This window comes from Candidatus Methylobacter oryzae (assembly GCF_003994235.2).
GTDB lineage: Bacteria > Pseudomonadota > Gammaproteobacteria > Methylococcales > Methylomonadaceae > Methylobacter_A > Methylobacter_A oryzae.
This window is the reverse complement of the sequence record NZ_RYFG02000009.1, coordinates 266-115,608: the sequence shown is the minus strand read 5'-3', so window position 1 is coordinate 115,608 and position 115,343 is coordinate 266. Positions and strand designations below refer to the sequence as shown.

General features: G+C 49.3%; 107 protein-coding genes and 1 tRNA gene (1 of these 108 cut by a window edge). 48 read left to right on the top strand and 60 right to left on the bottom strand.

What is annotated here, in order from left to right; translation table 11 throughout:
• Positions 1-626 carry the end of a putative bifunctional diguanylate cyclase/phosphodiesterase gene (locus EKO24_RS01520; protein ID WP_127027344.1) on the top strand. Its footprint begins 1,393 nt before the window's first position, so the window shows 626 of its 2,019 coding nt (coding positions 1,394-2,019); the start codon falls outside the window, past its left edge; the stop codon is at positions 624-626.
• A 47-nt stretch (positions 627-673) separates the two neighbouring features.
• On the opposite strand, the gene EKO24_RS01515 is transcribed toward EKO24_RS01520, so the two are convergent.
• Positions 674-1,450, bottom strand: a complete 777-nt coding sequence (locus EKO24_RS01515) for a pentapeptide repeat-containing protein (RefSeq protein ID WP_127027345.1) — start codon at positions 1,448-1,450, stop codon at positions 674-676.
• Between the two features lie 242 nt (positions 1,451-1,692).
• Between EKO24_RS01515 and EKO24_RS01510 the strand changes: the two genes are divergently transcribed.
• The 5 genes from EKO24_RS01510 to EKO24_RS01490 all read left to right on the top strand — a co-directional run bounded on the left by EKO24_RS01510 (position 1,693) and on the right by EKO24_RS01490 (position 5,519).
• Complete coding sequence (locus EKO24_RS01510) at positions 1,693-2,346, top strand: paraquat-inducible protein A (protein WP_127027346.1); 654 nt, start codon at positions 1,693-1,695, stop codon at positions 2,344-2,346.
• Between the two features lie 212 nt (positions 2,347-2,558).
• Positions 2,559-3,179 carry a paraquat-inducible protein A gene (locus tag EKO24_RS01505; protein WP_127027347.1) on the top strand — a complete coding sequence of 207 codons (621 nt, stop codon included), beginning with the start codon at positions 2,559-2,561 and terminating at the stop codon, positions 3,177-3,179.
• A complete protein-coding gene (locus tag EKO24_RS01500; RefSeq protein ID WP_127027348.1) occupies positions 3,172-4,755 on the top strand; it encodes a PqiB family protein in 1,584 nt (527 codons plus the stop codon). The genes EKO24_RS01505 and EKO24_RS01500 overlap by 8 nt, the downstream gene beginning before the upstream one ends.
• A gap of 2 nt (positions 4,756-4,757) precedes the next feature.
• A complete protein-coding gene (locus EKO24_RS01495; protein WP_127027349.1) occupies positions 4,758-5,354 on the top strand; it encodes a PqiC family protein in 597 nt (198 codons plus the stop codon).
• Positions 5,355-5,443: 89 nt separating this feature from the next.
• Positions 5,444-5,519, top strand: a tRNA-Lys gene (locus EKO24_RS01490).
• Between the two features lie 6 nt (positions 5,520-5,525).
• Here EKO24_RS01490 and EKO24_RS01485 read toward each other — a convergent pair.
• From EKO24_RS01485 to EKO24_RS01420, 14 genes are all read right to left on the bottom strand, one after another.
• The gene (locus EKO24_RS01485) at positions 5,526-5,912 is read right to left on the bottom strand and encodes a tyrosine-type recombinase/integrase (RefSeq protein WP_127027380.1); all 387 of its coding nucleotides are present in this window, start codon (positions 5,910-5,912) and stop codon (positions 5,526-5,528) included.
• Positions 5,913-5,932: 20 nt separating this feature from the next.
• On the bottom strand, positions 5,933-6,088 hold the full coding sequence (locus tag EKO24_RS22760) for a hypothetical protein (RefSeq protein WP_154671566.1): 156 nt from the start codon (positions 6,086-6,088) through the stop codon (positions 5,933-5,935).
• Between the two features lie 263 nt (positions 6,089-6,351).
• On the bottom strand, positions 6,352-6,891 hold the full coding sequence (locus EKO24_RS01475; protein ID WP_127027350.1) for a hypothetical protein: 540 nt from the start codon (positions 6,889-6,891) through the stop codon (positions 6,352-6,354).
• 84 nt (positions 6,892-6,975) lie between these two features.
• On the bottom strand, positions 6,976-7,293 hold the full coding sequence (locus EKO24_RS01470) for an addiction module antidote protein (RefSeq protein ID WP_127027351.1): 318 nt from the start codon (positions 7,291-7,293) through the stop codon (positions 6,976-6,978).
• Complete coding sequence (locus EKO24_RS01465) at positions 7,293-7,580, bottom strand: HigA family addiction module antitoxin (RefSeq protein ID WP_127027352.1); 288 nt, start codon at positions 7,578-7,580, stop codon at positions 7,293-7,295. Before EKO24_RS01465 ends, EKO24_RS01470 begins: the two co-directional genes overlap by 1 nt.
• 6 nt (positions 7,581-7,586) lie before the next feature.
• Complete coding sequence (locus tag EKO24_RS01460; RefSeq protein WP_127027353.1) at positions 7,587-7,898, bottom strand: HigA family addiction module antitoxin; 312 nt, start codon at positions 7,896-7,898, stop codon at positions 7,587-7,589.
• Between the two features lie 12 nt (positions 7,899-7,910).
• Positions 7,911-8,189, bottom strand: coding sequence for a type II toxin-antitoxin system RelE/ParE family toxin (locus EKO24_RS01455; RefSeq protein ID WP_127027354.1), 279 nt, complete (start codon positions 8,187-8,189; stop codon positions 7,911-7,913).
• Positions 8,190-8,228: 39 nt separating this feature from the next.
• Complete coding sequence (locus EKO24_RS01450; protein WP_127027355.1) at positions 8,229-8,774, bottom strand: site-specific integrase; 546 nt, start codon at positions 8,772-8,774, stop codon at positions 8,229-8,231.
• 495 nt (positions 8,775-9,269) lie between these two features.
• Positions 9,270-9,926, bottom strand: coding sequence for a thiopurine S-methyltransferase (locus EKO24_RS01445; protein WP_127027356.1), 657 nt, complete (start codon positions 9,924-9,926; stop codon positions 9,270-9,272).
• Positions 9,927-10,522: 596 nt separating this feature from the next.
• Positions 10,523-11,200: a respiratory nitrate reductase subunit gamma gene (narI, locus tag EKO24_RS01440; RefSeq protein ID WP_127027357.1), complete on the bottom strand. Its 678-nt coding sequence runs from the start codon at positions 11,198-11,200 to the stop codon at positions 10,523-10,525.
• A 12-nt stretch (positions 11,201-11,212) separates the two neighbouring features.
• Positions 11,213-11,917 carry a nitrate reductase molybdenum cofactor assembly chaperone gene (gene narJ, locus EKO24_RS01435; RefSeq protein ID WP_127027358.1) on the bottom strand — a complete coding sequence of 235 codons (705 nt, stop codon included), beginning with the start codon at positions 11,915-11,917 and terminating at the stop codon, positions 11,213-11,215.
• A gap of 179 nt (positions 11,918-12,096) precedes the next feature.
• Positions 12,097-13,683: a nitrate reductase subunit beta gene (gene narH / locus EKO24_RS01430; protein WP_127027359.1), complete on the bottom strand. Its 1,587-nt coding sequence runs from the start codon at positions 13,681-13,683 to the stop codon at positions 12,097-12,099.
• Positions 13,684-17,421 carry a nitrate reductase subunit alpha gene (locus EKO24_RS01425; RefSeq protein ID WP_127027360.1) on the bottom strand — a complete coding sequence of 1,246 codons (3,738 nt, stop codon included), beginning with the start codon at positions 17,419-17,421 and terminating at the stop codon, positions 13,684-13,686.
• Between the two features lie 128 nt (positions 17,422-17,549).
• A complete protein-coding gene (locus EKO24_RS01420) occupies positions 17,550-20,234 on the bottom strand; it encodes a nitrate/nitrite transporter (protein ID WP_127027361.1) in 2,685 nt (894 codons plus the stop codon).
• A gap of 189 nt (positions 20,235-20,423) precedes the next feature.
• Here EKO24_RS01420 and EKO24_RS01415 point away from each other — a divergent pair, with 189 nt between their 5' ends.
• Together EKO24_RS01415 and EKO24_RS01410 are read left to right on the top strand one after the other, a co-directional pair.
• A complete protein-coding gene (locus tag EKO24_RS01415; protein ID WP_127027362.1) occupies positions 20,424-20,888 on the top strand; it encodes an Rrf2 family transcriptional regulator in 465 nt (154 codons plus the stop codon).
• A gap of 152 nt (positions 20,889-21,040) precedes the next feature.
• Positions 21,041-22,408 carry a glycoside hydrolase family 30 protein gene (locus EKO24_RS01410; RefSeq protein ID WP_127027363.1) on the top strand — a complete coding sequence of 456 codons (1,368 nt, stop codon included), beginning with the start codon at positions 21,041-21,043 and terminating at the stop codon, positions 22,406-22,408.
• A 112-nt stretch (positions 22,409-22,520) separates the two neighbouring features.
• Here EKO24_RS01410 and EKO24_RS01405 read toward each other — a convergent pair whose 3' ends face one another.
• The 5 genes from EKO24_RS01405 to EKO24_RS01385 form a co-directional block, all read right to left on the bottom strand.
• On the bottom strand, positions 22,521-23,795 hold the full coding sequence (locus EKO24_RS01405) for an esterase/lipase family protein (protein ID WP_127027364.1): 1,275 nt from the start codon (positions 23,793-23,795) through the stop codon (positions 22,521-22,523).
• Positions 23,796-24,032: 237 nt separating this feature from the next.
• The gene (locus EKO24_RS01400) at positions 24,033-24,458 is read right to left on the bottom strand and encodes an SRPBCC family protein (protein ID WP_127027365.1); all 426 of its coding nucleotides are present in this window, start codon (positions 24,456-24,458) and stop codon (positions 24,033-24,035) included.
• 276 nt (positions 24,459-24,734) lie between these two features.
• The gene (locus EKO24_RS01395; protein ID WP_127027366.1) at positions 24,735-25,562 is read right to left on the bottom strand and encodes a helix-turn-helix domain-containing protein; all 828 of its coding nucleotides are present in this window, start codon (positions 25,560-25,562) and stop codon (positions 24,735-24,737) included.
• A gap of 230 nt (positions 25,563-25,792) precedes the next feature.
• On the bottom strand, positions 25,793-26,245 hold the full coding sequence (gene mscL, locus EKO24_RS01390) for a large conductance mechanosensitive channel protein MscL (protein WP_127027367.1): 453 nt from the start codon (positions 26,243-26,245) through the stop codon (positions 25,793-25,795).
• Positions 26,246-26,478: 233 nt separating this feature from the next.
• On the bottom strand, positions 26,479-26,907 hold the full coding sequence (locus EKO24_RS01385; protein ID WP_127027368.1) for a hypothetical protein: 429 nt from the start codon (positions 26,905-26,907) through the stop codon (positions 26,479-26,481).
• A 499-nt stretch (positions 26,908-27,406) separates the two neighbouring features.
• On the opposite strand from EKO24_RS01385, the gene EKO24_RS01380 reads away from it, so the two are divergent.
• Both EKO24_RS01380 and EKO24_RS01375 read left to right on the top strand, forming a co-directional pair.
• On the top strand, positions 27,407-28,321 hold the full coding sequence (locus EKO24_RS01380) for a flagellar hook basal-body protein (protein WP_127027369.1): 915 nt from the start codon (positions 27,407-27,409) through the stop codon (positions 28,319-28,321).
• Positions 28,322-28,458: 137 nt separating this feature from the next.
• Positions 28,459-29,643, top strand: coding sequence for a thioredoxin domain-containing protein (locus EKO24_RS01375; protein ID WP_127027370.1), 1,185 nt, complete (start codon positions 28,459-28,461; stop codon positions 29,641-29,643).
• 268 nt (positions 29,644-29,911) lie between these two features.
• Here EKO24_RS01375 and EKO24_RS01370 read toward each other — a convergent pair whose 3' ends face one another.
• From EKO24_RS01370 to EKO24_RS01350, 5 genes are all read right to left on the bottom strand, one after another.
• Positions 29,912-30,679, bottom strand: coding sequence for a hypothetical protein (locus EKO24_RS01370; protein WP_127027371.1), 768 nt, complete (start codon positions 30,677-30,679; stop codon positions 29,912-29,914).
• 334 nt (positions 30,680-31,013) lie between these two features.
• A complete protein-coding gene (locus EKO24_RS22990; RefSeq protein ID WP_241674357.1) occupies positions 31,014-31,223 on the bottom strand; it encodes a hypothetical protein in 210 nt (69 codons plus the stop codon).
• A 217-nt stretch (positions 31,224-31,440) separates the two neighbouring features.
• Positions 31,441-31,656 (bottom strand): type II toxin-antitoxin system HicB family antitoxin, encoded by a 216-nt coding sequence (locus EKO24_RS01360; RefSeq protein ID WP_127027372.1) that lies wholly within the window; start codon positions 31,654-31,656, stop codon positions 31,441-31,443.
• Entirely contained in the window at positions 31,653-31,907 is a 255-nt protein-coding gene (locus tag EKO24_RS01355; protein ID WP_127027373.1) for a type II toxin-antitoxin system HicA family toxin, read from the bottom strand. Before EKO24_RS01355 ends, EKO24_RS01360 begins: the two co-directional genes overlap by 4 nt.
• A gap of 27 nt (positions 31,908-31,934) precedes the next feature.
• Complete coding sequence (locus EKO24_RS01350) at positions 31,935-35,099, bottom strand: hypothetical protein (protein WP_127027374.1); 3,165 nt, start codon at positions 35,097-35,099, stop codon at positions 31,935-31,937.
• A 436-nt stretch (positions 35,100-35,535) separates the two neighbouring features.
• On the opposite strand from EKO24_RS01350, the gene EKO24_RS01345 reads away from it, so the two are divergent.
• From EKO24_RS01345 to EKO24_RS01315, 7 genes are all read left to right on the top strand, one after another.
• Complete coding sequence (locus EKO24_RS01345; protein WP_127027375.1) at positions 35,536-36,207, top strand: CerR family C-terminal domain-containing protein; 672 nt, start codon at positions 35,536-35,538, stop codon at positions 36,205-36,207.
• Entirely contained in the window at positions 36,194-37,621 is a 1,428-nt protein-coding gene (locus tag EKO24_RS01340) for an efflux transporter outer membrane subunit (protein WP_127027376.1), read from the top strand. The genes EKO24_RS01345 and EKO24_RS01340 overlap by 14 nt, the downstream gene beginning before the upstream one ends.
• Positions 37,622-37,876: 255 nt before the next feature.
• Entirely contained in the window at positions 37,877-38,989 is a 1,113-nt protein-coding gene (locus EKO24_RS01335) for an efflux RND transporter periplasmic adaptor subunit (protein ID WP_143733139.1), read from the top strand.
• Positions 38,986-42,081 carry an efflux RND transporter permease subunit gene (locus EKO24_RS01330; RefSeq protein ID WP_127028659.1) on the top strand — a complete coding sequence of 1,032 codons (3,096 nt, stop codon included), beginning with the start codon at positions 38,986-38,988 and terminating at the stop codon, positions 42,079-42,081. Before EKO24_RS01335 ends, EKO24_RS01330 begins: the two co-directional genes overlap by 4 nt.
• Positions 42,082-42,428: 347 nt before the next feature.
• Positions 42,429-43,409: an FtsH protease activity modulator HflK gene (hflK, locus tag EKO24_RS01325; protein ID WP_241674356.1), complete on the top strand. Its 981-nt coding sequence runs from the start codon at positions 42,429-42,431 to the stop codon at positions 43,407-43,409.
• Complete coding sequence (hflC, locus tag EKO24_RS01320) at positions 43,406-44,374, top strand: protease modulator HflC (RefSeq protein WP_127028658.1); 969 nt, start codon at positions 43,406-43,408, stop codon at positions 44,372-44,374. The genes hflK and hflC overlap by 4 nt, the downstream gene beginning before the upstream one ends.
• An 8-nt stretch (positions 44,375-44,382) precedes the next feature.
• The gene (locus EKO24_RS01315) at positions 44,383-44,973 is read left to right on the top strand and encodes a hypothetical protein (protein ID WP_127028657.1); all 591 of its coding nucleotides are present in this window, start codon (positions 44,383-44,385) and stop codon (positions 44,971-44,973) included.
• A gap of 149 nt (positions 44,974-45,122) precedes the next feature.
• Here EKO24_RS01315 and EKO24_RS01310 read toward each other — a convergent pair whose 3' ends face one another.
• Together EKO24_RS01310 and EKO24_RS01305 are read right to left on the bottom strand one after the other, a co-directional pair.
• Entirely contained in the window at positions 45,123-45,938 is an 816-nt protein-coding gene (locus tag EKO24_RS01310) for an MlaA family lipoprotein (protein WP_127028656.1), read from the bottom strand.
• A gap of 142 nt (positions 45,939-46,080) precedes the next feature.
• On the bottom strand, positions 46,081-46,581 hold the full coding sequence (locus EKO24_RS01305) for a hypothetical protein (RefSeq protein ID WP_127028655.1): 501 nt from the start codon (positions 46,579-46,581) through the stop codon (positions 46,081-46,083).
• Between the two features lie 50 nt (positions 46,582-46,631).
• On the opposite strand from EKO24_RS01305, the gene EKO24_RS01300 reads away from it, so the two are divergent.
• Both EKO24_RS01300 and EKO24_RS01295 read left to right on the top strand, forming a co-directional pair.
• The gene (locus EKO24_RS01300) at positions 46,632-47,198 is read left to right on the top strand and encodes a DnaJ domain-containing protein (protein ID WP_127028654.1); all 567 of its coding nucleotides are present in this window, start codon (positions 46,632-46,634) and stop codon (positions 47,196-47,198) included.
• Between the two features lie 152 nt (positions 47,199-47,350).
• Positions 47,351-48,409, top strand: coding sequence for an NAD(P)-dependent alcohol dehydrogenase (locus EKO24_RS01295; RefSeq protein ID WP_127028653.1), 1,059 nt, complete (start codon positions 47,351-47,353; stop codon positions 48,407-48,409).
• Between the two features lie 169 nt (positions 48,410-48,578).
• Here the strand turns inward: EKO24_RS01295 and EKO24_RS01290 are convergent, their stop codons facing one another.
• Positions 48,579-48,803 (bottom strand): hypothetical protein, encoded by a 225-nt coding sequence (locus EKO24_RS01290; RefSeq protein ID WP_127028652.1) that lies wholly within the window; start codon positions 48,801-48,803, stop codon positions 48,579-48,581.
• 330 nt (positions 48,804-49,133) lie between these two features.
• Between EKO24_RS01290 and mutM the strand changes: the two genes are divergently transcribed.
• On the top strand, positions 49,134-49,949 hold the full coding sequence (gene mutM, locus EKO24_RS01285) for a bifunctional DNA-formamidopyrimidine glycosylase/DNA-(apurinic or apyrimidinic site) lyase (RefSeq protein WP_127028651.1): 816 nt from the start codon (positions 49,134-49,136) through the stop codon (positions 49,947-49,949).
• A gap of 26 nt (positions 49,950-49,975) precedes the next feature.
• Here mutM and EKO24_RS01280 read toward each other — a convergent pair whose 3' ends face one another.
• Entirely contained in the window at positions 49,976-50,377 is a 402-nt protein-coding gene (locus tag EKO24_RS01280; RefSeq protein ID WP_127028650.1) for a type IV pilin protein, read from the bottom strand.
• A gap of 230 nt (positions 50,378-50,607) precedes the next feature.
• On the opposite strand from EKO24_RS01280, the gene EKO24_RS22980 reads away from it, so the two are divergent.
• From EKO24_RS22980 to EKO24_RS01260, 4 genes are read left to right on the top strand one after another with little or no spacing between them, the layout of a single operon-like run.
• A complete protein-coding gene (locus tag EKO24_RS22980; RefSeq protein ID WP_127028649.1) occupies positions 50,608-51,126 on the top strand; it encodes a GspH/FimT family pseudopilin in 519 nt (172 codons plus the stop codon).
• 21 nt (positions 51,127-51,147) lie between these two features.
• On the top strand, positions 51,148-51,912 hold the full coding sequence (locus tag EKO24_RS01270) for a prepilin-type N-terminal cleavage/methylation domain-containing protein (protein WP_127028648.1): 765 nt from the start codon (positions 51,148-51,150) through the stop codon (positions 51,910-51,912).
• A 16-nt stretch (positions 51,913-51,928) separates the two neighbouring features.
• Positions 51,929-53,266 carry a hypothetical protein gene (locus tag EKO24_RS01265; RefSeq protein ID WP_127028647.1) on the top strand — a complete coding sequence of 446 codons (1,338 nt, stop codon included), beginning with the start codon at positions 51,929-51,931 and terminating at the stop codon, positions 53,264-53,266.
• Between the two features lie 19 nt (positions 53,267-53,285).
• Positions 53,286-55,607 carry a PilV family protein gene (locus EKO24_RS01260; RefSeq protein WP_127028646.1) on the top strand — a complete coding sequence of 774 codons (2,322 nt, stop codon included), beginning with the start codon at positions 53,286-53,288 and terminating at the stop codon, positions 55,605-55,607.
• Positions 55,608-55,878: 271 nt separating this feature from the next.
• On the opposite strand, the gene EKO24_RS01255 is transcribed toward EKO24_RS01260, so the two are convergent.
• Positions 55,879-58,992 (bottom strand): transglycosylase domain-containing protein, encoded by a 3,114-nt coding sequence (locus EKO24_RS01255; RefSeq protein ID WP_127028645.1) that lies wholly within the window; start codon positions 58,990-58,992, stop codon positions 55,879-55,881.
• 584 nt (positions 58,993-59,576) lie between these two features.
• Here EKO24_RS01255 and EKO24_RS01250 point away from each other — a divergent pair.
• The 4 genes from EKO24_RS01250 to EKO24_RS01235 all read left to right on the top strand — a co-directional run bounded on the left by EKO24_RS01250 (position 59,577) and on the right by EKO24_RS01235 (position 63,772).
• Entirely contained in the window at positions 59,577-60,305 is a 729-nt protein-coding gene (locus tag EKO24_RS01250) for a hypothetical protein (RefSeq protein WP_127028644.1), read from the top strand.
• A gap of 114 nt (positions 60,306-60,419) precedes the next feature.
• Positions 60,420-61,892: a lipopolysaccharide biosynthesis protein gene (locus EKO24_RS01245; RefSeq protein WP_127028643.1), complete on the top strand. Its 1,473-nt coding sequence runs from the start codon at positions 60,420-60,422 to the stop codon at positions 61,890-61,892.
• An 83-nt stretch (positions 61,893-61,975) separates the two neighbouring features.
• Complete coding sequence (locus EKO24_RS01240; protein ID WP_241674355.1) at positions 61,976-63,139, top strand: AI-2E family transporter; 1,164 nt, start codon at positions 61,976-61,978, stop codon at positions 63,137-63,139.
• A gap of 363 nt (positions 63,140-63,502) precedes the next feature.
• Positions 63,503-63,772: a hypothetical protein gene (locus EKO24_RS01235; protein ID WP_241674354.1), complete on the top strand. Its 270-nt coding sequence runs from the start codon at positions 63,503-63,505 to the stop codon at positions 63,770-63,772.
• 145 nt (positions 63,773-63,917) lie between these two features.
• Here the strand turns inward: EKO24_RS01235 and EKO24_RS01230 are convergent, their stop codons facing one another.
• Both EKO24_RS01230 and gshA read right to left on the bottom strand, forming a co-directional pair.
• On the bottom strand, positions 63,918-64,640 hold the full coding sequence (locus EKO24_RS01230; protein ID WP_127028641.1) for a phosphoadenylyl-sulfate reductase: 723 nt from the start codon (positions 64,638-64,640) through the stop codon (positions 63,918-63,920).
• Positions 64,641-64,705: 65 nt separating this feature from the next.
• On the bottom strand, positions 64,706-66,292 hold the full coding sequence (gshA, locus tag EKO24_RS01225) for a glutamate--cysteine ligase (RefSeq protein WP_127028640.1): 1,587 nt from the start codon (positions 66,290-66,292) through the stop codon (positions 64,706-64,708).
• Positions 66,293-66,552: 260 nt separating this feature from the next.
• On the opposite strand from gshA, the gene pap reads away from it, so the two are divergent.
• Entirely contained in the window at positions 66,553-68,043 is a 1,491-nt protein-coding gene (pap, locus tag EKO24_RS01220; RefSeq protein WP_127028639.1) for a polyphosphate:AMP phosphotransferase, read from the top strand.
• A gap of 319 nt (positions 68,044-68,362) precedes the next feature.
• Positions 68,363-69,091, top strand: a complete 729-nt coding sequence (locus tag EKO24_RS01215) for a helix-turn-helix domain-containing protein (protein WP_127028638.1) — start codon at positions 68,363-68,365, stop codon at positions 69,089-69,091.
• 116 nt (positions 69,092-69,207) lie between these two features.
• Here the strand turns inward: EKO24_RS01215 and EKO24_RS22605 are convergent, their stop codons facing one another.
• The 5 genes from EKO24_RS22605 to EKO24_RS01195 all read right to left on the bottom strand — a co-directional run bounded on the left by EKO24_RS22605 (position 69,208) and on the right by EKO24_RS01195 (position 71,794).
• A complete protein-coding gene (locus EKO24_RS22605) occupies positions 69,208-69,372 on the bottom strand; it encodes a hypothetical protein (RefSeq protein WP_162853319.1) in 165 nt (54 codons plus the stop codon).
• Positions 69,373-69,609: 237 nt separating this feature from the next.
• On the bottom strand, positions 69,610-70,431 hold the full coding sequence (locus EKO24_RS01210) for a DNA/RNA non-specific endonuclease (RefSeq protein WP_241674353.1): 822 nt from the start codon (positions 70,429-70,431) through the stop codon (positions 69,610-69,612).
• 162 nt (positions 70,432-70,593) lie between these two features.
• Positions 70,594-71,040 carry a DUF1249 domain-containing protein gene (locus tag EKO24_RS01205; RefSeq protein ID WP_127028636.1) on the bottom strand — a complete coding sequence of 149 codons (447 nt, stop codon included), beginning with the start codon at positions 71,038-71,040 and terminating at the stop codon, positions 70,594-70,596.
• Positions 71,041-71,048: 8 nt separating this feature from the next.
• The gene (locus EKO24_RS01200) at positions 71,049-71,453 is read right to left on the bottom strand and encodes a 6-pyruvoyl trahydropterin synthase family protein (RefSeq protein WP_127028635.1); all 405 of its coding nucleotides are present in this window, start codon (positions 71,451-71,453) and stop codon (positions 71,049-71,051) included.
• Between the two features lie 41 nt (positions 71,454-71,494).
• The gene (locus EKO24_RS01195; RefSeq protein WP_127028634.1) at positions 71,495-71,794 is read right to left on the bottom strand and encodes a PilZ domain-containing protein; all 300 of its coding nucleotides are present in this window, start codon (positions 71,792-71,794) and stop codon (positions 71,495-71,497) included.
• A 210-nt stretch (positions 71,795-72,004) separates the two neighbouring features.
• Between EKO24_RS01195 and EKO24_RS01190 the strand changes: the two genes are divergently transcribed.
• Positions 72,005-73,024 carry a tryptophan--tRNA ligase gene (locus EKO24_RS01190; protein WP_127028633.1) on the top strand — a complete coding sequence of 340 codons (1,020 nt, stop codon included), beginning with the start codon at positions 72,005-72,007 and terminating at the stop codon, positions 73,022-73,024.
• Positions 73,025-73,051: 27 nt separating this feature from the next.
• Here EKO24_RS01190 and EKO24_RS01185 read toward each other — a convergent pair whose 3' ends face one another.
• Both EKO24_RS01185 and EKO24_RS01180 read right to left on the bottom strand, forming a co-directional pair.
• Entirely contained in the window at positions 73,052-73,549 is a 498-nt protein-coding gene (locus tag EKO24_RS01185) for a hypothetical protein (RefSeq protein WP_127028632.1), read from the bottom strand.
• Between the two features lie 70 nt (positions 73,550-73,619).
• Entirely contained in the window at positions 73,620-75,011 is a 1,392-nt protein-coding gene (locus EKO24_RS01180) for a P-loop NTPase family protein (RefSeq protein ID WP_127028631.1), read from the bottom strand.
• A 232-nt stretch (positions 75,012-75,243) separates the two neighbouring features.
• On the opposite strand from EKO24_RS01180, the gene EKO24_RS01175 reads away from it, so the two are divergent.
• Complete coding sequence (locus EKO24_RS01175; protein ID WP_241674352.1) at positions 75,244-75,636, top strand: hypothetical protein; 393 nt, start codon at positions 75,244-75,246, stop codon at positions 75,634-75,636.
• 4 nt (positions 75,637-75,640) lie between these two features.
• Here EKO24_RS01175 and nadB read toward each other — a convergent pair whose 3' ends face one another.
• Entirely contained in the window at positions 75,641-77,263 is a 1,623-nt protein-coding gene (gene nadB / locus EKO24_RS01170; protein WP_127028629.1) for an L-aspartate oxidase, read from the bottom strand.
• A gap of 255 nt (positions 77,264-77,518) precedes the next feature.
• Between nadB and EKO24_RS01165 the strand changes: the two genes are divergently transcribed.
• Positions 77,519-78,922, top strand: a complete 1,404-nt coding sequence (locus tag EKO24_RS01165; protein ID WP_127028628.1) for a DegQ family serine endoprotease — start codon at positions 77,519-77,521, stop codon at positions 78,920-78,922.
• Between the two features lie 206 nt (positions 78,923-79,128).
• Here EKO24_RS01165 and EKO24_RS01160 read toward each other — a convergent pair whose 3' ends face one another.
• Entirely contained in the window at positions 79,129-80,661 is a 1,533-nt protein-coding gene (locus EKO24_RS01160) for a sensor histidine kinase (RefSeq protein ID WP_127028627.1), read from the bottom strand.
• A 435-nt stretch (positions 80,662-81,096) separates the two neighbouring features.
• Positions 81,097-81,606 carry a formaldehyde-activating enzyme gene (fae, locus tag EKO24_RS01155; protein ID WP_127028626.1) on the bottom strand — a complete coding sequence of 170 codons (510 nt, stop codon included), beginning with the start codon at positions 81,604-81,606 and terminating at the stop codon, positions 81,097-81,099.
• A 642-nt stretch (positions 81,607-82,248) separates the two neighbouring features.
• Here fae and EKO24_RS01150 point away from each other — a divergent pair.
• Positions 82,249-83,499 carry a glycosyltransferase gene (locus tag EKO24_RS01150; RefSeq protein WP_127028625.1) on the top strand — a complete coding sequence of 417 codons (1,251 nt, stop codon included), beginning with the start codon at positions 82,249-82,251 and terminating at the stop codon, positions 83,497-83,499.
• 130 nt (positions 83,500-83,629) lie between these two features.
• On the opposite strand, the gene EKO24_RS01145 is transcribed toward EKO24_RS01150, so the two are convergent.
• The gene (locus EKO24_RS01145; RefSeq protein WP_127028624.1) at positions 83,630-84,013 is read right to left on the bottom strand and encodes a hypothetical protein; all 384 of its coding nucleotides are present in this window, start codon (positions 84,011-84,013) and stop codon (positions 83,630-83,632) included.
• Between the two features lie 263 nt (positions 84,014-84,276).
• On the opposite strand from EKO24_RS01145, the gene EKO24_RS01140 reads away from it, so the two are divergent.
• The 3 genes from EKO24_RS01140 to EKO24_RS01130 are packed head-to-tail and all read left to right on the top strand — an operon-like array spanning position 84,277 to position 87,121.
• Positions 84,277-84,705: a response regulator gene (locus EKO24_RS01140; RefSeq protein WP_127028623.1), complete on the top strand. Its 429-nt coding sequence runs from the start codon at positions 84,277-84,279 to the stop codon at positions 84,703-84,705.
• On the top strand, positions 84,702-85,622 hold the full coding sequence (locus EKO24_RS01135) for a GGDEF domain-containing response regulator (protein WP_127028622.1): 921 nt from the start codon (positions 84,702-84,704) through the stop codon (positions 85,620-85,622). Before EKO24_RS01140 ends, EKO24_RS01135 begins: the two co-directional genes overlap by 4 nt.
• The gene (locus EKO24_RS01130) at positions 85,619-87,121 is read left to right on the top strand and encodes a sensor histidine kinase (protein WP_127028621.1); all 1,503 of its coding nucleotides are present in this window, start codon (positions 85,619-85,621) and stop codon (positions 87,119-87,121) included. The genes EKO24_RS01135 and EKO24_RS01130 overlap by 4 nt, the downstream gene beginning before the upstream one ends.
• 305 nt (positions 87,122-87,426) lie before the next feature.
• Here EKO24_RS01130 and EKO24_RS01125 read toward each other — a convergent pair whose 3' ends face one another.
• The 8 genes from EKO24_RS01125 to EKO24_RS01090 all read right to left on the bottom strand — a co-directional run bounded on the left by EKO24_RS01125 (position 87,427) and on the right by EKO24_RS01090 (position 94,594).
• Positions 87,427-87,927: a hypothetical protein gene (locus EKO24_RS01125; protein ID WP_127028620.1), complete on the bottom strand. Its 501-nt coding sequence runs from the start codon at positions 87,925-87,927 to the stop codon at positions 87,427-87,429.
• Positions 87,928-88,134: 207 nt separating this feature from the next.
• The gene (locus EKO24_RS01120; protein ID WP_127028619.1) at positions 88,135-89,412 is read right to left on the bottom strand and encodes a transporter family protein; all 1,278 of its coding nucleotides are present in this window, start codon (positions 89,410-89,412) and stop codon (positions 88,135-88,137) included.
• Between the two features lie 7 nt (positions 89,413-89,419).
• On the bottom strand, positions 89,420-90,196 hold the full coding sequence (locus EKO24_RS01115) for a C39 family peptidase (RefSeq protein WP_127028618.1): 777 nt from the start codon (positions 90,194-90,196) through the stop codon (positions 89,420-89,422).
• Between the two features lie 250 nt (positions 90,197-90,446).
• Positions 90,447-90,770, bottom strand: a complete 324-nt coding sequence (locus EKO24_RS01110) for a hypothetical protein (RefSeq protein ID WP_127028617.1) — start codon at positions 90,768-90,770, stop codon at positions 90,447-90,449.
• A 108-nt stretch (positions 90,771-90,878) separates the two neighbouring features.
• Complete coding sequence (locus EKO24_RS01105) at positions 90,879-91,169, bottom strand: hypothetical protein (RefSeq protein WP_127028616.1); 291 nt, start codon at positions 91,167-91,169, stop codon at positions 90,879-90,881.
• A gap of 307 nt (positions 91,170-91,476) precedes the next feature.
• The gene (locus tag EKO24_RS01100) at positions 91,477-91,863 is read right to left on the bottom strand and encodes a hypothetical protein (protein WP_127028615.1); all 387 of its coding nucleotides are present in this window, start codon (positions 91,861-91,863) and stop codon (positions 91,477-91,479) included.
• A gap of 801 nt (positions 91,864-92,664) precedes the next feature.
• Complete coding sequence (locus EKO24_RS01095; RefSeq protein ID WP_127028614.1) at positions 92,665-93,393, bottom strand: ferritin-like domain-containing protein; 729 nt, start codon at positions 93,391-93,393, stop codon at positions 92,665-92,667.
• A gap of 10 nt (positions 93,394-93,403) precedes the next feature.
• Positions 93,404-94,594 carry a hypothetical protein gene (locus EKO24_RS01090; RefSeq protein ID WP_127028613.1) on the bottom strand — a complete coding sequence of 397 codons (1,191 nt, stop codon included), beginning with the start codon at positions 94,592-94,594 and terminating at the stop codon, positions 93,404-93,406.
• Between the two features lie 844 nt (positions 94,595-95,438).
• Here EKO24_RS01090 and EKO24_RS01085 point away from each other — a divergent pair.
• Positions 95,439-96,128 carry a phosphoribosyltransferase gene (locus EKO24_RS01085; RefSeq protein ID WP_127028612.1) on the top strand — a complete coding sequence of 230 codons (690 nt, stop codon included), beginning with the start codon at positions 95,439-95,441 and terminating at the stop codon, positions 96,126-96,128.
• Positions 96,121-96,582, top strand: coding sequence for a hypothetical protein (locus EKO24_RS22755; RefSeq protein ID WP_206667188.1), 462 nt, complete (start codon positions 96,121-96,123; stop codon positions 96,580-96,582). Before EKO24_RS01085 ends, EKO24_RS22755 begins: the two co-directional genes overlap by 8 nt.
• Here EKO24_RS22755 and EKO24_RS01070 read toward each other — a convergent pair.
• Complete coding sequence (locus EKO24_RS01070) at positions 96,576-99,095, bottom strand: TonB-dependent receptor (RefSeq protein ID WP_127028611.1); 2,520 nt, start codon at positions 99,093-99,095, stop codon at positions 96,576-96,578. The two genes, EKO24_RS22755 and EKO24_RS01070, sit on opposite strands and share 7 nt — an antisense overlap.
• Before the next feature lie 227 nt (positions 99,096-99,322).
• Between EKO24_RS01070 and EKO24_RS01065 the strand changes: the two genes are divergently transcribed.
• Positions 99,323-99,649, top strand: a complete 327-nt coding sequence (locus EKO24_RS01065; RefSeq protein ID WP_338323990.1) for a type II toxin-antitoxin system ParD family antitoxin — start codon at positions 99,323-99,325, stop codon at positions 99,647-99,649.
• Positions 99,624-99,938, top strand: a complete 315-nt coding sequence (locus EKO24_RS01060; RefSeq protein WP_206667187.1) for a type II toxin-antitoxin system RelE/ParE family toxin — start codon at positions 99,624-99,626, stop codon at positions 99,936-99,938. The genes EKO24_RS01065 and EKO24_RS01060 overlap by 26 nt, the downstream gene beginning before the upstream one ends.
• Before the next feature lie 25 nt (positions 99,939-99,963).
• Here the strand turns inward: EKO24_RS01060 and EKO24_RS01055 are convergent, their stop codons facing one another.
• A complete protein-coding gene (locus EKO24_RS01055; protein WP_127028608.1) occupies positions 99,964-100,941 on the bottom strand; it encodes a FecR family protein in 978 nt (325 codons plus the stop codon).
• A 100-nt stretch (positions 100,942-101,041) separates the two neighbouring features.
• Positions 101,042-101,557: a sigma-70 family RNA polymerase sigma factor gene (locus EKO24_RS01050; protein WP_127028607.1), complete on the bottom strand. Its 516-nt coding sequence runs from the start codon at positions 101,555-101,557 to the stop codon at positions 101,042-101,044.
• Between the two features lie 555 nt (positions 101,558-102,112).
• On the opposite strand from EKO24_RS01050, the gene EKO24_RS01045 reads away from it, so the two are divergent.
• The 7 genes from EKO24_RS01045 to EKO24_RS01015 all read left to right on the top strand — a co-directional run bounded on the left by EKO24_RS01045 (position 102,113) and on the right by EKO24_RS01015 (position 108,314).
• A complete protein-coding gene (locus EKO24_RS01045) occupies positions 102,113-103,318 on the top strand; it encodes an NAD-dependent formate dehydrogenase (RefSeq protein WP_161990543.1) in 1,206 nt (401 codons plus the stop codon).
• Positions 103,319-103,617: 299 nt separating this feature from the next.
• Entirely contained in the window at positions 103,618-104,457 is an 840-nt protein-coding gene (locus EKO24_RS01040) for a pirin family protein (protein WP_127028605.1), read from the top strand.
• A 367-nt stretch (positions 104,458-104,824) separates the two neighbouring features.
• Complete coding sequence (locus EKO24_RS01035) at positions 104,825-106,189, top strand: ATP-binding protein (RefSeq protein ID WP_241674350.1); 1,365 nt, start codon at positions 104,825-104,827, stop codon at positions 106,187-106,189.
• Positions 106,186-106,869: a response regulator gene (locus EKO24_RS01030; RefSeq protein WP_127028603.1), complete on the top strand. Its 684-nt coding sequence runs from the start codon at positions 106,186-106,188 to the stop codon at positions 106,867-106,869. The genes EKO24_RS01035 and EKO24_RS01030 overlap by 4 nt, the downstream gene beginning before the upstream one ends.
• 113 nt (positions 106,870-106,982) lie before the next feature.
• Positions 106,983-107,333: a Spy/CpxP family protein refolding chaperone gene (locus EKO24_RS01025; protein WP_127028602.1), complete on the top strand. Its 351-nt coding sequence runs from the start codon at positions 106,983-106,985 to the stop codon at positions 107,331-107,333.
• A gap of 149 nt (positions 107,334-107,482) precedes the next feature.
• A complete protein-coding gene (locus tag EKO24_RS01020) occupies positions 107,483-107,692 on the top strand; it encodes a hypothetical protein (RefSeq protein WP_127028601.1) in 210 nt (69 codons plus the stop codon).
• A 46-nt stretch (positions 107,693-107,738) separates the two neighbouring features.
• Positions 107,739-108,314, top strand: a complete 576-nt coding sequence (locus EKO24_RS01015; protein ID WP_127028600.1) for a sulfotransferase family protein — start codon at positions 107,739-107,741, stop codon at positions 108,312-108,314.
• Positions 108,315-108,452: 138 nt separating this feature from the next.
• Here the strand turns inward: EKO24_RS01015 and EKO24_RS01010 are convergent, their stop codons facing one another.
• The 6 genes from EKO24_RS01010 to wrbA all read right to left on the bottom strand — a co-directional run bounded on the left by EKO24_RS01010 (position 108,453) and on the right by wrbA (position 115,152).
• Complete coding sequence (locus tag EKO24_RS01010; protein ID WP_127028599.1) at positions 108,453-109,748, bottom strand: cytochrome c; 1,296 nt, start codon at positions 109,746-109,748, stop codon at positions 108,453-108,455.
• Positions 109,730-110,152 carry a hypothetical protein gene (locus EKO24_RS01005; protein WP_127028598.1) on the bottom strand — a complete coding sequence of 141 codons (423 nt, stop codon included), beginning with the start codon at positions 110,150-110,152 and terminating at the stop codon, positions 109,730-109,732. Before EKO24_RS01005 ends, EKO24_RS01010 begins: the two co-directional genes overlap by 19 nt.
• 351 nt (positions 110,153-110,503) lie before the next feature.
• Positions 110,504-111,103, bottom strand: a complete 600-nt coding sequence (locus EKO24_RS00995; RefSeq protein ID WP_127028597.1) for a cytochrome c oxidase subunit 3 — start codon at positions 111,101-111,103, stop codon at positions 110,504-110,506.
• Positions 111,096-113,084: a cytochrome c oxidase subunit I gene (gene ctaD / locus EKO24_RS00990; RefSeq protein WP_127028596.1), complete on the bottom strand. Its 1,989-nt coding sequence runs from the start codon at positions 113,082-113,084 to the stop codon at positions 111,096-111,098. Before ctaD ends, EKO24_RS00995 begins: the two co-directional genes overlap by 8 nt.
• A gap of 317 nt (positions 113,085-113,401) precedes the next feature.
• The gene (locus EKO24_RS00980; RefSeq protein WP_127028595.1) at positions 113,402-114,355 is read right to left on the bottom strand and encodes a cytochrome c oxidase subunit II; all 954 of its coding nucleotides are present in this window, start codon (positions 114,353-114,355) and stop codon (positions 113,402-113,404) included.
• A gap of 194 nt (positions 114,356-114,549) precedes the next feature.
• Positions 114,550-115,152, bottom strand: coding sequence for an NAD(P)H:quinone oxidoreductase (gene wrbA, locus EKO24_RS00975; protein ID WP_127028594.1), 603 nt, complete (start codon positions 115,150-115,152; stop codon positions 114,550-114,552).
• Positions 115,153-115,343 lie beyond the last annotated feature (191 nt).

Genomic DNA, 115,343 nt, shown 5'->3' with positions numbered 1-115,343 from the left:
CCGGCTTGATTGTCGAAATCGGCGAATGGGTCCTGCGCGAAACCTGCCGGCAAGGCCAGCGCTGGCTCGCAGACGGTTTCTTGCCTCTGATCCTGGCAGTCAACGTATCGCCTAAACAATTTCGCCGTTGCGATATTAGCGCACTGGTGGCGGCGGTCTTAGCCGAAACCGGTTTTCCGGCCGGACAACTGGAATTGGAAATGACCGAAAGCGGATTAATGGAAAATCGGGATAAAGCCGTTGAGGTGCTCAATAATCTGCGTGCTCAAGGCGTGCTTCTGGCCATTGACGACTTCGGTACCGGTTATTCGTCGTTGGCCTACCTGAAACGTTTCCCTCTGGACGTGCTGAAAATCGACAAAAGCTTTATCGATGATATTCCGCATCTTCAAGATGATATGGAAATCACTGCCACTATTATTGCAATGGGCCATACTCTGGGCTTTAAAGTCCTTGCGGAAGGTGTAGAAACACAAGAACAGTTAGACTTTTTACGCCTAAAAGGCTGCGACGCTTATCAAGGTTATCTGACCAGCAAACCAGTACAGCCAGAAGAGTTTGCTAAGCTATTAAAGGCGCAATATACAAGCAAAGCCGCTAATCACGCAGAGATGGCCGGACAGTAATTCATTTCCGTCCATTCGGCCTTGCTTTATACGGCGCCTCTTTTGAATTAATCAAAAACAGCGGCTTCCAGATTCTTGCTGGAAATCAGTCCTTTCAAAACCGATTTATCCTTAATGCCTTTAAACCGGGTGCCTGATAAATTAGTTCCGGTAAAATCGGCATCTTCCAGTTTGCTTTCCGATAAATCCGCACCTGATAAGTCGGCATCGGTCAAGTCGGCTCCGGAAAGGTCAACGCCAAATAAAACCGTATTTTTCAGCACGGCTCCCGAGAGATTGGCATGCCGCATCAGCGCGCGGTTAAGATTGGCATCGGTCAGATTAGCGCCCGATAAATTGACATTGTTCAAGCTGACCCGCATTAAACCCATAGGCTGGTTCTTCATGTCAACGCCCCAATTGGCATTGGACAAGTTGGCATGATTAAGGTCGGAGCGGTCCAAATTAGCAATAAAGCGGCTGCCGGTAAGATTAGCATTGCTCAAATTAGCGCCGCCCATATGTACGCCGAAAATACTGGTGTTGGACAGATTCGCGCCGGAAAGGTTGATTTTCGACATCACCGTTAAATCCAGATTCAGGCCCGATAAATCGCTGTTGCTTAAATTGGCGTTACGCAAGTCCGCCCCCCATAAGTCGGCATTTTTAAAATCCAGGCCGGATAAATCGACACCTCTAAGATCCTTTCGGCGCAACTGTGCGAGATGGCTCTTATCGGCTTTGGCAAGACGCTGTTGCACTGTCGCCCGGCTAAGATCGGCCGCCGATACCGACGAACAAGATAATGCGATTAATAAGCCCAAACCGTAAAAACGGATTTTCATGTGTGTAGCTCCTGGTAAATACATATAATTCGAATTGAAATAGTGGGGCGAACTTTATCGACTGTTTTGCTCTATTGCAACTAGGGAATGGAAATTGTTGACTATCGTGCCGGTCGGGCGCGAGATGACGGCACTGCTGTTTATAGAATCAAGCCGCGAGCCTGAAACATCAAACGACTAAATGACAAAACGGTATCAGCGAGGATAATATATTCAACATGATGCCCAGCACTTCCCTCAATATGAACAAAATAGCTTTCACTGCCTGCCCAGAGTGCGATTTATTACTCAAACCAGCCAGCCTTAGTGTTGGCGACAAGGCACATTGCCCGCGTTGCGGCTACCTGATACAACGGCCCCGCAAACAAAGCATCGAGCGTACTTTCGCGCTGTCTCTTGCCGGCTTGATATTGATGTTCCCGGCTAATTTAATGCCGTTAATCGGTATCAGAATGCTGGGCGGCGCTAAAGACGGTACATTGTGGTCGGGCGTCGTCGCACTGTTTGAAGAACACTTATGGGGCGTTGCTGTGCTGGTATTTTTATCCAGCGTTTTATTTCCATTGCTGAACGTTATTTTATCTTTACTGATCAGCTCCCATCTTTATTTTAACAAGCCGCATAGACACTTGGCCCATTGGATGCGCTGCTTGCAGCACATCGATGAATGGGCAATGCTGGAAGTTTATATGCTTGGGATTATTGTCGCCTGCGTCAAACTGTCCTCCACGTCCGAGCTTAAATTCGGCTTCGGGCTCTATGCATTCATTGCCTTGCTGATCGTAACCGGCATGCTGGCAAGCAGCCTGGATAAAATACAGTTCTGGCGGCAAATCGAGCAATTGAACAGTAAAAATAGGCTATCGGATGATACCGGCCTGATAAGCAAACACTGATTAAAGCGATGCCCGATAAAGAATATATCTATTTTTTTATTCACCACGAAGACACGAAGTTTTTGTTTTTTTCGTGCTCTTCGTAGTGAGAGAAAATGCGTAATTCGGGTATGCTCATTTCATGCAAACGCGGCTTCAGCTATCCGGATATTCTCAAAACGTCATCTAATTCAGCATCATCCGTGATATATTGTCGAATTGAGTAGTTATAAATGAAATCCAAGAAGTCCGCCCTGAATCAAGGCTTTATTCGTTGTCATGAGTGCGGCTGTTTATCGAAACAGACCGATAAATACAGTCACTGCCGGTTATGCGGTAACCGCTTGCATACAAGGCTGCCTCATAGTTTCCGGCGCACCGCCGCATTGTTGTTGAGTGCTTTCTGTTTATATATCCCCGCCAATATTTTTCCTATCATGACTATTACCCGCTTGGGCGTCGGCGAGCCGCACACGATTATAGGCGGCATCATTGCATTAATTAACGGCAACATGATGCCGATAGCCTTGCTGGTGCTGGTCGCCAGCATTCTCGTGCCGTTGTTAAAACTACTGGGGCTCGGCCTGTTATTACTGAACGTTCATTATCGCTGGCAAGCCCATGCAAAAAAATGGACGATCATGTACCGGATTATCGCTTTTGTAGGCCGCTGGTCGATGCTGGATATTTTTATGATCTCGATTCTTGTATCTTTGGTTGACATGGGCGGTGTGGCGCAAGTTATTGCCGGCCCCGCGGCAACGGCTTTTGCGGCTGTTGTCGTACTGACCATGCTTGCCGCAAAAAATTTCGATCCACGTTTAATATGGGATAATCAGTATTCAAATGAGTAATTTTATCGATCCCGATGTGTCGGAAGTGACCATCAATAAAAAAACCGAATTGCCGTTAGTATGGTTTCTGCCTTTAATCGCGCTACTGGTCAGCGGCTGGCTAATCGCTAAATCTTATAGTGAAAAAGGCCCGGTCATCACCATCAGCTTCCCTACCGCGGAAGGTCTGGAAGTGGATAAAACCAAGATTAAGTATTTGAATGTGGAAATAGGCAAAGTCACTGCCATATCGATCAGCGACGACCTGAAAGCCATCCTGATCACTGCGCAAATGAACAGTTCTGCCGCCTCTTATTTAAATAAAGATACCAGCTTCTGGGTAGTAAGGCCCCAAGTGGGCCTGGGCGGTATTTCAGGACTCGGCACACTGCTTTCCGGACCTTATATAGCCATCAAGCCCGGCAATGACGGCGCCAAGGAACATCACTTTGTCGGACTTAACACGCCGCCCTTGCTAAAGAACGATGCCGAAGGCACCCACTTCATCCTGGAAACCAATAACCTCGGATCGATGAGGCCGGGAACGCCGATCAACTTTCACGGCATAACCGTCGGCGAAGTCCTCAGCCACAAGTTATCCGATGAAGCCAATGCGATACGCTTGACCGTCTTTATCAACAAACCTTACGACCAGTTCATCAGGAAAAATACCCGCTTCTGGATAGACAGCGGCGTCGATTTATCCGCCGGCGCCGACGGTTTTAAAGTCAGGACCGGACCCTTGATTTCGCTGTTAAGCGGAGGCATTGCCTTTCGCGCTTCGGCGGAAGACACCATTGAAAATATCCAGCCTGAAAATACCATTTTTCCGCTTTACGATACCTATGAGCAATCGACCCAAATTGTTTACCAGAACACGTTAAAATACGTCATGTATTTTAACGGCTCGGTGCGCGGATTGACTGTAGGCGCGCCGGTACAATTACGGGGCATCCCCATCGGCAAGGTTACCGACATCAATCTGGAACTGGATAAGAAGACCGCTGAAATTCACATCCCGGTCACCGTCGAACTGGAAACGGATCGCATTAGAGAAATCAATAACGACAACAACATCAGCGATAAAGATATTATGACGCAGCTGATTAACAAAGGCCTGCGCGCGCAATTACAAACCGGCAGCCTGCTGACAGGGCAGCTGTTGGTCGATCTTGATTTTCATCCGAAAAGCAAGATTGTGTTAAGCGATAATAAAAGCGTTTATCCCGAATTCCCGACCACCGCCAGCTCGCTGGATCAATTTACCCATTCCGCTAATATCATCATGGATAAAGTTGCCAAATTGCCGCTGGAAGATTTAACCGCTGAAGCCAATAAAACGCTGCAATCATTACAAGACACCTCGAAAGCGGCCAAAGGCATGCTGAACACTGCCCAAGGCACATTGAATACCGCCGATAAAACCATGGGCTCAGCACACCAAGTATTGAGCATACTGGAGCCCGGCTCTACCACTCATTATGAACTGGAACGCCTGCTACAAGAACTAACCCAAGCGGCAAGTTCGGTCAAACAACTGACCGACTATCTGGAACAAAATCCCAATTCATTAATTCGCGGCAAAAAAGAACAGTAACTATGGCAAATCAATTCTCAAAACGGTTAATCTTACTGTCGGCTTGCACCCTGCTCTCCGCCTGCGGTTCAACGCCGCCCACCCATTTTTATGTGTTGGAAGCGCTGAGCGAGGCGCCTTTATCCTCAACGCCAACAGCAAAAAAACGCCAAATCGGCATCGGACCGATATCCATACCGACGTTGCTTGAGCGCAAACAAATCGTCACCCGATTACCGGATAACAGTGTAACAATCGCCGAATTTCATCAATGGGCATCGCCTTTAAAAGACAATGTCGCGCAAGTCCTAACTCACAATCTGGCATCTTTGCAAACCAATGACCTGATCCGGACTTATCCTTGGAGCGCATACGGAGTCGTTGATTACCGCGTCGTCATCGACCTCATCAGATTCGACACTCGCTCTGAGCAAACCGTTAATCTCGAAGCCAACTGGTCGATAATGGACGAAAAAAACCGTACTTTGCTTGATAACGGCCACACCAAGATTGAACATCAACTGGATGACTCATCCTACCCGTCTACCGTTAAAGCGCTCAGCAAAACGCTTAGCGAATTCAGTCAGGAATTATCTACCGCATTGGGCAAGCTAAAGTAGTCTCTCCTGTCAAATAGGCTTTGCGGGTACAGTTCAGGCTATTTTATTCTTGGATTTACTTAAGAAATCCTTTAAAATTAAACAACATTGGGATGTTAGCTCAGTTGGTAGAGCAGTGGACTCTTAATCCATGGGTCCAGGGTTCGAGTCCCTGACGTCCCACCAATTAAATCAAAGGCTTAGATTATTTTCACTAAGCCTTTTTATTGCTTGTAGTAAATTTGTCACGTTCATTTTTGAGTTGCCGGCATAGCCTTCGAGATGTTTGCAGGAAAAATGAGCATACTTGAGCACCATTTCCAGGCTTGTCCAGCCGCCCAATTCTTTCAAAACATGCAATGGCGTTCCATTTTGCACATGCCAGGTTGCCCAGGTATGCCGTAAATCGTGCCAGCGGAAATCCTTAATCCTTGCCCGGACCAATGCCTTTCGCCATGCGTGATTATTTGCTCGTGTCACCGGCTGGCCTTCATAGGTATCGGCCGGCAAGTGACTCACCCAACGCAACACGCTCAGGCCAATCTTCAGCTGCCCACCCAGTATCACAATAAACGACATAGACACCCTTTAGTTCGTGCTCAGCCCGCCGCTCTTAACTTAAAAATTGGATCACGAAGGCAGTAGCTGCGGCTGCTGTCCTGGAAGTCCAAGTGGCTGACTTTTTGCCCCTTCAAAATCATCGCCAAAGCAGCGCCGGCCAAGGACTGGATGGCGGGGAGTGTTGGAGCGGCCATTACGCCACCCCAGTTAATGCTTTAATTTCGGAGACGGACCAAGCAAGCCCAACTTCTAAGTGTCTGTGGTTTTCGATTCAGATAATGTGCGGCAGCATCGGTCGAAACCGTCGGGCTGGTGACCTTATCCAGCGGGGAAAATTGATTTGTAACTGCTTTCATTTTGTAACCTTCATCTGTGTTGAGAAGGTTACAATTTATTCAACTTGCTAACTCTGAAACGGTGGCTTGGCTTAAAATGTGTTAAATCGGGTCAAAACCTTTTATTCTGACTTGGGTGTGGTGTAACTCTTCCATCTTCCATTAAAATTTATTTTGGTTAATGTTAATTCGGCCATCTTTAAGCAATTTTCGCCTCTGTCTTTGCCTGTTGTTATTCCATAGCCATCAGGCGGTGATGCCCATAGTTTCGACCATGCTTGCGCTTTAGTCGGAATAGTCCCATTTTTGTTAAAAAAGTCTTTTGTCATAGCGTCAATAACTTCAAACCAATCATCTATCTTTTTTGGGATATTTAATAGTCCTGAGAATTCAATATCATTGCTATTAAGTTGAATATTTTTTGTGTTTGCCGGCTCTACGTCGTTTCGGTTGCACGCGCCATCAACCACCATATCAGGGAAAAGTTGATCATCATAGTTAGCAGTTTTTTGACTACCCCACCCCGACGGCGCCGCAATAACACTCAGCTCTTCTTTTAATTTTCGAGTCTCCGCCCAATGTTCGTCTTCAAGACGCTTGGCTTCCTGCTCACGTAATTCCAACTCTTGCTTGGTTCTCTGCTCCCGAAGCAAATTTCTCATATACTCTCGAGTGTCCATTACACACCGCCATAAGCTATTTCATTTAATACTTCGTCCGGATGCCGGGTTAAACATAGTCATCTATTAAGCAGCCTCTTGTCGATGATGCACGGATAATTTCAGTCCAGCCGCACTCATTACGGCCAGGAATGTTTTAATCGTGGGGTTTCCTTTCGGGGACAGGGCGCGATAAAGAGTTTCTCGTTTAATTCCGGCGCGTTCTGCTACAACTGTCATGCCTTGCGCTTCTGCAATGTGTCGTAAAGCTGATAGTAGAGCTTCCCGGCCTCCTTGTTCGTCTGCTTCATCTAATGCTGCGGATAGATATTCGTCTGCAAAACTGGGATCTTCCCGCAATAATTCGATAACGGTTTGGTCGTGGGATCTTGAAGCTTTATTCATTATGCGGCCTGTCTATCAAGTGGCCTGATATTCGGGCGTGGTTGCTGCTCAGCTTGCCATAAATCCCATTGTGTTTGCATACCCAGCCAAACATCGGGAGATATGCTAAGCCATGCCGAAAGGCGTAAGGCCATTCCCGCCGTTATTCCGGCCTTACCGTTCAGCACCTTGGAAAGCGTGACGCGGGAAATCTGCAATTCTTTTGCCGCCCCTGTTACCGTCATACCTTCCGGTAGCCATTCCCGCAATACTTCGCCGGGGTGTGCTGGATTGTGCATTTTGCTCATATTCAATCATTCCTGCTGGGCGTTAGCAGCATGAGGTATTTCAGCTGGTTTAACGTTAGGTCGCGGTTTTTGCCTTGCTTGCCAAAGGTCATATTCTGCCTGCATTCGCACCCAACTTTCGGCGGTAGGGCCATTCATCCAAGCTTCAAGACGAATCGCCATATCCGCACTGATAGCCGCGCGCCCATTAATAACGCGAGACAAAGCAACACGGGACACGCCAAGCTGTGCGGCGGCTTCTGTTACGCCAATACCCAGCTCGGGTAAAACGTCTTCTTTTAAAATACTGCCCGGATGTGGCGGATTAAACATAGTCATATAAAACACCTGTTAATGATAGTCTTGATAATCGACCAATATTGCATCTTCACCTTCAAAAGTGAAAGTGAGTCGCCAATTGCCGTTTACTTTTACGGCCCAATGTTCGGCCAGTTCACCTTTTAATTGATGTAGTTTCCAGCCTGCAACATCCATTTCAAGTGGGGCTTTGGCGGCGTTTAGCAACATCAATTGCCTCGCCAGTTTTGCCTCGTGTTCTGCTGGAATGCCAGCTTTTGAACCAGTTTCAAAAAATTGTTGAATGCCTTTATGGCGGAAACTCTTAATCATAAAAAATTGTATCTCGATGCTTTACGCTTTACAAACAATTTATTTAACAACTCGTAAATTTTGAATGCCCTGCACTGGCACAAATTCAACTCCGGCTTGCTCCAGCATCCATGCTTCAATTTTTATATGCCACATCCGCAACAGGTCGAGCGGCCGACGAATATAGTTTTGTTCCCGAACTCCTTGCGGCTTATGGTCTTGGATCTGTGCCGCAATCCCGGCCGGTGTTTCTGTCCATTCGCTTAATGTTGCAAAGCTTCGGCGTAGGCCGTGCAGAGTCATATCAAGCCCTGCGACAGCACAAGCTTGGTTATGGGCCTTGCGTGGCTCAACCAGCCGGCCAGATGCGGCGGTACGGGCTTCCTCCTGCGCCTTTTCAATACTCCATGCGCTAACCTTCTCAATCGTAATTCGCATTGACTGACCTTTAACTTTTGACTGGAAAATGTATCGCTTGGCTTTTGTGTCAGGTGTAGCTCTTATACCTAACCCCGGCACTTCAGCGCACCAAAGGAAAGATTGTGCCTTGTCTTCTTCGCATTTGAATTTTTCGATTCGTCCAGCTGTCAGTTTTACCTTTGCCATATTGCCGTCTTAATTTTTGTAACCGTTTTGTAACCCAAATTACAGTATAAAGCGGAATATCAATCAACATAACAAACCAGAGAACTATAGATAAGATATTGAATTTAATAAAATAACACTGATTTAAAAATAACAATCAACACAGATAAATACCTAGTTTTTAGGACTTTTAATCCATGAGTCCAGTGCTCGAACCACTTAATAAAATACCAATAAAATCAATGCGTTATGTGTTTTTTTACCGTAAAGCCTTTTTTGTTTAGTGAAAAATCACCTTTCACGCGCAGATTCCATCGTCTTTTCGGCATGCCCCATACCCCTTCCGATATACGAAAAGCTGCGCAATATTAATTACTCCAAAGAAAACCACGCGCTAATCGATCGGCGCTTTGAAAAATGGCTGTTGAATCTGCGTTAGCACTGATTTTCCGCTCGGGAAAACCAACAGTAGCGGTCCCCCCATTGGCTGCATAAGGGTTCCGGCAGCCATTCGACCTATCTAACTGTTAGCCGGTAAACCTGCTCGCATAACTGGCTGAGTCCGCGTTCTTTAAAATGCGGCTCGCGTTCGAGAATATCTTCGTTAGCCAACAATTCGACCTCACACCAGGACTGATAAAGCTTTTCGATTTCTTCGCCTTGCACGCTGAAGGGCGGCCCCGGCATTTGATGCTGCGGATAATCGAAAGCCACAAGCAGCATTTTTACGCCCGGCGTTAGCAAGGCAGACAGATGCGACACATAGTCAACGCGCATTTCATGCGGCAACGCCACCAACGAAGCGCGATCATAAACGGCGTCGATCTTGCCCAGATTCTCAGACCGCAAAGCAAAGAAATCGCCGCAGAAAATTTGCAGGCCGTCGCATTCGCCGATCAAGAAGTCACCTTGACGACTCAACGCCGGTTGCAAGCCGTTCTCGGAGAAAAACGCCTCGACCGCCAGCGGGCTTAATTCGACCCCTACGGTCTGATAGCCTTGCGCCAGCAGCCACAGCATATCGTTGCTCTTGCCGCACATAGGCACAAATACCCGGCTATTCGGCTCGACGCCTAACTTTGGCCATTGTTGCTGTAAATGCGGATTGATTTCGTCGCTATGAAAACCGATTTGATTTTGCTGCCAGCGCTGATGCCAAAATTCATGCTGCATTCGATACCCCTGTTATTTAAGATTATTAATGCGCCGTACCCAAACAATAAAACCATAAGCCTGCAGGTAGTGGATAAAAGCCGGAGCTCTGGAGCCGATTCTACCGTATTTTATGGCCCGTTGCCGGTCGGGTATCGTAAAGATTATCGGCCGAATTGTGTCTCGGAGTAGCGCTTGCCGCATACGTATTCTTACCGATACTCATCTTTAAGCAATCCGGCTACAATTCTTCTGCAAGCTCATCTCCATCTTGCAAAATGAGCGGGACGATAGGTCAGAATAAAATACCCACTAGCAAGTTGACGGGAAATATGACCAGCTGAATGCAGACCAGTTTATTGAGTCCCGATTTCATCCATTCACCTTGACGCTAAAAACGACCGCAAGGCAATATATTTCCCCCTTGATCTTAACTAGGCTTACTTCGGAGGGGTTTTAGATGGCTGTTCTTTCGTTTCCCTAGTCCGCTGGATTAGTCCCCGGCAATCGCAGTCCTTCCCAAGGCCTAATTCGATAAACGGTAAATGGCAACTACCGGAGTCAGAAAAACGCCCAGTACTACAGTGCTGGGCGTCCAAGACGATATGCCTGTAACTTCAACGCCTGCGGACCACTTGATAAGGCCGTGCCATATAGCCCACCGGAACGCTCCAAACATGTACCAAACGGCTAAACGGAAAAACCAAAAATAAAGTCTGGCCTAGGAATAAATGCAATTTGAAAATAAAACCAATCTCGCTGAGCTGATCGGCCGCGCCGCTCTTAAAAGTCACGATGCGTTGCGCCCATTCCGCCAGCAACAGCATATTGGCGCCGTCGTAATGATAAAGCGAAAAAGGCAGGGTCAACAGTCCCAGCACCAGCTGTACCGCGATCAATAACAGAATGAAAATATCCATCCTACTGCTGGTTGCGCGTATCCTCGGGTCGGTCAGGCGCCGGCGCACCAGAATGATAATGCCTTTTAAACAAACGCCTCCGAAAATACCGCCGGCAACGACGGCAAGGATTTGTTTGGCCGATGTCGACAAACCCAGCGTATGATAGACATCGGGCGGCGTCAACAAGCCGACGAAATGGCCGACGAACAGCAACAGGATGCCGACGTGAAACCAATTGCTGCCCTGCCTCAACTCGGCGGCGCGCAAAAACTGGCTGGAGCCGGTGCGCCAGGTATATTGGTCGCGGTCGTAACGCGCCAGGCTGCCGATCAAAAATACGCTGATCGCGATATAAGGGTAATAGCCGAATAGTAAGGTATTAAGGTAATCCACGATGGCCTCCTTCTATAAAGAACGGTTTTGCGCTTTGGCGAATTGATCGCGCGGCGTGATTGTAATCGGGCTAACGTCGGCTGCTTGGCTTTGGCAATTATTTCCGGCGCCCATGAAACTGACGGCTTCCTCTTCCCAAATCCGGTCCATGTCGGTCAAGGTCCGATCTTCGCCTTCGGTCGCGGCTTGAAGGCGAATATCGTCCAATGCTTCCGGTTCGCCGGCAAAACCGGCCAACGCATCGAAAACGGCATGGTAATCGTTGCCTCGTTCTTTTAACCTTGCACCGAGCAAACTCAATACCGGCATCGCATCGCGCAATAAATCCACCGCTTCGTCTTGTTGCTGCTGCGACAGAAACTCCAAAAATAACGGGATGTAATCCGGCAATTCATGCGAGGATAATTCAAGGCCGCGCGCTTCGTACATTTGCAGCAAATCGACCATCGCCTGCCCGCGATCACGCGATTCGCCGTGAACATGCTCGAAAATATGCAGCGACAGGAAGCGCCCTCGGTCGAACAAAGCCACATATTGCTCTTGAAGATCGAGCAAATCGGCATTTCGAAACGATTCGATCAACGTCAATACCGCTTGTTGATGCTGTTCTTGCAGCAATTTTTCCCGTTCGACGACCGCAGCCATTTCATCCAACGCGGTAAGCATTTCCGCTTCGGGGTAACTTAGCAGTAGAGATAAAACTTTTAATGTCAGCATAAGTCTAGAAGATTAATGATTCACCACGAAGACACGAACGACTGCACGGATGCAGACATTTGCCGGAAACACCGGCTTACTACGGCCTACATCTGTATTTCCATACCAGCACAAAAGTTCTTCGTGAACTTCGTGTCTTCGTGATGAAATGTTTTTAATTGAAGCCATAAAAACCGACTTTATTTTGTCGCTTCGACTTTAATCGGAATTTTGATCGGACTGCCGCTACCGCGTTGCGCTTTCTTGTTGCCGCCGAACAAATTGATGCCGCTATTGCCGGTAGAACAACCGCTGCCGAAACTGAAACCGCAACCGCCCTGCTCGCCGTAAGCGTCGAACGTGGAGCTGGCATATTCGCGGTGGCTGGTCGGAATCACAAAACGGTCTTCGTAACTGGCAATCGCCATATAGAGGTACATTTCTTCAATTTGCAGTTGGGTCAAACCCACGCGTTCCAATACATCCCCATTAATCACGCCGTCAACACTAAGGCTACGCATATAAGAACGCATCGCCAACATCCGCTCCAGACCTAACACGACCGGTTCTTCCTTGCCCGCCGTCAGCAGATTGGCCAAATATTTGACCGGAATACGCAATGACCGAACATCCGGAATATCGCCGTCCATGCCGATTTGCCCGCTCTCTGCCGCCGATTGCACCGGCGATAACGGCGGCACGTACCAAACCATCGGCAAAGTCCGGAATTCCGGATGCAGCGGAAACGCGACTTTCCAGTCTATCGCCATTTTATAAACCGGCGATTGCCGAGCCGCTGTCAGCCAAGATTCAGGAATACCCGCTGCCCGGGCTTCGGCAATGACGGCTTCGTCGAACGGATCGAGAAAAATATCCAGTTGCTGTTGATATAAATCCTGTTCGTTTTCGCAGCCGGCCGCCGCTTCGATCCGGTCGGCGTCGTACAACAGCACGCCTAAATAGCGGATACGGCCGACGCAGGTTTCCGAGCACACCGTAGGCTCCCCCGCTTCGATACGCGGATAACAGAACGTGCATTTTTCCGATTTTCCGGTTTCCCAGTTGTAGTAGATTTTCTTGTACGGGCAAGCCGAAACACACATCCTCCAGCCGCGGCATTTGTCCTGGTCGATCAGCACGACGCCGTCTTCCTCGCGCTTGTAGATCGAACCACTCGGGCAAGCCGCAACGCAAGTCGGATTCAGGCAGTGCTCGCACAGGCGCGGCAAATACATCATGAACGTGTTTTCGAATTCGCCGTAAATGTCTTTTTGAATGCTGTCGAAATTGACGTCGCGCGAACGTGACGAAAATTCGGTGCCGAGGATTTCCTCCCAGTTCGGGCCGCGTTCGATTTTCTCGATGCGCTCGCCGGTGATCACCGAATAAGGCCGTGCGGTCGGCGCAGCTTTCGACTGTTTGGCGTTATGTAAATGCTGGTAATCGAAATCGAACGGCTCGTAATAATCGTCGATTTCCGGCAGGTCGGGATTGCAAAAAATGTTACGTAATATCCGGCGCTTGCCGCCTTGGCGCGGCTCGATTTTGCCGTTGATTTTGCGTATCCAGCCGCCGTTCCATTTTTGCTGGTTTTCCCATTGCTGCGGAAAACCGATGCCGGGTTTGGTTTCGACATTATTAAACCAGGCATATTCGACGCCTTTGCGCGAGGTCCAGACGTTTTTACAGGTTACCGAACAAGTGTGGCAGCCGATACATTTATCGAGGTTCAACACCATGCCGATTTGTGCGCGGATGTTACGCGGCTTTTTGGCTTGATTAGTCATTTACGCCCCCTGTTCTGCATCTTGAGTAGGCTCGTCATCAAGCCAATCCACTTTATTCATTTTGCGTACAATCACAAACTCGTCCCGGTTCGACCCGACCGTGCCGTAATAATTAAAGCCGTAACTTTGCTGGGCGTAGCCGCCGATCATATGCGTCGGTTTCAGCGTCGCCCGGGTCACCGAATTATGGATGCCGCCGCGCGTGCCGGTCACTTCCGAGCCCGGCGCATTGACGATTTTCTCCTGGGCGTGATACATCATGCACATGCCTTCAGGAACGCGCTGACTGACGACCGCCCTGGCGACCAATGCGCCGTTGACGTTGTAGGCTTCGATCCAATCGTTATCTTTAATGCCGATTTTCGCCGCGTCGATTTCGCCCATCCAGACAATCGGCCCGCCGCGCGACAAAGTCAGCAACAACAGATTGTCCGAATAAGTACTGTGAATGCCCCATTTCTGGTGCGGGGTGATGAAATTCAACACCAGCTCGTCGTTGCCATTCGGCTTTTGGCCCAGAATCGGCGCAATGGAACGGGTATCGACCGGCGGTTTGTACACGCATAAAGTCTCGCCGAACGCCCGCATCCAGCTATGGTCCTGGTAAAACTGCTGGCGGCCGGTCAATGTGCGCCACGGAATCCTCTCGTGGACATTGGTGTAGCCGGCGTTATAACAGACTTGCTCGGATTCGAGGCCGCTCCAGGTCGGCGACGACACGATTTTGCGCGGCTGCGCCTGCACATCGTGAAAACGGATTTTGTCGTCTTCTCGCGAGCGCGCCAGATGGGTGTGATCTCGCCCGGTCGCCTTGCTTAACGCAGCCCAGGCTTTGACCGCAACATGGCCGTTGGTTTCCGGCGCCAGCATCAGGATCACTTCGGTCGCGTCGATATCCGATTCAATGCGCGGCAAGCCTTTGCTGATGCCTTCCTCGGTCACCAAGCGGTTCAGTTCGCCGAGCTGCTTGACTTCATCCTCGGTATTCCAACTGATGCCTTTGCCGCCATTGCCGACCTTGCTCATCAACGGCCCGAGCGAAGTGTACATTTTATAGACGTTCGGATAATCGCGCTCGACCACGACCAAATTCGGCATGGTTTTGCCCGGCACCGGCTCGCATTGCTTTTTCTTCCAGTCCTTGACGTCCAGCGGCTGGGCCAATTCCGCCGGCGTATCGTGCAAGATCGGCACGGCGACGATGTCTTTTTCAACGCCTAAATAACCTACGGTCAGCTCCGAAAATTTCTTCGCGATGCCTTTATAAATATCCCAATCCGAACGCGACTCCCAAGCCGGATCGACGGCTTTCGACAACGGATGGATAAACGGGTGCATATCCGACGTATTCAGGTCGTTTTTCTCGTACCAGGTCGCGGTCGGCAAAATGATGTCCGAATACAGGCAGGTCGTGGACATCCTGAAATCCAAAGTCACCAGCAAATCGAGCTTGCCTTCGGCGGCTTTGTCGTGCCATTCGACTTCAGAAGGTTTATCGCCGCTGTCGCCCAAATCCTTGCCTTGCACGCCGTGCTGCGTACCCAGCAGATATTTCAGGAAATATTCATGGCCTTTGCCGGACGAGCCCAGCAAATTGGAGCGCCAGACAAACATATTACGCGGAAAATTTTGCGGGTTGTCCGGGTCTTCGCAGGACATTTTCAGTTTGCCGCTTTTGAGAGACTTTACGGCATATTCGATCGGGTCTTGTTTGGCTTTTTCCGCATCCCGGACCACTTGCAACGGATTGGTTTGCAGTTGCGGCGCGGACGGCAGCCAGCCCATGCGCTCGGACCTAACGTTAAAATCGATCAGGCTGCCCTGCCAGTCTTTCGGCTTGGCCAGCGGCGATAGGATTTCATCGACTTTCAGTTTTTCATAACGCCACTGGCTGGTGTGGTTATAGAAAAACGAGGTGCTGTTCATCTGCCGGGGCGGACGTTTCCAGTCCAGGCCGAACGCCAGCGGCAACCAGCCGGTTTGCGGCCGCAGCTTTTCCTGGCCGACATAATGCGCCCAGCCGCCGCCGGACTGGCCGATACAACCGCACAGCATCAGCATATTCATGATGCCGCGGTAATTCATGTCCATGTGATACCAGTGATTGATGCCCGCACCCAAAATGACCATTGAGCGGCCTTGGGTTTTTTCGGCATTGCGCGCAAATTCCCGCGCTACCGCAATGACGTTTTGCTGTTTAACGCCGGTGATTTTTTCCTGCCAACCCGGCGTGTACGGCACGTCTTGATCGTAAGACTCGGCAACGTTTCCGCCGCCTAAGCCGCGGTCAATGCCGTAATTGGCAACCAGCAGGTCGAATACCGTAGCCGCTAAAACCTCGCTGCCGTCGGCCAGGGTAATTTTTTTAACCGGCACATTACGCACTTGAATCGCATCGTGAACGGAATGAATGAAATGCGGATGCTTGGAACCGCCGAAATACGGAAAACCGACGCCGGCGGCATCGTCTTTGATATCGATCAAGCTCAATCGCAAACGGACTTCCTGGTTGTCGGCGGTTTTTTGTTCGATATTCCAACGACCTGTTTCGCCCCAACGGAAACCAATGGAGCCGCACGGCGGAACGATCCGGTCGTTGATCTCGTCGTACGCGACGGTTTTCCAGTCGGGGTTATTGTCCTGGTCCAGTTGGCCGGAAAAATCCGAAGCCCGTAAAAAGCGGTCCTGCACATAGTAGCCGCCCTGCTTTTTCAGCAGAACTAAAAACGGCAAGTCGGTATTTTCGCGTACGTATTGATTGAAGTAGGGGATTTGCCGTTCGACATGGAACTCTTTCAAAATCACGTGCCCGATCGCCATCGCCAGCGCGGCGTCGGTGCCCTGTTTCGGATGCAACCACAAATCGGCGAATTTGCTGGCTTCCGAATAATCCGGGCTGACCACGACGACTTTGGTGCCTTTATAGCGCGCTTCGGTCATGAAATGGGCGTCCGGAGTCCGGGTTTGCGGCACGTTCGATCCCCACATCACCAAAAAGCCGGCGTTATACCAATCCGCCGATTCCGGCACGTCGGTTTGCTCGCCCCAGGTTTGCGGCGAGGCCGGCGGCAAATCGCAATACCAGTCGTAAAAACTCATGCTGACGCCGCCGAGCAGAGACAAGTAACGACTGCCGGCCGCGTAAGACACCATCGACATCGCCGGGATCGGCGAAAAGCCGATAATCCGGTCCGGGCCGAAAGTTTTTGCGGTGTAAATATTGGCTGCGGCGATGATTTCGTTGACTTCGTCCCAACCGGCGCGAACCAAACCGCCCAAGCCACGCACCGATTTATAGCCGGTGGCTTTTTCGGGATTTTCGACGATAGACGCCCAAGCTTCGACCGATTCCAAAGTCTGCCTGGCTTCGCGCCATAACTTCAGCAAGCGTCCGCGAATCAGTGGATATTTAAGGCGGTTCGCGCTGTACAGATACCAGGAATAACTGGCGCCGCGCGAGCAGCCTCGCGGCTCGTGATTCGGCAGGCCGGGCCGGGTGCGGGGATAATCGGTTTGCTGGGTTTCCCAGGTCACCAGCCCGTTTTTAACATAGATCTTCCAACTGCAGGAACCGGTGCAATTGACGCCGTGTGTGGAACGCACGATTTTGTCGTGCTGCCAACGCGACCGGTAGCTGTTTTCCCAGCTTCGGTCCTCATTGGTTACGACGCCGTGATTACCGGAAAAAGTATCCACTTTTTTCTTGAAAAACAGTAAGCGATCCAGGAAATGGCTCATAAGATTTACCTAAATTATTTTGCTCTAGAAAAAATAGAACACGGATGACGCGGATTGGACGGATTAAACGGATTTTTTATCCGTGTAAATCAGTTAAATCCGTGTCGTCCGTGTTCCATTATTAGACATCAACAAGGCATAGCCGCCGTTTTACGCGCATAACACCACCACGTAATACCGATGCAAACCAGATAAAAAGTGATGAAACAATACAATGCCGCATCGGGAGAACCGGTAAAACTAATTGCCGTACCGTAACTCTTCGGAATAAAGAATGCGCCGTACGCCGCAATCGCAGAGCTAAAACCCAGCACCGCCGCCGCTTCTTTTGCTGCGTCTTTCTTGGCTTGCGCGATGGCTTCCTCGCCCTGCCCTTTTGCCGCGCACAAACGCTCGGTCATAAAGATCACCGGAATCATCCGGAACGTTGAACCGTTGCCGATGCCGGTCGTGATAAACAGCAGCATGAACATCGCCAGAAAACCCGAAAAATCGCCGGCATTACCGGCCGACGGCATAAAATGCAACACGCCGAACACCGCGCAGACCATGATCACGAAATTCCACAGCGTCACCGTGGCTCCTCCCAGCTTATCCGCCAGCCAGCCGCCGACCGGCCTGATCAACGCGCCGACCAACGGCCCCAAAAACGCGTAGTCGGTCGGATTGACTTCCGGGAACAGGATTTTGATCAACATCGGCAAGCCGGCCGCATAACCGATAAACGAGCCGAAAGTGCCGGTATAAAGCCAGCACATCAGCCACGTATGTTTACGCTTGAAAATGACCGATTGTTCCTTGAACGAAGCTTTAGCGGAAGCAATGTCATTCATGCCGAACCAGGCCGCAATCGTGGTGGCCAGGATAAACGGCACCCAGATGAAACCGGCGTTTTGCAGCCAGATCGATTTGGTCGCTTCGGCCTTGACCCAGGTTTGCGGATCGCCGCCCAAAGCGCCGAATACGCCTGCTGAAATAACCAGCGGCACGACGAACTGCACGGTACTGACGCCCAAATTGCCTAAACCGGCATTCAAGCCCAGCGCGGTGCCTTTTTGCGCCTGCGGATAAAAAAAGCTGATATTGGCCATGCTGGACGCAAAATTGCCGCCGCCGAAACCGCATAACAAGGCCAAGACCACCATCAACACATAAGGCGTTTCGGGATTTTGCACCGCAAAACCTATCCATAACGACGGCAGCAACAGCGAAGCGGTACTGAGCGTGGTCCAACGCCGTCCGCCGAAAATCGGCACCATGAACGAATAGAAAATCCGTAAAGTCGCTCCAGACAAGCCCGGCAACGCCGCCAGCCAGAACAGCTCGTTGGTGTCGTATTTAAAGCCGATGCTCGGCAGGTTGATGACGACAACGCTCCAGACCATCCATACTGCAAAAGACAGCAGTAATGCAGGAATGCTGATCCACAAGTTGCGGGTCGCAATGCGCTTGCCGGTTTTTTGCCAGAAATCCCGGTCTTCCGGATTCCAATCGGTCAACACCAGCGGCGCCGAATGACTGAGTCCGTTCCAGTCTTTCGATACTTTGGCCAATTCGGGCACGACAATACGCTCCATCCGCACAATCGACAAATGCATCCAAACCAATGCAATCGCCATCAACACGAACAACAGCATGAAGCAACTGCTCCAAATGCCGGTCAAGTCGTTCAACATGCCGAAAGTCAGCGGCAGCAAAAATCCGCCCAGACCGCCGACCATGCCTACCGCACCGCCGACCGCACCGACATTGTCGGGATAGTAAACCGGGATATGTTTATACACGGCCGCCTTGCCGAACGACATGAACAGGCCCAGAACGGCAACCAGCAAGATAAAGCCCATCGGCCCAATCGCCAGACTAAAAGCGATATCGCCTCTGATGCCGTGAACGACGTAGTCCGTAGGCGGATAGGACAATAAAAACGTACAAATGATCGCGACCGTGAAAGTCCAATACATCAACACTCTTGCGCCGTAGCAGTCGGACAGCCAGCCGCCCAAGGCCCGGAACAGGCTCGCAAAAATCGAATAAGCCGCCGCCAGCATGCCCGCGACTTTGACGTCGAAACCGTAAGCCCCGACTAAGTAGCGGGGCAGCCACAACGCCAACGCGACAAACGCGCCGAACACGCAAAAGTAATACAGCGAAAAGCGCCAGACCCTAATATCTTTCAACGGCTCCAGCTGCTTTAGAAAAGAGTCGGGCTTGATGTTCGATGCGCGCCGCTGTTTAAGCGTCGGTTCGTCTTCGGTCGCAAACCAAAAAACCGTCGCCATCAGTAACAAGCCTAAAGCCCAAATCTGCGCTACCGCATGCCAGCCGAACGCCACCATCACAAAAGGCGCGGTGAATTTAGTCACTGCCGCCCCGACGTTGCCGAGGCCGAAAATGCCTAACGCCGTGCCTTGTTTCTCTTTAGGAAACCAGCGCGACACATAAGCGATACCTACCGCAAACGAACCGCCGGCAACACCGATACCCAGGGCTGTCACCAGAAACATCGTATAGGTTTCAACGGTAGTCAGCAGTAAGGTCGCAACAGCCGCCGTTACCATCACCGACGCATAAACGATACGGCCGCCGTACTGGTCGCTCCAGATGCCCAGCACCAGCCGGATCAACGAACCTGAAAGTATCGGCGTACCGACCAGCAAGCCGAATTCGGTTTCGCTTAAATGCAAGTCTTTCTGGATTTGTAAACCAATGATGGAAAAAATGGTCCACACTGCAAAACAGGTGGTGAAGGCGACAGTACTTAGCCAGAGAGCCCGGGACTGCTGGGCGGGAGTGACGTTATTAACAATAGACATAATGACCTTTGCTCGTGCACTAAATGATTTAAATTTTCACAGCAATCCCCTGGAAAACTTCATCTTGCACCTATGGAATGCAGGCTTGCGGTATAATTCCAGAAAAATAGATATTCAAATGGATCTCACACACAAAGATGCATTTCAAATACAGCTTACAATATAGTTCTTTTCCTAACAGCAGGCAACATGCAACTAACCAGTTATACCGATTACGCTCTCAGGGTCTTGCTTTATCTGGCAATGTTCCCGGAACAGCAGGTAAAAATCACAGAAATCGCTGATTTTTTTAACATTTCACGCAATCACCTGGTCAAAGTTGTGCATCAACTGGGTAGCAAAGGGTTTGTTAAAACAACGCGCGGCAGAGGCGGCGGCTTGTCTTTGCAACGTACTCCGGAAACGATACGTATCGGTGAAGTGGTGCGCAGTATGGAAAATCATTTTAACTGGCTGGAATGCTTTGATCCGGCCCAACAAAACTGCCGACTGCTGCCCACTTGCGGCTTGAAACATCTACTGGCTAAAGCGGGAGATACCTATCTACAGATGCTGGATGCCGCGACGCTGGCAGATGTACTATCAAGCAGCGCACCTGCCGGCCTGGCTCGAATCGAGACATCGGCAATACTGGCTCCGGGTAATGCGCCCTAGAGACTAAAAACCCGGACTGAAATTGCAGATTATCCGCAAACCGGCTTTTGCGCCGTACCGTTCAATTTTTCCCGTAGCTTGCTATGCTTGTTTTATAAGTATTTCCCAACCTGCCGGACATCCGTAAAAGTTATTTCTCTAAGAGGACTGCCATGCCCGAACAAAACGCCCCTTATCAGTCATATTCGGAAAACCTTGCTGTCGCGGCATGGCTGACTACAGCCGACCAAACGCTGTTATTTCAACGGCAGGAGAATGACGTTCGTTTTACCGGCGATTTTCCGGTAATTGCAGTTGATAGCGAGCAAAAATACCAAGTCATCGAAGGCTTCGGTTTTTCGTTGACCGGCGGCAGCGCGATGCTGATCAGCCGCCTGGCTGCTCCCGATAAAAGCGCACTGTTACGGGAATTGTTCTCGGCCGACGGCGACGGTATCGGCATTAGTTTTCTGCGCCTCAGCATAGGCGCATCGGACCTCAGCGAACGTTGTTTTTCCTATAACGACAGGCCAGCCGACCAACCGGACCCCGACCTTATCCATTTCGACATCGAGGCCGGCGACCTTGAAGTCATCCCGTTGTTAAAAGAAATTTTGGCAATCAACCCGACTATCAAGATCATAGCCACGGCCTGGTCGGCGCCGCCCTGGATGAAGACTAACAACAGTTTCGTCGGCGGCAGCCTAAGGCCGGATTGTTACGCGGTCTACGCCGCTTACCTGGTCAAGTACCTGAAAGCGATGCGCGACAAGGGTATCGCCATCCATGCAATCACGCCGCAAAACGAACCCTTGAATCATAAAAACGACCCGAGCATGGTTATGCAAGCCCACGAGCAGGCCGAGTTCATCAAAAATCATTTGGGCCCCGCTTTGTGGGAAGCCGGATTGGCCGATGTGGAACTGTTTTGCTGGGACCACAACTGCGACGTTAAAGAATACCCGTTGGAAGTCTTCGCCAATGCCGAAGCGCGCCGCTATCTGGCCGGCTCGGCCTGGCACCTGTACGGAGGCGATATTTCGGCGCTTTCGGAAATGCAACAGCTTTACCCGGAAATGAAACTGTATTTCACCGAACAGTGGGTGGGTTCGGACGGGCAATTTGGAGGGGATTTGATGTGGCACGTCAGGAACGTGCTGATCGGATCCTTGCTCAACTGGAGCCGGGTTGTGCTCGAATGGAACTTGGCTTCCGACCCGTTTTGCTGTCCTCATACCCACGGAGGCGAAGCGCGTTGTGTCGGCGCTTTGACCGTCGGCGAAGAAGTCTCCCGCAATGTTGCCTACTATATCATCGCCCATGCGGCTAAATTCGTTCGTCCCGGTTCGGTAAGGATTCATTCCGGCCAACCTACGTCGTTGCCGAATGTGGCTTTTGCTACTCCCTCCGGCGACATCGTCATGATTGCGCTGAATGACGAAGCCGAAACACAAGCCTTTACTATCCAATTTCAAGGCAAAAATGCGGTGGTCGCGCTGCCGGCAAAAGCGGTCGCGACTTATGTCTGGAAAGCGAGTTAACAAAGCGTTGCTCATATCCGCTTACAGGCTAAATCATCCCGCTAAAGTTTCCCGGTATTTTGGAGTGCAAGCTCCGGCTTTAAACACGAGTTGAAAACTTATATTCAGGTACTTATTGCAAATCTTTTAAAATTTCCACTCCTACGCCTGGGTCCGACGTCTCGCAGGTATGCGTCTCGGCAATATTTGGAGCCAAGGGTATATTGACTTCATTACCGCATTCCCGGAAAAGAACATTCACTTTAACCGATTTTAGTTGCAGAGAAAGATTCCCGGTCAACGTTGCCAAATCTTGGGAACTATCCAAGACGATGCCATCTCCTGAGTCGAAGCTGATTAGTCCGGATAAAGTCGATTGTCCCGTGCCAATGATCGACACATAAGAGACAGCAGCCGGTAGAGGGTGAGCCGCGAAATCATTAAGAATATTCAGCGGCGAACTATCCGGTTGTAAGTCCCTGAGGGCAATACTGTTTGGGTCGATATTCAAAGATAGGAGACTGCAAATACCGATATTGCCGGACACATTCAGGACATCAAAATGACTGTAACATCCCTCGGCCCAGAAACTTCCCCGATGCGGCGCGCCAACGGTAATCAGCTTCGCAACATCGTCCCGATACGGAATTGTTGTTGACGCATTCGCCTCGCGCGCCAATCCTTGCAGGTATTCTCTTGCAGCCAGAGCCCCCATGCTGTGACCAACCAGGAGAACCTTGGCCTTTCCGGGATTTGCCTGTAAAACCGCTTGAATAATTGCCGCCAATTCGCCGCCCTGAACGTCGAAAGACAGGTTCTGGCTATCGGAGAAATTTAACGTGTAGAAATCGCCTGCCCCGCCCGTGCATGAAACCGGCTGGCTTGGACTCGGCGGACAGTTAATCGCTACGTTTCTTGTCGACGGATTGTAGCCGGGTATTCCGCCGAATAGCCAACCGGCATTATTGATCAAATAATCTCTAAATGGCGCCCAGGTATCCGCTGAAGACGCAATGCCATGAATAAAAATGACCGGGTACGGTATCGTTCCGCAACCCGCTTCTTTCAACCAGGCGGATAAATCGCCTATATCCTGAGGCGAAACATCGTTCGGTCTCAGGTAATAGACATGGTCGTTGGCGGAAGAAACGCCCAGATAAGCGTTGGTAGTCGGGTAATAGCGATAAATGTAAGGCGAGGAAAATTGCAGGTCTGGCGACGACGGCGAAAATAAGCTGGGATAGAACGTTTGCGCCCAGTTCAGCAGGCACTCGACATCGGGCGATGTCGCGGTATCGGCTCTGGCCGAGGACTCGACAGCCGTTGCGGTATGACAGATTGCCGCAAGAATGATTAATCCCAATGCGCGTGCCAGTATGGAACCGCTTTTACTTAACCGGTTGTTCATATTATTCTCCTCCAAGCGCAGGAACCACGGCGGTTACAGAAGATGCGCCTAGAAAATAATATGATCGTTAAACAGGACGCTGTCGGTACGGCAGCGCACAGATGGGCTGATATTGTTTCCGCACTGGACGAGTCATGAACGGCTGCCTCCTCCTTCGGCCGGGCTCAGGAGGCCTTACCGAAGGGGCGATTAATCCTAAACTCGCTGAAGTCTGGGAACGGCAAAATCGATTATGCGCTACGCGCCCTGAAGGTCTTTTTCCATGCCGTCAATACCCGCACTGATAGCGCCGTGCACCAACTCCGCTACCGAGGCCGCATCTTCGGGCTGCGACTCGAAATCAATCGTCCAAACGACAATAGCCAAGCCATCGTAAGACTTAAAAACTTCAACCGTGCCTTTATAGTAAGTGACCGGAAACGGCGATACCGGCCGAAGATAAACCAGTCTCCTGTTTGCATCGTCTATCTGTTCAATCGTGTCTTTAATATCGCCACCACCGCCCGCGATAGTCATATATCGCAATGCGTCCGGCCCCTCGCCTTCCACCCTGCACGTCTCGATGATCGGGAACCAAACATCGAGCCTGCCTATTTTGCGGATAGCGTCCCAAACCACATCTGCGGGTACGTTGAGTTTTTTTGTAATGGGTTGCTTAGTCATTACTGGCTTCTCCTGAGTCAATTGTTGTACGGTTAAATCTAAAAAACGCAGTTGCGCGTATCAAAATACCGTTCGCCCCGAGCCCTTCGATACCCTCAGAACAGGCTTGTCGAAGGGCTCGCCGCGAACGTTTTCCACGCGCTGCAACTGATTTTTTAGGTTAAATAAAGATTTTGAGGCCGTGCCGTATCCGCTATTAGCAGCGGGCTCTTAACGACATGTCCAACGTAACTTTAGCAACGCGATCCGCCGTTTGTATTGGAAAAAACCGACACCCTAATGCCCGTCCCGCCGCAAATCCAATAACCCGGAAAACTGTAAAGTCCGGGACACTTGCATTTGCGGATAAATCGATTCCGGCGCCATGCCGTACAGCGCCTGAAAATCGTTAATCAAGTGGCTTTGATCGTAATAACCGGTTGCGTAGGCCACATCCGCCCAACTCGAAAGTTCTTTACGCAGGAAAACCGCATTCCGCAAACGCACGATGCGGGCATAGCGTTTAGGCGTCGTGCCGATATGGATTTGGAAGCGCCGTTCGAGCGTGCGTTCGGATAAACCGAGAATTTTGGCAAGCGCCGGAATAGCATAACTGCCGTTAGACCTGTCCAACGCCTTGCAAGCTGTTTGGATCAGCAAATCCTCATTGTTCCGGTTCAACATAGACAGCAAAAAATGCTCGACGCATTGGACGCGTTCATTAGCGGTCCGTTTGGTTGCCAATTGATCTTCGATTGCGTCTATCGAATATTTGGGAAAAATATCCCGGCAGTCCACCCGCTTTTCCGCGCAATCCCTGACAATGCCGCGACGGAATACATTTAATCCCCACGGCGTCAGGCGCGCGGAAACACCGGATACTTTTCCCGAAGCGCCAAGATCGCTGCGAAAACTTTGAAAACCGGCCAATCCACTACGGGTTGTATAAGTTTGTCCTTTATGTGCCGTCGTCAATAAGTCGGCATATAAAAAACATAGATAAGTCGCGGTATCCGGCAGAATCGAAAGCACCGAGTTATCGCCAGCCAGTAAATCGTCATAGTCCCAAACTGCCGACACATAAGGCTTCAGTAAGCGGGACGGCTGAAAAATTCTTAACCCCATAATTGCACACCTAATTTATTGAGCACAACAGACTGGACCTTGCACGGCCATTGCTGTTTATAACCGCCGGTTTTGAGCGAACGACTTTAATAGCGTTGCGCCGGCTAGACCGACCGGACTTGGCGTAAATGGAAAGCTGGAAAGTCAAACCGCAGGATGCGGAAAAACCGTATTTCCGGCAGTGTAGGAGGAATGACGGGTGCAATTCCGTCATCTCCGCCGGATCGGCGTCATTTGTTTTTAAGTAAGTCTCGAATTTCTGTAAGGAGTTTAATATCGGCAGGTTCGGGGGAAGGAGCTTCCTCTGGCTTATTCCGGTCAGCTAGCGCCATAAGTTTGTTCATTGGTTTGACAATCACAAAAAAAACAATGGCGGCAGTAATGAGGAAGCTGATGATTGCTCCGATAATGCTGCCGATATCAAGCTCAATAAGTTTGTTCACGGTATGAGTAACATTCTGGCCTGCTTCGTTTTTTTCTGTTACTTCGACAAGCTTGTGCATGATTGGGATGGTCAGTTTCGGTTGCGGACCTCCTCCGGCGAGGGCAAGAAGCGGTTCGACTATGCCCTTGGTGAAGGCCGTCACTATGCTGGTGAAAGCGGCGCCAATGATGACGCCGGTAGAGAGATCAATCACATTTCCTTTAAGGATAAATTTCTTGAATTCATCTAATGTTTTCATATCTTAGCCTCGCTTGTTGTTTCGGTAACGGAAAATGGGAGTCAGGTCTTGCATGGGCATAACTTAAGTTCTGCCGGGTAGACATCGCGTACCATTCTCAAAGTTATCCGTTTGATTCAATCTCCAAAAAGGTACGCGATGCCTACCTTGACTAGTTGTTAAACCCGGTTTACGGCTGTATGTCATATCAGCTGTGGATTTGGCAGATAATTTCCACACAGCTTCTTGAAGGCTCACTTGCATGCATCCAAGTGGAGCATCGCGGTTGCAAAATCGCTTTCGTCGTCGGGGTTTTTCATCATCGCGGCTTTTAAAATTTTTAGTTTGTCTTCCGTCGGTTTGAGGCGTTGATTAATCGCATCAAGCTCGGGGCTTAAAGCTTTTAGCCTGGCTTGGTCGTGATTCTGGTGGGCTATCAGGAGTTCCCTCTTGATTTTTATTTTTTGGCATTGCTCCATGTGCGATTGCTTCATCAAATCAATGGCGGCTTCCACCTCCATGCTGTTGGCGGCAACAGATGCGGAGAAAAGAAATCCAACGGCGAAAGCCAAAGTACAAAACAACTGTTTGTGCAACACTGCCTTATTGTGAAACACAGGGTCTTGCAAATCTTTACTGCGTGGAATAACGAACACTTTGGGTTCGGCATTTTTATATTTCATAGTGGTTTCTCTTTAAAGCTGAGTTGAACGGCTGGCCCGCTTAAACCCTACTTATTCCCTTTGGGTATAAGGATTTTTTCATGATCGACTGCCCGGATTGGCTAACGATAATGACTTGCGCTAGGGGCGACGGCACTTCACCGCGGCAATTGTTGGTCTTTAAAATTAAAACATTCATTAAGTTCGACATCCTTTTAACTGGGAATGGCACATTATCCGCCCATGCCAGTTTTAACCCCATTTGGATGCAAAATCAACAGCGTCCATGGATGAGCAGGCGACAGATCGCAGCTTCGCCCCCAAATTCATCTATGCTTCATCAAGTCTTGAAGAAGCTAACGCCATAAAAATGGCTTCACCAGACTACCCCCTCCTCAGCCTCGAAAAGCATGAACCTAACATGCTAACTTCACTGCTTAATTAATTTATGGCTCGATCTTTGCTTTATTTTCAGCGGTAATTATTTTTCGACGCTCACCCTATTCTCCAGGAGAACATCATGAACTTTTTAATTTTCGGCATCCTCGTCTTTTTCAGCGCTATGACTCATGCGGACATAAATTATTCGGGAGTCTGGAAGGACAACGACGACGGCACTTTTTATTCGATACATCAATCGGCCGATGCGATAGCCGTTGCGGAATTAAGCCAACAGAGCGGCATGTTGCCGCCGTTTATACAAGGCGCTATCCGTTCTACCGATCAGGACTTGGATTTAGCGATAACCGGAGAGGGCTTTTTCATATTGGAGCTGAGCGACGGTTCTCATGCTTACACCAGAGACGGCAGGTTTTATATTTCCGCTGACAATAAAATCATTAACGACAGAGGCGAACGGCTGGTCACCGAACGCATGAGCACTATTTCGAACACCAATATCCCGAAGACGCTTCACGGCAATACCGCAACAAAAACTTTCAATTGCGTCGAATACTTCGGCTGTATCTCTTCAACGCAACTAAACCGAATGCTTATTATCGACCGCACCGGCATCATATCGCTTACCGATGCAGCAACCGGCGCGGTTGTCGCCATCGACCGTATACCGCTGGCCTCAATACACCCGCAGGACTATCAATTTACCGGTTACCCGGTAACGGTCAAAAACCAAAATGCCGTATCCCAGTTTTATCCGGCCGAGCAAGCTTCCTACGCCGGCATCATGCAAGGCGCACTGGAACAACTTGAAGACGACACTAAGACTTGGCGCTCCCTTACCGGCAAACTGGAAGGCAATCATGCAAGATTATTTACCGAAAACGAAAAACCGGATGCCGCTAATTACTTCCCGTGGCAAGAAATTAATTTTACCGATCAATCGAATGCGCAAATCGTTAAAAAATGTCCTGCTAATTTAAAATTTTGTCCGTCATATGAAGAGATTAAAGACCGGCAGCTGATTAAAATCTTTTAAATGAGGCAACCGATTTTAAAGACTACAAGCGCTCGGGCCGTGCTGCCCGGCCGAAATAATTCGAACTTGCACCGACGAGTAGCGCTTGGCCGCGTTCGTGTTGTTTAATAGCGCAATCGCCTTGACGGAGACCGACCTTGAATACGATAGCAATAAACCGCTGGCACTGGTTTTTTATATGGCTGCCCGCCTGTTTCCTGCAGCCAAGCGCGTTCGCCGATGCGCCGCCGGCCAATATTGAGGTTTTTGTACAACAGGGCTGTCCTCACTGCACCGCTGCGGAAGCTTTTTTGGAAGTTCTCAAACGCGAGCAGCCGGCGCTGAATATTGTTATTCACGACATCAAACAGGAGCCGTTCGCGTTGGCGCAATTGCAACGGCTCGCCGAGAACCAAGGCATGAAGTCGGCCAAGGTGCCGGCTTTCCAAATCGGCGGGCAATTGATCTTCGGTTATTCGGAAGAAGCCCATACCGGCTTGCTGATCCGCAATGCGCTGAAACAAATCCGCACGCAACCGGGCCAGGATGCCGGCAGTTGCTCCGTGACTGAATCGCTGTCCTGCGAGGCGGAGCCGGACGCGGCTATGCAAACTATCGATTTCTTCGGCCGAAAACTGTCGCTGGACGACATAGGCTTGCCGTTGTTTACGCTGGCGATAGGCCTTTTGGACGGCTTCAATCCGTGTTCGATCTGGGTACTGGTGTTGATGATTTCGTTGTTGGCGTCGATGAACGACCGGGCTCGCATGTTGGCTGTCGCAGGGACTTTCGTTGCCGTGGAAGGCTTGGTGTATTTTATTTTTATGGCAGCCTGGCTGAACCTGTTCCTGCTGATCGGACTGTCCCGCGCCTCCGAAATCGCAATTGCCGTTATCGCGTTATTGGTAGGCCTCATTAACCTGAAAGATTTCCGCTTTTACGGCTTGGGCTTTTCGCTAAAAATTCCCGATGCGGCCAAACCCGGCATCTACGCCCGGCTCAGAAAAATCATCCAATCCCCTAACCTTCTCGGCGCCATGCTCGGAGCCGTCGTGCTGGCCGTGTTAGTGCAAATCGTCGAATTCATGTGCACTTCCGGATTTCCCGCGCTGTACACGCGAATCCTAACCATGAAGCAGTTGGACGATTTCAGTTACTACGGCTACCTGTTGCTGTACAACGCGGCTTATATGTTCGACGACGTCATCGTCCTGACCATAGGCGTCGTCACGCTAAGCCAGCGCCGGTTGCAGGAAAAGGAAGGACGCTGGCTCAAGTTGGTCAGCGGCTTGGCGATGGTCGGAATAGGCGTTTATTTATTGCTCAAAGCCGGTTACGAATAGTTGGGACGATAGCGGCTCATCCTGTATTCCGCTACGATGCATACGGGCTACTTCTTCCTGTCTTCCGCACTTACGGCCTTGACCGGCGGCAAAGTCCGGTGCGCGCCGTTTACAAATACCAAAAGATCAGGGGCGTTTTTAAGGCATTGCAACGGACAATTTATTTCGATAATCAAAATATCCAGTACGATTGGATTCCGGCGCCGACGTCAGGAGGCGCATCGCTCGCGATTGATAGGCTTCGTTTCTTTGCCCATCCTATGCCCCTCTATTTCGCTGCTTGAATTTTCTTGAGCACTTGAAAAAGACGATCAGCAGCAGCCTTTGCTTTTCCTGAAGAGTCGCATTCACTGGATTTTATGCGCTCGAAATACACGCCCTCATGCAGAAGCATTGTGGTGCGTGCGTGAGCTTCTGCCGGTGTTTCTTGATGAACTGTGTCACCGTCAACTTCAACGACCATGACAAGCCCGCCATGGATGATTACGAAATCGGGTTCAATTCGTTTGTACTCTGTACCGCCACGAATGAAAACAGGCAGAGGAGCGAATGAAACGCCGATTGACTTTAATGCTCTGTATAGGTGGATTTCTGGCTGTGATCGAAATATAAGTCCGTCAACAGATAATGGCGCTACATTGTCGGATCTGACTCTGCCTTGATTGGAGATTTTAGAGCCGGATAGCCAAGCCGCTGCTTTCTCTCGCCATTGAGGGTCTTCAACGATGGCAGGTGAAATGATGACGGCACCCAGAAGATCATTGGGAGTCTTGTTGGCGATAACCTCAAATTTCTTGAGAATCGCGGACTCTAGTTTCCCTTTGTCTGCCTCAATCTGTGGGTAAAGATTGAGCGGAGCATGCAAGATTAAGTTGTAGTATGTCGTGCCACCATTCCAACTATCGTAGTGCGACTCTATGATTTCAGGGGTGCAATAGGTTAACACGGCAACTTCCTGCGCAGCTCCTTCGGACGCAAATAACCGTGCAAGAGTGCCAAGAGTTGGCTCTAGTGCGACTATGAATGATGGGCTCATACTTGTTTATTCCTGAATTTTTTAATGTAAAGCTAAGGGACTTGATGCACTACAATTTAAACCAGAATTCTAAACTCATGGGCTGGAGTCCTCCAACGGGGCAATTAGCCCCAATTCTGAAATCCACTGAAAATTTCGGGTGTTACGGGTTACCAGCGATAATTAGTAAGTCGCCGCAATCATTGCATCCGCCAATCCCATGCTTCGTCTCAGGCGCAGTTGGATAGCGCGTTCAATAACTTCAAATGAAACGTCAAGTCGGGTAACAGCCAAACTGGGTAATAGCTTTTTGCTTGCCCATGCATGGCGCAAGTATAAATAACTCGCCCCGTGACTAAATCGAATGAGTTAATTTCAACATAAGCCCCACGATTAAAGTCATTTGCAACACGCCAACACCGACGACCCAACGAACTAATTCAGCTTTGGATTCGGCAATGTCTTTGGCAACTTTTAACTCCAGTTCTCTAATGCTTGCATCGACTTTTAACTCCAACTCTTTTAAATCCCGCTTAGTGGCTAAATCGTCCAGTTTGATAGTCATGCTTGGCTTGTTCCAGGGTGCTGCTGATCGCGGTTTTTTGGAGTTTGGTGATGGCTTCAGCTTGTTGCTCTGAATCCGGCATTTTTCAGTTCCTTGATAAATTCGTGAGTATCGAAGGTAAGGGTTGTCATGATGGCTCCTGTATTTTAATAGCAACAGCGGGGTCAGGTCTTGAGCCGTGCATTATATTGAACAGCATCTTTTCGTCACCCAACATTTAAGCATACATAAGCCGACGCCCCTTGGGCTCAGGAATTGGGTCACCGAATTCTGCTGCCGTATCCAGCCAAAGCCCAATAGCCTCATTTGCATTCGCAAGCGCTTCTTCTTGGGAGGCTCCATGCGCCATGCAACCGGGAAGTTCGGGGACTTCGGCGATAAAAGCGTCGTCTTCCTTGCTCCAATATAGAATGGTCTCGTATTTGTATGTCATATTTCATCCGCTAAATGGTATTTGATGATTATGAATCGGACTTGCCGAACCTGATATGGCTTGGCTTTATTGTCATCCTGCTGAAGATTTATTTTCTCTTCGATGCCTTCTTTACGATAAACATGGTGGCTTCCACGTATCCGTTCATCGAAGCCTAAACGAATCAATAAGCCCCGAAGATCATCAAATGGAATATTCGCGTCTGAAGTCCCGCGAAGAATTTTATCGATTAATTTATCGTGTTTTCCCATTGGAAAAGGCTAACTTAAAAAGCTAGATCAAACAAGCACCACGTCCACTCTCCGAAATTGCCCTTGGCGTAGCGCCTCGGCAGCTTGCCCTTCCAGATGCGAACCTTCCACGGTCCGCATGTTGCCGTCCCGATCATGTAACAAATAGCGGCAAGGCCTAACGGCAGCATCGCCGAAAGTATCTTGACGTTCAGGGTTGATATAGAGCAGCAAAGTTGTCCCGAACAAAGCGCAGGCCGCGCTGTGCGCCGGCAATATTTCTTCAAAACCGAACGGATTAACGCATTGCTCGTCCGTAGAGAAAAACGTCTTCGACAACACCGGTTCAGGCTTAAACAACAACTTGCTTTGCTCTAACACAAACGGAGCCGCCCCCAGGAAAAGATGCGTCCAAAGATGCAAAAATTCCACCGTAGAACCCGAAAGACGCGCCACGCAGCCCCGCCCATGCTGCCGTGGGTCAATAGCAAAACCGCTGCTGACCAAAAAGCTGGAATTTTCAACCGGATTGCGGCCGTATTCGGCAGGATCGCGGAACGCGACCAGCAGCTTTTCGATGTCAGCGTAAAACTCCTCCACCAGGCCGGCCCGAACCATTTCCAGCACGAATTTGTAATGCATGTGCAGGAAGATCGATCCATTCTCCAGCCAGCCGTAGTTGAAAACCCCGATCCGTCCCAGTTCCAGCGCATTTTCGCCGAGCGGTTCATTGACACGGTACATGCCCAACTTTTGGTCGAACAGTTCGGAGTTGCGCGCCGCATCGTATAAGCGCCGGACTTCTTCCGGTCCGGCGATGCGCAGAGCATGGACGAAACCTTCCAAAAACAGCGGCAGCGTTTTTTGCTTGAAGCGGGTCACTTCGGCTTTGCCGTTTTCGAGTTCCCGGTACTGCTCAGCCTCGTAGGCAAAATAAGTGACGATGCCTTGCGGGCCTTTGGCCCTGGCTATCGCGGCGTCCAAATGACCGGAAACCGCCGCCAGGAAATCTTGCACGGACGCAATCGACAACACTTGTTCGGCGCCGTCAAAGCCCATGAATACTTTGTCGCGATAGGCTTCTTTGGCCGCACCGCTGTGCTGCCAGAACAGTTCCGGCGTAAGGTCACGGCTCAGCAATGCCGCCAGCTCGTCTATGAATTTGGCGAGTTCGACCGGCAGCGAGCATTCGCCGAAAACGCCGGCCAGTGCCGCCAGCGTAAAATCGGCCAGCCGCTTCAGTTCGATGGTTTCGTTGACCGACGAGCCCAAAATGCCGGGCAAGCCGTTCAGTGCGTCGCACCAGCCAGGGCGGTCGGCTTCCATTTCGATACCGACGCCGAACGGGTCCAGCGTCGCCAGTTTGTTGGCGACCAGCGTCAGGATTTTTCCGAGCAGCGTCGTGACAGCAATATCGCCGCTGCCCTGCTGCGAGCGGACTTGGTAGCGGCGGCGGGCGCGCGCATTAATCAAATCGGTTTTATCGGGCCGGTGCTGCACGGCGCCGTATTGGCGCACGCCATTCGGCGTGACGGCGTATTTTTGCGCGCGCGGCATCACAATATGCGTCGGATCGAAAAACGTGTAAGTCTTATCCAGGAACAAACCGGGCAGCCGGTCCGGGAAAATCGCTTGGTAGCCAACCAGCAGATCGACCAGGTAGGTCCAATGGTCCGACCAATAGCCGCGGTCGAATTCGGCATCGATGACTTCCTGCGCTTGCGCGAGGATCTCTGCAATGACCGGCTCCCGATCTTCGGCGGCTTGCAGCACCTGCCATAATTCGGCGTATTTGAATTCGCGCGCCAGCAGTTGTTCCAGCGCGGGGAAACGGTCGAAATAGGACGCGAACGCATCGGCCGACTCGACCGCAAACCGCGAATTGCGCAACGAACACGGATTGTAGCCGTCCGGCTGGATCAGGTTGAAGAAATAGCGGATGTTCTTTGCATCCAGCGCCGGATCGAAGAACAAATCCATGCGCCGGTTTTGCAGCACGTCGCGAAAATCGCCGTTGCCTTCGGAATACGGCGTGTCCTGCAACAGGAAGTCGTTGTAATCGCGTTCCAAGTCGCCGTGCTTGCGACCGAACAAATACAACTGCGCGCCGCCCGGCACTTGGCTCGGAAAGCCGCCGCGCAGGCCGTTGTCGAGGTAACATTGCCGGGCGTGGGCGTCGAACAGCGGCTTGGCCGTCGCGGTGAACGCTTTTTGGCTGATGTCGTCGATCAGGCGGCGGTTGCTTTCCCGCTTGGCTTCGAAATAGCCGTCCTTGCCGGCCTCGGCGACGAATTGCTGCATCACCGCTTGCGATTCGGCATGGCCGTAAAAGCCGTAAAACACCCGGCTTTGTCCGGGCTGTAGCTCCAGCGTCAACGCCTGGAAAGCGGACGGGGTTTGGTTGCCTACCACTTGGTTATCGAAATCCAGGCTTTGCCCGGCAAAAAACCGCTCCGGCCTGGAAAAATCCCCGGCCAAGCCGAAAACCCGTTCCGCATCGACGATCACGTCGTTACGCTTGCCGTTCAAAAAACCGGCAAAAAAATTGCTGGCGATGATAGGCTCGACTTGCGGCGTGTCGGTCGGCCAGACTTTCAAACGATAAAACGGCAGGTTTTGCCGCACGCCTTCGACGCGCACGAATGCTTCCGAGGTCCGGCTCATGAATTTCAAAATCCATTGGTTCATGCCGTAAGGCAACACTTGCGGCAGGCCGTCGACGATCTGTATTTTTTTGGCCTGTGCGGAAGTATTGGTGACAGTGACGCGCCGCACCAAACCGGCCACGGATGCTTCCGGCAACGTGAACATATCGGCACGGATGCTGAATCCCAGCGGCGAATTAATCTCTTCGACACCGACTTCATGGGGCGTAACGTAAAGGCGTTGCTTGACCTCCGGCCCCGCACCGCGCTGGAACGGCTCGCAATTTAAGATTCGGTCGCCGCCGCTAATCTTCAGGAAAGTCCGAAAGCCCCGGGACGGCGTCAATTGATAAGCCTTGTCGGCCGGAAAAAACTCCAGAAACGCCCCGTCTTTATTGCGCACGCCGAAACTGGCTACGCCCTGCCCCCGATTCACATAAAAAACCCAGGCCGGACGCCCCATCGTACCGGCAATGCCGGGCAGGAAGCTGGCGAATGGGACAAGGTCGTTGTATTGCTCGATAACGAAGCGGTTACCGGCGTCTAAGCCGTGGTAGTTTTGGTTCATGCAGTTGTAGCCTTTGAGTTGATATTGAGTCGGCGATTTTGAGCATAAAGCAAGGCCGGTAATCGGTCAAACATGCCATCCGCGTCCCGAAGCACATTTCCATTTCCTCGTTCCTACGCTCCGCGTGGGAACGCATATATAGCTCTAAAGCCGGCAATCATTTGTTCAATGCGATGAAAAACGTTCTGGGTTTACAACGCATGTGCGGCAGGCTTAGTTTAGGTCTGCATTCCCACGCGGAGCGTGGGAACGAGGCGAGTGTAGCACCATCATCGCGGGCACGCCCCTCTCCTACAACGTTTAACCTGCAGCATTTCCAGCAAGCCGGACTTGGACAATGTTCCATCATGAAATAATTGTCAATCAAACGATTGATTGATATTATTAAATCAATCGTTTGATTTAATTTTCTATCCAAGACAGGCTATAGCCCGATATGACCAAAGCTTCAACCCCGGAAACCAACAATAGCGACGCCCGCGACCGGCTAGTATTGGCCGCCTTGCGCTTATTCGCCGAAAAAGGCTTTGAAGCCGCAACGACCCGCGAAATTTGCGAAGCCGCCGGCGCCAACATTTCCGCAATCCGTTATTACTTCGGCGACAAAGCCGGGCTGTACCGGACCGTGTTTCACGAACCTTGCGAAAAAATGCCCGCCCGCGCGAACAGGGAAAAATATCTCAGCCTGCCGATAGCCGAAGCGCTCGACCTGTTTTTCAGCGATTTTTTGACGCCGTTCAAGATGGACGAGAATATCAACCTGGTGATGAAATTGCACTTTCGCGAAATGCTGGAACCGACCGGCGCTTGGCAAGAGGCCATCGAGTCTGAAATCAAGCCTCAACATGAAGCGCTGACCACATTGCTAAAGCAGCATTTGGGCCTGGCTCGCATCGACATGGACTTGCAGCGGCTCGCGTTCGCGATGATCGGCATGGCCGTGCACCTATTCGTCGGCCAGGAAGTGGTTGCGGCGATTGCACCGCAAATGCTGGCTTCGCCGAAGGCAATCGACTTGATGGCGAAGCGCCTGTCCGGTTACGCGCTGGCGATGGTGAAAAGCGAAGCTGAACGCCGCGCGCTGGAGAAAGGCGATGGCAATCAATAAAGTCCCGTTGCTCGCGCCATTGCTGCTGACCGCCTGCAACGGCGGCTTACTGACGACGGTCGGCCCCGATTACCAAACGCCGCCGTTGCCGGTCGCGGCAAGCTGGCAAGCGCCGCAACCTGTACCGGTAGCCCACCGTGGGCAAACTACGGACTTGCTGCACTGGTGGCAGCGCTTCAACGACCCGGTCCTGAACCGCTTTCTGGCTGCCGCCGAACAGGAAAGCTATTCGGTCGCCAATGCCGCGGCCCGGATTGAACAGGCTCGGGCCAGTTTGATCAGCGCGGATTCGGCGCTGGTACCCAGCCTCGACGCCAGCTTAAGCGCGAACCGTTCATCGTTCTCGTTCGGCGGCCCGCCGTTTGAACGCGACCAATACCAGGCAGGACTGCAATCGGATTGGGAAATCGACTTGTTCGGCGGCCTGGCCCGGCAGCAACAGGCTTCGCAAAGCCAACTGCAATCGCGCCAGGCAGACTGGCACGATGCGCGGGTCGCGGTGGCCGCCGAAGTCGCCAATGCTTATCTCGGCTACCGTTATTGCGAAATTCAGGCGCAACAGCTGCAAGCCGATGCCGAATCCCGGCAAACGTCGGCCAAACTGACGGCTTTGGCCGGACAGCACGGCTTTCGCTCCAGCGCGGATGTGGCGTTAAGCGATGCCAGTGCCGCCGAAGGCCAAAATAACCTGCTGAATCAACAAGGCCAATGCGAGCGTTCAATAAAAAGCCTGGTCGCATTGACCGCGTTGGAAGAAATCTCGGTCCGCCAGTCATTGCTCGAACAGCCGGGCGTTGGCAAATTGCCCAGTCCGCCCGCTTTCAGCATCGACAGCGTGCCTGCCCGCGCATTATTGCAGCGCCCGGATTTGGCCGTCGCCGAGCGCGACATGGCCGAGGCCAGCGCCAAAATCGGCGTGGAACAGGCCAAACGCTTTCCCAAACTCAGCCTGTCCGGCAACGTGACCCCTACCCTGCAAAGCATGAACGGCGCGGCATTGGTGCTGGCGCAAACCTGGTCGTTGGGGCCCACGCTCAGCCTGCCGTTGTTCGATGCGGGCAAACGCGCGGCTAATGTCGAATCGGCTCAGACCCAGTATGAAGCCGCAGCCGGCAATTATCGCAGCAAGGCGCGGACTGCCGTCAAAGAGGTGGAAGAAGCGTTGGTCAGATTGGATAACGTCGCTAAGCGTTTGCCGCAAGCGCAACAGGCGGCGGACGGTTACCGGCACTATTTTCAGTCGGCCCAGCAATTGTTCGATACCGGCTTAGGCAATTTGTTAGACCTGGAAACGGCAAGGCGCAATCAGCTAAACGCCGACCTTGCGATTAAAAGCCTCGAACAGGAACGAGTTAGCGCCTGGATTGCGTTATACCGGGCGGTCGGCGGGGGTTGGGATGCTACGGGCAATTGAACGAATCCAGTATCCGCTCTCGATCCCGCGGGCTCCATGGGATCGTAGTGCAAGGCGCGCTACGCCGCGAATCAGGATCAACGTCTGGCGTTACGGGACGCGGCGCGTGGAAACGAGTATGAATGACCGTGGCACGGAGCGCGGGAACAATAAGAAATTTTAGGCATTTTGGAGTGCAAGCTCTGCTTGCAAAGCAGGCGAAGCCTGCACTCCGCTGCCAACGATATAAACACCTATCTTCACCAGAGAAACATCATGAGCAAAGCAAAAATAGCCGCCATCGTCAGCCTGCTAAGCTTGCTGATCGGCTTAGGCTTGACCAGTACAGCCAGCGTGAATCCCGACACCATGCCAAAACCGCCAACGGCCAAACCGGCGTTGAACGTCAACATCATCAAGCCCGAATACCGCGAACTACCATTGACATTGACGGCCAACGGTTCGATAGCGCCATGGCAGGAAGTCATCGTCGGCGCGGAAGTCGGCGACTTGCAGTTGGCCGAAGTCCGGGTGCAGGTTGGCGAAAATGTGCGCAAAGGCCAAGTGCTGGCGGTATTTGCCGATGAAACCGTGACCGCCGAAGTCGCCAAAAGCCGCGCGGCGCTGGCCGAAGCCGAAGCCAATCTGGCCGAGGCCCGCGGCAATGCGGAACGGGCGCAAAGCATTGCCGGCAGCGGCGCGCTGAGCAGCTTGCAGGTGAATCAATACCTGACCGCCGAAAAAACCGCACAGGCAAAAATGCAATCGGCCAAAGCCCAGCTAGACGTGCAGTTAATTCAACTGAAACACACGCGGGTACCGGCCAGCGACGACGGCGTCATCTCTTCCCGTAGCGCAACCCAGGGCGCGGTGGTCGGCAAAGGCCAGGAGCTGTTTCGGATGATCCGCCAAAACCGGCTGGAATGGCGCGCCGAAGTCACCGCCGACGAAATGGCGAAATTGAAACCCGGCGTGGAAGCGACCGTGGCCGTCGCCGGAGTCGGCAACGTCAAGGGTAAAGTGCGCTTCCTCGCCCCTACGCTGGACACGCAAAACCGTAACGGCCTGGTCTATGTCGATCTGCCCGGAGCGGCCGCCCAGGGCTTGCGGGCCGGCATGTTCGCTAAAGGCGAATTCCGCTTAGGCGCCACGCCGGGCCTGATCGCGCCGCAAACCGCCGTTTCGCTTCGTGAAGGCTTTAGCTATGTGTTCCGCCTGAACGAACAAAACGGCAACCAGGCCAGCGTCAGCCAAGTCAAAGTGGAATTGGGCCGGCAAAACGGCGACGGTTTGGAAATATTATCCGGCATCCGGCCCGAAGACCGGCTGGTCGCCAGCGGCGCGACTTTTCTTGCCGACGGCGACAACGTCAGGCTGGTGCAGCCATGAACGTCTCTGCCTGGTGTATCCGCAACCCGATTCCGGCCTTGATGCTGTTCGTGCTGCTCAGTTTCGGCGGCTTAATGAGCTTCAAGGCGATGAAAATCCAGAACTTCCCGGACCTGGACCTGCCGACCGTCAGCGTGTCGGTATCGCTGCCTGGCGCTTCTCCGTCGCAGTTGGAAACCGACGTGGCGCGCAAAATCGAAAATTCGTTGGCGACATTGCAAGGGCTTAAACATATCACTACTAAGGTGCAGGACGGCTCGGTCAAGATAACGGTCGAGTTCCGCCTGGAAAAGCCGGTTCAGGAGGCGGTCGACGATGTGCGCTCGGCCGTATCGAAAGTCCGCGCCGATTTGCCCAGCGATGTCCGCGATCCTATCGTCACTAAAATGGACCTGGCCGGTTCGCCGATCCTGGCCTTTACGGTATCGTCGAATCGGCGCGACGACGAAGCCCTGTCCTGGTTTGTCGAAGATACCATCGCCAAGAAACTGCTGACAGTGCCCGGCGTCGGCGCGGTCAACCGGGTCGGCGGCGTCAGCCGGGAAATCGCCATTGCGATTGATCCACTTAAATTACAGGCTTTGGGCGCGACTGCGACCGAGATTTCCCAACAACTGCGCAGGGTCCAGCAGGAAAGCGCCGGCGGCCGCGCTAATCTCGGCACCGGCGAGCAACCGGTGAGAACGCTCGGCAATGTGCAATCGGCCGAGGAAATCCGGCTTATGCCGCTAAACCTCAGCAACGGCAGCCGGATTAGGCTGGATCAAATCGCCACGGTCAGCGATTCGGTGGCCGAGCCTCGCGCATTGGCAATGCTGAACGGCAAAGCGGTGGTCGGTTTTGAAGTCACCCGCAGCCGGGGCGCCGGCGAAGTCGAAGTCGGCGCCGGCGTACAAAAAGCTTTGGCCGACCTGCGCGCGGCCAATCCCGACATTGAAATTACCGAAGCGTTCAACTTCGTGACTCCGGTACGGGAAGAGTTTCAAGGCTCGATGGCGATGATTTATGAAGGCGCATTGCTGGCCGTATTGGTGGTCTGGCTGTTCCTGCGCGACTGGCGCGCTACGTTCGTGTCCGCCGTCGCGCTGCCGTTGTCGGTCATTCCGGCCTTCTGGGGCATGAGCTATTTCGGTTTCTCGCTAAACGGCGTGACTTTATTAGCGTTATCGTTGTCGATAGGCATACTGGTCGACGACGCGATTGTCGAAGTGGAAAACATTACTCGCCACCTGCGCATGGGCAAAAGCGCGTATCAGGCGGCGATGGAAGCGGCCGACGAAATCGGCCTGGCGGTCGTCGCAACAACGTTTGCGCTGGTCGCGGTGTTCCTGCCGACCGCTTTCATGGACGGCATCGCAGGGCGCTTCTTTAAGCAATTCGGCTGGACCGCGGCACTGGCCGTGGTCGCCTCGTTGGTGGTCGCGCGTATGCTGACGCCGATGATGGCCGCTTACCTGTTAAAAAATAAAGGCCACGCCGAACCCGGCGAAGGCGCTGTGATGCGTTTATATATGCAACTGGCGGCCTGGTGCCTGAAGCACCGGCTGATGACGATGCTTGCAGCCGTCGCGTTTTTCATCGGCACACTGCTGCTGGTTCCGTTATTGCCGACCGGCTTCATTCCTGCCGACGACAATCCCCAAACCCAGGTAATGGTGGAACTGCCGCCAGGCTCGACGCTAGCGCAAAGCAAAGCCTCGGCCGAAACGGCGCGCCAATTGCTCGGCTCGGTGCCGTATATCAAATCCGTTTATACGACCATCGGCGGCGGCTCGGCCGGCAGCGACCCGTTTTTAGGCGGCCAATCCGGCGAGGTGCGCAAAGCCACGTTGACCGTCACGCTGGCGAATCGCCAGGACAGGCCGGTGCATAAACAAGTCATCGAACACGACATACGCACTGCCTTGCAACAATTGCCCGGCGTCCGCATTAAAGTCGGCCTGGGCGGCAACGGCGAAAAATACATACTGGTATTGAGCGGCGACGATCCTCTGGCATTAAGCACTGCCGCGCGCAATGTCGAAAAAGACCTGAGAACGATACCCGGCCTTGGCAGCATCGCGTCTTCGGCGGCCTTGGTGCGCCCTGAAATCGCCGTGCGCCCGGATTTCGACCGCGCCGCAGACCTTGGCGTCAGCAGCGCAAGCATCGCCGAAACCCTGCGTATCGCCACGGTCGGCGATTACGACTACTCGCTGGCCAAGCTGAATCTTGCCCAACGGCAAGTGCCGGTGCTGGTCAAGCTGGCCGTCGACGGGCGCCGCGACTTGGCCGTACTGGAGCGCCTGGCGATACCGTCGGGCAAACCCGGCGTAGGTTCGGTGATGCTGAACCAGGTCGCCACGCTGGCGCTGTCCAGCGGCCCGGCCGTGATTGACCGTTACGACCGTTCCCGGAACATCAATTTTGAAATCGAACTGTCCGGCTTGCCGCTCGGCGACGTTGCCAATGCGGTCGCAAACCTGCCCAGCATCCGCAATCTGCCGAATGGCGTGAAGAAGATCAATATCGGCGATGCGGAAATGATGACCGAGCTGTTCAGCAGTTTCGGCCTGGCGATGCTGACCGGCGTACTGTGTATTTTCATCGTGCTGGTGCTGCTGTTTAAGGACTTTATCCAGCCGATTACGATCCTGACCGCGCTGCCGCTGTCGTTCGGCGGCGGCTTTATTGCGTTGCTGTTGGCCGGCAAGGCCTTATCGATGCCTTCGCTGATCGGCTTGGTGATGTTGATGGGCATCGCGACGAAAAACTCTATTTTGCTGGTCGAATACGCGATTGTGGCCCGCCGCGATCACGGCATGAGCCGGGTTGATGCGTTGCTCGACGCCTGCCGCAAGCGCGCCCGCCCTATCGTGATGACCACTATTGCGATGGGCGCCGGCATGATGCCGATTGCGTTGGGCCTTGGCGAAGCCGACTCGTCATTCCGCAGCCCGATGGCTATTTCCGTCATCGGCGGTTTGGTCACTTCGACGTTGCTGAGTTTGTTGGTCATACCGGTCGCTTATAGCTATCTGGATGACCTTAAGAATGCGTTCAAGCGGCTTGGGCTGCGTATAACTTCGGCACGGCACGTTGAGCAAGATTAATTGAAACAGGCCGTCGGCACTTTCGGCGGCCCGCATTCTTTTCGATATTAACTATCAACCCAAGGCGAGACAGTTTAAGGTTAAACCGTTCGTGGTGAGCTTGTCGAACCATGAACAGCTTAACCGCTCCCCTTCGACAAGGTTCTCCTGAGCTCCGGCGAACGGTTAAACTTCCTTCTGTCCCCTGCCTTAAATTCGATATTCATTGACGCAATTAACGAGTAAGTTCATGCTTGATATGATCTTCAAGATCCGGATTGGCTGCTGTTTTATCCGGCTATTTGGCACATAAAACCAATAAAATCAGCCCATTCCGTGCTACCCAAACTTACCGTTGGAGGTTGTGCGTGGATAATCTCAAATTTTCTTTAGAACGCTTTCTAGGTTCGCTGCCTGTTTCGCCAATGGCTGTGTTGGCGGCCGTTGCTCTGCTGGTTGGAGCGATGATGTCGTTTTACACGATTCCGGCCGAATCGGAAGGCATTGTGCTCCGCTTCGGCAAATATATCGAAAAAGTGCCGTCCGGACTGCATGCGAAGTTTCCGTTCGGCATCGACCGTATTATTCGTGTCCCGACTCAACGCCAACAAAAACTGGAATTCGGTTTTACGACGCCCGGTTATACGAATCCGGATCAAATCGGCAGCGAACCGATGCTGGAAAAATCGATGGTTACCGGCGACCTGAATGCGGCTTTGGTGGAGTGGATTGTGCAGTACCGCATTACCGATCCTGAAAAATACCTGTTCGACGTCCGCGATCCGGGCAGCACGTTAAGGGACCTGTCGGAAGCCGTGATGCGCGAAGTGATCGGCGACCGGACCGTCGACGAAATCATCACGATCGGCCGCCAAGAGATTGAGGAAACCGTACTCGAACGCGCCCGTGAGCTTGCCCAACGCTACCAGCTCGGCGTTTCGATTAACCAAGTGCAGTTAAAGAACGTCAACCCGCCGGTACCGGTGCAGCCTTCGTTTAATGAGGTGAATCGCGCCCAGCAAGACCGGGAAAACATGATCAACCTGGCGAACGGCGAATACAACAAAGCCGTGCCTCGCGCTCGCGGCGAAGCCGACCAGAAAGTTCGCGGCGCCGAAGGTTACCGCTTTAAACGGATTAACGAAGCGGAAGGCGATGTTTCCGCGTTCAATCAAGTGCTGGAGCAATATCTGAAAGCGCCGGACGTTACGCGTACGCGTATTTATCTTGAAACGCTGGGCGACGTTTTACCCCAAGCAAGCCAGCAGCTTATCGTTGACGATTCGATTCAGCAGATTTTACCGATGCTGCCCTTTCCGGCAAAAACAGTGGTGGAGGCTCAACAATGAATATCTCCGGTAAAAGCGGCTTATCGATCATCGTCCTGACGGCTGTATTATTGCTGTCAATCTACACCGTCAACCAGACCGAACAGGTCATCATCACCCAATTCGGCAGTCCGGTCGGCGACCCGATTACCAGTCCGGGCCTGCATTTCAAAATCCCGTTTATCCAGCGGGTCAACACTTTCGATAAACGCTATCTGGCATGGGACGGACCAATGGTTGAGATGTCGACCAAGGATAAAACTTACGTTCAAGTCGATACGTTTGCCCGCTGGCGGATTACCGACCCGATGCGTTATTACCTAAGGCTTAGGGATGAACGTAGCGCGCAATCCCGGCTAGAGGACATTTTAGGCAGCGAAACCCGGACAGCGATTGCCCGTCATGAACTGATTGAAGTCGTGCGCACCGATAAAGACCGGCAACCGCTGCAAGACGAGAGCTTGACCGGCCCTTTAACCGGCGAAGGCACGCTTGGCGTATTGCGGCCTATCCATGTCGGCCGAGTCAAAATTGAAAAAGACGTGTTCGACTCAGCAGCCCCGAAATTGGCCGAGTTCGGGATTGAACTGCTCGACGTCCGCTTCAAACGCATCAATTACAACCAGCAGGTGCTCGAACGCATTTACCAGCGCATGATTAGCGAACGCTTGCAGATTGCGCAACGTTTCCGTTCCGAAGGCGAAGGCGAAGCGGCGCGAATCAACGGCAACAAGGACAGGGACCTTAACCAGATCGAATCCGCAGCTTACAAGCAAGTTCATGAAATTCAGGGCGAAGCCGATGCCAAAGCGACGGAAATCTACGCCAAAGCCTATGCACAAAAGCCTGAAGCGGCGGAGTTTTATAAGTTTATTAAAAGCATGGAGACTTACCGGAAAATCATAAACCCCGATGCAACAATCGTGCTGTCCACCAAAAGCGATCTATTTACGTTGCTTAAGCAGGCGGAACAGAAAAACCGTTAATCGCTGTCATGAAAATTCTATTCGCGGCTTTGTTGCTGATCATTCCGGCCTGCTTGCAAGCGGACGATTCGTTCGCAGTTCAACTGCCGGAATGCTCTGCAAGAATAGAACGCCGAGCAGTGGAAGCTGAGGTGGCGCTGGTCAGAAGCGATTGCCCGTTATCGTTGCGATCGTTGACGCAACTTCTGGAGACCGGTTTTCATAACCTGTTTCCAGGCAACAGCTTGCCGGTTAGTAGCGTGTATCTTGGAAGGTTAATGAATTATCCGCAATGGTCGCAAGACTTGGCGGAATCCGCCATGCAATCTCAAGGCTGGAACGCCAAACGGGGGCGTCCTAAAAAAACCGGCGAGACTGAAAATCACCATGTTCGGATGCTGCTAAACGGTCCGGCTTATCCGCAGGCATTGAAACGGGCCTTTGCTCAGTATGGCTTGAGCGCATGTATTGCCAATGTGGAAAAGGTGTTGGTGTTTGAAGCCAAGGATATTTTTTCGGACTTAGCCAAAATGCCGGATAGAATTCCATCTAATGCCCGCTTGCCGGCCGATGCGCAGGTTTGGCTTCATCTACAGCCTGAGGGAACAATCTGTCGTTAGACGGAAAGCAGGCCGACAGCAACAAACCTTCCAGGTTTTAAAAACCTGGAAGGTCTACGTTCTGAACGGAGGCAGCGACACCGGAATATGGAAGCGATGTATCGCAAATATTTTCGTGTCTTTCGTGCTTTTCGTGGACTATGCTTCGGCTATAAGCCCTTACCACTGCCGCTTTTGTCCTTAACTTTGGAACCGGTTTTACCGGAATCCCCTGTACCGCTTTCATCATTATCCAAAGGATCGCCTTCATCCGGCGGGTTACCGTCGTATATCAAATATTCACGATGCTGAAGATAAGAGTTTTTTATGAAATCGTAACGATCGCCGCCGCTGGCTTCATTGACCACTTTTTCGCTGGTCATGATACCGGCACGGTAATCCGTCACATCCAATGCGCTGGTGCCTGCCGTGACCGCGGAACCAACAAATCCGCCAAAAATCGAGACATAGGTTAAAGGGTCCAGAAAAGCGTCGCCAATCAACCCAACCGTATCCCTGGGCGTACTGGCGCCAAAAAACGGCAATACCAAATAAGGGCCGGACGGTACGCCCCAAAAGCCCAAGGTTTGACCGAAGTCTTCATTATGTTTGGGCAAGTCGATCTTGTTAGCCCAATCGAAAATCCCCCCAACTCCGGCAGTTGTATTGATAACAAATCGGCTGATGTCCATGCCCCCCTGCAACAGCTTTAGCTGCAAAATATCGTTGATTGTTACGCCGATGTCGTTAATGTTGCTGAAAAAATTGGTCACACCGTCGTCAACGGCTTTATTGGTAACGTTTAAGTAGCCTACAGCAACCGGCTTTAACACATGCTTGTCAAAGCTGTCGTTAAAAGATTGCGTGCTTTTATTCCAACCTTGCCAAGGATCGGTTTCCCTTGCTTCTTTAAGTGTGGTAACGGCACAACCGTTTAGTACCGTCGTTGCTATGATGCAGGTTAATAATGGAAATTTAGTATTCATGGCTTGATGCTTATTCATGAGCTGTTTTTTGGAATTTTGCCGAAAAATTTGCCGGGCGAAAAAGAATTTAGCATTTTTGATTGTTGAATTCACGCTTAGTTTTGAATACATCGAGACGCTTATCAAACGCTAAAAATTTCAGTCATTCCGCAGCAGCGCCAAGAAATATCGAGCTGACTTTGCCTTTATTGAACCCAAAGATTAACCCGCCGTAGAGGCTGCCTGCGACAAAGCTTTTTGAAACCTGGCTTTCCTCCCTGTTCCAATCCGTTCGATAAGACTTTATTACCTCTTCCTCAGGGCTGCCGATACCAATGCCGCGTAGGGTTTTCAGGGTATTGGGGCGATTTATCGAAATGTAGCTTATCGACTGGGCGGAATTCTTTTTTTCCGAAACCATGCCGACTGTAATTCCACAACCGGTAAATCTCCATTCTTGATGATAAACGCCATCCGCTGCCCAAAATTGTTCTGCTCCCTGCTTAAGCGGACACCGAATAATCTTTTTAACCTCTGTATCGGATAGACCGATACGAAGGCTACCTATCCTCTCGGATTCAAGTAATGCAAATTCATCTGCTGAAAAAGAGGGCTTGCTAAGCAATCCCAACAGCATAATGCAAAAGATACCCTGTTTAATCATAAATAAGCCATAACGTTGGAGTTTCTATATATCATCTGTAGAATTTACGGATGGTTAAAGATTATTATCGTATTTTAGGCTTGGCAAATAATGCTGAAGATGTGGTTATACATGCCGCGTTTAAGTTACTTGCCCAAAAATACCATCCTGACAAATGGCTCGAAGAAAAGGAAGCCGCCAACCGGAGGATGAAGGAAATCAATGAGGCTCACAATACTTTATCCGACCCTCTGCGCAAAGCGAAATACGATCGACGCCACGGTTCTAATGATCCGGCTTCCGATTTTTACCGGGTTTTAGGCGTACTGGATAATGCCGACGAGTATCTGATTCAGGCGGCTCATAAAGCACTGTTGAAAAAATATCGAAATTTACCCAGCCATGATCTTCATGAAAACAGGCTCGAGCAAATCAATACGGCCTATCAAATTCTGGCCGATAGCTCAAAACGAAGAATTTACGATATTAAGAGAGAGAACGAATCTTTTCTGTTCCAGGAAAACTCGATGTCCGGTTTCAGCTTGCGAAGAATCTATCTAAGCTATTTCGTAGGCTTTTATATTGTCCTGGGCTTAATTGCCGCGATTGCGCTATTGATTCATTACTATGCAAACTAAGCAGTAAAGGGTTAGAGGTGTTGACCGGCTTCTATATTCACAACAGTTCCCGTATCGATCGCCCCTATTAAAGCGGGTTTGGGCAGCTTGTCTGCTCAAACCCTACATGCCCTTTGGGCATAATTACTGTTCTACATTCAAGAGATTCTATTATGCAAAAAACTATTGGTTACGCCGCTCATAATTCCAACTCGCCGCTCGTAGCATTCAGTTTCGAGCGGCGTGATCCGTTGCCGACCGATGTCCGGATTGAAATTCTGTTTTGCGGAGTCTGTCACTCCGATATTCATCAAGTGCGCAATGAATGGAGTAACTCGGCCTTTCCTATGGTACCCGGCCATGAAATCATTGGCAAAGTCACAAAAGTCGGTAGCGAGGTAAACAAATTTAAGCCCGGCGACACCGTTGGGGTCGGCTGTATGGTTGACTCCTGTAGGGAATGCCCGGATTGCCGCGATAATCTGGAGCAATTTTGTAATAACGCAGTATTTACTTATAACAGCCCCGATAAACATAGCGGCGGCAGCAACTACGGCGGCTACTCAGGACAGATCGTCGTCAACCAAGATTTTGTGCTGCATGTTTCGGATAAACTCGATCCGGCTGCCGCCGCGCCATTATTATGCGCCGGAATTACCACTTATTCCCCGTTAAAGCACTGGAAAATAGGCAAAGGCGACAAAGTCGGCATCGTCGGGTTAGGCGGACTCGGCCACATGGGTATAAAATTTGCCCGTGCATTTGGCGCCCATGTCGTGCTCTTTACCACGTCGCCGGATAAGACGGAAGATGCGAAGCGGCTTGGAGCTGACGAAGTAGTGATTTCCAGGAATCCCGGACAAATGCAACAGCATCTCGGCAGTTTCGACTTCATCCTTAACACTGTTGCTGCACCGCATAACTTGGATATTTACACGGAATTACTGAAGCACGACGGAACTTTATGTTTAGTCGGCCTGCCTGACCAGCCGCATCCGTCGCCCTCCGTCGGAAACTTAATTATGAAGCGCCGCAGTATTGCCGGTTCGCTGATTGGCGGCATAAAAGAAACCCAGGAAATGCTCGATTTTTGCGCTGAGCACAATATCGTTTCAGATATTGAAATTATCCCGATCCAACAGATTAATGAAGCGTACGAGCGGGTATTGAAAAGCGATGTGAAATACCGCTTTGTGATTGATTCGGCGAGTCTAAAACAGACGAAAGATTAAATTGTCTTATAAGTGCTCAAGCTAAAATTTTCTAGTATTTTGGAGTGCAAGCTCTGCTTGCAAAGCAGGCAAAGCCTGCACTCCAGCTTTGAAAACTTATATTCAGACGCTTAGTAGTAAGGCGCAATTCGTTAAGCCTTTTTGCGCCTTACCTGTCCGGACTACCGCATTAATAGCTGTAATTCTCGTCGTTAGAGCCGTTATCAAAATTATATTCATGCTCAATATCGAAGATTTGCGATTTTCTACGTTTTAAGAAAAACCGGCTACCTTCCGGGGATTCCAAAATCATTTCAACATTTCCACCAAAAATAAAATTATAAGAAAGTAATTTGAAATCATTGGGCATACCCTGAATCTTCACATGATTGCCTACCATCCAAACACTGCTCATACCGTTTTCATTTAAAAATAAAATTGTAAAAAAATGAACCTAGCGCCGCTTTAGCTATTACAGTCAGCTAAACAGCGATTCTTTGAAAAATACAGACTAATTATAATCCATTTTGAATAATTGAGAATAGCGAGCAACAAAATAATATTATTGAATATTAGCAGCTTATAAAACTTAATTGATCTATTTTATAAACACATAATACCGACCGGCAAGTTCTCGATAATTGCTATAAATTACAAACAAGCGCTCTATATATCGGCTGAGGACGCTTGAAATTTACATGGTAAACTTTACAACACGCACTTAACCCTGATTAAAAAGCTCCCGATGCCTGAATTACCCGAAGTTGAAACCACCTGCCGTGGCATAGCCCCGCATATTGAAGGGCAAGTCATTAAGCAAGTCATCGTACGCCAACCGAAACTGCGCTGGCCTGTACCTGAAACGCTCGGCCAAGTCTTAACGGGGCTCAGTATTCAATCTGTCTCCAGACGAGCAAAATACCTGCTGTTTTCCACCTCATCCGGCACCCTGCTTATGCATTTAGGCATGTCCGGCAGTCTGCGGATTATGTCTACAGACCAAGCAGTTGGAAAACACGACCATATCGATTTTATTTTTAATGACGGAACGATACTGCGCTTTAACGATCCCCGCCGGTTTGGCGCGGTGTTATGGACAACGGAACCCGCCGCCGAGCATCAATTGCTGAGAAATCTAGGCCCCGAACCGCTGTTATCGGACTTCAGCGGCGAGCAGCTCTATTCGCTATCCAAAAACCGAAAAATGCCGGTAAAGTCGTTCATCATGGACAGCCATATCGTTGTCGGCGTCGGCAACATTTATGCGAATGAAGCCTTGTTCATGGCCGGCATACAGCCTGCCCGACCGGCAGGCAGGATTTCTTTAGGGCGTTATCAGAAATTGGCCGAGTGTATTCGCGTGGTTTTACGCCAAGCCATCCAGCAAGGCGGTACAACGCTGAGGGATTTTGTCAATGAGGCGGGAAAGCCCGGTTATTTTCAACAACAACTTAGAGTTTATGGGCGGGCAGGATTGCCGTGCGCCGACTGTAACCGGCCATTAACGGAAATCAGGATAGCGGACCGGTCAACGGTATTTTGCGGTCATTGCCAACGCTAGATGTCTTACCAAACGATGCCGTAAGGCTATCTATTCCAACAGTCTGCTACTGAGCTGGTTCCAGTCACAGTTCTCGTTCCGGCTTGATCAATGCCAAGCACATTGCACTGAGCATCCGTAAAAGTAGGAGTGGCAGTAAGGGTGTAAGATGTCGCAGTATTAGTAGTCACCGCCAGCGTGTATTGCCCATCCGGAGATGAGTTCGCTGCCCCTAATTGAGCCAACGTGCCGTAAGTTGTATTATTCGCCCGATACTTCTCCTGCGCCTGCTGTAACTTTAACAGCCCGGCTTTGCCGTCACCCCGTTTAGCCTGTGTCACATAACTGGTATACGAAGGGTAAGCAATTCCCGCCAAGATACCGATAATAGCCACGGTAATCATCAATTCGATTAAAGTAAAACCGGAAGATCGTTTAAATGTGTACATGACTTTGCCTTAATTTAAATGCTTGGGTGACGCAAATATAGCATAACTGATCATTAACGCTGGGAAATTGAATGAAGCTCAAGATTGATATAGATAAAATGCAGATTAGCTAACAAATCCGCAATAACAGTCATCTATAATTATACTCAAAGGGCATAAGTTTCGTTTGAGCAGACAAGCTGCTCAACTCAGCTTTAAACGGCATAAAAAGGCAGAGAAAGGTAAATACCATGAACAGACAAAAAAATGCCGGTTTTACCGTATTAGAGATCATGATCGTTGTAGCCATTGCCTGCATTCTCGCGGCTGTAGCCGTACCTTCTTTCCAGGATATGATTGAGCGCGATCGCCTAAAACAAGTTGTCGAATCATTAAAATCCGACCTGCAATTTGCCCGTACCGAGGCGATAAAACGAAACCAGGACATCCATTTTTCAAGATCATCCGGAAACGCCGGCGCCTGGTGCTATGGTCTGAACCCCGACGCGAATTGTAATTGCGCAACACCCGGTTCGTGCGCAGTCAAAACAATATCCGGAAGTGATTTCGGTACTATTGTTAATATGGACGCCGCGGCAACCAATAACAGTACGTTTGATTTCAGGCGAGGCACTATCGGCGCTAATCGCGTTACGTTCAGCACCGACAGCTATGTTGCCAGAGTGTTTTTTAGCGATATTGGACGCGTCAGGACCTGTACGCCTCCAGTTTCCGGTAAAACGGGCCTTCCCGGCTATCCCCCCTGTTAATCTCTTTTCCGAGACAAAACAATGAAAAAACAAAATGGCTTCACGTTAATAGAAATCATGATTTCGCTGCTGCTGGGACTCATTGTATTAGGCTCGACCATCAGCATCTACGTCAATACCGTCGGCAGCAGTTCCGATACCATAAAATCGGCACGTCTTAATTATGACTTGGAATCGTTAATGACGCTGATGATTAACGATATTAAACGTTCAGGTTACTGGGGCGGTGCAATAATAGGATCGGACGGACGAACCAATCCTTTTACAACCGCAGCAACCAATATCAATATTCCTGTAACTACCTCCTGCATTCTTTATAGTTACGACGCCAATAGCGATGGCAGGCTTACACCGACTGATTTGACCGATGACGTCGATGCTAACGAGTATTACGGCTTCAAACTGGTAAACAACACGCTAAGTATGCGTAAAACCGGCACAACGACTAACAGTGCGGATTGCAGCGATGGGGAATGGGAAGAATTTGTAGACGGTAGCCAACTGACCATTACCGCATTAACATTCAGCTTTGTGCCAATGGATGTGAACGGGAATGGTAATTTTTCGGACGCGATAGACTTATCTGCCACCTCGCGCTGCCTGAACGTCACGACCGACACAGTGACCAATGCCGTCGCATGTGCAGGAGCTGTTGCCGGCGATAACATTGCCCAGAAACGCGTGGTTAATATCCAGCTTAGCGGCCGCTTAACAAGCGATGCGAGCATTACTAAGACTCTTAGAGGCACCGTAGAAGTTAGAAACAGTCGCCTTTTTACACAGTAATTCACAGGTGATCAGCATGAAAATAAAAACATCTCCCCAAAAACAACAAGGAGCGGCCACGCTGCTGACAGCGCTGATATTATTAATTTGCATCACTTTGATCGGTTTATTGACCTCTAAAACAGTGTTGGTAGAAACCCAGATGGCTGCCGATAACTACCGTACCAGCCAAGCCTCTGCTGCCGCGAACGCAGCGATGGATAGGGCCGTTGCTTATTTCAATGCCGGTGGCTTGGACCAGCGCAATAACGCAACCGGTGCCGCAACGGCCGATGGGCTTGTCGATTATACCGGCCCCGGCACCGAGCCTACTACAACCAATTGCGCAATGCCGGCGGCAACAGCTACCACTACCTTTCCTTTAACATTAACCTCGGGTGCACAAACTACCTTTGCACATTTTTATTTTGATAATACGGCAGGCAATGCTTGCGACTGCACGACCAATGACTGTATGAGCGCTACCAACATGGCACGCGCCTTGGTAACGGCCAAAGGCTGGAGCGACGATTGCACCGCTGTACGTACAATCACCCAATGCATAGGCACTTTCGATATATTCAACGGCGGCAAAGGGCCGCAACAACCTTTTATTGGTAGAGCTAGCGTAGGTGCTTTCGGTAATGCCACAATTATCAACCGCTATACCAACAGCAGCATTTGGACAGGTGGCAGCGCTACCGCTACCGGAGCGGCTTTTGCGACTTATCTACGTCCTTCCAATACAGAAATCGGCGACTACACGACAGCTCAATTAGATGCCGGCTGCTCAACCAACGCTTGTAATACGAATGCTGCCGACAATATCCAACCGGTATCCAACCGTAATGCCGGCAACGGCATCGACGTGATTGATAACGACCCTACGCTGACTACCCAAACAGCCAGTACGATTGACTTAACCACTCCGGCAGCAAACACGTTCTTCGGCATGTTTTTTGCCCAAACCAAGGCTCAAATTAGACAGGCTGCAAGCACTGCCAACCAGTTGCTTGCAGCCGGAAGCAATCTTAACGGCCTGACAGGTTTAATTTGGGTTAACGGCAATGAAACGATCAATGCCACTGATACGATAGGAAGTGCAACTAACCCTGTAATTTTAATTATTGATGGCAATTTAACTCTAAACGGCGGCGCTACGATTTTTGGCGTGGTTTACATAACGGGAACTGTAGCTATTACAGGTAATCCTGTCGTAACAGGCTCCATTGTTGCCGAAAGCCAGACGCCGAGTAGCGGGGGAGGCACACTAACCCTGATTTACAAACCCTGGGGTAACAACTATGGCGGCACACCTTTGCCCCTGCCCCCCGGGACCGGCGCAATTATCGCGGGTTCATGGAAAGACTGGTAACCACTACGAGGATATGAAAATGAAATTCACTTTTTCAGCAAAAAACAGTACAGGCATCGGCCTGATTGAAGTCTTAATAACTACCGTGGTGGTGGCGGTCGGTTTGTTATCCGTAGCTTCGCTGCAAGGCGACCTACTTGGCGACAGTCGAAGCAATAAAACCCGTGCGGAAGCACAAGCCTTGGCCAATACCAAAATCGAACAACTGCGCGATACTATCGTGCAAACTGATGCAACAAGTACAACAGGTTATACCCAATTGGCATCTTCAGCCGCTAACGAAAGCATTGCCGGAACAACCGAAACATTTACACGCAGCTGGATAGTCAGCAATCAAACCGGCCCGGTGCGCAAACAAGTCAGCGTAACCGTATGCTGGTTAGATTGCTCGGCGGAAAATACGGTCACCGTTCAAAGTGTGATTGCATTCGACGGCGTTGGCAATTCTGTACTGGCCGCTAAAGGTGCTGGGGCTGCAGCTACTACCGTTGGCGGCCCCAGCACCAACGCGAACTCGTCCGATGAAATTACCGAAAATATAAACATACCGGCATCCGCCGGCACCTTCTCAACCGGCGGCGTATATAGTCCAAGCTCTGGAGTTTTTTATATTGTCCAGAATAACATCCACAAAGGCTCCCGAGCCTACCTTTGCTCCGATGATACATTGGACCTAACTCCGTTTGAAAATAGTTTATACACTCGCAGGGCTGATTATGATGGCGACGGAAACAACGAAGCAATTTACCTTTACCAAAAAGTAACCGCAGACGGAATTGATTATTGTATTCCCAGGGTGCGCTTCAATGGCGGGGTGATCATTCCGATCCGGGGAATTGTGCATTCCGGCGCTACAGTAAGTAACAGCAACGACGCGTTGCTGGATGTCAACTTGTTTACCTTTAACGCCAACGAATCCGGCACCTACTGCGTGTTTAACCCACCAACAGGGGCTAAAAGCGCTCCTTATGTCTGTTATGTCGGCGGCAATTGCGAAAACGGTCCAAATGGAACAATAGCATCGGGCGCCACAGAACCCGACGTCACTCAGTGCCCAGACCCTGCAGTAGCCAATCCTATAGTCGGACCCGGCGGCTGGCGAGGTAAAGTCGGTTTATTGGGCGTTGCAGCTCGCGGCAATAATGTGTGCTTTGCTGAAGAAATTGCAGCCGCCCCGGCAACTCTTGATACGGCACGTAATTATTATGCCCGTCATAATCTGATTAATGAAGGTATCAACAAACCTTACGACTGCCACGATTTTTTGATTATCAACGGCAAAAATACTAATGCTCAAGTTCACTCGGAATGTGTCGCCCAGGCCAATGCGATTGGCGGCTTTACGTTGGCTTCAAAAAACATACAACGCACTATTTCATCAACAGACAATGTCTTTGATCCCAATATAGATACCACTTTCTGCGCAGTAACAGGAACCACCTATACCATCACAGGAACCATAAGCAATGCCAATAGCGCCCCGACAGTTACTGTAACCGATGGCGTCTCAACCAATGCTTGTACGGCATCAGCCTCTAGCTATACCTGCTCGATTCAAACTTCGGCAACTTCGGTCACAATTAACGGCGCTTACAATGCGGAAACAAAAAACTGCACAATATCGTCTCTTTCGTCATCGTCAACTTCGCCCACTGGCTGTACATTAACGTTTACAGCAACAACTAACCCGACTTACACGATTACTGGACATATTAACGGAACCGCAACTGCTGCAAATGCCGTTAGTTTAATCTTGTCAGGCGGTGGTTCATGCACTGTCAACAATGATAATAACGGAACATATAGCACTTATACATGCACTATCACCACTGCAACGACTACGCCCAGCGTCACATTGACGCCTGCCATTACAACAGGCGGTACTGTTACGCCTAATACGGCACAGACAATCACATTAACCGCTCCAGCATCAGGAACAACGGCGACCCAGACAGGACCGGATTTCACAGCAACTATGGCCACAACTTATACCATTAGCGGTTCGATCCGCATCGGTAATAACGTCAGCCTGACAACAGTCACTGTAGCTGTGGATACAGGATACGGAACATGTACTTTAAGCGGTACTCACGCCCAGAATACAAACGACAGCTATAGCTGTACGGTACCGGCCGGAACCAATTATTCACCCTCAGTGACTAATCATTTATCGATTACTTTGAGTTCTGCATGTACGACCGGCGGAGGCAGTAAGAAATACCAAATAACGGACGGTTCGACAACGTCGCTGGGAACAGGAATTCTGATAATTAATCTGGGCGTCGTATCGGGAAATATGACTAAAACCATTGATGTCACAAAATCGACTACAAACTGCTAATCGGCAAAGCAGTTTGTCATTGCGTTTGAACGATGCCCCATCCTTGAAGCTAAGCTGAGCAGCTGGCCTGCTCAAACCCTGCTTATGCTCTCGGGCATAAACAGCCGTTCAATCCCTCTTCGGACTGAGCGGCTGTTTATATTTTGGTTACGGTGATTTGCTATTGATGACTGACCATAATCAAGACGTGAAGCCAAGCTTCCGACGCTGCTTCCTCAAGCGGAAATTAGGAACTAGCGAAACCGATAATCTACCGCCAAGTCGGAAATACCTAATCATTGCCCTTCCCTGTCCCGCCATCTTTCAAATTCACCAGCAATCCGGAACTATGACTCTCCGACGCTTTATTTAGCAAAGGCGCCAGCGTCGGTTCCAGGAACTTGATGATTTGTACAGGCAGTGAACTGGTAAAATGATAGCGTTCGGCGTCCGCCCCTGCTACATAGGCTGTAATGACGCCAAAAAAGCGTTCTCCAAGGAAAAACGTAAACGTGGCCGCGCGGCTGATGAATATCGAATCAATCAAACGTCCGCCTGGCCCCCATATCTCACGGCGATGATCCCCGGTTCCGGTTTTACCGCCGACCGACAACGGCTTACCGTCAGCACTTTTATAAACGCCTTTAAGCCGCCCTGCCGTTCCTGCTTCGACGACGCCGATCAGCGCACTACGCGCTGCTTTTGCCACTTCGTGCGCAAGCACTTGCTGGCCTTGCTCAGGCGCTTTATCCATCACTGTTTCATAAGGTGTTGCCTGGGCATAATGCAAGCTGTCAAACCGGACTGTCGGCAACCTTAAACCGTCATTGCGAAGAATACCCATCAGCTCCGCCAATGCCGCGGGCCGGTCGCCCGACGCACCGATCGATGTCGCGTAAGAAGGTGTTAATGAACCGAACGGATAGCCCAAACGGTCCCATGCGGTATGAATCTGCTTAAAAGCTTCATCTTCCAGCAAAGTCATAATGCGCCGTTGCTGGGCATTTTTCCTGCTGCTTTTAAACAGCCAGCGGTAAACATCCTGGCGCTGTTCGGTGCTGGCAGCGACTACTTCGGCACGCGTCGCGTCGGGATGATGAACCAAATAACCAACCAGCCATAATTCAAGGGGATGGACTTTGGTAATAAAACCTTGATCTTGCAAGTCGAAATTCGCAGGCGAATATTTCTGGTGAAGTTGTTCGATATCCTCGTCATTCAGCTTAGTAGCCGATAAATGCGCACTCAGATAGCTGCTAAGCGCATTGGTATCTGCGTCAGGGTAAACCGCCTGATAAAGCATGGTCAGGCGCGACGGTTTGGCAAAAACGCGCTGGGTCAGCAATTCCATGATTTCGTCGGCCGGTTTACCGTGGTATTTATCGTAGAAACGCCTTAAATAAACCAGGCCTTCCTTGTCCGCAAAGCGCTGCAGATATTCCATGCGCCGCGGGTCATCGGGAATCTCCAACCATCTTGCGATGCCTTCAGGTTTATAAAGATGATGATAAACCAGCTCGCGCATTAAACGGATGAACACCAAATTGACCGAGTCGCGTAATGCGTCCCGGACCGACATGATCTTGGAATTCTCATACGGCGTGAAATTACTAAAAGTATGCACGCCTCCGCCGGTATAGAAACCTTCATAAGGACTGGCCGAATAACGCCGGTCAAGGGCTTGGTTAAGCAATCCTTCCAGGCTTATTTGCCGGTTCGCGCGCAACTGGCCGATAACCCAGGCCGATAAATAATCGCGCGGATGCAATTCGACGCGGTTCAATTCTTGCGCCGGCTTGTCTTTATATTCCTGGTAGAGTTCCGCAACCAGCTCCAAATAATGCACCATGGTTCTCAACTTGGCGGTTGAGCCGAGATCAAGCCGTATGCCTTCGTTAATATCGAGCGGCTGGTCATAATTATCGGTTTGGATGCGCAACAAATTGCCTTTTTCACCGCGTTCGAACAGCATCAAGCTATAGACTATCGGCGCAAGATTAAGATCTTCATTCAGCATGTGAAAGCCGACTATGCCCGCCGCGCGTGCTTTATCCGGCTCGTTTAGTTGCCGTAAAGCATGAGTGACTGCTTGTTGGGTGTGGTAATCAAGCGTTGTTTTAACGGTTAAATCCAGACGATCCAATTCGTAGTTGGACTTTACGCCCAGCGTTTTAGCAAGCCGGGTGCGCAATACGTTCTGTGTCTTTTGTTCCGCCATGAATTTGGCCGGTATCTGCTCTGTTTTAGGCAAGCGAATGGTGGACACTTGCAGGGCCGCATCCCTAAGCGCTGCGGAAATAACCCCCTGTTCGGCCAAAATGCGCAGATAGCTGTCGGTGAGCTTTTGCAAAGCGTCATATCCGGAGCCTAAAAGATAGGAAGGCCGTCTTTGCGACAACAAAATGCTCAGCACTTGCCGGTAAGCTTTTGCCTGTTGCGGAGTGACAGGCTCAGCCGGATTGACCGCTTTCGGTTCCACCGCTCCCTTGGCGCCGGCGCCATTCAAGACAGCCGGGCTAAGCAGTTGGTTAACTTTGTTAAAGTCGGCGCCGAACCAAGCTGCCAAACCATCGCCCAAACCGTGTACTTCACCTAATTTTGCAGTCGCCGCAAGCGGCATCGAGTTTAAATAAGTAAGGGCGATTTGCCGTCTCATTTCACGCGTATCGGGCCCTAGTAAATAGGCGCGTATCGACGCGCTCGCCATTTGACGAAGCTTTTCAAGCATCGATTCGGTATAGCCATCCGGCGAATGGCGATATTTTTCCATCTGCGTAGCCAGGGTACTGCCGCCCGGCACGTTAATATCCGCCCCCAATTTTCTCGCCATCATCTGCAATGCGGCAAATCCTAAGCGATCCCACTCTACTGCCGGATTGATATTTTTATGATTTTCGTCAAGCAACTCGCGATTTTCTATAAACAGCAAGGTGTTTAAAATCAGCGGTGGAATGGAATTAAAATCGGGATAGCCGTGGGTGGGATAAACTGCGCTAAATAAGGTTTGATCGGCCTGATCGACAATGCGAAGACCGGTCCGGGTTTTTTCTTGATAGATAGGAAACAAACCGTAATCATCGACTAGACGGCTCATCATCGGCGAGATAGATGCTTGGGTTGTTACGCTATAGCCAGACTTTTCGAGACGATTAATCTCGTCCGACAGCAGCGTATAGCCCAAGCGCTGATCGTAAGGACCATGATCCGGATAACGTATCGTCGGACTGTGGCCCGGTTTCAATTCGGAACTTAATTGTTTACTTATTGCCGACAGGTAGCGGGCCTGATATTTAGAGGTTTGTACCTCTCTTTTCACCAATGTTGTAACCGCTATAGCAATTACAGCGCATCCAACCAAAATATAAAGAAGCAGTATCCGCGAGAGCGCTTGTTTATGCATTTTCATTAGCGGATATTGGCCTCAAAACGAACTCCCGATCTTTTCATTACCGGACTGCTCAAGCATTCTGCTTTCGGTATTAACATCAAAATAATTAAATCTCTTTTTCGGTTAGTATTGAAAATATATACAAGAAGCACATTCGATTCCCGATCGGTTCCGCTTCAGCAATAGATCCTGTGTAGCTATCGATAGTCCAGGCCGGGCTTTAACTCCGATGCAGCCTTAAAGCCTCTGTTATGGATGCTTCAAACCGCGCCACTCTTCATATTATAAGCTATCCATTGCACCGTTAATCGGTATCGCATCCATGAAATTATTGAGAGGGTCTGGCAGCGTAGCAATGTGCCGGGAAAAAACTTAAGGTAAAAAACCGCGCTTATAATCAACTTTACGTACGGTTCTTTATTATAACCTTACGCGAGAAACAATGGTAATCGGAAGGAAGCTTGTCAAGACGTCTTCTTTACTTCTCATTAAATTTTTACATCAAATAATTGCAACGTTACAATGGCTGCAATTATCGAGCTTTATTTATCCTTAAATCAATCCTTCCCAAGCTGCGTCATCGCCACTATTCAAGAATCTGCATGTCCGAATCTTATACCCGCTTTCGCGACATATCGGTCAGCGAAAGAATTTTAAATACCGTATTTCTGCTAACTATAGGGCTAGGCTATCTGGTTGCGTTGGCCAATCTGTATTACACCCATCAAGGCCACGACGGTGTAGCCGGCTTGTCTATGGACGATGTAATCATTAATTATCACGGTTCAAACGACCAAACCCGCTTGGGATCTGCGATTAACGGCATCATGGAACCCAACCTGAAATATAAAAACGATAAAGATGTGATCTTGCAATGGATACAGCATGGCGCCGATGAACCGGAATATAACGAAAAAATTGCCTCGATATTAAACCGCGACTGCACCTTGTGCCATACGCCAAGCATTAACCCTTCCCTGCCCGATTTAACTAATTATGCCGGCGTATCCGAAGTGGCGCATACCGGCGGCGCATCATATCCCCGCTTAATCAGGGTTTCCCATATCCACTTATTCGGCATTGCGTTTATCTTGTTTTTTATCGGCAAGATATTCCTGCTTTGCGACATCAACATTATCGTCAAAAGGGTTGCTGTCGTAATACCGTTTATCGCGATGCTGCTGGACGTCCTGTCCTGGTTTATCACCAAATCGATTCCATCGTTCGCCTATGTGGTCGTCGCCAGCGGCGCATTAATGGGCATTTCAATGGGGATGCAAATCTTGCTCAGTATTTACCAGATGTGGTTTTATCCGAGGAATAAAGGCTGAATCATGGCAACAAACCTACTATTTCTGGTGCCACCTCACAGCTAACCATCAATTAATTTGATGCTTGGCGCCCCCTAAACAGTCCATCTACCGGTTCATGCATAATTTCGCATCATGAGCATTATAAAAAAACTTGCCTCGCAGACGGCAATCTACGGCCTCAGCAGTATTTTCGGCCGCTTCCTCAACTACCTGTTGGTGCCGTTATATACCTATTATTTCACTGCAGCCGAATACGGCGTAGTATCGGAATTTTACGCCTACGCCGGATTTTTCTCAGTGTTGCTGTTATTCGGATTTGAAACCGGCTACTTTCGGTTTCGGGATAAGGAACACCCCGATCGCGATGTCGCCTATTCCACCGGGCTGATATTCGTCGTGCTGATCAACCTAAGTTTTTTCGCGCTGATACTAATGGTCAACTCACAGCTTTCGGCTGCGCTAAACTACGCCAACCACCCTGAATATGTATTGTGCTTTAGCATGATTCTAATCATGGATGCGATTGCCGCGATCCCGTTTGCCCGCCTACGCGCGGAAAACAAGGCATTTCGTTTCGCCGGCATAAAAATATTCGAGATACTGGCGACAGTGCTGCTAAGCCTGTTTTTCATCGTTTACTGTCCCAAGGTCTACGCGGAAAACCACGAGTCATGGATAGCGCCAATCTATAATCCCGCCATCGGTATCGGCTATATTTTTATTGCCAATTTAATGGCCAGCGGCTTTAAATTTTTACTGCTTGCACCACAGTTATCCGGCCTTGCCTGGGGCTTTGACCGGGTATTGTTCGGCCGGATGATTCGCTATTCGTTGCCGATGGTGGTGATCGGTTTTGCCGGGATTATCAACGAAATGCTCGACCGCGCGCTGCTAAAATACTTGCTGCCTTATGACTCGCACACTAACATGAAGATGCTGGGGATTTATAGCGCCTGTTACAAGTTGTCGATTTTGATGTCGCTGTTCATTCAAGCCTTCCGTTACGCAGCCGAACCGTTCTTTTTCGCTTACGCGGACAAAAGCGATGCCCGCCAAGTGTACGCTGTAGTGCTGAAGTTTTTCGTTATTTTCTGCGTGTTCATATTCCTGCTGGTCAGTTTATTCATCGATTTCTTTAAATATTTTGTCGGCGACGAATTCCGTAGCGGTCTTGAAGTCGTTCCGATTCTGCTGATGGCCAATCTATGCCTCGGCATTTATGTTAACCTGTCGATCTGGTATAAACTGACCGACCGCACATTGATGGGAGCATTCGTATCCTTAGCCGGAGCGGCACTCACTGTCGCGCTCAATGTCTGGTGGATACCGTTGCTCGGCTATCTAGGTTCGGCCTGGGCAACGCTGGCCTGCTACAGTAGCATGGCTATCGTCTCGTATCTACTGGGACAAAAATATTATCCGGTCAATTACGACGTCAAACGCGTGATCGGTTATATCGGACTTGGCATCGGCTTATATTTTGCGTACAACCAATTATTGGTGACTATCGATTGGCAGCCGTGGCTATTAGCCGGCGCATTAATGCTGCTGTATCTGCTGATTACCGCATTATGCGAAGGCCGTCAGTTGCGCAAGTTGAGTTAAGCAACAACCTTAAACCGTAATTTTTATCAAACCGGCACATTGCCTTATTCCTGCATCCATGCAGTCTACCGAATTTATAAATTATGACTAATAATATGGAAGTCAAAGCGCGCCTTATCGGTGGTTTCATTTTATTGCTGCTGGGCGGTTGGGTTTTGCACAGTTTCTTGGCATTACTGGTTTGGGCTGTGGTACTCGCCATTACGACTTGGCCGATTTACCAGCGCCTGCTGGCCTCCAGTCAATTGCACGGCAAAGTGACTTGGGGAGCTTTACTGCTGACGCTGCTGATCGGTGCGGTTATCCTCGTTCCACTGGGCTATGGTTTAAGCCGCTTGCTGAATGAGGCACAATCACTGGGACAAATCCTGGCCGAAGCGCAAAAATCCGGCATCCCGCCGCCGGTTTGGCTGGAGACCATTCCGATGATAGGCCACTGGGCAAAAGACGCCTGGATGAACGCATTGGGCGATCCGGTTGTAGCCAATGAATCGTTGCATTGGCTGGGCACGGGCGGCGCTATCACTTACACCAAAAATCTTGCCAGCCAGCTTTTGCACCGTTTCTTCGGTTTTTTACTGACTTTGTTGGTGCTGTTTTTCGTTTATCAACACGGTACGCGGCTGAGTCAATACGTGCTGGCCAGCAACCGGAAACTGTTCGGCGAAATCGGCATCCGCTATGCGATTCACGCCACAGCGGCGGTGCGCGCCACTGTTAACGGCTTGGTGCTGGTCGGCTTGGGCGAAGGTTTACTGCTGGGTCTAGGCTATGCGTTAGCCGGATTAAGTCATCCTGCTATATTGGGCGCATTAACCGGCGTTTTTGCGATGATACCGTTCGCAGCCAAACTGATTTTCGGCGGCTGTTCATTGGTGCTGATCGCGGAAGGTCATACCGCCGCGGGAGGTACTTTGCTTGTGTTCGGGATAGTGGTTATACTGCTGGCCGATAATTATGTACGCCCCAGATTAATCGGCGGAGCAGTTGAGCTGCCGTTCATTTGGACGCTACTCGGCATTTTCGGCGGTTTGGAAAATTTCGGTTTACTGGGCTTATTTTTAGGCCCCACCTTAATGGCGGTATTAATATCAATCTGGCGTGACTGGGTTGCCGATATGAATAAATCCGGAACCATTGCATGGGCGGACGATATTGAGGACAGCAGCCCGCTGGAATTGGAAGGAATTACCGAGGCGGAATTAACGCCAAGTCCATCTCCGGCAGAATTTAACGACGGGCAATAAGCGCATTTTTACCCCAAGGGCATAAGTTTCGTTTGAGCGGACAAGCCGCTCAACTCAGCTTTATAGCCAAAGGCCATAAGTTTCGTTTGAGCGGACGAGCCGCTCAACTCAGCTTTATCGCTACAGTTTTTCATCATTATGTCGATTTAGTGGTGAAGCGCTCTGGCAACCAAATACTTTTTAATCCAAAATTCCGTCCATCTCAACTTATTAAGTAGAACTGCTGATAGATTGGAAATCTTAAAGTCCAGATAATAGCCTTCATTTTATGTTATTGCCTTTGGCAAATAACTCCATAATCACCGAAGGAGGACTCGCAACATGAACCTCTATGATTTACGACACAGATCCCGCAGGTCGTCAATGACGCGACGCATAGCCGACAGGCGCAAAATTCCTTATCCGTTTGGGTCGCCGGAATGGGTGGAAAACATAAAAAATTATTATCTGGCTTGGCCGAAAGAGAATCGCCGGAATATGAGCAGGCGTAGCGATGAAAGACGCGCAATCGAACGCCGGCAACTATCGCTCTCGGAACAACAGCATTCCGAACAAAAACACTCTCCTATCCTGCTTACGCAAGAAGAAAGAAAGCTGATTGAAGATTTATATCTGAACGACCATTTCGATTAGCTGAGTCACAAGACAAGGGACTATCCCCTACCTTGACGACTTTTCGGCAAAAGTGCCGGATAGCATCTGCTTGGCTATTGCAGACGCTATCTCCTTATAATCAGTTTTAGCCCATGCCGGGCGGTAAGAACGGTTGGCCCCGCAATTATTTCTTCAAATTGCCTGCGTGCAATCCGCATTCTTTTTTTGCGCCGGACTCCCACCACCAGCGCCCTACCCTTTCATGTTGATTAGGCAGCACGGGCCGGGTGCATGGTTCGCAGCCTATGCTGATAAAGCCTCTCTCGTGTAATTCGTTATAAGGCACTTGATAAGCTTCAATATAATCCCAGACTTGCGCCGAACTCCAATTGAGCAACGGATTAAATTTAACCAGCTGATGCTCGGCATTAGAAAATGCGCTATCTATCTGCACTTCGGGAATATCTTGGCGGGTATCCAGACTTTGGTCCTTGCGCTGGCCGGTAATCCAGGCATCCAAATGGGCCAGTTTACGCTTTAACGGTTCCACCTTGCGAATACCGCAGCATTCCTGATGTCCGTCCTCATAAAAACTGAACAGGCCTTTGTTTTTAACGAAGCTGTCCAGCACGTCCCGGTCCGGAGTCAATAATTCGATATCGATTTGATAATGCTTCCTGACTTTTTCTATAAACCGGTAAGTTTCGGGATGCAAGCGCCCGGTATCCAGAGAAAAAACCCGGATATCTTTCCTGATCGCCACGGCCATATCGATTAACACGACATCTTCCGCACCGCTGAAAGAAATCGCAATATTATCGAACAGCTCCAATGCTTTTTTCAGAATGATACGGGGATTTTTTTGACTCAGCTCGGTTTGTAGCTGCTCTATATTAAATGTGTTCATAATCTGTTTTCCTTATTGCCAAGCCTTGTAAGCTTATGCAGGCCTGTGCCCTGGAAGTTGTTAAGTTACGCTTGCAAAAAATATTGCTTCAAAAAATCGTCAAAAGGAAGCTGTTTTTTACGTTCTATTTCTTGTTGTTTGTCATGCGATAGCACCGCCATTTCGTCAAACTGCTTTGCCTTATCCTTATCCAATCTATTGGCCTTAAAATACCGCTCATGCTCGATGGACGTATTAAGCGCGAAGCGCGCGAATGGCTGGCGAAGCTGCGTCATCTGTTCCAGCATTCGCGCCGATGCGGTCAAATCGGGATTTTCAACCAGGCATTGCTGTTTTTCCAAGGCGGAACTGTAAACTTTTTCAGCATTATCTTGATCAAGAATTGCACAAACCGCTTGTATCGATTCAAGAATTTCAGCAGCCCAATCCTTTAGAAGAATTCTTTGATTGTTTTTATTAAGCACCAAACCCGGTTTCCGGCCGAAATTTGCAACCGCCAATTGATTGGCATTGTTAACCTGCTGCTCCTGGTCCGACGTTTCCGGACTGTCCTGCAATAGGCAAGTCAGCAATAAAGCTTCAATGAAACGGGCCTTATCTTCATCGATGCCGATAGGATCAAACAAGTCCAGATCCAATGATCGCATTTCGATATAACGAACTCCGCGGCGTTTAAGAGCCAAAGTCGGTTTTTCGCCGGACTGGGCAATCTGTTTAGGACGCATCGTGCTGTAAAACTCGTTTTCAATCTGCAAAATATTGCTGTTCAATTGCCGGTATTCGCCGTCAACCAATGTACCGATTTTTTCATACTCAGGATAAGGCGTGTTAATAGCCGCACTCAAACTACTGACATAGCCGTCTATCGAGTTGTAATCGATTTTCAGGCTCGCCTGGTTTTTGCTCTTGTAGCCGATGTCACTCATACGCAGCGAAGTCGCATAAGGATGATAAAGCGTACCGTTGTCGAACTCTTCAAATTGCGTCATTAACGCCGGACGACTGTTGAAGAAATTTTTACAAATAGCCGGCGATGCGCCGAATAAATACAGGATTAACCAACCCATGCGCTGGAAGTTCCTGATTAAGCCAAAGTAAGCGTCGGCAGTGAATTGCTCCAAACTCAGCGAGCTGTTTCTTTGTTTATGCAAAACCGGCCACAGCGCTTCCGGCACTGAATAATTAAAATGAATCCCGGCAATAGACTGCATCGTCCTACCGTAACGGTGCCATAAACCGTGCCGGTAAATATGCTTCATTCGACCGATATTGGATAACCCGTATTCGGCAATCGGAACGCTTTCATCGCCATCAATGCCGCAAGGCATACTGGCTCCCAGCAAAATTTCATTATCCAGGTGTTCGTAAACAAAGCGATGTATGTTACGTAAATAGTCCAATGAGTCTTTTACATCGGCAAACGGTGGAGTAATCAATTCGATCAAGGCTTCAGAATAATCCGTGGTGATATACGGATGTGTCAATGCGGAACCTAATGCTTTGGGATGAGGTGTTTGGGCAATGAATCCGTCTTTTGATATGCGCAGACTTTCTTTTTCAATTCCTTTCAGCCCTCCGCAAAGCAACCGCTGATGACCGCTTGCGTTCAATTGATCCAGCCGCGTTAAAAGCGTGTTATTCAAATTAGTCATAGAATGGGTACATGCCCTATGGTCCTTATAAAATCCGACCATTATAAGGGGTTTATGGGATTGAATAAATATTATCGGACATGAAGCGAATTTACTTTGGCCTCTACCGGTATCATTGCTCTCTTGCCGTCGAAGCAAAGAACGGCGAAAGTGTGAAAAAAAACACGCCATAACCTTAATTTTTATCGCCGACAAACCTAACGGATAGCATCTATAATCTTAATATTTCTATTCTCGGGTAAATCCTCAGGGAGATCGTTATGTTTGAATCGGCAGAGCTTGGACACAAAATAGATAAAGCCACCTATGACATGGAAGTTCCTAAGCTGCGCGAGGCACTGCTGGAAGCGCAAATGGACTTGGCAAAATCTCGCACATTTCCGGTTATTATTTTGATTGGCGGACTGGACGGTGCGGGCCGCGGCGAAACCGTCAACCTGCTGAACGAATGGATGGATCCGCGTTTTATTCAAACGCACGGCATGGGCGAACCGTCGGATGAAGAGCTGGATCGTCCGATGATGTGGCGATTCTGGCGCGAGCTGCCGCCCAAAGGCAAGATAGGCGTATTTCTCGGTTCCTGGTATACATGGCCGATTCTCAATCGCGTAACGGGCCGAGCCAATGCGGCTGAACTCGACCAGAGCCTGGAGCGAGCTAAACGCCTGGAAAGGATGCTAACTGATGAAGGCGCGCTGATTCTCAAATTCTGGATGCATTTATCCAAAGATAAACAGGAAAAACGCCTGAAATTGCTTGAAGAAAATCCTAAAACACGCTGGCGCGTGACCAATCGAGATTGGAAACACTTCAAGCAATACGACAAGTTCCGCGTTGTACATGAAAGCGTAATACGGCACACCAGCACCGCGGAAGCTCCGTGGACCATCGTCGAAGGCTATGACCCCAATTATCGCAGCTTGACTGTGGGCAAGGTGATTCTTGAAGCGATACGCAAACGCCTGGACGATGTCGACATCAAAACAGCAGCGATTCACGCTCCTCCGCCTCCTCTACCGCCAATTGACCAACTCGATATTCTGAAAACACTGGACCTGAACCAGAAGATCGACAAGAAAAAATACAAGACTGACCTGGAAAAATATCAGGGTAAGCTCGCCTTGCTGACCCGTGAAAACAAATTCAAGGACATCACCGTCATCGCGATATTCGAAGGCAACGATGCCGCCGGCAAAGGCGGCGCAATCCGCCGCGTCACCAGCGCGCTGGATGCGCGCTGGTATAATATTATTCCGATTGCCGCGCCTACCGAAGAAGAGCTAGCCCAGCCTTATCTGTGGCGTTTTTGGCGGCATATTCCCAGACGCGGCAGGATAACTATTTTTGATCGTTCCTGGTACGGACGCGTATTAGTTGAACGCGTTGAAGGCTTCTGCTCAAAAGCCGATTGGATGCGAGCTTACAGCGAGATCAACGATTTCGAAGCACAATTGGTGCGTCATAATATTGTGGTGGTGAAATTCTGGCTCGCCATCAGTAAGGATGAGCAGCTTAAACGTTTCAACGAACGCGAAAAAATCGGTTTTAAACGTTTCAAAATTACTGAAGAAGATTGGCGCAATCGCAATAAATGGGATGAATATGAACTTGCAGTCTGCGACATGGTAGATCGCACCAGTACCGAAATTGCCCCCTGGACGCTGGTAGAAGCCAATGACAAAAACTTTGCCCGCATCAAGGTATTAAAAACCCTATACAAGCATATTGAAGAAGCAATGCAAAAGGAATAACGCTATAACAACTACTTACTCTCAACATAAACATGTCGCATGTGAGCGGCCTTACCGATGTAACGGAGATCATCGGTAAGGCGTTGATCCTTATCAAGCTCGCTAAAATAAATCATGGCGGACAAAAATGATTATCTGAACCATGGGCAGAATCACATAGATAAGCAGGAGAAATACCACTTAATTTGTACCCTAATATGAGATAATGCCCTCTTTTTTCTGATAAAAGAGTTACTAAGAATACTCTCGCACGCCTTTTATCAAGTTAGACTTATAAACTGAATATTTTTACCTCAGCACCTTCCTCATCTCAAAAATAATGATAGATTCAACAACATCCGCTTCATCGGCAACCAAAAAAGCAGTCACTTGCGCAAACTGTAACTTGGATAATTTGTGCATTCCTAAAGGACTGTCGCGGTCAGAAGTGGGTGAACTCGCGTTGCTGGTTAATCGAAACAATATACGTCAAAAGGGTGAAGCCATATATCATGCCGGCAGCCCGTTCAGGGGAATCATCGCCCTGCGCTCCGGCAGCGCTAAATTGCTAAGCTTCGACTCGAACGGTAACGAGCTGGTCGTTGATTTTATTCTGCCAGGAGAATTGCTGGGCTTTGACGGCGTATCGTCACAGATTCATAACTGCACAGCCATCGCATTGGAGACAGTCAATTACTGCCATTTACCGGCCTATAAAATAGAAATTTTGGCTGTCAACACCCCCGGATTGACACAAGTGTTAATGCAAAGATCCTGCGACCAATTTGACGCTCAAGTGCAAAAGATGATGCTTAGCCGCCGTTCTGCTGAAGAGCGCGTGGCTTGCTTTATCCTGCATATTTCAGATCGCCTGAGCATGCGGGGCTACTCCGAACTTGAATTCCGCCTGAGCATGTCAAGAGAAGAAATAGGGAATTATCTGGGAATCGCGCATGAAACGGTTAGCCGAATCATTCATCTGTTTCAAGCACGGAAACTGATAGAAGTTAAATCCAAACAACTGAAAATAACGGATAAAAAAGGGCTGATTAACTTCTATGCTAATTAAGCGTTAAACAGCCCAGACTTACGAGGATTTAATTGCTTCCCGCGTATTGCGCAACCTAGGTAGGCGTTAAGCGGCGCGATATACGGTAAAACCAAGACTAAGAGGGGAAGGAAGTCTTAGTGTCTATATGCTGAATTAGAGGCATCTTCAGCAATGGCTTTTGCTGTCGATTCGAACTTGTCATGCTCACTACTTTTAATCAAAACCACAGTAACAATCACGGCTAAAACAAGACCGGCTACATAAATCCAGAAATTATCTTTTTCTTGTACATCACTCATAGCAATTCTCCATCTCTTGATTAAATAGGACAATAGTTGATTTGCATCAACGCGTGGCTATTAAAACAAAATGCGGGATTTAGAAGTTGAGCCAGATCAACTAATGTTTCTTTATTGCATTTCACCTGCAATGCAGTCGAAATTAGAATAACAGTGAGTGCCATATGACAGTCCCACCGCCAAAAGCTCGGCCATTTAGACGAAAAGCGTTAGATGCAGCTTAGCCGCCAACTATCGTTAATGATGTACAGATACTTTATCGACAGCAGGCAAGCCCCAAGAAAGCGGCTCAATGGCTGCTTCAACATGCTCCTCGATGCGGTCATCCAGTTCAGTAAAGAAATCAATACCGGTTTGCGCCTCTACGCTATCGATATTAGTCAAGAACTGCGCTAACGGCTCTTTACCGCTAACAGTCTGCGGGATCAGAAAAGCCAAAGCGGTAGGTGGTTTATTCGGCGCGGTTTCTGTCAGATATATTTTAAAAAACGCATCCGGTATTTCTACCATCGGGTCTGATTTTAATCGTTCGACAGAGCCGCTAAAAACCGGCCCTGTGATGACCCATACTTTACCGAATAATTTGGCAAAATACTTTATTTCCGCCTCTTCCAAATGCTGCCAGACTTGCTGGTTAAGTTTGGGCTTTTGCGGAGTGATGTTGGTCATCAAAAAACTGTCCGCTTGTCCTTCCCTGCCGTAAAGATGGCTCATCGCATAATTCGGCGCCATGTGTCCACGGTCGTAACCGCTCTTTTGGTAACTCTCGTGGCTGACTCGATTAATGCTGCGCCAGTCGGTTTCAAAGTGATTGGGACGCTTCATAGAGGGTGTGTCTGCGATTTGATCGGTTAATGCATATTCCACCCACAACGGGTTACCGCGTAAATCGGAATAACCGAGGATAAAACCGTGATTTCGTAATATGCGAAACCAGGTATCGCTGTTTTTAAAATCGATTGGACGAGGCTCGCCCTGATATAGTAATGCCGGCCGGGCAATTTTAACTTCGTAGCCATAGCTGCCCAAACCCAAAACGAGAACGACGAGCAAGAGCATAGGATACTTAAGGCTTAGACGAAATACCCCCTGCAACAATTTAAACAGACTTAGTGAGGATGATTTCTTACGCATTGAAAGAAATGACTTACAGGAAAAAGCGTAGAGTTAATAACAAACCTCTTTCATGATGAATAAAACGGTCGGAAGTTAACGAATAGACTAAGCTATTGCTTCAGCATTAGGCCTGAACAAATAATCTTTTTTTAAACAGTGGTCCAACCATTTCTGCAAAAAATAATTTAAACGCCACTTGTAATTCATGATTTCAAGGCTTAACCCTGGGTCTTTAAAAACCTGCGGCACACCTGCTCGAGCATGGTCGCTTAGTACCTCGGCCAACTGCGCATCCAGATAAATCCTTATTTTTACCGCAGGCGCCAAAAACTCCTGCTGATTTTTATTAAAGCAATGGCTAAGTTCGACTGTCATGGTGTAAGGCGTACGCTCAATAATTTCAAGATGCAGCGTACTGTGGTGAGGTGCAAGACCAATAGCGGCTTCTTCAAATGCCATTAGGTCCGGAATTAACTTGAGTAACTTTCGGTAGTTGGATTCGCAGACCTGTTCAAGGCAGATCGATTTATTAACCGGATTTACAAAACTCATGGCCGCTATCAGCTTTCCCGGTAACAAGCGTGGGCGCTAGCGGTTTCCCACAGTACTACTTGGGCGACGTTAAAGCCGGATTCTTTGAGGTGCCGGTAAATCATCTTACTCAAAACTTCTGCGGTGGGATGTTCGTCAAGAGCAAGAAAACGTTCTTTATTTGCCGTAAGCATAGGTATGATCGGGTCATCCTTATGTAACAGGAAATTATGATCAAGAGTCTGATCTATGAACGCTTCAACGCTGTCTCTAATATCGGAAAAGTCGCAGACCATGCCTTGGTCGTTGAGTTGTTCCTGCTCTATAGAAATCGATGCCTTAACGCTATGCCCGTGTAAATTGCGGCATTTGCCGTGGTGATTCATTAATCGGTGTCCGTAACAGAAATACACCTCTTTGGTAATCGTATACATAATATAATCAGTTCCGGTAATTCAAATGAGGAACTGAAACTTCAGTCCCCTTTAATGCTTTTTATGGTTCCAGCGATTTCATAGCTGCCATCCTCTTGCTGGGTGCTTCTAATCACTTCAATAAAAGCGGTCATTGCCGGGGTCAACGTATTTTTAGGAACAACATTTATTTCCATGGCCCTGCCGGGATCGACAACCTGGCTCGCAATAAATGAAACCCCTGCCCCGCTAATTGATGAACAGCGTCCGTGGTGTAATTCATCCGAACCCGCAAACCTGTAAGTTATGTCACAGTCTATTTCCATTCGAATATAATTACGCTTCTCATCATATTCCAACATACCATTCCTCCGATCGAATTTGCAGCTGTTACGCCCGCTTGTTGAACAGCAGAGCCTTGGGCGCGAAGTTTACTATAAAAAGCATAATAATGGGCAGGATTTACAACAACATCGTCAATTGTTCTATTCCGCTGGATATTAGCCTGAATTTATGTAATATGACGCCAATTTTTTACATTTTAAATAAATAGACTTCTGAGTGAGCATCTAATGAGTAAAGCAATCGTTCTAACCGGAATTACAACTACCGGCACTCCGCATTTAGGCAATTATGTCGGCGCCATCAGGCCGGCCATTGCGGCCAGCAAGGACCCGAATGTAATGCCCTTCTATTTTCTGGCCGATTATCATGCATTGATTAAATGCCAAGAACCGGAAAGAGTCAGACAGTCCAGTCTTGAAATTGCTGCAACATGGCTGGCTTTAGGACTGGATACATCAAATGCGGTTTTCTATCGGCAATCGGATGTACCTGAAATTTTAGAACTGTCTTGGATGTTGACCTGCGTCGCGGCAAAAGGTTTGATGAACAGAGCCCATGCTTATAAAGCAGCGGTTGCGGAAAATGAGCAAGGCGGCGAGAACGATGCCGACAAAGGCATTACTATGGGCCTGTTCAGCTACCCGATTTTAATGGCTGCCGATATATTGATGTTTAATGCCAACAAAGTTCCGGTTGGTAAGGATCAGATCCAGCACATTGAAATGGCCAGAGATATGGCCGGGCGCTTTAATCATATTTACGGTGAACATTTTGTACTGCCGGAAGCGGTCGTTGAAGAGCATGCGTCGACGTTGTTGGGCTTGGACGGACGCAAGATGAGCAAGAGCTATAACAATACGATCCCGTTATTCGAGTCCGAAAAAAAGCTCAGAAAACTTATTAACAAAATTAAAACGAATTCATTGCAACCGGGCGAGCCGAAAGATCCCGAAGGCTGCACGTTATTCGGCATTTACCAAGCGTTTGCCACTCAGGCTGAAGTGGCTGAGATACGTCAACGCTATGCAGACGGTATTGCTTGGGGCGAAATGAAGCAAGTACTGTTTGAGCATATCAACGAACACCTGATTCCGGCAAGAGAGCGGTATGAGGCATTGATGCAAGCGCCGGAGCATATCGAAGAGCAATTGCAGGCAGGCGCGGAAAAAGCGCGTGCCGTCAGCGTGCCCTTTATGAAAGAGTTACGTAAAGCAGTTGGAATATCGCGAATCAATAGCGCTTTGTAGAACCAAATGCAGCGTTGCTTGGGGCAGTTACAGCAACTGCCCTAGCGCGAAAGCACCAAAATAAGTAGCTACAAAATAAAACAACGACAACACAAGACTGGCAATAACATTAATCGATAGAACTTGCCTGATAATGTAGGTTACCAACGTATAATCCCAAAGCAAAAGCAGGATTAACAAATAATAACTTAAAGGTTCTTCACTGATCGTTAACCAGATCAGCACGGGTACAATAAACAGAGCGATTATATTCGCACAAAATATAATCGCTGTTGTTACCTGCACATAGGCGTACAACGTTCTGTTAAAAAACAACATAACACCTATAAATAAAAGTGTTAGTAACGTCTCAATACTGACTTCGGTAAACGATTCTATCGGATCGTCAGTCATGTTGGCCTGCATGAAATACTCAACAACAAAATAGAACAGCAAATTTTGTTTGAAAAAATCGACTGATCTCGGTAGCTCAAGCGGATTATTTTTTAACCAGCATAACGGTAAGTATTGCTTTAAAACATCCATAGTTCCCTAGAGTTTTATCTGTACAAACTATTTAAACCACAGCGGCCAAATACTGTGGAGCCCGTGAATACTATCCAAGATCAGGCGCATCCGAATGGCTGGTTGAGGATACGCCATCGTAAGTACTGAAATTATCATTCAATAACTGAACCAGTTCTTTAGCCTTACTGGATATCTGAGCTAAGCGGAGCTTGGTTTTTTTATTCCAGCCGGCAGGTTCGGAGATCGGCATAATCATGCGACTAAAGGTCAAGCTTTTTTCAAAATTACCGGCTAGATTCTCCATCAAATGAAGCTCCTTCTGCCGGGCGCTAAGCTGGCTTATTATGAATTTCGCCTGGACCTTACTGAAAAGAATGTGCAGGGGTAACATAATCACTATCAGCGCTACGACTACAATCGGCCCGATAATCGGATCAATCAATAACTCCAGAATTCCGGTTTGTATTTCAGCAAAAATGGCAAGCGTCGCAACAAAGCCAAGAACTATCAAGCTGGAGAACGTTGATCGATCTTTCCATTGTCCAACAGCTTTTTTTACCTCAGGCATCACCACGCTATTAATTTCGCGAACATTTTTTTCAAGAGAGTTCAATACGCGATAGGTGCGATCATAGCCGACGTTGGCTATGCGCTGGTCGATCAACGCAAAATCAGCCGACGATTGCGGAGCGCCGACTTCCTGAGCCGGCAGAACGATGAATTGACCGGTATTTAATCCCAACCCGGCCAGCTTTCTTTGCCATGAGGAAATAATCTCGCTGTTTGTCGTCGAACTGAGCATGGTTGCCGGCCTATCTATCAGGTAAACAAATTTATTCGAATCCTGATGGACAATGATATTTTCTATGACTTCGTCAACCAACGGCGATGTTGAATCAAAGACGTCGGTAAAGATTAAAACCAGATCCGAATTTTCAATCGCATGTTTCGCTAACAGTGACGTAACCGGGCTGGATGGAGCGGCACTGATATTGGGCGCGTCAATGAAAAGTTTGCCTTTCAGGCGTTCGCTGTTAAGGGTTTTCAATTCCAGATAAGAATTGATACGGTCGCCTTCGCCGGCTTGTTGCTGGTCGATTTTACGGCTGATTTGGTAGAACGGAAATCGTTGATCGACGTCCAATGCAGTGCCGGGTAAGGTTGCCGGATTAGACTGATTGTTATGCAGCAAGACAGTAAACTTATGACTGGAAGTCTGAATACCGGAAGACAAATCGTCCGCTCCCAGATAACTATTGATAAACCTGGATTTAGCCGTTGAGTTACCGCCGATCAAGCTAATGATCGGCCACCATGAATTTTTATTGGCCGTCGTTTCATCCATCTCGATAAGTCCCAAATCGAATTCAATCTGATCGAGTTCATGAAAGACTTTTGAGGCTTTCAGTAATACAGGATTATCAACGGCGAAATGTTTTTCAAGGTTAAGCAGGTATTTGCTTGCTGTCTTTTCAGTCATCAGTTTGACACCTTATTTGTTGGGGTTTTATCAATAAAAAGATAACGAAGTATACACCTACGGTTCAGAGAGTAATACAAAAAACAAGCTCCGCAATAAGGCGTTTTATTACTGTAAAACAAACAAATCTTAGACAAATATTGTGCTTTTCATACTCAATCCGGAGCAGTTTATAGTATATTGGGTAATAATCTATGAACCTTTATAAAGGTAGTTTTAAGAAATACGAATGATGAATGTGAAGAGTCTGATTGCTATTCGAAGCTTAGAGGTACTTACTGTCGCTACGTTAATCTCGGGCTGTACCGTGCCGTTTTTTGGCGGATATGGCTCAGGGAGCCAGTCACGCGAAGAGTTTGAACGTCACGTTGAGGAAATTTTCCGCTTGCAAAATCAAATGACCAGCGAAACGATGATGCTGTTGGATAACAATGAAGCGAAAAACCCCGATGCCCTAATGCAGGCCGAGCAACATATGCAACAGGTGTGCGCCGATCTTAACGAATACGCTTCCCGCGATATTGACGGTTTAAGCATTGGCTTTTTTTTAAGCCGGCGCGTCGAAAAATCGGCGATTGATTGTGAGCAAGCGGCTTTGGCAATCAAACCGCTGTTGAACCCTTAGCTGATCAACTACGGCCCGCTTGATACGGCGTCAAAACGGTATTTTGCGCAGGCCTGCCGTTATCGGTCTCCGGATAGTCGAGCGTATAATGTAAGCCTCGGCTTTCCTTACGTTGCTGGGCGCAACGAATGATTAGCTCAGCGGCAATAACCAAATTACGCAGTTCCAATAAATCGCTGGTAACACGAAAATTACCGTAATATTCGGCGATTTCCTTTTTAAGCAATTCCACACGATTCATCGCCCGGCTTAAGCGTTTATCGGTTCTGACAATGCCGACATAATCCCACATGAAGCGCCGCAACTCATCCCAGTTGTGAGAAACAACCACTTCTTCATCGGAATCGCTAACTTTTGATTCGTCCCAATCCGGGATGGGCGGCGGCGGCAAAATGCCGGCGATTTTCTGCAAAATATCCTCGCTGGCACGCTCCGCAAATACCAGGCATTCCAACAACGAATTACTGGCCATGCGATTGGCGCCATGCAAACCGGTACAGGCAACCTCCCCTATCGCATACAGATTAGTAATATCGGTACGTGCATAACTGTCGGTTAAAACGCCGCCGCAAGTATAGTGAGCGGCCGGAACCACGGGAATAGGCTGCTTAGTGATGTCTATATCAAACTCCAGGCATTGCTGGTAGATCGTCGGAAAATGCTCGCGGATGAACTGTTCCGACTTATGGCTAATATCCAGATAAACGCAGTCTATGCCGCGTTTTTTCATTTCATGGTCGATAGCCCGAGCCACAATATCCCTGGGCGCCAATTCTTCTCTTGGGTCGAAATGCTGCATGAATGATGAACCATCCGGCAAGATCAACTTACCGCCCTCGCCTCTTACCGCTTCACTGATCAGAAACGACTGCGCTTGCGGATGATAAAGACAAGTCGGATGGAATTGCATGAACTCCATGTTGCTGACGCGGCAGCCTGCGCGCCAAGCCAGGGCTATGCCGTCGCCGGTTGAGCTTTGCGGATTGGTGCTGTAAAGATAGGCTTTGCTTGCGCCCCCTGTTGCCAAAACCACAACGCGAGCCGCCATCGTCTTGACCTGCTGTACTTTTGAATCCAAAACATAGGCGCCCACTATTCGCTTTTCCGATTCTTTAGCATGCTTGGGACTGGTAATTAACTCCACCACATTATGGTGTTCAAACAGCTCGATATTCGCATGTTCCTGAGCGCGCTCAATCAAAGACAAAGACACCGCCTTACCCGTTGCGTCGGCAGTATGTACGATACGGCGGTGCGAATGCCCGCCTTCCTTGTTTAAATGCAGCTTTATTTCGCCGGATTCGGTCTGCTCCTCGGTAAAAACCACACCTTGCTCTCTGAGCCAATCTATCGAGCTTTTTCCGTGCGTTACCGTCAATCTAACAATTTCCGGATCACAAAGCCCTGCCCCGGCATCCAGCGTATCTTCAATATGCGACTCAATAGAATCGTCGGCGCCGAAAACCGCGGAGATACCGCCCTGAGCATAATAGGTACTGCCCGCTGTCAAAGCGAATTTCGACAGCACGGCGATACGCATAGAATGATCGGCCAACTTAAGCGCCAAGCTTAGGCCAGCGCCGCCGCTGCCAATAATAAGAACATCGTAATTTTGGGGATTAGGCATTTAGATACAGATATAAGCAGAATAAATGAAAGAAAATTTATAGTATTAACGTGCTCGATTGTTGTTAATGGATAATATAGCTTTTTAGTATGATAGCAATTTTTTTTATATCACTATCCAGATATATTTTGTCTCTGTTACCATCCGGACTAGCGAACGTTACAGCCTTAAAAAATAAGACTGAACTCTTTTGCAAGCTATATCTATAACTTGATCGTTTTGTTATTTCACTCATGATATTAAATGGAGGTTTTTATGCTCAAAAAAATTAATTGGTGTTTTTGCCTGATCGTTTTGTTCGGCCAAAACGCCTTGGCACAGTTACCGGACTTTACCGAGATGGTAAAAAGCAATGGTGTAGCTGTTGTTAACATCAGTTCCACCCAAAAAGCCCCGCCAGAAGCCGAAAATGCTCCCGAACAGCAGCTACCGGAAGGAATGCCTCCCGAAATGGAAGAGTTTTTTAAACGCTTCCTGGAAGAACAAGGCGGCGGGTATGTGCCTAGAGATACAGCCTCCTTAGGCTCCGGCTTTATCATTTCCTCGGACGGTTACATTCTGACCAATAGTCATGTGGTAAAAGACGCGGATGAAATCGTGGTCAAATTATCGGACCGCCGCGAGCTGTTAGCCAAGGCAATCGGCTACGATGCGCGTACCGATGTTGCATTATTAAAAGTCGACGCCAAAGACTTGCCTGCAGTTTCTATTGGCGATCCTAACAAGCTCCAGGTTGGCGAATGGGTATTGGCGATAGGCTCGCCTTTCGGGTTTGAGCAATCCGTGACGGCCGGCATAGTCAGCGCGAAAGGACGTAGCCTGCCTGGTGGGAATTATGTTCCGTTCATACAAACGGACGTCGCGATAAACCCAGGTAATTCAGGCGGCCCCCTGTTCAATATGGAAGGTAAAGTTGTTGGTATAAACTCGCAGATTTATAGCCGTACCGGCGGTTTCATGGGCCTGTCGTTCGCTATCCCAATGGATGTCGTAATGAATGTCGTCGATCAGATAAAAGCCACCGGTAAAGCTTCTCATGGCTGGTTAGGCGTGCAAATACAAGACGTAACGCGCGAACTGGCTGAGTCGTTCGGCATGAAAAAGCCGCAAGGCGCATTGGTTTCTAAAGTGCTGCCCGGCAGCCCGGCTGAAAAAGCAGGCTTACAGATCGGCGATATTATTACCGAATTTAACGGCCAAAAGATTGACGCTTCGGGTGACTTACCTCCTATGGTCGGTATCACGCCGATTAACAACAAAGCCACACTAAAAATTATCAGACAAGGCGAAACCAGGGATATCGACTTCAAAGTGGGACTGCTACCGGAAGAAGTGGATAAACTGGCGGAAGCTAAAACCCCGGCGCCTAAACATGAACATAACCGGCTGGGCATTAGCGTCACCGATTTAACCGATGCGCAAAGAGAAAATATGCAACTCGGCAAAAACGGCGTGTTGGTACAGGACGTCGGCAAAGGCAGCGCTAAAGATGCCGGAATTCAACGTGGCGATGTAATTTTGCGCATTCAAAACGAAGTCATCCGCGATGCCGCCGATTTTGAGAAAATTATCAAAAAGCTCCCGACCGGCAAATCGGTCGCTGTTTTGATACAACGTCAGGGCAGTCCGGTATTCCTGGCTATTAAAGTTGAAAAATAGCCGCATCTACTCACCCCATCAAAATTTATACCCAAAGGGCATAAGTTTCGTTTGAGCAGACAAGTAGCTACAAATAGCTAACGCTTCTTCATAAAGGGCACGAGATTATGAATTTTCATAATCTTCGCGGCCCTTTATAACTTCCTGACAATTCCAAGTCTAATCTTCGAACTCAGCGTTAAATAAACCTGGACATCCTATACCATTCACTCTTCAGGTTTCTGTACAGGCAGAGTGAAATAAAAAGTAGCGCCTTTTCCAGACTCGCTATTGAAATGTAAATCGCCTTCATGCGCTTCAACAATTGAACGCGTAATCGATAAGCCCATGCCCATGCCGTCCAGCTTGGTGGTATAAAAAGGCGTTAATATTTTCCGTTGTTGCTCTTTATTAAGCCCCGGCCCATTGTCCTTCACCCTAATCTCTACGACATTATCGAGATTCAACCGGCTACTGACCGTTAAATGGCGCTGTTCTTTCGAGGGTAAGTTTTGCAAAGCTTCGACGCTGTTGCGAATCAAGTTAATAATGACCTGTTCAATTTGTATATGATCGACATAAACGGGCGGCAACTTGTCTTCCAGTTCGAACATCAACATGATGTCGTTTTGTTTAAGTTCCGCAATACACAAGCTGACGGCTTCATGAACCAACGTATTAACGTCGGCGCTCGAACGATATTTTGAACGCGACTTTACAAACTCCCGCATGCGATGAATGATCCGTCCTGCCCTTAAGGCCTGCTGCTGAGTTTTATAGAGGACTTCCGTGAGCTTCACCAGATCAGGCGTTTCGGAGTCGATAAGGTTCAAACTGACTTGCGTATAACTGGAAATCGCGGCCAGAGGCTGATTAACTTCATGAGCAATACCGGAAGCCATTTCCCCCATCAATCCCAGACGCGTAACATGGGCGAGTTCGTCCAAATGCTTCTTGTCTTGTTGCTCTCGATTCTTGCGTTCACTGATATCGGTAGAAATCCCGCATAAACCGTAAATGCTGCCGTCTTTACGGCGTAACGGCTGATTAACGGTAAAATAGGCGCGGCGGATGATGTTATCTTTGCTGCTATAAATATTCTCGGTAGCGATACGCTCACCCAACTCAATGACGCGGCGATCGTCTTCACGCAGCTTTGCCGCCGTATCCCGATCAAAAAATGCATCGTCCGATTTGCCGATAATATCTGTCAAACTTTTATTAAATAGCTGCCTTACCGGCTGATTGGCGTACTGATATTGGTAGTTGCAATCCTTAATATAGATAAAGGCTTCAACACTATCGAGAATGGTGGCTAATCTATTCTCACTTTCCCGCAACGCATCCTCTGCCGTTTTTCTTTGTTGTATCTCCGCTTGTAATTGCTCGACGCTAGGCACAGACAAGGCGTGCGGAATAATCCATATCATCATCACCGCGGTAACCAACGAAACAACTGCGGTAATCGCTTTAACCAAACCGTCCAGCCAATATAAAGGCACCCAAACCGTGACCGCCGACAGTAAATGCGTTGTACCGCAAGCAACGATAAATCCGGCAAACATCGCAGCCAGCCCTGGATAAAGTAAATCTTTACGCTGCCGGATAAAATAAACAAGAACGGGAGGAATGGAAAAATAAGCCAGGGTGATCAGCAGGTCTGATACCACATGTAACGAAAGTAATATAGGGCTCCACGATAGACAATAACCGTGAGGAATCAGATTCTTAATATCGAAAAGGTCAATGAGCGGTTGCATTCGTCAGGTATAGATTAAATAGAGTTTAAACGGTCTGTCTGGTTTTAGCCGATGCCAATCAATTAGCAAGGCTATAGACAAAGATCGGCTTTTATAATCTTTATCAGTGAGTCTGTTTTTTTACTGTGACATATGTTGATGAGTTATTACAATCGCAGTTCCGTTCTCGATAAAGCTAAACCGCTCTACCCAAACGCCGGAAAATAAAAAGGGAGGGGATGTTCTTTAAAAGCTCATTGACTCTATCCTCCATTCTCTATTTCGATTAGTTTCTTATACCCAGAGGGGATAAGTAGAGTCTGAGCGGATAAACCGCTCAACTCAGCTTTATAGCCAAAGGCCATAAGTTTCGTTTGGGCAGACAAGCCGCTCAACTCAGCTTTATAGCCAAAGGCCATAAGTTTCGTTTGGGCAGACAAGCTGCCCAACTCAGCTTTAATCGTGCGCCGCGAGCGGATGATGTTTTACATCCTCTTGGGCAATCACTTCATCGGCAGCCGGTTCTCCGGCGACAGCGCGTTTAATCGCCAGCTTAGTCGCTTCATAGTTCCAATCTTGGATTTTGTTATCATCCTCGGCATCCCAATGAATAAACACGCCTACGCAAATAAATATATCGTTGGCTTCATCCAATGGAATTACGCCCTCCTTGACGCTATCGACTACAGCCTTGGCCACGCCACGCTCCGCCGGCCCGAACATTTGCGTTGCCTGCGTCTCGTTTTTAATTTCAACCTTATTGAACATGACAGTATTAGGCTTAGCCATCAGATTGGGGGCGACCAACGCCAATAACGCATTATCGCCGCGTTTCTGGTTAGTCAGAGTAATACAAAATGCAATTTCAGCGGCACTGCCGCGCGGTCCCATGAGCAAGTCTATATGAGCCAACTCTTTTCCTTCACCGACCAAGGCCTCGCCTACCAGTACTTTATCGATCTTCATGTCAGTTTCTCCTCTTGAATTTGCAAATCAATTCTTGAATGATGAAATAGAGATAACAAAGCATTCTTTCGTTATCCATTGATAAGAGCCCAATGGAACTATCTTAGAGTCAACTTCGATCATGACAGCAGCCCTTTAACCGACCTGTGCCTCGCTCCCGCCATATATGGAGAACACAGATAATTTTTTTAATCTTTTCAATATCCTAATTCCGATACACCGGTGTTTAAAAATTTATAACATAGCAATAAAATCAGTAATATCCGTATCATTACCTATATCAACACCGGCTGTAAAATTGCGAGAATTTGTTGTTTAAGCGCTTGATGAGTCGTTGCCGGCCCTTGGGCATCCAGCCTGTTTACTTTCTTTACCCAGCACTTGATTACACAATTAACATACTGATTTTATATATAAAGCATCAATCGCAACAAACTCTGGCTAAATGCTTACCAACCGCGAATTTGGCTTAGCGAACTACATAACCCGATAGGTAAAACAGGTCTGTCCGGCATCGCACAAGCAACATTGATCACGAACAATTACAAACTCAAAAAAGGTTTTGCTAGAATGGACTATTTAAAATAAGTGCTTATTAAAAATGACAAAATCCGCTGCATCTCCGTATAGCTTAACGGCCTAATGAAAATAGGCATACAAACCTGGGGCTCTAACGGCGATATTCGCCCGATGCTAGCATTGGCGGACGGCCTGCAAAAAGCAGGTCACTCTGTAATGCTGGTGGTAAGCAGTATCGACAACCGCCGTTATGTTGAAATTTGCGAACAGCTGGGAATAAGCTATCGCCAAGTACCTGAACATATTGATTTCGACATGGAAGGCTTTGCCCAACGTTCGTTTCGGATGAATCCTTTGCAATGGCTGCGAGCATTGCTTGATGAAGCCTTTTTTCCCTATGAACCAACCATCTATCAGGCTGCCCGGCAATTAGCCGCCGATAACGACATCTTGATCGGCCATCATTTCTTGTACCCTTTAAAACTGGCCGCGCTACAGCAAAAAAAGCCTTTCTTCAGCATAACCTTGTGCCATGCGGCAATACCGAATCCGGCGGTTGCGCCTTTCAGCTTTCCCGATTTGGGCGAACATATCAACAAATTGAGCTGGCGGCTATTGGACATCATATTCAATTGGATATTAAAAAAACCGTTAACCCGTTTGTGGTTGGAAGCCGGCCAAAAGCCACCTGCCAATGTGTTAAGCGAACTGCTGACCTCGCAACAACTCGATCTGGTAGCGGTCGACCCTTGGTTTTGTCCGTCATTTGGCAACGTGGAAGCGCATCACCAAGTCTGCGGCTTTTTGAATCTAAGCGAAAATGCCGAACATTGGATAATGTCAAGCGAACTAGCCGAATTTCTGGCTAATGGCGATGAGCCGGTGTATATGACTTTCGGCAGCTTGCAACAAGCGGTGCCCGACTGGAGTATGGAGCTGTTTTTGCAAGCAGCCGCTTTATCAGGCTGCCGAGCCATTATCCAAACCAGTTCGGAGCGTTATCCTGCCGACAGCCAAAGCGGCCAAGTCTATTTCATCGGCAGACACCCGCACCAGCCGTTATTCAAGCATTGCGCCGCCGTTGTTCATCACGGCGGCGCGGGCACCACCCATGCCGCCACCCGCACAGGCTGTCCATCCGTCGTAGTGCCGTTTATGGACGAGCAATTATTCTGGGCCAGACAACTGCAAGCGCTGGGTTTGGCAGGCAAGCCGCTACCGGCAAAAAAGGTCACTGCCGTCGACTTGGCTAAAGGAATACGGACTGTATTGGACTCGCAGTCGATACGACACAATGCCCAGCAGGCAAGTTTAGCCATGCAAACTCAGAATGGGGTGAGCAGGGCGATACAACTTATTGAAGCGCGATTTTAGAATTTTTTGATTGTATAAAATGCAATTGGAAGGCTACGAAGTTGATGGAAATCAAAACTCTAAATCAAAAATCACCTATAAAGACAGTAACCATCGTCGTCACCCGTCATTAAAATAAGTAGGACTTTCGCTACCCACCTGAATAAGCCTTAATTCTTGGGTTAGCGACCCGCTTGAATAATTTGACCTTGAACGGTACTTTTTTCAGTTTGACGACGCCGATGCCTCGGACCAATCCGCCTACCGCGCCTCTGTACTGGGTTTTGACCAACTCAATCGACTTGGCATAGCGCTTGTCTTGGACGCTGTCGTCGATGCTCAGGAACGCGTCTTCGGTATTGTGGATCAGCCCCTTGACCAGTTCCCACACCTGCCGCGCCGTTATCCGGCTCTGTTTCAGGAAGTTGCTCACCACATCGTGGCTAACATCCTCCAAATGCTCGGACAAGTTGAAACAGGTGTAGTTGATCGGCGTACAGATCAAGTATTCGACGTAACGTTGCTTCGTGATCATGCCGGATAACACAACCTATTCGGCTAGGGTTGCGAAAGTTCTAATAATAAAAACCTTGACAGCAGAATTTTGTAGTCGATGAATTACAGACATGCGTATATAATCCCTCGCTCCGGTATGGTTTATTGAATCGATAAGAAGTGCAATTTCATTTTGACCAGCGCTATCGTTCAAATATTTTCAAGGAATTCGGAAGTGCATTAAATCGCGGCTGTAATTGCCTATCGGATACCCAAACCTGACAAAATAAAAAGAAGAAAAAGATGACAACAGTCAATATTCTGCTTGTAGAAGACGATGAAGTGGATGTAATGGCCGTTAAACGGGCCTTTCAAACGATAAAAATCGCAAATCCCTTATTTGTGGTCAATGACGGCATCGAAGCATTGGAGACCCTTCGCGGCAGTAATGGCCGCCCACGTTTGCCTCGTCCGTTTATCATCCTGCTCGACCTCAATATGCCGCGTATGAGTGGACTGGAGTTCCTGGAAGAATTACGCAAGGATCCGGAATTGCATAGCAGCGTGGTATTTGTCATGACCACTTCGGCCGATGAACAGGATCGTATAAGCGCTTATGAAAAAAATATTGCCGGCTACGTGCTCAAGCATAGTGTGGGTCATAGTTTCATGGATGCCATATCAATGCTCGAGCATTATTGGCGTGTCGTTGAGCTGCCGGAAATACGATGATTGATTCGAATATATTAATCGTCGATGATGACGAGGTAGACCGTAAGATCGTTTGCCGCACTTTGACCCAGCTTGAATGGACGGGCAAAATCTTCCAAGCCGCCACGGCGCTGGAAGCGCATCAATTGGCCGATGAACATTACTTGGCTTGCATCCTGCTGGACTATCAACTGCCCAGTACCGATGGGCTTGATCTGCTAATCGAGCTTCATGACAAATTTGGCGCCAAGGTTCCCATCATTATGCTGACCGGTTTAGGTAATGAAATGGTGGCTGTGGAAGCCATGAAACGGGGCGCTTCCGATTATTTACCTAAATCCCTCCTAACGCCCGACTCACTGTTTCGTATCATTTCCAATACACTGGAAAAATCACGGCTTGAACTTGAATTGGCTGAAACTCGGTCTCAGCTTGAATTTCAGGCTTTGCACGACACCCTTACCAGCCTTGGCAACCGTAGTTTGCTGATGCATGATCTAAACCATGTAATTGCCAGAGCCAAGCGCAACAACGGCTGCTTTTGCGTTTTTATGATGGATTTGGACAAGTTTAAGGCCGCAAATGACAGCTATGGCCATGAAGCGGGCGATGCCATACTCGCCGAAATAGGACAGCGCTTGATAGCCACAGGGCGCAACGATGATATTTATTATCGGCTAGGAGGCGATGAGTTTATTGCTCTTATCGATAATACCGATCGCAACACCGCTCTTTTTATCGCTGAGCGCATAAAAAAAGCCATTGCAACCCCAATCGATTGGCACGGTATTGAGTTGTCGGTCGGCGTCAGCATTGGTATCGCCAGTTATCCCGATGACGGCGACAATTCTGAAACCTTATTGCGCACCGCTGATTCGGCAATGTACGAAGCCAAGCATTCCGGCTTAGGTATTGTCAGCGTGACGAAAACCGAATGAAAACAGTGCCGCCGCTTTCCACCCACACGATTACTGCTAGTATCTGGCGGCTTGTTTTCATCATATCGGTGTTTCTTGCTATCTTTTTCGGCCTGTTGTACTGGAGCGTGGATCAAATAGCGACAATTTCTCGCCATGTCGAGCGCACTGAAGTCATCGAGAGAGAATTACACGATTTATTAGCGGATCTGCTCAATGCTGAAACCGGTCAACGTGGTTATTTATTGACTCTGGATGAGGATTATTTAGAACCTTATTACACCGGCATTACATCAAGCAACGCCAAACTTCGGCATCTCCAAGAACTTATCACTATTAGGGACGCGCAAAACAATTTGGAGCGGATGAGACCGCTTATTCAGCAAAAGTCAGTTGAATTGGATCAAACTATTTCCTTAGCCAAACAAGGTCAGACACAAGCGGCTTTGAACATCGTACAGGGACATAGTGGGAAACAACTGATGGATGAGTTACGCCTCACTATCGATGCAACCATCAATATAGAAATGGACGCGCTGAGCAAAAACCGTACACATTTCATGGGCCAGCTTAACACAATGTTCATTTTTATCGGCATCGGTAGCGGCTTGGCTTTTATTGTTATCTTTACATCGGCGGTCATCACGGCCAAGCGTCTCGGACGTCCCGTCGCGGCGCTACTGAACAACATTGAAACCGTTACAAAAGGGGAACTCAACTGTCCGGCCTTGATTTCTTCAAACGATGAAATAGGCCAAATTGCCGATGCATTCAACCACATGCGCGAGCATCTGCTAACAGCCCAACAGGAACGTGGTGCGGCGCAGAAGGAACTGGAACGCAGTAACGCCGAACTGGATAATTTTGCCTACGTTGCTTCCCATGATCTCAAGGCTCCGCTAAGGGGTATTCGTAACCTAGCGGAATGGATTGCTGAAGATATCCGGAATGCCGTGACCGACGATACCCATGAAAATGTACGTCTATTACGTAGCCGGGTAGACCGCCTTGATGGCCTACTCGAAAGCCTTCTAGCTTATTCACGGGTCGGCCGCAAGACCACCAGTGCAGAAGCAGTGGATAGCGGTGCATTGATCAGTGAAATTAGCGAGTACCTGGCTCCCCCTCCAGGTTTTGCTATTGCATGTGAAGGTGAAATGCCTATCCTGTTTACTCCCAAGGCGCCGCTCGAACAAGTACTTCGCAACCTGATCAACAATGCAATCAAGCATCACGACAAAGACGAGGGCCGAATAGTCGTTTCAGCCGTGAAAAAAGACAACGACATCGAATTCCATATTAAAGACGACGGGCCGGGAATTGCACCGGAATTCCACAAACGTATTTTCCAAATGTTTCAAACGCTAAAACCCCGCGACCAAGTGGAAGGTAGCGGCATGGGACTTGCTATCGTTCAGAAGACGATTGAGAATTTTGGCGGATGCATCCGTGTGGAAAGCGATCCGCCCCACCGTGGCACGACCTTCGTTTTTACATGGCCCAAAAATCAAAACCGATAAAATGCTGTTCGTGCCCAATCTTCGGTTTGACCGTAAGTCCCAAAAACTGGAAGCGGTTTTTTATGTGTATTGATAATGGTGGGTAAAAAAACCTGTCATAAACATGTTTAATCCGCATTCTTATCACTCTATTGCTGTTATTTTTTCGCATAAAACCCAGCAATAAGCAGACCGTTTCCGGAATAACGCCTAGGAGGATAAACCTGACCTGCCCTACCAAAGTTTTGTCTAAAAATAATCTATCTGTTGGAATGCCCTATAAATACCCTCAGAGCAACCGGCTTAACAGTCAGAGCTCTACTTAATTACGGGTGCGATACAACAACCGCATTGCCTATTGCAAGCGATAAAACCGGCGTATTGACTTCATTAATGTTGTTCACACTGACGTTAAAACCTTCCGGTGCAAAAGTTGAGGTTTGCACGCTGGCATAGGCATCCGGTCCGCAACAGGCAACTGAACGAACATGGCCAATCGCGACGTTAGCCCCCGGCGTGCTTATATCTTTGGTCCAAACTAAGATATAGGACTGCCCGCCGATAGTTATAGCCGTGCCATCCACGCTGACTCCGGTTGTACCTGAACTGGAAGAACTTGAGCCACTGGCAAGCGCGAGAAGATCGCCCTGCGCAAACACCACGCCCTTAGCTCCAGTTTGTAAAGTTTTTCCTAAAGCAATGGCATAGGTTGTTGCATCGATCGTCGTTTGGGTAAAAGTTGAACCGGCGGCAACTCCGCTGGCGCTTACCGTCGATGAAATAGCTCCCGCAGTCACTGAATCGAGCATAGCTTCATTTAGAATCATCGGCGAGTTGGATTCGGATGGAGAAGAATAAACAGAGTAACTTGCGGAAAATAATATAACTAATATAAACCAAGCTTTTCTCATGATATTTCGTCCCTTATAAAGTTGAAGTTTTAATCCACCGAATATATTTTAATAAAAACTTAATTCCTATGTTATAGGTATAAAAGCTTAGAATTAACCGGATTTAACAACATAAAATAATATTTATAATTTATTTCCAATTACTTTATAAGGCACATCGAATCTGAACGGAATGGTGATATTAAAAAAGTAATCCGGTGCCGATTGTGTTAATCCGATACCGCCTGAAACAGAGAAAAACAGATGATGGCCGATGGTCGATGATGCTCCGACCGTAAAAACACTTGAAACATTATCGCTGCCTTGAACTTTAATATTATTGATCTTGGTCTCTTGCGCATAGGTTTGCTGTAATCCGATGCTTAAAGAAGTCTGTGGGCTGGCGGCTAATGTTGCGCCAACCGTTAAACCTATCTGGTCGCCGGGCTCAATGCCATTTTTCTTTAACGATCTTTGATAAGAAAGCCTTCCGGTAAACGCAAGCGGATCCTGGCGTTTGAGCGCAGTCAGTGACGCAATAAAATCGTTAAAGCCTCCGCCCATTGCAATATTATTGCTGCTGATATGGCCGCTTGCCGTATCCCAAGTTAACCTGGCTATCAAATCAGGAATCCAACCTTTCTCATGCACCACCGTTTTAGCGAGACCGACACCGATGTCGCCCAAAGAATTGACGGTATGATTGCTCTCGTTAGAACTGGAACCATTGTTCGTAACCACGGATTGATTGATAACCTGATAAGGAATCCGAAGCTCCGCTTGCGAGTCGAAAGGCAAGCCAACCAAAAGATTGGCGCCCATGTCGAACTCGTTTTTACGAATAGCCGCATTGCTCACTTGCAGGTTGTTGTTATTGGCAAAAAGAAACGGCTGCTTTGCCTCGGTTCTTAGATAAGTGACAAACGGTTGGATTTCTGCCTGGCCGAACGGTAACAACAAGGCCCCCGTCTGGACCAGGGTGCGTTCTAACGCGCGCTGAGCCGCATCCTCATCCACATCAAAACTGCCTGCTGCCGACGGCCCTTTCTTTTGAGTCGTCTCCGGCTTTTTTTGAGCGGGGGGCGGTTGATTTTGGGCTTGATTCCCGGCAGTTTTTTCAGGCGGATTTGCTTGCGCTACAGTAGCTGGAGGATTGGGCGGCTTATTAACCGGGGTCGAAGCCGTCGTTTTACTTTCCAATTGCTGTACCCGGTGCTGTAGGTCGCTAATCAACTTATCGCGCTCGTCAAGCTTTTGTATAAGCTTATTGGCTAATGTTGAATCCGTCATATTGTCCGACGTTCGAACTGATGCGCAACCCGACATGATCATTCCGGTTCCCACCATTAATGCGACCTGTGACGGGATTTTCCATGGTGCAACAGGGTATTCCATACTATTTATTTTATTATTTGTCGTCATAATTCACCTACCGGGTCATAACAAATTCACTAGCGTCTGGCGCTAAACGATTGGGCGGCTCAACTCCATCAAGACGGGAAATTACGAAACCGACCTTGCCTATTTGCGGAAAGTCGATTCTTATATCTTCAAACAGCTCAGCCTGCATGGTGCGGTTGCCCCAGGCCGGGTCTGCCAATAAAACACGATCCCCCATCATTCCGCGGAAAATGACGAAGTGGTTGTAACCAAAGATATTGACAGGAACAATGATAGGGGCTTTTTTAAGGAGGTCTTCAAATGTCAACTTACCGTAGCCGACTCCTTGATAACCGCGGGCATCGACGTAACGTTTAAGATCCAGCAACGAGAAACCCTGCCTAAGCGTTACCAAGCCGGGAGATTGAATATATTCGGGCCTATTCATCAATGAATTTGCAACTTCTTTTTCCGTTACAAAATCGTTGTGCTGATAATTTAATAATGTCGTTAAAGCCGCCGCCCCGCAGCTTAAATCCCATTGCTGCACCACGACATTTTCGCGTCGTATTTCTAACAGCGATTTGACGGAACGCGCTTCCGCGAAACTCGAAAAACTGAGCGTCAGTAATATAAAAAAACATCCCCTCTTAACCGTTACAAACAGAACGCGAGGCAAAATAACGCGCTTTCGAATAGGGTTTTCCAGATAGGTAGTAATACCTATTTTTATAGAATCAATTAACTTTGGATAAATACTATTCAATATTGGCAAAATACCTAACCAATAGAGGTAACCGCTTAATTTATAAATACCAAAAACCATTTTATCTCCGCTTAAACTATTCCGTTTCTTAACCGGTTATTACACCCAAAGGGCATAAGTAGGGTTTGAGCAGACAAGCCGCTCAACTCAGCTTCAACTTTAATTTTTAATATCTTAAAAAATCTTGGCAAAAGAAAACGCTCTACGCTATTATTCTGCGCAGAGCGTCTCTTCACAGTCATGCTCTACTAGCGGGACTTGCCCCCTACTCTTTCACGAAAGGGGCATTTCCTGCTTTTTCTTTGGTAATTTAGTATGTTTTCAGTATTGCAGAACCTGCCTGTACTGTAGCGGTAGAATCTACAAGAAAGCCTTGTGCACTAGAGTTTACATGTGTACTAGCATATGTTCTGTTTCCCCAAAACGATGTACTTGAACCTGTATTTGCACTAGCGTATACGTTAGTATGTCCTAAAACAGCGAAAGCGTTGCCAGTTCCGGCAGCCTCTGAAACTTGCACTAAGGCGCCTGCACTTACGTTGTCCATTTGGGCATCGGTCAATGCCACAGGTTGATCTGCATAAGCAGCGCCCATACCAGATGCCAGTGCGATAACAGCAATTAATTTTTTCATAATAGATCTCCTACTTATTTTCAAAAAACCTTCAGACGTTATCGTCTTCAGGGACCATTAGCCCGAGCTTTATAGAAATCTATAAAACCCATTAGCTAAATTCTTGACCTAGTACTTAGCGGTTGTATTAGACGATGAAGAAACCAAAACACCAGTTGCAATACTAAGCGTTGAACCACTAGTTGAAATACTAACGGGAGTTGTTGATGTAGTTGCATTAGAAACTACTTGGACTCGGCCGAAAAGAGCAGATGCTTGACCTCCCGTTTGAACGTGCGAAGCGAGCACGCTTCCCGCACTTACGTTATCCATTTGAGCATCGGTCAATGCCACGGGTTGATCTGCATAAGCCGCGCCCATGCCTGATGCCAGCGCGATAACAGCAATTAATTTTTTCATAATGAAACTCCAAGTTTAGTTTCAAAAAAACCTTCAGATATCATTACCTTTAGGACCATTATAAGAATCTATAAATCCTACTAACTAATCCTTATTGACACCTATCTTATCCGTCGAGCAATAACCCCATGCCAATATTCATAGCCAAAACTTCCCGATACGTGCGTCATGCGCATTTAAATCACTATGGGTGAGTCTATAGCGGGTAGCTTGCCTGATTTATATAGGTAGCCGTGGTTATAAATATCCATTTTTTCTTTTGAATCAGGGGAAGAGAGACAAGGTATCGTTTAATTAGCTCGGTTGCTTAATGAGGACTAACAGTAGCATTCAAGCCCACTTGAAAACTTAGAGTAGGACTGGCGTACCTTACGCTAACATCTTTTGAAGGTTGACTTGTTGTATGTGTAAGAGTTGCGCTAGTTGTAGCATTTGGCCCATTTGCTACGGCAACAGCTCCGCCACCTGCCACTTGAAGAGTAGAGGTACTTTGGGTGAAGGTAGAAGTATTCGTTACAGCTAAATTAGCTCCACTGGCAGTCGCATTGGCAACTAAAGATGAAGCATATCCAGCGGTTACTTGATCCATTTGTTCAGATGAAAGCAATACCTGATTTGACGGTACTGGCTGAGCCATAGCGGCTGAGAAGGTCATGACGGCGGGTATGAATAAATAAGTCATTTTCTTAGTCATAATATATTCCTCTTGTTATTTAAATAAAAAGTTGCACCCTTTTAGCTAACTAGACAAAAGTAAAATATAATTAAAGAAAATCCAGATGGACAACAGTTAATAATGCAACAACTATCTTATATATTAGATTAGCAGTTATTATCCTTCATTTTTAATTCAATTACTATTGGTACGAATACCATAAGTAATTCTACTAACTATCAATAATTCCAACTGATTTTAGGGTGAGCCATGTGATTCACATTAAGTTTGTCCATTATTCATTAATACCCTAAAGATCGATAAGTTGCTTTACAACTAAAATGCAAACTAACTTATCTCTCTAAACTTAATTAATCATCACAATTACAGTATCCCTAAACTCGCCTTAAATTTCAATAGAACAAAAATCATTAATAATTTAAAATCAATCATATATTAAATTTATATTAAGTAATTAAAGGATATGTTCAAGAATTTGTGAAACTTTCGATCCAGCGGAGCGTACCCGAAAGAATCGGAATGGCAGAATGTGTTACGGAAGAATTGTCGTGAACGGACGCATAACTTTTATGATGTATTTTTCAAAATAAACTGACGAACTATAAAGAAAGCCCCGATGCTTTTTCTTATCGAAGCAAGCGAATTAATAGCACAGATAAAGCTAACGGAAACCCAATACTAAAAAGCTGTCGTCGCGCAACTTTAGCTCAGTAAAATCGCGCGATGACATTCAGATACATAAAAAAATTCTCTTACAAATCGTATTCCGCCTGCCCTGCTCTTTTGACTAAACCGGTCTCGTTTATCGATTAGCAAACTTTAACCAAGCGCTTCCACCTGATTATTTAAAGTCATCTGTTCAAGCCATTTCTTCATCACATGCATGTGATGATTTTCAGTCATCCTGGCCTGCTGGAACTTGTCGATATAATCGCTAAGGCCCGATTCGTCGGCAAGTTCGATCAGCAGCTCCCAAGCCGCAAAATCCGCCAACTCCGCCATTAAAATGGCCTCCACGCACTGCGGAATGGAGCTGCGGGGATCGTTCAGGACCTGCATTAAGCCCATAGCCGCCATACCGGCCGAATCGGCGCAAGGCGTCTGCGCGGTCGGGTCTCCGCCCATCGAAGCGATACAATCCCTGACCAACGAAAAATGCTCGGCTTCATCGTTGCGGAATTGCTCCAACGTTTCGATGTCTAAAACCGGCTGGGCGGATTTGCATTTTGTAATCAACGCATCGTAAAGCCGGATACCGCTACGCTCAAAAGCCATCCTCTCGCCCAGCTTATCGATCAATACCGACGGACTATTGCCCTGAATAGCCAGCACGCCTGTACTAACGGCTCCGCGAAGCGTACTTGGCAGAGGCACTGCGCCCAACTGTTCCGAATGTTGAATATAACTTTTGCGCAGGGTAAACGCATCGCATGCCATATCTTCGGCATGAGGAGGAAATTCCTCGCAGCCTTCAAGCATTGCCTGGGTCATGACCGGATGAAGTTGCGCCGGTGTTTTGTTTAATCCAAATTCAGCAGCGTCTTTCATAACCTTTTCCTCAGTGTTGAAGTTGACTGACATTCATCGGATGGCTGAGCTTGTTAACCTCGCCTCCCGGCATCCAGATATAATTAAGCGCAACGATTTCCGACGGCACGCCGTCGGCATTGATGCGTTGACGGTAAGTTTTCGAAGCGACGCTTTCTTCGGACATATCGACAAAAGCCGTGCCCTTCGCGCGCAAATTGACCTCATTGCGCAAAACCTCGCGAACAAAATTCCGCTGGCTCTCGAAAGCAATCGGTTCCGGCAAAACGGCCGGCACAACGCTTTGCGCATCGCGGTTTTCGGTACGTTCGAAAATATCGCGGACAAAGTGGAACTGGCCCAACTCGTATTCCAAAAAGCGTTCCCAGATCGCTTTCACCTTGGAATTCTTTTCCTGTTGGGCACAGCCGTAATAGTTGTAAACCTCGTTGGCTTTGTGCAACAGCCATTTCTCAAGCCACGTTTCGCCGTGATCCATAATGCATTGATACTGCGTCACGTGCTGTTCTTCGATATGCGCAATTTCCGCATACAGTTGCCGGGCCAGCGGGTCGCTAAACAGCGGGCCGATATTCATATAATAATTCCAGGTCTGCTGCTCTGCCGAAGTAATCGTCAGCGCATGCATTTTGGTCAGCGCATGGGCTTTGTGGCGGTCGTAGCATTCCCGTAAATCGTCTTCCGGCGCGCGGTGCTCGTAAATCGTCGGACGGCCCGGCAGCACGTCGGTGTAGCTTTGCAGGATATTATTCGAATCCTTGCCTTCGAGCCTATCCAGCAATGCCGAATAGCGGTACATATGATCGAAGTCTTCCAGCAGTCCAAAACGGTAAATTTGCGCAAGATAAGGGTTCGGCTCGGTTTGCGCGACAGCCGCAGTCACTTCGATGGCAACCTGCTCGTAGGCGATAGTGGTTTCAAGCGGCGAGTGATCGGCGCCGAGCATCCAGTTAATCAACGTCGCCTGGTTTTGATCGATGCGCCGAAGCTGAGCCAAAGGCAATTGAAGATTCTTATTCATCCGCGCGCAAGCCCTGGAAAACTGGATCGATTCCAGCTCGATGCCGTTCATCAAGATGATCATGACCCGGGTGAAAGCATCGTCGTCCAGTTTGCTGATAGGAACCTGGACCATATCCCGCCAGGTCAAATGCTGTTTATCGATCGGGAGTCCCCGATGTTCAAAAATATTAAGTGCCATTGCTAATCTCCTCGGATATGGATTGAATTTCTATTAAAAGCCGATGATGCGCTCACTAGAAACAACGCGGACTTTATGTCTTCAGTTAATCGCCATAGTCAGGATTGGAAAGCGGAGGCCGCCGTGTCCAAAAGCCGATCCGGAATACAGACATGCGATTGTTCGGCAGCCGGCTTGGCTTCAGTTAAGGAAACGATTCCTCTTGAGTTTGATGGAAGTGAATAATGATCTTTGTTACGTAATGCATGCGGCTTAACAAGTTGTATAGTTAATCATAGGCGAATAAACATAGCGGGTCTGTCCGGCATCGCACATAAAGGCCTGAACAGCTTCAAGTAGCGGAATACCGGTGTTACGCGAACAGAGAAAAAAGCATCGTCCACGAAAGGCACGAAAAACACGAAAATTGTTAAAACCCATCGTTTCCATGCTCAGGCTGCCGTTAAGCCCGGACATCCATAAACATCCATGTTTTACGACTGCCATGGACGGCGGAAGTGTCGCAATCGGTAGGGAACCGGTGCGACCGACTGCCATGGATGGCGGCCGAAACTGCTATCCATGGTGCTGGAACTGCCGGGAGCGGCCCCGGTAAAAACCTGTAAGGTCTAACCGGCAACGTTCCGAACAAACTGGAAAAGTGCTGGATGCGCCCTGCGGGTTACGTCATCCTGAGTCCTCTTTTTTTTGTGCTTTTCGTGGACGGCTCTTACCCAAGCGTCCTCAATTTTACGCTCGGCAAATACTTTAACCCTATGCCATAAGTATTTGCCGATATTTATATTCCAAATAAATCGCCCTATGCTTCATTAAACTGATAAAAAACGGTGCGAGGAAAAACGTCTTGAAACTACCCTTTAAAGACCGCAGCCAGGCTGGGAACTTACTGGGCCGGACACTGGCTAGCGAATATCAAAACCGCACCGACGTTATCGTTCTTGCGCTGCCTCGCGGCGGCGTTCCGGTTGGATTCGAGGTAGCCCGGATCATCGACGCGCCGCTGGACATCATGTTAGTGCGCAAACTGGGGACGCCGGGGCATGAGGAATTGGCGATGGGCGCAATCGCCAGCGGCGGCGTCTGCGTGATGAATGCCAATATCATAGAAGCTCTCGATATTAGCCAAGAAGCGATAGAGGATGTCATTACGGCAGAGCGTCAAGAACTGGAGCGGCGCGAACGGGCTTATCGCCTAGACCGGCCGCCTCCGGTAATAGAAAAGCGCCATGTCATCCTGACAGACGACGGCTTGGCCACCGGTGCAAGCATGCTGGCCGCCGTCTCCGCGCTGAGACAAAGAAAGCCCCTGTTTATCACCGTTGCGGTACCGGTCTCCCCGGCCGATACCGTACAGCGGCTGAAGCAGGAAGCCGATGAAGTGATCTGTCTGGCAATGCCCAACCCCTTTCCGGCTGTCGGTTACTGGTATCGGGAATTTCCGCAAACCAGCGACGACGAAGTCCGCTATTTTCTGGCACATGCCTGGGCCAGGCATGCCCCCGATTCTTTAAGCGCGGTACAAAACCATGACTAATCCCGCCGCCCCGATGGCGAACGACGTCAACATAGCGTTTGACGATTTCTCTCTTACCGGCTCCCTGGCTATTCCCGAGCCCGCGAAAGGCCTGGTGATATTCGCCCACGGCAGCGGCAGCAGCCGGTTCAGCCGGCGCGACCCACCTATTCGAAGAACACGGCAAATTGGCACAAGCGGCAAACCTCGCCCGCGACTGGTTTCTACGCTATCTGTCCGGGCAGTAAGCGTCGACGCACTCCGGCTGTTCTCGCCCGGAGAAAGCCGGATCTTCGGCAAGAGCATCGCCGCCACGCTCGCGGCACGGTTTACAGTAATTCCAAACCATATTGATGCGCCTTCTCTGCGGAGCGGGGTTTGCCCTCCCGCTCCGCTAACGTTTCTTGAGAACTCTTCGATTGCGCTCAGACACACCTTTCATCAGGCATGTCCATCCCGGTTGCTTAATCAATAAGTCAATGACATGCCGACAAATACCGAACGTCCCATGCCAGGAAGGTTACGATTGTTCGTATAGCCGGGATCGGGGAAAGTAATGCTCATTGCATAATAATCGCCCGCATTGACTCCGGCTAACGGATGGTAATATTGCTTGTCCAGGATATTGTCCAGGCCCACATCGATGCTCAAGTGTTTCCATTGATAGCCGGTTTTGGCGTTCAAAAGCACATACGAAGGCGTCTTCAATTCGTTACGCAGTTTTTGCACATCTGTCTTGGCATCGACAAACTGCATTTCAAGCGCATTTGTCCAGCCGTTCAATTTGTGATCCAAACTCAACTTGGCGTTGAAAGGCATCATGTGATACAGGTTGCCGCCATCCATGCGCTCGCCCCGTACATAGCTCATCGCGGTATGCGTGCCGAATTGCCCGAAAGTCGAATGATCAAGCAAATCGGCTCTAGCGCTCAAATCCATACCCCAGAGACGGGCGTCGTGATTGGCATAATTAAGAAACAAGAATCCGTTTGCCGGCTGGGTTCTAAAACTTGACGGCGCGGCGGTACCGCAGACAGGATTGGAACTGCCGCAGCGGTCGGCATCGATAAAGTTCTCAACATAACTAAAGTACGGAGTCGCCTTGATTTCCCAAGCGTTATGTTCAGCATCGTGAAATGCCGCGGTAAAGCTGATGTTATGGGCGGTCTCCGGTTTCAAATTAGGATTGCCGACATAGCCGTTGCCGTCCCCTAACGAACCTATCATGCTCATTTGCATTGAACCGGTGCTCCAGGGATACAGTTCATAAATACCGGGCGCGCGATTCTTGCGGGCGTAGCCGAATTCGTATTGACTGGTATTATTGGGCGTAAATTGCAATAAAGCGGTCACATCAAAGGTATCGTAGTCGCGCGAACGATCTTGATTATTGAAGCGGGCGGCTTCCGCAAACTGGTTGGTCCAGGCGTCGCGCACGTTTTGGTTGAACCATAAAGCCCTGTCGGCGGCCGACACGTTGGGATTGAAGTATGGCTTCACCACGCCGGCCCCGGTCATGGTGCGGTCGTAGCGCACGCCCAATGTGGATTTTAATTCGGGCGACCAATCCGCATTCCATTCCGCGAAAGTTCCCAATCGGTCACGCGTGGCATTATTCAAATTAACGAACGCATAAGGCCACATTCCGCCGTAGTCGTTGACGCTTTTTTGCCCGCCGTTGACCGGATCCCACCACTCATCCAATTCATTGGCATGGAATTCGTTGCCGATCCTGAATGTATCCCGTTTTCCGTAAGGAATTTCCGCTTGCACCTTATAGCCCAGGTTGCGCCCCCTGACATCCATCGGCATTAGCGCATGAGAGGTGCCGGGCGGCTGCGGAAACAGCTTGTCGTAGCCGATGTCCATGAAATGGTTGGTATTTTCCAGATACAAAGTGCTTTCGAGATTACCCCAGTCGTAATCCCCTTTGTAGTGAATATTGCCGAAGATGCTGTCGTTCTTCAGCATATCCATGCGTACCGTGGGAAAGCCTTGAAAAGGAATATGCTGTTGCCCGCCTTTAAATTCCAGCAAATGCTTATCGAATTTGAACGCCAAAGCGAACGCGTGATTTTGGCTTTCGTATGCGGTCGATTCGACAGCTTGGCCGATGCCGCTACGGTAATTATTGCTTTCGCTATGCGAACCGGTGTAATCCAAACGCACGTTTTGGTTCGCTATGCCCGCCGCAATAGAGCCGCCAAAGGCATCGCCATTGCTGCGGTAAAACGACGAGGCTTTGCCGTTAAGCAAAATATCTTTACCCGGTTCGGCGAATACCGGTTCCGGCGATTGCACGGAAATCGTGCCGCCAATGCTGTCGCCGCCCATGCTGACCGGGGTGACGCCTTGCATGACGATGATTTTTCCGACATTGGTCCGGTCGATGTACGACAACGGCGGATTCATGTGGTTGCCGCAAGCCGCAGCAATGGTCATGCCGTTAATATCGATTTTTATCCGGTCGTCGTTTAAACCGTGAATAATCGGTAACGACGATACACCGCCGCCGGCTTGCATGCTCATTCCCGGAACATCTTCCAGTAATCTGGCGGTATCCTGAACTTGTGCTTGGCGTCCATTAGTGTCTTGAGCTGAAATTTCCGTTGTGCTCAAGCCGGTTGACGCCGGCTTTTTTCCTATGACTTCCATCAGCGGCAAAGCCAATGCTTGGCTCCCTGCATCCGCGGTTTTAATCGCAAACGAATCTTCAGCCGCGGATGAATAAATCAGTCCGCTGCCTGCGAGTAATTTTTGCAATGCTTCGCGCGGACTGTATTGGCCTTTCAGTGCCGAGCTGTTTTTTCCGGCGACCTGGTTTTCGGAAAAAAATATGGCCACGCCGGCCCGGTCCGCTAACTTTTGCAATGCGCTGTGCAGCGGCTGGGCCGGAATGTCGTAAGATTGTGCGGGCTCGCCCGCTACCGCGCTGCCTATGCTTGCGCACAATACGGCGGTCAGCTGCACTCTCATCGTATGGTTCATTCATTATCTCCTGTGTTTTAGTGACGTTCGGTAATTAAAACGAAGAGCTAAAAGAAAGCCGCCACAACGAAGCGCAATTTTTTTCGATTGAGGATTTGCATGCCGTTACGATCGCGCATGCGGCGATTTTTACAATAGACGATGGGCTTAAGGGGCTTGCAAAAGTCCGTTCGCAGTTGCTTAAAACATTGCAATTTTATGGGGCCGACTAGCAAGACCCAAGTTTAATGATGTATCTTATGTGTCTGTTTTATGTATGCTTGAGGTATGCGATGCACATCAATTTATCCCCGGAAATAGAGCAGTACTTACAAATGAAAGTAGGTACAGGTTTTTATAGCAACGCATCGGAGGTAGTGCGCGACGCTATCCGGCGAATGCGGGAAGAAGACGAAAAGCTTGAGAAGCTTAAGGTGGCAGTAAAAATAGGCGATGAACAACTCGAACGCGGCGAAGGCGCAATTTACTCAGCCAGTCGACTCAATGCCATCACTGAAAAAGCGTTTCACAACGCGCATAATGGCAAGAATGTCAGTTCCGATGTTACAGGATGAACCGTCAATCATCCTATCGCCGCAGGCGGAGGAGGATTTTGCCGATATTCTCCAATACACGCTGGAAAGATGGGGAGAGCAGCAGTTGTACAATTATCGTGCTGTTCTGGATAAAGTCCTGTTAACGATTCGGCAGAACCCACAAATTGGACATCAACGGCCTGAAATTTCTCAAGATCATCGGTCCTTTCCCGCTGGACAGCATGTCATTTTTTATCGTGCCGAGCAGCGTGTTGTCTATGTTTCACGCATTTTGCATGAGCGCATGGATATTAAAAGCGCGTTTTAAAAATCCGCCAACCGTCTTGCCGCCATTAACGCTTGGCCAGCACGATCTCGCCGCTTTCCGAATGATGAACCGTCAGGTTCAAACTGTTGGCGATGGTGGCAAGATTGCTTTCCAAGCGCTTGACCGCAAACGTGCCGCTGACTTTGTTGCCGGCCAGTTTTGGATCGGCCAGTTTTAGCTGAACATTATGGTAGCGGCCGATTTCCGCCAGCACATCGTCGAGCCGGCGATTGTCGAAAATCAGTTTACCGCGCCGCCAAGCGGTGGTATTGGCAATACTGAATTTCGGCGGCAATGTTATAAACTCGCCGTTTTGATCGTAGGCAACGGTTTGCGATGCGATCAGCTCGCGGCTTTGTTTGGCCTCGACGCGGACGCTGCCTTCCTGCACCGCAACGACCACTTGTTGCGCTTGGCGGTAAACGTCGAATTCGGTGCCGATATCAATACTGCGCCCGGCACCGGCGGTAACGATAAAAGGCTGTTCGGCATTGTGCGCCACGCTGAAAAACACTTCGCCTTTCACAACGTCTACCGAACGCTGCCGGCGATTGATACGGACCTTGACTTCGCTATCGGTATTCATTTCCAAAGTGGAGCCATCGGGCAGATTAATGATTTCGTGACCGCCGCGCGCAACGGCATAGCTGGCGCTGCTGCCGTACCAGCCGTCGGATGAAAAAGTGGCAGTGCCCAAGGTCAACAGGACTAAGGCGGCTGTTGCTAACCTTGTCCAACGATGAGCAACGGTTTTTCGTTTATTCGAGCGATACCGCAGGGCTTCGCTTCGGCTTATTGTGTCGGTTTTCGCAGCCTGTTCCAGCCAGTTCATGCGCCGGGCGATTTCGGCATAGGCTGCCTGGTGCGCCGCACTTTGTTGAACCCAGACAGCGAAAGCTTTTCGGTCAAACTCCGTGCAGCTTTGCGCGCTCAGGCGTATCAGCCATTCAACGGCTTCATCCTTGAGTGTTTCGACATTATCGCTTACTACGGGTGTGGTCATGGTATCGGCGTTTGCCCAGTCATTGAGTGGGAATATTATTGAATATAACGAACGGAGGGAAAAGTTCCGCCACTTATTTGTTTAATTGAGCGGGTCCTTTTTATTCGTCAAAGTTGCTGTGCTTGAGCAGATGGCGCATCGCGTTGGCGAGATAGCGCTCGGAATTGCGAACGGATATACCGAGGCGCTTGGCTATTTCGGCGTGCGACAGACCTTCGATACGATTGAGTAAGAAAGCGTTACGCGTAATTTCCGGGAGTTCCTGAAGCATGTCGCGGAGCATATCCAATTCCTGTTGTTGACTCAAGCGCAATTCCGGCGAAGGCGTTACAGCCTTAACAAGTTGCGCATCAATTTCGACATCCTGCGTTGACGTTTGTTGGTAGCGCGCCTCCAGCACTTGCCGACGGTGGTAATCGACGGTCAGGTTCGAGGTCGTTCGATAAAGAAAGGCGCGGATATTACCGATGGATTCGGGATTGGGATGCCGCATTAGGCGCAAATACGCCTCTTGAACCAAATCTTCCGCGGCACTGCCGGCACGCTGGCTGGCAAAGAACAGCAGTTCCTTGCTGTGCCGGCGAAACAATATATCCATTAAGCCATTAACGCTCATGCGGGTAAATTTTAGAAACAAACTTATGAATATTCCGGTGCATCAGAACGCGGTGGATTTAAGACTGATAGAGCCCGGAATGCCTTTTATTTTTTGCTTTTGAGCCGGGTACCGAAGTCGGCTTTCAAGGTCTCAATCGCGGTCAAAGGCTAAAGCAAAATATAAGCCATTGTTGTTTCCAACTATTGCGAAGCATCCCGTAATGAATCGGAGTGCTTTTCAGGTTATTGATATATCAATAAATAACATGAAATGAAGAATCCGTTCACGGCAACTGCCGGCAATCAGGTTGGCGGAAAAGGAATAGGTGAAAACACGTATTTCTATTTATAAACATGTCATATGCCACAGTGATCTCCTCTCAGCACCGGCAACGGTTTTTCTCCCCCCGAAAAACAGAATCATTTAAAGCTGAAAAAATCCGTCACTAATTGACTGTTTTCTGCTAGAGCCGGAGCCTGTCGCCGATTCAGCTAAGTATTTCCGCCTATTGTAGAAAAACCTTGGCTTGCCTAATCTACGCTGATTTTCAACTATCGATTTTTTAGGATAAAAATGGCAAAAATTGTTTGTGTACTGTACGACGACCCGATTGACGGCTATCCGCAATCCTACGCCCGCGATTCGATACCGAAGATCAGGTCTTATCCCGACGGTCAAACCGCTCCGACGCCCAAGGCCATCGATTTCATTCCCGGCCAACTGCTGGGCAGCGTGTCCGGCGCGCTGGGTTTAGGCAGCTATCTGGGAAGCCTGGGCCATACGCTGGTGGTGACTTCCGACAAAGACGGCGAAAACTCGCGCTTCGACCGGGAGTTGCACGATGCCGACATCGTCATATCGCAGCCGTTTTGGCCCGCCTACCTGACCGCGGAACGCATCGCCAAAGCGCCGAAATTAAAACTGGCGCTGACCGCCGGCATCGGTTCCGACCATGTCGATTTGCAGGCGGCGATGGAACGTAACGTCACCGTCGCCGAAATCACCTACTGCAACAGCATCAGCGTCGCCGAGCATGTGGTGATGATGATCCTGGGCCTGGTGCGCAACTACATTCCGTCTTACCAATGGGTTGTCAACGGCGGCTGGAATATCGCCGACTGCGCGGCGCGTTCGTACGACCTGGAATGCATGGAAGTCGGCACCGTCGCGGCCGGGCGCATCGGTTTGGCGGTGCTGCGGCGCTTAAAACCGTTCGACGTCAAACTGCATTACACCGACCGCCACCGCTTGCCGCCTGAAGTTGAGCAGGAACTGGGCTTAATCTGGCACCCAAGCGTTGACTCGATGGTGCGGGTTTGCGACGTGGTGACGATTAATTGCCCGCTGCACCCGGAAACCGAGCATATGTTCGATGACGCGTTACTGGACAAGATGAAACGCGGCGCTTACCTGATCAATACCGCCCGCGGCAAAATCTGCGACCGCGACGCGATTGCCAGGGCCCTGGAAGACGGCCGCTTGTCGGGTTATGCCGGCGACGTCTGGTTCCCGCAGCCGCCGCCGCAAGATCATCCGTGGCGCAGCATGCCGCATCACGGCATGACACCGCATATTTCCGGCACCAGCCTGTCAGCGCAGGCCCGCTATGCGGCCGGCGTTCGGGAAGTACTGGAATGCTGGTTCGAAGGCCGGCCGATCAGGGACGAATATCTGGTGGTCAATAACGGCAAACTGGCCGGAGTCGGCGCTCATTCCTACAGCGCAGGCGACGCCACCGGCGGCTCCGAGGAAGCGGCCAAGTACAAATTGAGTGCTTGAAAAATGGAACACGGATGACGCGGATTGGACGGATTTACACCGATTTTATCGAGATCAATCGTCAGGTAGGGCTTGCCGTGCGCGCCTTACCTCGTTCCCACGCGCTGCGTGGGAATGCATTGTAGGACGCGCTGCGTCCCGATTTGTCCAGTCTCCGTTTTCTATAAGCTAACCGTGACTCACGGCGCAGCGCGCCTTGACTGCATTCCCACGCAGCGCGTGGGAACGAGATAAAAATCCGTGTAAATCCGCCCGATCCGTGTCATCCGTGTTCTATCATCAACCACAGGAACAAAGCCATGAAACAATTGCACCGAATCACCCACACCGATCAATCGCACTGGGTAGGCGACGGCTTTCCGGTACGCACGCTGTTTTCCTACAATACGCCGGACGCCGAAGTCAGCCCGTTTTTAATGCTCGATTATGCCGGCCCGACTTATTTTCCGCCGGCAGCAAAACCCAGAGGCATCGGCTTCCATCCGCATCGCGGCTTTGAAACCGTAACCATTCTTTATCAAGGCGAAGTCGAACACCTCGATACGACAGGCAACGGCGGCCTGATCGGCCCCGGCGACGTGCAATGGATGACTGCTGCGAAAGGTCTTCTACATGAAGAAATGCATTCCGCCGCGTTCACCCAACAAGGCGGAATCTTTGAAGCTATCCAGCTTTGGGTCAACCTACCCGCCAAATACAAAATGGTCGAGCCTCACTATCAACCCATAACCGGCAAGCAAATTCCTGCCGTCAAGCTGGACCCACACGGCAGCGTGATGAGAATCGTTTCAGGCAAGTACCGGGACGTCAAAGGTCCGGCAAACACCTATACCCCGGTTAATTTATGGGACCTACGCCTGCCGGGCGGCCAAACGGTTGAAGTCGATTTTCCCGAACACTACACAACAATGCTGTTTGCGCTAAAAGGCAGTGCGAAAATCAACAATTCGGCAACGCTGGGCGAGGTTGAGTTGGCGTTTTTTGAGCGGGCAGGCAAAACAGTCACGCTGACTGCGCTTGAAGACACGACTATTTTGGTCATGAACGGCGAGCCGATTGACGAACCGATAGCCGGTTTCGGACCGTTTGTGATGAATACGCAAGAAGAGATCCGGCAAGCGATTAAAGATTTCAGTTGAATAGTTAACATCGCAGTGCCGGCTTATCTAAGAATCATGCCTGAAGGCGATCAACCGGCCATGTCAAGTCGCCCTACAAACAGCCTAATACTTTGATTTAACAGCATTTTTCGCCAGATTTATTGATATTTATAACAAAATGCCAGTTTATCCTTAAAACGTGAAAGCTTCTGAAGATAAATGCGAAAACGTCAAAGCGGTTATGCCGCTAGAGCGAAGTCCCCCTATCTTCATAATTCTTACACATTTAATGACAACAATGTCTTGTAAGCGATTAGGATAAATTATGCATAGAACAATTCGAGGCCAATTATTTTTAGCTTTTCTGGTGACAACGCTTCTTGTTGTTTTAGGAATGTATGTTTTTATGCGTTGGTCTTTAAATCGAGGCTTTTCCGAATTTATAGAAACGCGTCAGCAGGAACAAGTGACAAACGTCATTGAAGGACTTAGCGAATACTATAAAAATAACCAGGGCTGGGGCAATCTGGCGGCCGATAAGCAAAAATGGATTGATCTATTGTGGCAAGCTAATCCTCATCATCATGATCGTCCGCACTCATGGTTTGAGCAGGCGCGCACGGAACCACCCGATTTTTGGCCGCCGGCATTGCCCGAGCCACCGGCTAGTAAAAAGCGGTTTATTCCTTTTGGACTACGCGCCATGCTATTGAATGCCGACAAAACAATTATTTTCGGCCGCCAAGACGCCTTACCGCAATTATCTTTACAACCTATACGTTATCAAGAAAAGATAGTTGGTTTTCTAGGTCTATTACCGAATAAAACCGTCAACCATGACAGTGAAATCCGCTTTATGGAACGGCAATCCGAAGCGTTTATCTTGATTGCATTAATCATGGTTCTTTTATCCGCATGCCTTGCATGGCTGCTGGCGTTCATCTTGGGCCGGCCGCTTAAACGTATTACAACCGCGGCCAAAGCTCTTGCTGTAGGCCGCTATAACATTCGGCTCCCCATTGAATCGACAGACGAGCTCGGGCAACTGGCACAGAACTTTAACGATATGGCCGGCGCTCTGGAACAGTCAGAGCAGTCAAGGCAGCGCTGGGTAGCGGATATTTCTCACGAATTGCGTACGCCGTTGGCGGTATTACGCGGTGAATTGGAAGCCTTACAAGACGGTATACGCCCCTTGACCACGGAGGCTATCGATTCCCTGTTTGGCGATGTGATGCGGCTTAATCGTTTAACGGAAGATCTATATCAATTATCCCTGTCCGATCAAGGTGCGTTAAGTTATCGTAAAATTCCCGTTAATCCGATAGAAATATTAATAGAAGACTTGGCCGCGTTAAAACCGGAATTCCAAAACAAGCACATTAGTATTCAATGGATTAATAAATTGTCGAACGCTGTTAATATTTACGCTGACCCGGACCGCTTATCTCAACTTTTCCGGAATCTGCTTAACAATAGCGTTAACTATACCGATCCCAACGGCCAGTTAGTCATCTCCGTTGTTCGTAAGATTGATAAGTTGGTGCTTAATTTCTCCGACACTGAACCGGGCGTACCCGAACACGAACTCCCCAAATTATTCGACCGCTTTTATCGGGTAGAAAACTCACGTAACCGTTATCACGGCGGAGCAGGACTAGGCCTGGCTATTTGCAGCAATATTGTCGAAGCTCACAACGGCACCATTCAAGCATGCTCGTCTTCTCTAAAAGGACTTGCGATTCAAATTGAATTACCGATTAGTTTATGAATCATATCCTGATTGTAGAAGATGAATTAAAACTGGCTCGCCTGCAAGCGGACTATTTACAAAATGCCGGTTTTACCACTGCTTGTTTAAATAACGGCTTGGAGGTATTGCCATGGCTTAAAGCAAACCATACTGATTTAGTATTGCTGGATTTAATGCTGCCCGGCTGTGACGGTCTGAATATCTGCCGTGAAATTCGTAGTTTCAGCACTGTTCCAATCATCATAATAACGGCGCGTATTGAGGAAATCGATCGCTTACTTGGATTTGAACTGGGAGCCGACGACTATATATGCAAGCCTTTCAGTCCGCGCGAAATGGTCGCACGCGTTAAAACAGTGCTGCGCAGGGTACACACACAAACGACTGCCGCTCCTGTCATCAGCCTGAAACTGGATCCTCACAGTTTCCGAGTGCTTACTGCCGAACAAGAAATTGAATTAACCACTGTCGAATTCCAACTACTGCAGGCTTTGTACCAGCAACCCGGCCGTATCTTTTCGCGCTCAAAATTAATGGATTTAATTTATCAAGATCAGCGTATTGTCTCCGATCGAACTATCGATAGTCATATCAAAAAGCTGAGAAAGAAATTAATTTATTTATTGCCGGATCAGGAGCTGATTCACTCAGTATATGGCGCAGGCTACCGTTATGATCCACAGAATCGGGTTGATTAATTAAAGCTTGCACATTGTTTACGCATTTTCTTCAAATTGTTTGCGTTTTCCATCGTTAAAGTAAGCATCGTCAAAAACAAAAACCGCTATTTTTGCAACTTATGAGGAAAAACATGAACAAGAAAATCGTCGCTGTCGCACTGGTTTTTTCACTTCCATTCACCGTTGCCGCATTTCCGCATGGCCAATGCGATGCAGATGGGCATCGTGCAAATAGAATCGAACACCTCACTAAGAACCTCGATTTAACTGCCGAGCAAAGAACACGATTGGAAGACATATTCAAGGAACAGAAGGACAAATCCAAAATCATCCATGAACAAATCCATGCACGGATGCAGGAAGTTCTAACCCCGGAACAAATGGCAAAACTGGATGAAATGAAAAAACAACGTCATCAGAAATGGCGGAAGAAATGCGAAGAAGCTTTAAACAATCAAAAAGCTTCTAAGCCAATGAAATAGTTTCTTGCGATGCTGCCTTTATAAAGCTGAGTTGAACGGCTTGTCCGTTCAAACGAAACTTATGGCCTTTGGCTATAAAGCTGAGTTGGGCAGCTGGTCCGCTCAAACCCTACTTATGCCCGTTGGGCATAACCAGGAGATAGATAAAAATGATGAAAAAAAATCTATCAATCTGTTTGTTAGCTTTAATTACCGTATTAATTTCCGGTTGTGCCAAGACTACTTGGATGAATCCCAATAAACCCGATAAACAGGCTCAAATGGATCTCGCGGAATGTCAAAATAACGCCATCAGAAAAAATGAGCCCATGCAAACCTGTATGACGTCAAAAGGTTATTACACTGACGCCTCTAAATAAATAACGAAGAAAATGCTATCTATCGCTTAGGAGTCACATAAAAATTATGCTCATTCTTCAAAATTCAGTTTTTTTACATTACCCCAAAACAGGGGGAACGTGGGTAAGAAACGCAATCGCAGCTTCAGGTATTAATTGCGATAATTTTGCTATTGATGAGAATATACATCTCGGCCTGAAAGAATGCCCTTATCAGGATAAGTTCAAGTTTACTTTTGTTAGGCACCCGGTCAATTTATACCGATCCTACTGGCAATATAAAATGACTCATGGATGGGATGAAAAAAATCCGCTTGATATAAATTGCCAATCCGGCTGTTTTCAAGAATTTGTCCGCCGCGTACTTGATCAGTATCCGGGTTGTTATTCAAAGAGCTTTCTTGATTTTATCGGCCATCCGGATCACGAAATAGAATTTATAGGCCGGAACGAAAATCTTGTCGAAGATTTGATAACAGCATTGCGAAATGCCGGGGAAACCTTTGATGAGAACGCTATTAAGACATTCCCCCGCCAGAATGTTAGTAACCAAAGCAAATTCCCCGCAAATTACTCCAGTCAATTAGAAAGTGAAGTTAGAGAAGCTGAAAGCATAATTATCAACATGTTTAAATATGACTGAGTGATTGCTTTATCGTTGGCAAGACCACTAATCATCAAATGTTAATTTAATCCGTTAGCGCTATTTAATTAAACATCTATCCGGCAAAACACTGGCAACCGCTTGAAATTACCGTAAGTCTGCCGGTTTCCGATTCGATCAGGGTCGCAGTTTATGCCGCAACAACGCTACTTCGCGCGGCGTGACTCGCTTTGCCCCGTTCCCCCAGCTATTACGAATAAAGCTAAGCACGTCGGCAATCTGCCGGTCGGAAAATTTTCCCGAAAAAGCAGGCATTTCCTCAGGCTTGGGCTCTTTCGTCGTTTGTACCGTTTTGCTGCCTTCCAGCAGCAGGCGGATCAGCGAGGTCGCGTCTTCGGCAAGAACGCTCGAATTTCCGGCCAGCTTCGGAAACTTGCCCTCCTCGCCGTCCCCGGTTTCTTTATGGCATTTAGCGCAAAAATTATGGTAAAGGCCTGCGCCGGGGCGCTCGAATTCGCCGGTGATCAGGGCCAACGACGCCTTCGCAACCTCGGGCAAATCCGGTTTATACGCGGCGGTTTCGCCGTGGGCGGGAAGCGATTTCAGGTAATATGCAATCGCGCCCAGATCGTCTTTATGCAAATATTGCGTACTGTTTTCAATAACCTCGCCCATGCTGCCGAATGCGGTGGTTTGCCCGCCGTGACCGGTCGCCAGGAATGAGGCGATATCGTCCTCGGACCAACGGCCCAAGCCGGAAGCGGTATTTCCGGTCAGGTTCGGCGCAAACCAGTTATCCAACGCATTTCCGCTTAAATACAACGGCGACGATTCCGTATAAGCTTGTTCCTGGAACGCAAAACCGCGAGGCGTATGGCAAGTACCGCAATGCCCCAAAGACTGCACCAGGTAAGCTCCCCTATTCCATTGCGCGTCACGATCGTTACGCGGCTTATACGGTTCGTGTTTGACAAAAACGGCATCCCAGAAAATCAGGTCCCAGCGTATATTGAACGGAAAAGGCAGCTTCGTTTCCGGCGGCTTGTAATCGGAGGGTCTCACCTCGGTCATAAAATAAGCGTAAAGATCGCGAATATCCTCATCGCTTATCTTTGCGAACGACGGATAAGGCATGGCCGGATACAGGCGGCTGCCCTCCTTGTCAATGCCGTTGCGGACCGCGCGGCTAAAATCGTACAGCGTGTAACGGCCGATACCGTTAACCAGGTCCGGCGTAATATTCGATGAATAGATTTTCCCGAACGGCGAATTAAGCGGCTTGCCGCCGGCAAACGGCCGCGCTTGCGGCCCGGCCGTATGACAGGCTACGCAATCCCCGGCCCTTGCCAGGTAAGCGCCGCGGTTAACGTCGGCCCGCCCCGACGGATCCGCGCCAGCCAGACTCGGCAACGCGCACATTGCAACGTTAACCAGTAAGATAAGTCCGACTCTGATTAAAACCACGGGCGGCATGGCGGCACCAGAAACACTGCGCAGATGTTGAATATCACCGCAACGATAAAGATAAAACTCGACAGCAGGCTTAGCTTGACCAGGAAGCGATTTCTGTCTTCTCCAGGTTGGACATACCCAAACCGTTGCCGTGACCGCCAAACAGCAAAGCCGGACAGCGCCGCCAGTGCAAAGCAGCCGGCATTAATCCCAATCAGTACGGCGGGCAAGTTTTTCAAAATAGGCGCGGACAGCGGCACGTCGTAAGGATAACAAGCATACGCCGCAAACGGCTCGCTCAATAACAGCTGTGCAACCCATGCAACCGGAGCGCCAAGCAAACCCAGCCATAGCCAGATCATCGCAGTCAAACTTCGGCCGGAGGCTGGGGCTTCAACAGAGGGATGGTTAGCGGAAAAGTTCATAGCCTGTCCTAGATTAGTTAGAAACATGACCCAAGTTATTCATTGATACTACGGACAAGGAGTACGTCTCCCGTTTGCCGCGCCGAGCACCGGAGCTTTCGGTGGAAATAGCCCGCAGGGGCGCTGCATGGATGCAGCGCGTTGACAGAGGGCCAGGGATGGCCCTTCTGGCAACCTCCATCGAAAGCGAGGAGCGAAGGAAGTAAGCGGCAACCGGGTCGCCTTTTCTTTGGTTACTTTCTTTTGGCGACGCAAAAGAAAGTAACTCGCCCTCGGGGGCGAGACCCCGATTCAAATAACCGTCGCATAAGCGACTCTTTAAACATTAATCTTAACTAACCAAAAATCGCCCTACCCCACATAAGGCAACAAATACAAAGTCGTGAACACGAACAACCAAACCACATCGACAAAATGCCAATACAGCCCGCCAATCGTAACAGCCGCATAGCGCCGGTGGTCAAAATAACCGAGCGAGATCCAAAGCAGCAGCACCAGCAAAATGACCACGCCGACAATCACGTGCAGCATATGAAACCCGGTAATCGTGAAATACAACGATCCGTATAGGTTCGACGCCATACCGTAAGCCTTCTTGCTCCATTCGTTGAGCTGAACGGCGACAAAGATAATCCCCAGAATATGCGCAAACGCCATCCATGCCATGCTCCAGCCCATCATTGAGCGCTGGAGGCAACGCTCGCAGGCCCATACGCATACGCTGCTGGTCAGCAATATCGCGGTATTGACGCCCGGCACGAGTAACTCCGGCAAGCCCTCGGGCGGCCAGTGCTGTTCGGTTTGCGACGCCAGGTAGAAATAGCTGAACAACAAATAGGTAAACAGCGAAGCTTCGGTCGCAATCAATGCCAGCACGCCCCACCAACCGCCGGAACGCCTGCCCTCGCTGCCGACCGGCAACGGCCGGTCCAGTGGTATCGTTTCAGCCATGAGCCGCTCCTTTGTCATAGTCCGGCACGCGCTGGAGCAGGGCTTTTCTCGGCCACATCCATACCGCCAACGACACGCAGCAAGCCAAGACCATCAGCGCCGTAAAATCCGGCCAATGCAGCAACATACCGACAAACAGCAACGCATTGAACAAGCCCAGGAAAAAAGGCGCGTAAGAATCTTCCGGCATTTTCAGGATCACGTCAGGTATCGCGTCCAGCGCCGTCGTGCCGATAGTCTCCCGCCCTTCCATCAGTAAATAACCATGATCGAGACTAGAGCGGCCCCCACCCTCGTCAATGCGATCCTCCCATAACGGATGGCGGCTGGCGACCAACGGAATCACCGCAAAGTTGTAAACCGGCGGCGGCGACGGCACGGCCCACTCCAGCGTCGGCGCATCCCAGGGATTCGCGGTTGCCGGTGAGCCGCGCCTCAAGCTGACAAATAGATTGACGATGAATATCAAAATGCCGGCCGCAAAAATAAACGAGCCAATCGACGTGATCATATTAGTCGTGCTCCAGCCCATGTGCGGCGCGTAGGTATAGATACGGCGCGGCATGCCCAGCAAACCCAGCAGATGCATTGGGAAAAAACCCAGATTGAAACCGACGAACATGACCCAAAAACTCCATTTTCCCAATGTTTCGTTCATCATCCGTCCGAAGAACTTCGGGAACCAATAATAAATGCCGCCGACCACCGGAAACACGTTGATACCGAGCAGCACGTAATGCAAATGCGCGACGATGAAATAGGTTTCGTTCAGCTGTAAATCCAGCGGCACCGCTGCTGTCATCACGCCGGAAAATCCGCCGATCGCAAACAAAATCACAAACCCTGCAAAGAACAGGAAGGCGGTATTGAACACCGGCCGCCCCAACCATATCGTCGCAATCCATGCGAACACCGCAACGCCGCTCGGAATCGAAATGACCAGGCTGGTCGCGCCGAAAAACGACAGCGCCAGCGGCGGCAAGCCGGTCGCGAACATATGATGTATCCAGACGCCGAAGCCGAGCAACATCGTCGCCATCGTCGACAGCGCGACGGCCGAGTAACCTACCAGCGGATGCCGGCAAAACGTAGGCAAGGCGTCGGAAACGATACCCATCGCCGGCAGCACGACCACATAAACCCAGGGATGACCGAACATCCAGAACAAGTGCTGCCAAAGCAGCGGCTTGCCGCCGTTTAACGTATCGAAAAAGTGTGTGCCGGTTTGCCGGTCCAGCCACAACAGGAAGAAAGCCAGACTGACGGAAGGCACCGCGAATACATTGGCGACCGCGGCGGTCAGCGTGCCCCAAACCAGTATAGGCACGCGGCCGATCGACATGCCCGGAGCGCGCGTCCTGAACAATGTGACAATGAAATTGATCGCGCCGACGGTGGTCGAAATCCCGAGCAACACCATACCGAGCGCGTAAACGTCGATATTCGGTCCGGTGTTGTACTCCGCTCCGGAAAAAGGCACGTAATTAAACCAACCGGCGTTCGGTGCTTGCCCAAGAGGAAAGCTGCAATATAAAAAGATCCCGGCAAACAGGAAAACCCAGTAAGAAAACGCGTTAAGGCGCGGAAACGCCATATCGCGCGAACCCAACATCAACGGCCATAAATAGTTCGAAAAACCCGACAATACCGGCAGCGAGTACAAAAAAATCATCGTAATGCCGTGCATTGTGAACAGCTGGTTGTACTGTTCCGGCGTCAACAGGGTTTGGTCCGGCCGTGCAAGTTGCAGGCGCATGATCAACGCTTCGACGCCGCCCATCAGCAAAAAAATAAATGCGGTAACCAAGTAGCGGATGCCGATGACTTTATGATCGACTGTCGACAACCGGCCGCGCCATCCGGGCGTAGATTCCCATAGTTCGGCAAGACGGCGTTCGGCCGCCGAGCCGATTGGAGCGGAACCCATCTCAGGTACGCGGGTCAAGCTAGGGCCGGAGGTATTTTTAGCGGCATCGGTCATGGCATTCTTTCCTAAAGTTTCTTCGTTAGTTAGAAACATAAGCCAAATTATTCAAATACAAGGGGGTTGCCAGAAAGGCCATCCCCCGGCAACGCACTGCATCCATACAGCGCCCCTAACGGTAATCACTCGGTACAGTCCCTGTACCTCGCCCTTCGGGTGCTGCGCATGCAAATCGGCTATCCTGCCGATTTGTTCCGCCGAAAGCTCCGGTGCTCGGCGCGGCAAACGGGAACCTATCCGTGCCATAACAAATTCCTACTGCTCAACAGATGGCGTTTAACAATAGGATTAATATTAACTAACCGGCAATTTCTCTAGTTCAGCGTCGATAGAAATGCCGACAACGCGCCGATCTCCGCCGCCGTTAACACCATGCTGGGCATCCGCGCGCCCGGTTTAAGCTGCTGGGCATGGGTAATCCATTGCGTTAAATGATCCGGGGTATTGGTCAGTAATCCCCCGGCAATCAAACGGCGCGATTGCAAATGCGTCAAATCCGGCGCGTGTGCTCCGACCGCTTCGGTTCCGCGAACGGTATGGCAGCCTGCGCACTGGTCCAGGAAAATTTTCTGTCCGGCCATGACATCGATTGAGATTGTAGCCTCTTTGCGCTGGGCGTCCTGCCAGCTCCTGAATTCATCCTCTTTTTGCGCGACAATCTCCAAGCCCATATGCGCATGTTGCACGCCGCAAAATTGCGTGCACTCTCCCCGGTAACTGCCTTCGACGTCGGCCTGAAGCCATTGCCGGTTGGTCAATCCTGGAATCGTCTGCGTTTTTCCGGCCAGCACCGGCACCCAAAACGCATGGATCACATCCGCGCTTTTCAGCTTGATCAGTAGCGGCCGGCCGACCGGAATATGTATCTCGTTAGCGGTCACAAAGCGGCGGCTTGGGTCGTCGTCTTCATACTCGACTTTCCACCACCAATCGTAGCCGGTGACGGTCAGAGTCAGCACCGGCGCGCCTGTCGGCTTAGCGACGGCATTCAACGTCACCAGCATATAAATAGCCATCGCAAATAAAATGCAGGTCGTTATGCCGGTTCCGATATATATACATTGCATGCCTTGAGCCTCGCGGCGTATTGTCGGAGGATACAGGGCCGAACGTTTATGAAGGACGGCCCAAAGCAACAGCAGTGCGACGACCAAGAAGATTGCGACTAAAACCGCGACAAACACCCATCCCAAATACATCGTAGGCATTGAAGCCGGACCGTAGCTATGCAGAAAATAGTTCAACGGGGCTATTTTTTGATCATCCATCGTCTACATCCAAGTTTGGAATTGTTGGCCCTGCCCTATGCAAAGCCTTTTAGGATTTGGTTAAAATAATTTTCCGAAACCACTGTTTTCCATCGTCAAGCCGTTCGTGCCGAGCCCTTCGACGACGCTCAGGAGAGCCTTGTCGAAGTATGATCGGCTTGACGAGGCTGGAGAGATTATTGCCGGCCATATCCTTAAGCGGCCTGCTTGTTAGCTATTCTTGCAACGTGAGTTCCTTGGAAACGGGCGATTTTCAGTTCGTTCTCCGAAGGTGTGCGCTTATTATCGGCGCCGGCCAGCGTTCCCGCGCCATAAGGCGAGCCGCCGGTAATTTCGTTCATGTTCAGGATCTCCTGGCAGGAATAAGGCACGCCGACGATGATCATGCCGTGGTGCAGCAACGTCGAATGAAACGAGGTGATTGTGGTTTCGTGCCCGCCGTGCTGTGTCGCCGTGGACGTAAACACGCTGCCGACCTTGCCGATTAAATTGCCGTTCACCCACAACTTGCCGGTCCGGTCGAGGAAGTTGCGCATCTGCGCGCACATATTGCCGAAACGCGTCGGCGATCCGAAAATAATCGCATCGTAGTCCGGCAGCTCGTCCACCGTCGCAATCGGTGCTTCCTGATCAAGCTTCGCGCCGGCTTTTCTTGCGATCTCTTCCGGTACCAGCTCGGGCACGCGCTTGATAATGACGTCGGTACCTTCGACGCTACGCACACCTTCGGCCACCGCTTTAGCCATCGTTTCGATGTGGCCGTACATGCTGTAGTAAACAATCAGAATCTTTGCCATCTATGTCTCCTTACAGTGGACTTGGCGCCCGTGGAAGCAAAAAATAGCATGGGTAAGAAGTTGGAAATATTCGTAGCACTACCTATCGATAAATTCAGAGTTGATCCAATGGACTCAACACTCCCCGGCCGCCTTTATTCAATACATGGGTATAAATCATTGTCGTGGAGACATCGCTATGTCCCAACAAT

Coding starts and splice junctions, on each gene's coding strand:
- EKO24_RS22755 (WP_206667188.1), top strand. CDS start 96,121: ATGACTAATCCCGCCGCCCCGATGGCGAACGACGTCAACATAGCGTTT.
- EKO24_RS01405 (WP_127027364.1), bottom strand. CDS start 23,795: ATGAACAACCGGTTAAGTAAAAGCGGTTCCATACTGGCACGCGCATTG.
- EKO24_RS01415 (WP_127027362.1), top strand. CDS start 20,424: ATGCAACTAACCAGTTATACCGATTACGCTCTCAGGGTCTTGCTTTAT.
- EKO24_RS01175 (WP_241674352.1), top strand. CDS start 75,244: ATGAATGTGAAGAGTCTGATTGCTATTCGAAGCTTAGAGGTACTTACT.
- EKO24_RS01360 (WP_127027372.1), bottom strand. CDS start 31,656: ATGACATACAAATACGAGACCATTCTATATTGGAGCAAGGAAGACGAC.
- EKO24_RS01305 (WP_127028655.1), bottom strand. CDS start 46,581: ATGATTAAACAGGGTATCTTTTGCATTATGCTGTTGGGATTGCTTAGC.
- EKO24_RS01500 (WP_127027348.1), top strand. CDS start 3,172: ATGAGTAATTTTATCGATCCCGATGTGTCGGAAGTGACCATCAATAAA.
- EKO24_RS01145 (WP_127028624.1), bottom strand. CDS start 84,013: ATGATCACGAAGCAACGTTACGTCGAATACTTGATCTGTACGCCGATC.
- EKO24_RS01470 (WP_127027351.1), bottom strand. CDS start 7,293: ATGAATAAAGCTTCAAGATCCCACGACCAAACCGTTATCGAATTATTG.
- EKO24_RS01195 (WP_127028634.1), bottom strand. CDS start 71,794: ATGTTGGAATATGATGAGAAGCGTAATTATATTCGAATGGAAATAGAC.
- EKO24_RS01380 (WP_127027369.1), top strand. CDS start 27,407: ATGAACTTTTTAATTTTCGGCATCCTCGTCTTTTTCAGCGCTATGACT.
- narJ (WP_127027358.1), bottom strand. CDS start 11,917: ATGCTGACATTAAAAGTTTTATCTCTACTGCTAAGTTACCCCGAAGCG.
- EKO24_RS01315 (WP_127028657.1), top strand. CDS start 44,383: ATGAAAATTCTATTCGCGGCTTTGTTGCTGATCATTCCGGCCTGCTTG.
- pap (WP_127028639.1), top strand. CDS start 66,553: ATGTTTGAATCGGCAGAGCTTGGACACAAAATAGATAAAGCCACCTAT.
- EKO24_RS22990 (WP_241674357.1), bottom strand. CDS start 31,223: ATGACTATCAAACTGGACGATTTAGCCACTAAGCGGGATTTAAAAGAG.
- EKO24_RS01230 (WP_127028641.1), bottom strand. CDS start 64,640: ATGAACACATTTAATATAGAGCAGCTACAAACCGAGCTGAGTCAAAAA.
- hflC (WP_127028658.1), top strand. CDS start 43,406: ATGAATATCTCCGGTAAAAGCGGCTTATCGATCATCGTCCTGACGGCT.
- EKO24_RS01335 (WP_143733139.1), top strand. CDS start 37,877: ATGAGCAAAGCAAAAATAGCCGCCATCGTCAGCCTGCTAAGCTTGCTG.
- EKO24_RS01485 (WP_127027380.1), bottom strand. CDS start 5,912: ATGTCGTTTATTGTGATACTGGGTGGGCAGCTGAAGATTGGCCTGAGC.
- EKO24_RS01035 (WP_241674350.1), top strand. CDS start 104,825: ATGCGTTGGTCTTTAAATCGAGGCTTTTCCGAATTTATAGAAACGCGT.
- EKO24_RS01045 (WP_161990543.1), top strand. CDS start 102,113: ATGGCAAAAATTGTTTGTGTACTGTACGACGACCCGATTGACGGCTAT.
- EKO24_RS01020 (WP_127028601.1), top strand. CDS start 107,483: ATGATGAAAAAAAATCTATCAATCTGTTTGTTAGCTTTAATTACCGTA.
- EKO24_RS01265 (WP_127028647.1), top strand. CDS start 51,929: ATGAAAATAAAAACATCTCCCCAAAAACAACAAGGAGCGGCCACGCTG.
- gshA (WP_127028640.1), bottom strand. CDS start 66,292: ATGACTAATTTGAATAACACGCTTTTAACGCGGCTGGATCAATTGAAC.
- EKO24_RS01310 (WP_127028656.1), bottom strand. CDS start 45,938: ATGAATACTAAATTTCCATTATTAACCTGCATCATAGCAACGACGGTA.
- EKO24_RS01245 (WP_127028643.1), top strand. CDS start 60,420: ATGAGCATTATAAAAAAACTTGCCTCGCAGACGGCAATCTACGGCCTC.
- EKO24_RS01255 (WP_127028645.1), bottom strand. CDS start 58,992: ATGAAAATGCATAAACAAGCGCTCTCGCGGATACTGCTTCTTTATATT.
- EKO24_RS01120 (WP_127028619.1), bottom strand. CDS start 89,412: ATGACGACAAATAATAAAATAAATAGTATGGAATACCCTGTTGCACCA.
- EKO24_RS01340 (WP_127027376.1), top strand. CDS start 36,194: ATGGCAATCAATAAAGTCCCGTTGCTCGCGCCATTGCTGCTGACCGCC.
- EKO24_RS01400 (WP_127027365.1), bottom strand. CDS start 24,458: ATGACTAAGCAACCCATTACAAAAAAACTCAACGTACCCGCAGATGTG.
- ctaD (WP_127028596.1), bottom strand. CDS start 113,084: ATGACCGATGCCGCTAAAAATACCTCCGGCCCTAGCTTGACCCGCGTA.
- EKO24_RS01290 (WP_127028652.1), bottom strand. CDS start 48,803: ATGAGCAGTGTTTGGATGGTAGGCAATCATGTGAAGATTCAGGGTATG.
- EKO24_RS01165 (WP_127028628.1), top strand. CDS start 77,519: ATGCTCAAAAAAATTAATTGGTGTTTTTGCCTGATCGTTTTGTTCGGC.
- EKO24_RS01050 (WP_127028607.1), bottom strand. CDS start 101,557: ATGAGCGTTAATGGCTTAATGGATATATTGTTTCGCCGGCACAGCAAG.
- EKO24_RS01460 (WP_127027353.1), bottom strand. CDS start 7,898: ATGACTATGTTTAATCCGCCACATCCGGGCAGTATTTTAAAAGAAGAC.
- EKO24_RS01015 (WP_127028600.1), top strand. CDS start 107,739: ATGCTCATTCTTCAAAATTCAGTTTTTTTACATTACCCCAAAACAGGG.
- EKO24_RS01205 (WP_127028636.1), bottom strand. CDS start 71,040: ATGAGTTTTGTAAATCCGGTTAATAAATCGATCTGCCTTGAACAGGTC.
- EKO24_RS01115 (WP_127028618.1), bottom strand. CDS start 90,196: ATGGTTTTTGGTATTTATAAATTAAGCGGTTACCTCTATTGGTTAGGT.
- EKO24_RS01515 (WP_127027345.1), bottom strand. CDS start 1,450: ATGAAAATCCGTTTTTACGGTTTGGGCTTATTAATCGCATTATCTTGT.
- EKO24_RS01505 (WP_127027347.1), top strand. CDS start 2,559: ATGAAATCCAAGAAGTCCGCCCTGAATCAAGGCTTTATTCGTTGTCAT.
- EKO24_RS01420 (WP_127027361.1), bottom strand. CDS start 20,234: ATGTCTATTGTTAATAACGTCACTCCCGCCCAGCAGTCCCGGGCTCTC.
- EKO24_RS01025 (WP_127028602.1), top strand. CDS start 106,983: ATGAACAAGAAAATCGTCGCTGTCGCACTGGTTTTTTCACTTCCATTC.
- EKO24_RS01300 (WP_127028654.1), top strand. CDS start 46,632: ATGGTTAAAGATTATTATCGTATTTTAGGCTTGGCAAATAATGCTGAA.
- EKO24_RS01250 (WP_127028644.1), top strand. CDS start 59,577: ATGTCCGAATCTTATACCCGCTTTCGCGACATATCGGTCAGCGAAAGA.
- EKO24_RS01100 (WP_127028615.1), bottom strand. CDS start 91,863: ATGACTAAGAAAATGACTTATTTATTCATACCCGCCGTCATGACCTTC.
- EKO24_RS01345 (WP_127027375.1), top strand. CDS start 35,536: ATGACCAAAGCTTCAACCCCGGAAACCAACAATAGCGACGCCCGCGAC.
- wrbA (WP_127028594.1), bottom strand. CDS start 115,152: ATGGCAAAGATTCTGATTGTTTACTACAGCATGTACGGCCACATCGAA.
- EKO24_RS01190 (WP_127028633.1), top strand. CDS start 72,005: ATGAGTAAAGCAATCGTTCTAACCGGAATTACAACTACCGGCACTCCG.
- EKO24_RS01150 (WP_127028625.1), top strand. CDS start 82,249: ATGAAAATAGGCATACAAACCTGGGGCTCTAACGGCGATATTCGCCCG.
- EKO24_RS01295 (WP_127028653.1), top strand. CDS start 47,351: ATGCAAAAAACTATTGGTTACGCCGCTCATAATTCCAACTCGCCGCTC.
- EKO24_RS01010 (WP_127028599.1), bottom strand. CDS start 109,748: ATGCCGCCCGTGGTTTTAATCAGAGTCGGACTTATCTTACTGGTTAAC.
- EKO24_RS01130 (WP_127028621.1), top strand. CDS start 85,619: ATGAAAACAGTGCCGCCGCTTTCCACCCACACGATTACTGCTAGTATC.
- EKO24_RS01125 (WP_127028620.1), bottom strand. CDS start 87,927: ATGATTCTAAATGAAGCTATGCTCGATTCAGTGACTGCGGGAGCTATT.
- EKO24_RS22980 (WP_127028649.1), top strand. CDS start 50,608: ATGAACAGACAAAAAAATGCCGGTTTTACCGTATTAGAGATCATGATC.
- EKO24_RS01510 (WP_127027346.1), top strand. CDS start 1,693: ATGAACAAAATAGCTTTCACTGCCTGCCCAGAGTGCGATTTATTACTC.
- EKO24_RS01260 (WP_127028646.1), top strand. CDS start 53,286: ATGAAATTCACTTTTTCAGCAAAAAACAGTACAGGCATCGGCCTGATT.
- EKO24_RS00995 (WP_127028597.1), bottom strand. CDS start 111,103: ATGGCTGAAACGATACCACTGGACCGGCCGTTGCCGGTCGGCAGCGAG.
- EKO24_RS01385 (WP_127027368.1), bottom strand. CDS start 26,907: ATGAAATATAAAAATGCCGAACCCAAAGTGTTCGTTATTCCACGCAGT.
- EKO24_RS01060 (WP_206667187.1), top strand. CDS start 99,624: ATGTCAGTTCCGATGTTACAGGATGAACCGTCAATCATCCTATCGCCG.
- fae (WP_127028626.1), bottom strand. CDS start 81,606: ATGAAGATCGATAAAGTACTGGTAGGCGAGGCCTTGGTCGGTGAAGGA.
- EKO24_RS01070 (WP_127028611.1), bottom strand. CDS start 99,095: ATGAACCATACGATGAGAGTGCAGCTGACCGCCGTATTGTGCGCAAGC.
- EKO24_RS01005 (WP_127028598.1), bottom strand. CDS start 110,152: ATGAACTTTTCCGCTAACCATCCCTCTGTTGAAGCCCCAGCCTCCGGC.
- EKO24_RS01330 (WP_127028659.1), top strand. CDS start 38,986: ATGAACGTCTCTGCCTGGTGTATCCGCAACCCGATTCCGGCCTTGATG.
- EKO24_RS01210 (WP_241674353.1), bottom strand. CDS start 70,431: ATGCTCTTGCTCGTCGTTCTCGTTTTGGGTTTGGGCAGCTATGGCTAC.
- mutM (WP_127028651.1), top strand. CDS start 49,134: ATGCCTGAATTACCCGAAGTTGAAACCACCTGCCGTGGCATAGCCCCG.
- EKO24_RS01110 (WP_127028617.1), bottom strand. CDS start 90,770: ATGAAAAAATTAATTGCTGTTATCGCACTGGCATCTGGTATGGGCGCT.
- EKO24_RS01040 (WP_127028605.1), top strand. CDS start 103,618: ATGAAACAATTGCACCGAATCACCCACACCGATCAATCGCACTGGGTA.
- EKO24_RS01370 (WP_127027371.1), bottom strand. CDS start 30,679: ATGAGCCCATCATTCATAGTCGCACTAGAGCCAACTCTTGGCACTCTT.
- EKO24_RS01395 (WP_127027366.1), bottom strand. CDS start 25,562: ATGGGGTTAAGAATTTTTCAGCCGTCCCGCTTACTGAAGCCTTATGTG.
- EKO24_RS01065 (WP_338323990.1), top strand. CDS start 99,323: ATGATGTATCTTATGTGTCTGTTTTATGTATGCTTGAGGTATGCGATG.
- EKO24_RS22760 (WP_154671566.1), bottom strand. CDS start 6,088: ATGGCCGCTCCAACACTCCCCGCCATCCAGTCCTTGGCCGGCGCTGCT.
- EKO24_RS01465 (WP_127027352.1), bottom strand. CDS start 7,580: ATGAGCAAAATGCACAATCCAGCACACCCCGGCGAAGTATTGCGGGAA.
- EKO24_RS01495 (WP_127027349.1), top strand. CDS start 4,758: ATGGCAAATCAATTCTCAAAACGGTTAATCTTACTGTCGGCTTGCACC.
- EKO24_RS01030 (WP_127028603.1), top strand. CDS start 106,186: ATGAATCATATCCTGATTGTAGAAGATGAATTAAAACTGGCTCGCCTG.
- EKO24_RS01235 (WP_241674354.1), top strand. CDS start 63,503: ATGACGCGACGCATAGCCGACAGGCGCAAAATTCCTTATCCGTTTGGG.
- narH (WP_127027359.1), bottom strand. CDS start 13,683: ATGACTAATCAAGCCAAAAAGCCGCGTAACATCCGCGCACAAATCGGC.
- EKO24_RS01105 (WP_127028616.1), bottom strand. CDS start 91,169: ATGAAAAAATTAATTGCTGTTATCGCGCTGGCATCAGGCATGGGCGCG.
- EKO24_RS22605 (WP_162853319.1), bottom strand. CDS start 69,372: ATGAGTGATGTACAAGAAAAAGATAATTTCTGGATTTATGTAGCCGGT.
- EKO24_RS01350 (WP_127027374.1), bottom strand. CDS start 35,099: ATGAACCAAAACTACCACGGCTTAGACGCCGGTAACCGCTTCGTTATC.
- EKO24_RS01450 (WP_127027355.1), bottom strand. CDS start 8,774: ATGGCAAAGGTAAAACTGACAGCTGGACGAATCGAAAAATTCAAATGC.
- nadB (WP_127028629.1), bottom strand. CDS start 77,263: ATGCCTAATCCCCAAAATTACGATGTTCTTATTATTGGCAGCGGCGGC.
- EKO24_RS01445 (WP_127027356.1), bottom strand. CDS start 9,926: ATGCAGCATGAATTTTGGCATCAGCGCTGGCAGCAAAATCAAATCGGT.
- EKO24_RS01160 (WP_127028627.1), bottom strand. CDS start 80,661: ATGCAACCGCTCATTGACCTTTTCGATATTAAGAATCTGATTCCTCAC.
- EKO24_RS00980 (WP_127028595.1), bottom strand. CDS start 114,355: ATGGATGATCAAAAAATAGCCCCGTTGAACTATTTTCTGCATAGCTAC.
- EKO24_RS01270 (WP_127028648.1), top strand. CDS start 51,148: ATGAAAAAACAAAATGGCTTCACGTTAATAGAAATCATGATTTCGCTG.
- EKO24_RS01455 (WP_127027354.1), bottom strand. CDS start 8,189: ATGATTAAGAGTTTCCGCCATAAAGGCATTCAACAATTTTTTGAAACT.
- EKO24_RS01180 (WP_127028631.1), bottom strand. CDS start 75,011: ATGACTGAAAAGACAGCAAGCAAATACCTGCTTAACCTTGAAAAACAT.
- EKO24_RS01140 (WP_127028623.1), top strand. CDS start 84,277: ATGACAACAGTCAATATTCTGCTTGTAGAAGACGATGAAGTGGATGTA.
- EKO24_RS01240 (WP_241674355.1), top strand. CDS start 61,976: ATGACTAATAATATGGAAGTCAAAGCGCGCCTTATCGGTGGTTTCATT.
- EKO24_RS01090 (WP_127028613.1), bottom strand. CDS start 94,594: ATGGCACTTAATATTTTTGAACATCGGGGACTCCCGATCGATAAACAG.
- EKO24_RS01355 (WP_127027373.1), bottom strand. CDS start 31,907: ATGGGAAAACACGATAAATTAATCGATAAAATTCTTCGCGGGACTTCA.
- EKO24_RS01200 (WP_127028635.1), bottom strand. CDS start 71,453: ATGTATACGATTACCAAAGAGGTGTATTTCTGTTACGGACACCGATTA.
- EKO24_RS01475 (WP_127027350.1), bottom strand. CDS start 6,891: ATGAGAAATTTGCTTCGGGAGCAGAGAACCAAGCAAGAGTTGGAATTA.
- EKO24_RS01215 (WP_127028638.1), top strand. CDS start 68,363: ATGATAGATTCAACAACATCCGCTTCATCGGCAACCAAAAAAGCAGTC.
- EKO24_RS01185 (WP_127028632.1), bottom strand. CDS start 73,549: ATGGATGTTTTAAAGCAATACTTACCGTTATGCTGGTTAAAAAATAAT.
- EKO24_RS01095 (WP_127028614.1), bottom strand. CDS start 93,393: ATGAAAGACGCTGCTGAATTTGGATTAAACAAAACACCGGCGCAACTT.
- mscL (WP_127027367.1), bottom strand. CDS start 26,245: ATGAAAACATTAGATGAATTCAAGAAATTTATCCTTAAAGGAAATGTG.
- EKO24_RS01425 (WP_127027360.1), bottom strand. CDS start 17,421: ATGAGCCATTTCCTGGATCGCTTACTGTTTTTCAAGAAAAAAGTGGAT.
- EKO24_RS01135 (WP_127028622.1), top strand. CDS start 84,702: ATGATTGATTCGAATATATTAATCGTCGATGATGACGAGGTAGACCGT.
- EKO24_RS01280 (WP_127028650.1), bottom strand. CDS start 50,377: ATGTACACATTTAAACGATCTTCCGGTTTTACTTTAATCGAATTGATG.
- EKO24_RS01055 (WP_127028608.1), bottom strand. CDS start 100,941: ATGACCACACCCGTAGTAAGCGATAATGTCGAAACACTCAAGGATGAA.
- EKO24_RS01410 (WP_127027363.1), top strand. CDS start 21,041: ATGCCCGAACAAAACGCCCCTTATCAGTCATATTCGGAAAACCTTGCT.